General features: G+C 71.2%; 121 protein-coding genes, 4 tRNA genes and 1 pseudogene (2 of these 126 cut by a window edge). 26 read left to right on the top strand and 100 right to left on the bottom strand.

The window, feature by feature from the left end:
- Both ACF068_RS03555 and ACF068_RS03560 read left to right on the top strand, forming a co-directional pair.
- On the top strand, positions 1–750 hold the 3' portion of the coding sequence (locus tag ACF068_RS03555; RefSeq protein WP_392272483.1) for a nucleotide sugar dehydrogenase. It extends 492 nt beyond the left edge of the window; the window shows 750 of its 1,242 coding nt (coding positions 493–1,242); its start codon lies beyond the left edge, outside the window; it ends in the stop codon at positions 748–750.
- A gap of 151 nt (positions 751–901) precedes the next feature.
- Positions 902–1,384, top strand: a complete 483-nt coding sequence (locus tag ACF068_RS03560) for a hypothetical protein (RefSeq protein WP_392272484.1) — start codon at positions 902–904, stop codon at positions 1,382–1,384.
- A gap of 61 nt (positions 1,385–1,445) precedes the next feature.
- On the opposite strand, the gene ACF068_RS03565 is transcribed toward ACF068_RS03560, so the two are convergent.
- The 4 genes from ACF068_RS03565 to ACF068_RS03580 all read right to left on the bottom strand — a co-directional run bounded on the left by ACF068_RS03565 (position 1,446) and on the right by ACF068_RS03580 (position 5,773).
- Positions 1,446–2,570, bottom strand: coding sequence for a GuaB3 family IMP dehydrogenase-related protein (locus ACF068_RS03565; RefSeq protein ID WP_392272485.1), 1,125 nt, complete (start codon positions 2,568–2,570; stop codon positions 1,446–1,448).
- Between the two features lie 106 nt (positions 2,571–2,676).
- On the bottom strand, positions 2,677–4,179 hold the full coding sequence (gene guaB, locus ACF068_RS03570) for an IMP dehydrogenase (RefSeq protein WP_392272486.1): 1,503 nt from the start codon (positions 4,177–4,179) through the stop codon (positions 2,677–2,679).
- 161 nt (positions 4,180–4,340) lie between these two features.
- Positions 4,341–4,928: a sigma-70 family RNA polymerase sigma factor gene (locus ACF068_RS03575; RefSeq protein ID WP_392272487.1), complete on the bottom strand. Its 588-nt coding sequence runs from the start codon at positions 4,926–4,928 to the stop codon at positions 4,341–4,343.
- 233 nt (positions 4,929–5,161) lie between these two features.
- A complete protein-coding gene (locus tag ACF068_RS03580; RefSeq protein WP_003948568.1) occupies positions 5,162–5,773 on the bottom strand; it encodes a response regulator transcription factor in 612 nt (203 codons plus the stop codon).
- Between the two features lie 390 nt (positions 5,774–6,163).
- Here ACF068_RS03580 and ACF068_RS03585 point away from each other — a divergent pair, with 390 nt between their 5' ends.
- Positions 6,164–6,484 (top strand): WhiB family transcriptional regulator, encoded by a 321-nt coding sequence (locus tag ACF068_RS03585; protein WP_392272488.1) that lies wholly within the window; start codon positions 6,164–6,166, stop codon positions 6,482–6,484.
- A gap of 157 nt (positions 6,485–6,641) precedes the next feature.
- On the opposite strand, the gene ACF068_RS03590 is transcribed toward ACF068_RS03585, so the two are convergent.
- Positions 6,642–7,535, bottom strand: a complete 894-nt coding sequence (locus ACF068_RS03590) for a LysR family transcriptional regulator (protein WP_392272489.1) — start codon at positions 7,533–7,535, stop codon at positions 6,642–6,644.
- Between the two features lie 80 nt (positions 7,536–7,615).
- Between ACF068_RS03590 and ACF068_RS03595 the strand changes: the two genes are divergently transcribed.
- The 3 genes from ACF068_RS03595 (at position 7,616) to ACF068_RS03605 (ending at position 10,395) form a co-directional block, all read left to right on the top strand.
- On the top strand, positions 7,616–8,284 hold the full coding sequence (locus ACF068_RS03595; RefSeq protein WP_392272490.1) for an MOSC domain-containing protein: 669 nt from the start codon (positions 7,616–7,618) through the stop codon (positions 8,282–8,284).
- Between the two features lie 123 nt (positions 8,285–8,407).
- Positions 8,408–9,181 (top strand): SDR family NAD(P)-dependent oxidoreductase, encoded by a 774-nt coding sequence (locus ACF068_RS03600; RefSeq protein ID WP_392272491.1) that lies wholly within the window; start codon positions 8,408–8,410, stop codon positions 9,179–9,181.
- A gap of 173 nt (positions 9,182–9,354) precedes the next feature.
- A complete protein-coding gene (locus tag ACF068_RS03605; RefSeq protein WP_392272492.1) occupies positions 9,355–10,395 on the top strand; it encodes a hydroxyacid dehydrogenase in 1,041 nt (346 codons plus the stop codon).
- A gap of 97 nt (positions 10,396–10,492) precedes the next feature.
- Here the strand turns inward: ACF068_RS03605 and groL are convergent, their stop codons facing one another.
- The 4 genes from groL to ACF068_RS03625 all read right to left on the bottom strand — a co-directional run bounded on the left by groL (position 10,493) and on the right by ACF068_RS03625 (position 13,998).
- On the bottom strand, positions 10,493–12,121 hold the full coding sequence (gene groL, locus ACF068_RS03610; protein WP_392272493.1) for a chaperonin GroEL: 1,629 nt from the start codon (positions 12,119–12,121) through the stop codon (positions 10,493–10,495).
- A 119-nt stretch (positions 12,122–12,240) separates the two neighbouring features.
- Complete coding sequence (groES, locus tag ACF068_RS03615) at positions 12,241–12,549, bottom strand: co-chaperone GroES (RefSeq protein ID WP_010471835.1); 309 nt, start codon at positions 12,547–12,549, stop codon at positions 12,241–12,243.
- 157 nt (positions 12,550–12,706) lie between these two features.
- A complete protein-coding gene (locus ACF068_RS03620) occupies positions 12,707–13,021 on the bottom strand; it encodes a hypothetical protein (protein ID WP_392272494.1) in 315 nt (104 codons plus the stop codon).
- Positions 13,018–13,998 (bottom strand): polysaccharide deacetylase family protein, encoded by a 981-nt coding sequence (locus ACF068_RS03625; protein WP_392272495.1) that lies wholly within the window; start codon positions 13,996–13,998, stop codon positions 13,018–13,020. Before ACF068_RS03625 ends, ACF068_RS03620 begins: the two co-directional genes overlap by 4 nt.
- Before the next feature lie 82 nt (positions 13,999–14,080).
- On the opposite strand from ACF068_RS03625, the gene ACF068_RS03630 reads away from it, so the two are divergent.
- On the top strand, positions 14,081–15,265 hold the full coding sequence (locus ACF068_RS03630; RefSeq protein ID WP_392272690.1) for an SAM-dependent methyltransferase: 1,185 nt from the start codon (positions 14,081–14,083) through the stop codon (positions 15,263–15,265).
- A gap of 9 nt (positions 15,266–15,274) precedes the next feature.
- On the opposite strand, the gene ACF068_RS03635 is transcribed toward ACF068_RS03630, so the two are convergent.
- The 6 genes from ACF068_RS03635 to tsaB all read right to left on the bottom strand — a co-directional run bounded on the left by ACF068_RS03635 (position 15,275) and on the right by tsaB (position 19,569).
- Positions 15,275–15,949 carry a hypothetical protein gene (locus tag ACF068_RS03635; RefSeq protein WP_392272496.1) on the bottom strand — a complete coding sequence of 225 codons (675 nt, stop codon included), beginning with the start codon at positions 15,947–15,949 and terminating at the stop codon, positions 15,275–15,277.
- A 140-nt stretch (positions 15,950–16,089) separates the two neighbouring features.
- Complete coding sequence (locus ACF068_RS03640; RefSeq protein ID WP_392272497.1) at positions 16,090–16,938, bottom strand: polysaccharide deacetylase family protein; 849 nt, start codon at positions 16,936–16,938, stop codon at positions 16,090–16,092.
- Positions 16,939–17,008: 70 nt separating this feature from the next.
- Positions 17,009–17,266, bottom strand: coding sequence for a hypothetical protein (locus ACF068_RS03645; protein ID WP_392272498.1), 258 nt, complete (start codon positions 17,264–17,266; stop codon positions 17,009–17,011).
- On the bottom strand, positions 17,263–18,363 hold the full coding sequence (gene tsaD, locus ACF068_RS03650) for a tRNA (adenosine(37)-N6)-threonylcarbamoyltransferase complex transferase subunit TsaD (protein WP_392272499.1): 1,101 nt from the start codon (positions 18,361–18,363) through the stop codon (positions 17,263–17,265). The genes ACF068_RS03645 and tsaD overlap by 4 nt, the downstream gene beginning before the upstream one ends.
- Positions 18,356–18,877 carry a ribosomal protein S18-alanine N-acetyltransferase gene (rimI, locus tag ACF068_RS03655; protein ID WP_392272691.1) on the bottom strand — a complete coding sequence of 174 codons (522 nt, stop codon included), beginning with the start codon at positions 18,875–18,877 and terminating at the stop codon, positions 18,356–18,358. The genes tsaD and rimI overlap by 8 nt, the downstream gene beginning before the upstream one ends.
- A 35-nt stretch (positions 18,878–18,912) precedes the next feature.
- Entirely contained in the window at positions 18,913–19,569 is a 657-nt protein-coding gene (gene tsaB / locus ACF068_RS03660; RefSeq protein ID WP_392272500.1) for a tRNA (adenosine(37)-N6)-threonylcarbamoyltransferase complex dimerization subunit type 1 TsaB, read from the bottom strand.
- Positions 19,570–19,674: 105 nt separating this feature from the next.
- On the opposite strand from tsaB, the gene ACF068_RS03665 reads away from it, so the two are divergent.
- Positions 19,675–20,235 carry a hypothetical protein gene (locus ACF068_RS03665; protein ID WP_392272501.1) on the top strand — a complete coding sequence of 187 codons (561 nt, stop codon included), beginning with the start codon at positions 19,675–19,677 and terminating at the stop codon, positions 20,233–20,235.
- Between the two features lie 203 nt (positions 20,236–20,438).
- Here the strand turns inward: ACF068_RS03665 and ACF068_RS03670 are convergent, their stop codons facing one another.
- The 9 genes from ACF068_RS03670 to ACF068_RS03710 form a co-directional block, all read right to left on the bottom strand.
- Positions 20,439–20,618 (bottom strand): hypothetical protein, encoded by a 180-nt coding sequence (locus ACF068_RS03670; RefSeq protein WP_392272502.1) that lies wholly within the window; start codon positions 20,616–20,618, stop codon positions 20,439–20,441.
- A 153-nt stretch (positions 20,619–20,771) separates the two neighbouring features.
- Positions 20,772–21,287, bottom strand: a complete 516-nt coding sequence (gene tsaE / locus ACF068_RS03675) for a tRNA (adenosine(37)-N6)-threonylcarbamoyltransferase complex ATPase subunit type 1 TsaE (RefSeq protein WP_392272503.1) — start codon at positions 21,285–21,287, stop codon at positions 20,772–20,774.
- Positions 21,259–22,494, bottom strand: a complete 1,236-nt coding sequence (locus ACF068_RS03680; protein WP_392272504.1) for an alpha/beta fold hydrolase — start codon at positions 22,492–22,494, stop codon at positions 21,259–21,261. Before ACF068_RS03680 ends, tsaE begins: the two co-directional genes overlap by 29 nt.
- A 24-nt stretch (positions 22,495–22,518) precedes the next feature.
- The gene (gene alr, locus ACF068_RS03685) at positions 22,519–23,664 is read right to left on the bottom strand and encodes an alanine racemase (protein ID WP_392272505.1); all 1,146 of its coding nucleotides are present in this window, start codon (positions 23,662–23,664) and stop codon (positions 22,519–22,521) included.
- A gap of 114 nt (positions 23,665–23,778) precedes the next feature.
- Positions 23,779–25,197: an NAD(P)H-hydrate dehydratase gene (locus tag ACF068_RS03690; RefSeq protein WP_392272506.1), complete on the bottom strand. Its 1,419-nt coding sequence runs from the start codon at positions 25,195–25,197 to the stop codon at positions 23,779–23,781.
- A 4-nt stretch (positions 25,198–25,201) separates the two neighbouring features.
- The gene (locus ACF068_RS03695) at positions 25,202–25,570 is read right to left on the bottom strand and encodes a holo-ACP synthase (protein ID WP_392272507.1); all 369 of its coding nucleotides are present in this window, start codon (positions 25,568–25,570) and stop codon (positions 25,202–25,204) included.
- Complete coding sequence (gene glmS, locus ACF068_RS03700; protein ID WP_392272508.1) at positions 25,567–27,414, bottom strand: glutamine--fructose-6-phosphate transaminase (isomerizing); 1,848 nt, start codon at positions 27,412–27,414, stop codon at positions 25,567–25,569. The genes ACF068_RS03695 and glmS overlap by 4 nt, the downstream gene beginning before the upstream one ends.
- An 80-nt stretch (positions 27,415–27,494) precedes the next feature.
- Positions 27,495–28,307, bottom strand: coding sequence for an ABC transporter permease (locus ACF068_RS03705; protein ID WP_392272509.1), 813 nt, complete (start codon positions 28,305–28,307; stop codon positions 27,495–27,497).
- Positions 28,304–29,320 (bottom strand): ATP-binding cassette domain-containing protein, encoded by a 1,017-nt coding sequence (locus tag ACF068_RS03710; protein ID WP_392272510.1) that lies wholly within the window; start codon positions 29,318–29,320, stop codon positions 28,304–28,306. The genes ACF068_RS03705 and ACF068_RS03710 overlap by 4 nt, the downstream gene beginning before the upstream one ends.
- A gap of 157 nt (positions 29,321–29,477) precedes the next feature.
- On the opposite strand from ACF068_RS03710, the gene coaA reads away from it, so the two are divergent.
- Together coaA and ACF068_RS03720 are read left to right on the top strand one after the other, a co-directional pair.
- The gene (gene coaA, locus ACF068_RS03715) at positions 29,478–30,461 is read left to right on the top strand and encodes a type I pantothenate kinase (RefSeq protein WP_392272511.1); all 984 of its coding nucleotides are present in this window, start codon (positions 29,478–29,480) and stop codon (positions 30,459–30,461) included.
- Between the two features lie 30 nt (positions 30,462–30,491).
- Positions 30,492–31,433: a DUF389 domain-containing protein gene (locus ACF068_RS03720; protein WP_392272512.1), complete on the top strand. Its 942-nt coding sequence runs from the start codon at positions 30,492–30,494 to the stop codon at positions 31,431–31,433.
- Positions 31,434–31,509: 76 nt separating this feature from the next.
- Here ACF068_RS03720 and glmM read toward each other — a convergent pair whose 3' ends face one another.
- The 5 genes from glmM to ACF068_RS03745 form a co-directional block, all read right to left on the bottom strand.
- Positions 31,510–32,868 carry a phosphoglucosamine mutase gene (gene glmM / locus ACF068_RS03725; RefSeq protein ID WP_392272513.1) on the bottom strand — a complete coding sequence of 453 codons (1,359 nt, stop codon included), beginning with the start codon at positions 32,866–32,868 and terminating at the stop codon, positions 31,510–31,512.
- Between the two features lie 109 nt (positions 32,869–32,977).
- Entirely contained in the window at positions 32,978–33,496 is a 519-nt protein-coding gene (gene rpsI / locus ACF068_RS03730; RefSeq protein WP_359653965.1) for a 30S ribosomal protein S9, read from the bottom strand.
- A gap of 44 nt (positions 33,497–33,540) precedes the next feature.
- Entirely contained in the window at positions 33,541–33,984 is a 444-nt protein-coding gene (gene rplM / locus ACF068_RS03735; RefSeq protein WP_189550658.1) for a 50S ribosomal protein L13, read from the bottom strand.
- A gap of 248 nt (positions 33,985–34,232) precedes the next feature.
- Positions 34,233–35,780, bottom strand: a complete 1,548-nt coding sequence (locus tag ACF068_RS03740) for a protein kinase (RefSeq protein WP_392272514.1) — start codon at positions 35,778–35,780, stop codon at positions 34,233–34,235.
- Between the two features lie 50 nt (positions 35,781–35,830).
- Complete coding sequence (locus ACF068_RS03745; RefSeq protein ID WP_392272515.1) at positions 35,831–37,453, bottom strand: ATP-binding cassette domain-containing protein; 1,623 nt, start codon at positions 37,451–37,453, stop codon at positions 35,831–35,833.
- 55 nt (positions 37,454–37,508) lie between these two features.
- Between ACF068_RS03745 and ACF068_RS03750 the strand changes: the two genes are divergently transcribed.
- Entirely contained in the window at positions 37,509–38,432 is a 924-nt protein-coding gene (locus ACF068_RS03750) for a hypothetical protein (RefSeq protein ID WP_392272516.1), read from the top strand.
- Here ACF068_RS03750 and truA read toward each other — a convergent pair.
- From truA to ACF068_RS03935, 37 genes are all read right to left on the bottom strand, one after another.
- On the bottom strand, positions 38,397–39,260 hold the full coding sequence (gene truA, locus ACF068_RS03755; protein WP_392272517.1) for a tRNA pseudouridine(38-40) synthase TruA: 864 nt from the start codon (positions 39,258–39,260) through the stop codon (positions 38,397–38,399). The two genes, ACF068_RS03750 and truA, sit on opposite strands and share 36 nt — an antisense overlap.
- 90 nt (positions 39,261–39,350) lie before the next feature.
- A complete protein-coding gene (gene rplQ, locus ACF068_RS03760; protein ID WP_392272518.1) occupies positions 39,351–39,839 on the bottom strand; it encodes a 50S ribosomal protein L17 in 489 nt (162 codons plus the stop codon).
- A gap of 80 nt (positions 39,840–39,919) precedes the next feature.
- Positions 39,920–40,942, bottom strand: a complete 1,023-nt coding sequence (locus ACF068_RS03765) for a DNA-directed RNA polymerase subunit alpha (protein WP_003956430.1) — start codon at positions 40,940–40,942, stop codon at positions 39,920–39,922.
- Between the two features lie 139 nt (positions 40,943–41,081).
- Entirely contained in the window at positions 41,082–41,486 is a 405-nt protein-coding gene (gene rpsK / locus ACF068_RS03770; RefSeq protein WP_003956432.1) for a 30S ribosomal protein S11, read from the bottom strand.
- 64 nt (positions 41,487–41,550) lie between these two features.
- Positions 41,551–41,931 carry a 30S ribosomal protein S13 gene (rpsM, locus tag ACF068_RS03775; RefSeq protein ID WP_064069941.1) on the bottom strand — a complete coding sequence of 127 codons (381 nt, stop codon included), beginning with the start codon at positions 41,929–41,931 and terminating at the stop codon, positions 41,551–41,553.
- Positions 41,932–42,133: 202 nt separating this feature from the next.
- Positions 42,134–42,247, bottom strand: a complete 114-nt coding sequence (rpmJ, locus tag ACF068_RS03780; protein ID WP_003956441.1) for a 50S ribosomal protein L36 — start codon at positions 42,245–42,247, stop codon at positions 42,134–42,136.
- A gap of 58 nt (positions 42,248–42,305) precedes the next feature.
- On the bottom strand, positions 42,306–42,527 hold the full coding sequence (gene infA, locus ACF068_RS03785; protein WP_003956442.1) for a translation initiation factor IF-1: 222 nt from the start codon (positions 42,525–42,527) through the stop codon (positions 42,306–42,308).
- 188 nt (positions 42,528–42,715) lie between these two features.
- Entirely contained in the window at positions 42,716–43,567 is an 852-nt protein-coding gene (gene map, locus ACF068_RS03790; protein WP_392272519.1) for a type I methionyl aminopeptidase, read from the bottom strand.
- Positions 43,568–43,684: 117 nt separating this feature from the next.
- Positions 43,685–44,344, bottom strand: coding sequence for an adenylate kinase (locus ACF068_RS03795; RefSeq protein WP_392272520.1), 660 nt, complete (start codon positions 44,342–44,344; stop codon positions 43,685–43,687).
- Complete coding sequence (secY, locus tag ACF068_RS03800; protein ID WP_392272521.1) at positions 44,344–45,663, bottom strand: preprotein translocase subunit SecY; 1,320 nt, start codon at positions 45,661–45,663, stop codon at positions 44,344–44,346. The genes ACF068_RS03795 and secY overlap by 1 nt, the downstream gene beginning before the upstream one ends.
- A 275-nt stretch (positions 45,664–45,938) precedes the next feature.
- Positions 45,939–46,700: a class I SAM-dependent methyltransferase gene (locus ACF068_RS03805; RefSeq protein WP_392272522.1), complete on the bottom strand. Its 762-nt coding sequence runs from the start codon at positions 46,698–46,700 to the stop codon at positions 45,939–45,941.
- A 20-nt stretch (positions 46,701–46,720) separates the two neighbouring features.
- Positions 46,721–47,251, bottom strand: a complete 531-nt coding sequence (locus tag ACF068_RS03810) for a hypothetical protein (RefSeq protein ID WP_392272523.1) — start codon at positions 47,249–47,251, stop codon at positions 46,721–46,723.
- Positions 47,248–48,270: an alpha/beta fold hydrolase gene (locus ACF068_RS03815; protein ID WP_392272524.1), complete on the bottom strand. Its 1,023-nt coding sequence runs from the start codon at positions 48,268–48,270 to the stop codon at positions 47,248–47,250. The genes ACF068_RS03810 and ACF068_RS03815 overlap by 4 nt, the downstream gene beginning before the upstream one ends.
- Positions 48,267–49,160: a hypothetical protein gene (locus ACF068_RS03820; protein ID WP_392272525.1), complete on the bottom strand. Its 894-nt coding sequence runs from the start codon at positions 49,158–49,160 to the stop codon at positions 48,267–48,269. Before ACF068_RS03820 ends, ACF068_RS03815 begins: the two co-directional genes overlap by 4 nt.
- 115 nt (positions 49,161–49,275) lie before the next feature.
- Entirely contained in the window at positions 49,276–49,542 is a 267-nt protein-coding gene (locus ACF068_RS03825) for a hypothetical protein (protein ID WP_392272526.1), read from the bottom strand.
- 440 nt (positions 49,543–49,982) lie between these two features.
- On the bottom strand, positions 49,983–50,438 hold the full coding sequence (gene rplO, locus ACF068_RS03830; RefSeq protein WP_392272527.1) for a 50S ribosomal protein L15: 456 nt from the start codon (positions 50,436–50,438) through the stop codon (positions 49,983–49,985).
- A gap of 1 nt (position 50,439) precedes the next feature.
- The gene (gene rpmD, locus ACF068_RS03835) at positions 50,440–50,622 is read right to left on the bottom strand and encodes a 50S ribosomal protein L30 (protein WP_041130781.1); all 183 of its coding nucleotides are present in this window, start codon (positions 50,620–50,622) and stop codon (positions 50,440–50,442) included.
- Positions 50,622–51,227, bottom strand: coding sequence for a 30S ribosomal protein S5 (rpsE, locus tag ACF068_RS03840; RefSeq protein ID WP_006376045.1), 606 nt, complete (start codon positions 51,225–51,227; stop codon positions 50,622–50,624). The genes rpmD and rpsE overlap by 1 nt, the downstream gene beginning before the upstream one ends.
- Before the next feature lie 43 nt (positions 51,228–51,270).
- The gene (gene rplR / locus ACF068_RS03845; RefSeq protein WP_031076680.1) at positions 51,271–51,654 is read right to left on the bottom strand and encodes a 50S ribosomal protein L18; all 384 of its coding nucleotides are present in this window, start codon (positions 51,652–51,654) and stop codon (positions 51,271–51,273) included.
- 3 nt (positions 51,655–51,657) lie between these two features.
- Entirely contained in the window at positions 51,658–52,197 is a 540-nt protein-coding gene (rplF, locus tag ACF068_RS03850; protein ID WP_064069946.1) for a 50S ribosomal protein L6, read from the bottom strand.
- Positions 52,198–52,218: 21 nt separating this feature from the next.
- Positions 52,219–52,617 carry a 30S ribosomal protein S8 gene (rpsH, locus tag ACF068_RS03855; RefSeq protein ID WP_084897853.1) on the bottom strand — a complete coding sequence of 133 codons (399 nt, stop codon included), beginning with the start codon at positions 52,615–52,617 and terminating at the stop codon, positions 52,219–52,221.
- A 208-nt stretch (positions 52,618–52,825) separates the two neighbouring features.
- Positions 52,826–53,011 carry a type Z 30S ribosomal protein S14 gene (locus ACF068_RS03860; RefSeq protein WP_003956452.1) on the bottom strand — a complete coding sequence of 62 codons (186 nt, stop codon included), beginning with the start codon at positions 53,009–53,011 and terminating at the stop codon, positions 52,826–52,828.
- Positions 53,012–53,016: 5 nt separating this feature from the next.
- On the bottom strand, positions 53,017–53,574 hold the full coding sequence (rplE, locus tag ACF068_RS03865) for a 50S ribosomal protein L5 (RefSeq protein ID WP_064069947.1): 558 nt from the start codon (positions 53,572–53,574) through the stop codon (positions 53,017–53,019).
- Positions 53,574–53,897, bottom strand: a complete 324-nt coding sequence (gene rplX, locus ACF068_RS03870) for a 50S ribosomal protein L24 (protein ID WP_019888758.1) — start codon at positions 53,895–53,897, stop codon at positions 53,574–53,576. Before rplX ends, rplE begins: the two co-directional genes overlap by 1 nt.
- Before the next feature lie 2 nt (positions 53,898–53,899).
- Entirely contained in the window at positions 53,900–54,268 is a 369-nt protein-coding gene (gene rplN, locus ACF068_RS03875) for a 50S ribosomal protein L14 (RefSeq protein ID WP_003956455.1), read from the bottom strand.
- A gap of 150 nt (positions 54,269–54,418) precedes the next feature.
- Positions 54,419–54,703: a 30S ribosomal protein S17 gene (gene rpsQ, locus ACF068_RS03880; protein ID WP_039656223.1), complete on the bottom strand. Its 285-nt coding sequence runs from the start codon at positions 54,701–54,703 to the stop codon at positions 54,419–54,421.
- Complete coding sequence (gene rpmC, locus ACF068_RS03885; RefSeq protein ID WP_031076670.1) at positions 54,703–54,927, bottom strand: 50S ribosomal protein L29; 225 nt, start codon at positions 54,925–54,927, stop codon at positions 54,703–54,705. The genes rpsQ and rpmC overlap by 1 nt, the downstream gene beginning before the upstream one ends.
- Positions 54,927–55,346, bottom strand: coding sequence for a 50S ribosomal protein L16 (gene rplP, locus ACF068_RS03890; protein WP_005313579.1), 420 nt, complete (start codon positions 55,344–55,346; stop codon positions 54,927–54,929). The genes rpmC and rplP overlap by 1 nt, the downstream gene beginning before the upstream one ends.
- 5 nt (positions 55,347–55,351) lie before the next feature.
- A complete protein-coding gene (gene rpsC / locus ACF068_RS03895; RefSeq protein WP_392272528.1) occupies positions 55,352–56,179 on the bottom strand; it encodes a 30S ribosomal protein S3 in 828 nt (275 codons plus the stop codon).
- The gene (gene rplV / locus ACF068_RS03900) at positions 56,179–56,526 is read right to left on the bottom strand and encodes a 50S ribosomal protein L22 (RefSeq protein ID WP_030685471.1); all 348 of its coding nucleotides are present in this window, start codon (positions 56,524–56,526) and stop codon (positions 56,179–56,181) included. The genes rpsC and rplV overlap by 1 nt, the downstream gene beginning before the upstream one ends.
- Before the next feature lie 49 nt (positions 56,527–56,575).
- Positions 56,576–56,857 (bottom strand): 30S ribosomal protein S19, encoded by a 282-nt coding sequence (gene rpsS, locus ACF068_RS03905; protein ID WP_003974263.1) that lies wholly within the window; start codon positions 56,855–56,857, stop codon positions 56,576–56,578.
- A gap of 12 nt (positions 56,858–56,869) precedes the next feature.
- A complete protein-coding gene (rplB, locus tag ACF068_RS03910; RefSeq protein ID WP_344363073.1) occupies positions 56,870–57,706 on the bottom strand; it encodes a 50S ribosomal protein L2 in 837 nt (278 codons plus the stop codon).
- Positions 57,707–57,747: 41 nt separating this feature from the next.
- The gene (gene rplW, locus ACF068_RS03915) at positions 57,748–58,065 is read right to left on the bottom strand and encodes a 50S ribosomal protein L23 (protein ID WP_064069950.1); all 318 of its coding nucleotides are present in this window, start codon (positions 58,063–58,065) and stop codon (positions 57,748–57,750) included.
- Positions 58,065–58,715, bottom strand: a complete 651-nt coding sequence (rplD, locus tag ACF068_RS03920) for a 50S ribosomal protein L4 (protein WP_392272529.1) — start codon at positions 58,713–58,715, stop codon at positions 58,065–58,067. The genes rplW and rplD overlap by 1 nt, the downstream gene beginning before the upstream one ends.
- 7 nt (positions 58,716–58,722) lie before the next feature.
- Positions 58,723–59,367, bottom strand: coding sequence for a 50S ribosomal protein L3 (gene rplC / locus ACF068_RS03925; protein WP_064070111.1), 645 nt, complete (start codon positions 59,365–59,367; stop codon positions 58,723–58,725).
- 13 nt (positions 59,368–59,380) lie between these two features.
- Entirely contained in the window at positions 59,381–59,689 is a 309-nt protein-coding gene (rpsJ, locus tag ACF068_RS03930) for a 30S ribosomal protein S10 (protein ID WP_003948644.1), read from the bottom strand.
- Positions 59,690–60,128: 439 nt separating this feature from the next.
- Positions 60,129–61,097, bottom strand: coding sequence for a TetR/AcrR family transcriptional regulator C-terminal domain-containing protein (locus tag ACF068_RS03935; RefSeq protein ID WP_392272530.1), 969 nt, complete (start codon positions 61,095–61,097; stop codon positions 60,129–60,131).
- Between the two features lie 199 nt (positions 61,098–61,296).
- Between ACF068_RS03935 and ACF068_RS03940 the strand changes: the two genes are divergently transcribed.
- The 4 genes and pseudogenes from ACF068_RS03940 to ACF068_RS03955 all read left to right on the top strand — a co-directional run bounded on the left by ACF068_RS03940 (position 61,297) and on the right by ACF068_RS03955 (position 65,966).
- Positions 61,297–62,400 carry an FAD-dependent monooxygenase gene (locus tag ACF068_RS03940; protein ID WP_392272531.1) on the top strand — a complete coding sequence of 368 codons (1,104 nt, stop codon included), beginning with the start codon at positions 61,297–61,299 and terminating at the stop codon, positions 62,398–62,400.
- Positions 62,401–62,433: 33 nt separating this feature from the next.
- Positions 62,434–63,132 (top strand): annotated as a pseudogene (locus ACF068_RS03945) (bleomycin resistance protein); the annotation flags it as partial.
- Between the two features lie 169 nt (positions 63,133–63,301).
- Positions 63,302–63,772, top strand: a complete 471-nt coding sequence (locus ACF068_RS03950; RefSeq protein ID WP_392272532.1) for a hypothetical protein — start codon at positions 63,302–63,304, stop codon at positions 63,770–63,772.
- A gap of 142 nt (positions 63,773–63,914) precedes the next feature.
- The gene (locus tag ACF068_RS03955; protein ID WP_392272692.1) at positions 63,915–65,966 is read left to right on the top strand and encodes a PIG-L family deacetylase; all 2,052 of its coding nucleotides are present in this window, start codon (positions 63,915–63,917) and stop codon (positions 65,964–65,966) included.
- Between the two features lie 198 nt (positions 65,967–66,164).
- Here ACF068_RS03955 and tuf read toward each other — a convergent pair whose 3' ends face one another.
- The 13 genes from tuf to ACF068_RS04020 form a co-directional block, all read right to left on the bottom strand.
- Positions 66,165–67,358: an elongation factor Tu gene (gene tuf, locus ACF068_RS03960; RefSeq protein WP_064069958.1), complete on the bottom strand. Its 1,194-nt coding sequence runs from the start codon at positions 67,356–67,358 to the stop codon at positions 66,165–66,167.
- A 149-nt stretch (positions 67,359–67,507) separates the two neighbouring features.
- Positions 67,508–69,634 carry an elongation factor G gene (fusA, locus tag ACF068_RS03965; protein ID WP_392272533.1) on the bottom strand — a complete coding sequence of 709 codons (2,127 nt, stop codon included), beginning with the start codon at positions 69,632–69,634 and terminating at the stop codon, positions 67,508–67,510.
- A gap of 39 nt (positions 69,635–69,673) precedes the next feature.
- A complete protein-coding gene (gene rpsG / locus ACF068_RS03970; protein ID WP_031076642.1) occupies positions 69,674–70,144 on the bottom strand; it encodes a 30S ribosomal protein S7 in 471 nt (156 codons plus the stop codon).
- 2 nt (positions 70,145–70,146) lie between these two features.
- Positions 70,147–70,518, bottom strand: a complete 372-nt coding sequence (gene rpsL, locus ACF068_RS03975) for a 30S ribosomal protein S12 (protein ID WP_003948652.1) — start codon at positions 70,516–70,518, stop codon at positions 70,147–70,149.
- Between the two features lie 543 nt (positions 70,519–71,061).
- Positions 71,062–74,961, bottom strand: coding sequence for a DNA-directed RNA polymerase subunit beta' (locus tag ACF068_RS03980; protein WP_392272534.1), 3,900 nt, complete (start codon positions 74,959–74,961; stop codon positions 71,062–71,064).
- A 96-nt stretch (positions 74,962–75,057) separates the two neighbouring features.
- Positions 75,058–78,543: a DNA-directed RNA polymerase subunit beta gene (rpoB, locus tag ACF068_RS03985; RefSeq protein WP_392272535.1), complete on the bottom strand. Its 3,486-nt coding sequence runs from the start codon at positions 78,541–78,543 to the stop codon at positions 75,058–75,060.
- 538 nt (positions 78,544–79,081) lie between these two features.
- Positions 79,082–79,468, bottom strand: a complete 387-nt coding sequence (gene rplL, locus ACF068_RS03990; RefSeq protein WP_064069962.1) for a 50S ribosomal protein L7/L12 — start codon at positions 79,466–79,468, stop codon at positions 79,082–79,084.
- Between the two features lie 114 nt (positions 79,469–79,582).
- Complete coding sequence (gene rplJ / locus ACF068_RS03995) at positions 79,583–80,113, bottom strand: 50S ribosomal protein L10 (RefSeq protein ID WP_064069963.1); 531 nt, start codon at positions 80,111–80,113, stop codon at positions 79,583–79,585.
- A gap of 567 nt (positions 80,114–80,680) precedes the next feature.
- Positions 80,681–81,409 (bottom strand): 50S ribosomal protein L1, encoded by a 729-nt coding sequence (rplA, locus tag ACF068_RS04000; RefSeq protein WP_392272536.1) that lies wholly within the window; start codon positions 81,407–81,409, stop codon positions 80,681–80,683.
- A gap of 80 nt (positions 81,410–81,489) precedes the next feature.
- Positions 81,490–81,924 carry a 50S ribosomal protein L11 gene (gene rplK / locus ACF068_RS04005; protein WP_392272537.1) on the bottom strand — a complete coding sequence of 145 codons (435 nt, stop codon included), beginning with the start codon at positions 81,922–81,924 and terminating at the stop codon, positions 81,490–81,492.
- A gap of 159 nt (positions 81,925–82,083) precedes the next feature.
- Positions 82,084–82,989, bottom strand: coding sequence for a transcription termination/antitermination protein NusG (gene nusG / locus ACF068_RS04010; RefSeq protein WP_392272538.1), 906 nt, complete (start codon positions 82,987–82,989; stop codon positions 82,084–82,086).
- A gap of 76 nt (positions 82,990–83,065) precedes the next feature.
- Positions 83,066–83,353, bottom strand: coding sequence for a preprotein translocase subunit SecE (gene secE, locus ACF068_RS04015; protein ID WP_392272539.1), 288 nt, complete (start codon positions 83,351–83,353; stop codon positions 83,066–83,068).
- Positions 83,354–83,455: 102 nt separating this feature from the next.
- A tRNA-Trp gene (locus ACF068_RS04020) sits at positions 83,456–83,528 on the bottom strand.
- 194 nt (positions 83,529–83,722) lie between these two features.
- On the opposite strand from ACF068_RS04020, the gene ACF068_RS04025 reads away from it, so the two are divergent.
- Positions 83,723–84,949, top strand: coding sequence for a pyridoxal phosphate-dependent aminotransferase (locus tag ACF068_RS04025; protein WP_392272540.1), 1,227 nt, complete (start codon positions 83,723–83,725; stop codon positions 84,947–84,949).
- 122 nt (positions 84,950–85,071) lie between these two features.
- Positions 85,072–86,103 (top strand): adenosine deaminase, encoded by a 1,032-nt coding sequence (locus tag ACF068_RS04030; RefSeq protein ID WP_392272541.1) that lies wholly within the window; start codon positions 85,072–85,074, stop codon positions 86,101–86,103.
- Positions 86,104–86,127: 24 nt separating this feature from the next.
- Here ACF068_RS04030 and ACF068_RS04035 read toward each other — a convergent pair whose 3' ends face one another.
- The 6 genes from ACF068_RS04035 to ACF068_RS04060 form a co-directional block, all read right to left on the bottom strand.
- Positions 86,128–87,183: a UDP-N-acetylmuramate dehydrogenase gene (locus ACF068_RS04035; protein WP_392272542.1), complete on the bottom strand. Its 1,056-nt coding sequence runs from the start codon at positions 87,181–87,183 to the stop codon at positions 86,128–86,130.
- A 110-nt stretch (positions 87,184–87,293) separates the two neighbouring features.
- Positions 87,294–87,722: a MaoC family dehydratase gene (locus ACF068_RS04040; protein WP_392272543.1), complete on the bottom strand. Its 429-nt coding sequence runs from the start codon at positions 87,720–87,722 to the stop codon at positions 87,294–87,296.
- A gap of 4 nt (positions 87,723–87,726) precedes the next feature.
- On the bottom strand, positions 87,727–88,182 hold the full coding sequence (locus ACF068_RS04045; protein ID WP_392272544.1) for a MaoC family dehydratase N-terminal domain-containing protein: 456 nt from the start codon (positions 88,180–88,182) through the stop codon (positions 87,727–87,729).
- An 85-nt stretch (positions 88,183–88,267) separates the two neighbouring features.
- On the bottom strand, positions 88,268–88,432 hold the full coding sequence (gene rpmG, locus ACF068_RS04050; RefSeq protein WP_003948671.1) for a 50S ribosomal protein L33: 165 nt from the start codon (positions 88,430–88,432) through the stop codon (positions 88,268–88,270).
- Between the two features lie 88 nt (positions 88,433–88,520).
- Positions 88,521–88,593 (bottom strand) — tRNA-Met (locus ACF068_RS04055).
- Positions 88,594–88,637: 44 nt separating this feature from the next.
- Positions 88,638–88,710: transfer RNA gene (locus ACF068_RS04060), tRNA-Thr, on the bottom strand.
- A gap of 359 nt (positions 88,711–89,069) precedes the next feature.
- On the opposite strand from ACF068_RS04060, the gene ACF068_RS04065 reads away from it, so the two are divergent.
- Genes ACF068_RS04065 through ACF068_RS04075 form a run of 3 tightly spaced genes read left to right on the top strand, consistent with a single transcriptional unit; the run spans position 89,070 to position 91,490 of the window.
- On the top strand, positions 89,070–90,302 hold the full coding sequence (locus ACF068_RS04065; RefSeq protein ID WP_392272545.1) for a hydrolase: 1,233 nt from the start codon (positions 89,070–89,072) through the stop codon (positions 90,300–90,302).
- Positions 90,303–90,336: 34 nt separating this feature from the next.
- A complete protein-coding gene (locus ACF068_RS04070; protein ID WP_392272546.1) occupies positions 90,337–90,993 on the top strand; it encodes an SDR family oxidoreductase in 657 nt (218 codons plus the stop codon).
- The gene (locus ACF068_RS04075; protein WP_392272547.1) at positions 90,990–91,490 is read left to right on the top strand and encodes a GyrI-like domain-containing protein; all 501 of its coding nucleotides are present in this window, start codon (positions 90,990–90,992) and stop codon (positions 91,488–91,490) included. Before ACF068_RS04070 ends, ACF068_RS04075 begins: the two co-directional genes overlap by 4 nt.
- Before the next feature lie 81 nt (positions 91,491–91,571).
- Here ACF068_RS04075 and ACF068_RS04080 read toward each other — a convergent pair.
- Positions 91,572–91,653: transfer RNA gene (locus ACF068_RS04080), tRNA-Tyr, on the bottom strand.
- Positions 91,654–91,857: 204 nt separating this feature from the next.
- On the opposite strand from ACF068_RS04080, the gene ACF068_RS04085 reads away from it, so the two are divergent.
- The 3 genes from ACF068_RS04085 (at position 91,858) to ACF068_RS04095 (ending at position 93,731) form a co-directional block, all read left to right on the top strand.
- Positions 91,858–92,346: a YajQ family cyclic di-GMP-binding protein gene (locus ACF068_RS04085; protein WP_064069978.1), complete on the top strand. Its 489-nt coding sequence runs from the start codon at positions 91,858–91,860 to the stop codon at positions 92,344–92,346.
- Between the two features lie 180 nt (positions 92,347–92,526).
- A complete protein-coding gene (locus ACF068_RS04090) occupies positions 92,527–93,027 on the top strand; it encodes a methylated-DNA--[protein]-cysteine S-methyltransferase (RefSeq protein WP_392272548.1) in 501 nt (166 codons plus the stop codon).
- Positions 93,028–93,044: 17 nt separating this feature from the next.
- Complete coding sequence (locus ACF068_RS04095; RefSeq protein WP_392272693.1) at positions 93,045–93,731, top strand: alpha-ketoglutarate-dependent dioxygenase AlkB family protein; 687 nt, start codon at positions 93,045–93,047, stop codon at positions 93,729–93,731.
- 46 nt (positions 93,732–93,777) lie between these two features.
- Here ACF068_RS04095 and ACF068_RS04100 read toward each other — a convergent pair whose 3' ends face one another.
- Positions 93,778–94,047, bottom strand: coding sequence for a GlsB/YeaQ/YmgE family stress response membrane protein (locus ACF068_RS04100; protein ID WP_392272549.1), 270 nt, complete (start codon positions 94,045–94,047; stop codon positions 93,778–93,780).
- Between the two features lie 85 nt (positions 94,048–94,132).
- On the opposite strand from ACF068_RS04100, the gene ACF068_RS04105 reads away from it, so the two are divergent.
- Positions 94,133–95,347 (top strand): APC family permease, encoded by a 1,215-nt coding sequence (locus ACF068_RS04105; RefSeq protein WP_392272550.1) that lies wholly within the window; start codon positions 94,133–94,135, stop codon positions 95,345–95,347.
- Between the two features lie 183 nt (positions 95,348–95,530).
- Here ACF068_RS04105 and ACF068_RS04110 read toward each other — a convergent pair whose 3' ends face one another.
- The 13 genes from ACF068_RS04110 to ACF068_RS04170 form a co-directional block, all read right to left on the bottom strand.
- Positions 95,531–95,923, bottom strand: a complete 393-nt coding sequence (locus ACF068_RS04110; RefSeq protein ID WP_392272551.1) for a YccF domain-containing protein — start codon at positions 95,921–95,923, stop codon at positions 95,531–95,533.
- On the bottom strand, positions 95,920–96,783 hold the full coding sequence (gene htpX, locus ACF068_RS04115; protein WP_392272552.1) for a zinc metalloprotease HtpX: 864 nt from the start codon (positions 96,781–96,783) through the stop codon (positions 95,920–95,922). Before htpX ends, ACF068_RS04110 begins: the two co-directional genes overlap by 4 nt.
- A gap of 146 nt (positions 96,784–96,929) precedes the next feature.
- Entirely contained in the window at positions 96,930–97,385 is a 456-nt protein-coding gene (mscL, locus tag ACF068_RS04120) for a large conductance mechanosensitive channel protein MscL (RefSeq protein WP_392272553.1), read from the bottom strand.
- Between the two features lie 35 nt (positions 97,386–97,420).
- Positions 97,421–98,950, bottom strand: a complete 1,530-nt coding sequence (locus ACF068_RS04125; protein WP_392272554.1) for an NADH-quinone oxidoreductase subunit N — start codon at positions 98,948–98,950, stop codon at positions 97,421–97,423.
- Positions 98,947–100,524, bottom strand: coding sequence for an NADH-quinone oxidoreductase subunit M (locus ACF068_RS04130; RefSeq protein ID WP_392272555.1), 1,578 nt, complete (start codon positions 100,522–100,524; stop codon positions 98,947–98,949). The genes ACF068_RS04125 and ACF068_RS04130 overlap by 4 nt, the downstream gene beginning before the upstream one ends.
- Before the next feature lie 3 nt (positions 100,525–100,527).
- Positions 100,528–102,528 carry an NADH-quinone oxidoreductase subunit L gene (locus ACF068_RS04135; protein ID WP_392272556.1) on the bottom strand — a complete coding sequence of 667 codons (2,001 nt, stop codon included), beginning with the start codon at positions 102,526–102,528 and terminating at the stop codon, positions 100,528–100,530.
- Positions 102,525–102,899 carry an NADH-quinone oxidoreductase subunit NuoK gene (nuoK, locus tag ACF068_RS04140; protein WP_392272557.1) on the bottom strand — a complete coding sequence of 125 codons (375 nt, stop codon included), beginning with the start codon at positions 102,897–102,899 and terminating at the stop codon, positions 102,525–102,527. Before nuoK ends, ACF068_RS04135 begins: the two co-directional genes overlap by 4 nt.
- Positions 102,899–103,468: an NADH-quinone oxidoreductase subunit J gene (locus tag ACF068_RS04145; RefSeq protein ID WP_392272558.1), complete on the bottom strand. Its 570-nt coding sequence runs from the start codon at positions 103,466–103,468 to the stop codon at positions 102,899–102,901. The genes nuoK and ACF068_RS04145 overlap by 1 nt, the downstream gene beginning before the upstream one ends.
- Positions 103,465–104,133, bottom strand: a complete 669-nt coding sequence (locus ACF068_RS04150) for a NuoI/complex I 23 kDa subunit family protein (protein ID WP_392272559.1) — start codon at positions 104,131–104,133, stop codon at positions 103,465–103,467. Before ACF068_RS04150 ends, ACF068_RS04145 begins: the two co-directional genes overlap by 4 nt.
- Positions 104,133–105,101 (bottom strand): NADH-quinone oxidoreductase subunit H, encoded by a 969-nt coding sequence (locus ACF068_RS04155; RefSeq protein WP_392272560.1) that lies wholly within the window; start codon positions 105,099–105,101, stop codon positions 104,133–104,135. Before ACF068_RS04155 ends, ACF068_RS04150 begins: the two co-directional genes overlap by 1 nt.
- Positions 105,098–106,432, bottom strand: coding sequence for an NADH-quinone oxidoreductase subunit C (locus tag ACF068_RS04160; protein WP_392272561.1), 1,335 nt, complete (start codon positions 106,430–106,432; stop codon positions 105,098–105,100). The genes ACF068_RS04155 and ACF068_RS04160 overlap by 4 nt, the downstream gene beginning before the upstream one ends.
- Complete coding sequence (locus tag ACF068_RS04165) at positions 106,429–107,007, bottom strand: NADH-quinone oxidoreductase subunit B (RefSeq protein WP_392272562.1); 579 nt, start codon at positions 107,005–107,007, stop codon at positions 106,429–106,431. Before ACF068_RS04165 ends, ACF068_RS04160 begins: the two co-directional genes overlap by 4 nt.
- Positions 106,998–107,408, bottom strand: coding sequence for an NADH-quinone oxidoreductase subunit A (locus tag ACF068_RS04170; RefSeq protein WP_392272563.1), 411 nt, complete (start codon positions 107,406–107,408; stop codon positions 106,998–107,000). Before ACF068_RS04170 ends, ACF068_RS04165 begins: the two co-directional genes overlap by 10 nt.
- Positions 107,409–107,589: 181 nt before the next feature.
- Between ACF068_RS04170 and ACF068_RS04175 the strand changes: the two genes are divergently transcribed.
- Together ACF068_RS04175 and ACF068_RS04180 are read left to right on the top strand one after the other, a co-directional pair.
- Entirely contained in the window at positions 107,590–108,765 is a 1,176-nt protein-coding gene (locus ACF068_RS04175; protein ID WP_392272564.1) for a sensor histidine kinase, read from the top strand.
- A gap of 169 nt (positions 108,766–108,934) precedes the next feature.
- Positions 108,935–110,241: the 5' portion of a sensor histidine kinase gene (locus ACF068_RS04180; RefSeq protein WP_392272565.1), read on the top strand. 7 nt of this gene lie beyond the right edge of the window; the window shows 1,307 of its 1,314 coding nt (coding positions 1–1,307); it begins with the start codon at positions 108,935–108,937; its stop codon lies off the right edge, out of view.

The raw sequence follows: 110,241 nt of genomic DNA on the forward strand, positions 1-110,241 counted from the left end.
GTCGCCCACACCCCCAAGGTCATCGGCGGCCTCACGCCCGCCTGCACCGAATCGGCCGCCGCCTTCTACGGCCGCCTCACCGACAAGGTCGTCCGGGCCCGCGGCACCCGCGAGGCCGAGACCGTGAAGGTGCTGGAAACCAACTTCCGCCACGTCAACATCGCCCTGGTCAACGAGATGGCGGTGCTCTGCCACGAACTCGGCGTCGACCTGTGGGACGTCATCCGGTGCGCCGAGACCAAGCCCTTCGGGTTCCAGGCCTTCCGGCCCGGCCCCGGCGTCGGCGGTCACGGCGTCCCGGTGGACACCATCGGCGCCCACCGCCCGCTGCGCCTGGTGGAGCTGGCGGGCCAGGTCAACGAACGCATGCCGCAGTACGTCATCCGGCGCTGCGCCACGCTCCTCAACGAGCACGGCAAGTCCGCCCGCGGCGCCCGCGTCCTGCTGCTGGGCGTCACCTACAAACCGGACCTGGCCGACCAGGAGGGTTCACCCGCGGCCGAGATCGGCCGCCGCCTGATGGACATGGGCGCTGTGGTCAGCTACCACGACCCCTACGTCGCCGACTGGCGCGTCCGCGACGTCCCGGTCCCCCGCGCGGACTCCCTGTACGAGGCCGCCGCCGCGGCCGACCTGACGGTGCTTCTCCAGCACCACCGCACGTACGACCTGCAAGGACTCGCCGTGAAGGCCCAGTTGCTCCTGGACACCCGGGGCGTCACCCCGGCGGGCGCGGCCCACCGCCTGTGACACCCGTCCGGGCGTCGGCCGAACCAGGGGAACGGATACGGGCGCGCGGCTGTCACAGGGGCCTGTTAGTCTCCGGGCCTCTACTTAACACAGACCTTATGTGCCCAGGTGCGCATAGGTACTGTGCCGCTTTCAGGGGGGATTTCCCAGCATGAGCCAGCCCGTACCGCCGCCCGGCAACCCGTTCGCCGGCCAGACCCCGTACCCGACCGCGCCCGCCCCGGCCCCCGCGCGGAACAACGTCGCGCTCGGCCTGGTCGCCGCGCTCGTCGCCGCCGTGGTCGCCGCTGTCGCGTACGGCGCGATAGGCGGCGCCATCGAGCGCGAGATCGGGTACGCCGCGCTGGGCGTCGGCTTCCTGGTCGGCTTCGTCGCCGCCAAGGTCGGCGGCCGCAACCCGGCCCTGCCGGTGATCGCCGCGATCCTGTCGATCGGCGCCGTCTACCTCGGCCAGCTGGTCGCCGTCGCGGTCGTCATCAGCAACACCCTCGGCGGGTCCGCGCCCGAGATCCTCATGGAGGACTTCGGTTCGCTGGCCGACCTGTGGAAGGAGAACGCCGACGCCATGTCGTACGTCTTCCTCGCCATCGGCGCCGTCGCCGCCTTCGGTGGCGCCAAGAAGGCCAACGACTGAGCGGCCGCCACGCACGCGTGAGGGCCCGCACCGGGATCGGTGCGGGCCCTTTCCGTCGGTCTCAGCGCTTGTGCTGCGCGTCCGCGACCGTGACCTCGACGCGCTGGAACTCCTTGAGCTCGCTGTAGCCCGTCGTCGCCATCGCGCGGCGCAGGGCGCCGAAGAAGTTCGCCGACCCGTCCGGCGAGTGCGAGGGACCGGACAGGATCTCCTCGGTCGTCCCGACGATGCCGAGGTCGACCAGCTTGCCGCGCGGCACGTCCTCGTGGACGGCCTCCATGCCCCAGTGGTGGCCCTTGCCCGGCGCGTCGGTCGCCCGCGCGAGCGGGGAGCCGATCATCACCGAGTCCGCGCCGCACGCGATCGCCTTGGGCAGGTCGCCCGACCAGCCCACACCGCCGTCCGCGATGACGTGGACGTACCGGCCGCCGGACTCGTCCATGTAGTCCCGGCGCGCGGCCGCCACGTCCGCGACGGCGGTCGCCATCGGGACCTGGATACCCAGCACGTTACGGGTGGTGTGCGCGGCGCCGCCGCCGAAGCCCACCAGGACGCCGGCCGCGCCGGTGCGCATCAGGTGCAGGGCGGCGGTGTAGGTGGCACAGCCGCCGACGATGACGGGGACGTCGAGCTCGTAGATGAACTGCTTCAGGTTCAGCGGCTCGGCGGCGCCCGACACGTGCTCGGCGGAGACCGTCGTACCGCGGATGACGAAGATGTCCACCCCGGCGTCCACGACGGCCTTGGAGAACTGGGCGGTGCGCTGCGGGGAGAGCGCGGCGGCGGTGACCACGCCCGAGTCGCGCACCTCCTTGATGCGCCGCCCGATCAGCTCCTCCTGGATCGGCGCCGCGTAGATCTCCTGCAGACGGCGGGTGGCGTTCGCCTCGTCCAGCTCGGCGATCTCGTCGAGCAGCGGCTGCGGGTCCTCGTACCGGGTCCACAGGCCCTCGAGGTTCAGCACGCCCAGGCCGCCGAGCTGCCCGATGCGGATCGCGGTCTGCGGGGAGACCACCGAGTCCATCGGAGCGGCCAGGAAGGGCAGCTCGAACCGGTAGGCGTCGATCTGCCAGGCGATCGAGACCTCCTTCGGGTCCCGGGTGCGCCGGCTCGGTACGACGGCGATGTCGTCGAACGCGTACGCCCTGCGGCCGCGCTTGCCGCGCCCGATCTCGATCTCAGTCACGATGTGTGGCCTTTCCCTCTACGTCTGCGCCTACCAGTATCCCCGACACACGCGCGGGGGGCGGTTCCGGCCGCATGCCGGAACCGCCCCCTCACGCGCGCGTGGACTACTTCCTGCTGTAGTTCGGCGCCTCGACCGTCATCTGGATGTCGTGCGGGTGGCTCTCCTTGAGGCCCGCCGACGTGATCCGGACGAACCGGCCGCGCTCCTGGAGCTCCGGAACGGTGCGGCCGCCGACGTAGAACATCGACTGGCGCAGGCCGCCGACGAGCTGGTGGACGACCGCGGAGAGCGGGCCGCGGAAGGGCACCTGGCCCTCGATGCCCTCGGGCACCAGCTTCTCGTCGGAGGCGACGCCCTCCTGGAAGTACCGGTCCTTGGAGAAGGACCGCTGCTCGCCACGGGACTGCATGGCGCCGAGGGAACCCATGCCGCGGTACGACTTGAACTGCTTGCCGTTGATGAACATCAGCTCGCCCGGCGACTCCTCGCAGCCCGCGAGCAGCGAGCCGAGCATCACCGTGTCGGCGCCGGCGACCAGCGCCTTGGCGATGTCGCCGGAGTACTGGAGGCCGCCGTCGCCGATGACCGGGACGCCGGCCGCCTTGGCGGCGAGGGAGGCCTCGTAGATGGCGGTGACCTGCGGGACGCCGATACCGGCGACCACGCGGGTGGTGCAGATGGAGCCGGGGCCGACACCGACCTTGATGCCGTCGACACCGGCGTCGATCAGCGCCTGGGCGCCGTCGCGGGTGGCGACGTTGCCGCCGATGACGTCCACCGAGGAGTTCGACTTGATCTTGGCGACCATCTCGCCGACGAGGCGGGAGTGGCCGTGCGCGGTGTCGACGACGATGAAGTCGACGCCCGCCTCGATCAGCGCCTGGGCGCGCTCGAAGGCGTCGCCCGCGACACCGACGGCGGCGCCGACCAGCAGCCGGCCCTCCTTGTCCTTCGCCGCGTTCGGGTACTTCTCCGCCTTGACGAAGTCCTTGACGGTGATGAGGCCCTTGAGGAGGCCGGCGTCGTCGACGAGCGGCAGCTTCTCGATCTTGTGGCGGCGCAGCAGCTCCATGGCGTCGACGCCGGAGATGCCGACCTTGCCGGTGACCAGCGGCATCGGCGTCATGACGTCGCGCACCTGCTGGGTGCGGTCGGTCTCGAAGGCCATGTCGCGGTTGGTCACGATGCCGAGGAGCTTGCCCGCCTGGTCGGTGACGGGGACGCCGCTGATGCGGAACTTGCCGCAGATGGCGTCGGCCTCGGCGAGCGTGGCGTCCGGGTGGACGGTGATCGGGTCGGTCACCATGCCGGACTCGGAGCGCTTGACCAGGTCGACCTGGTTGGCCTGGTCGGCGATGGACAGGTTGCGGTGCAGCACGCCGACGCCGCCCTGGCGGGCCATGGCGATGGCCATCCGGGCCTCGGTGACCTTGTCCATGGCCGCGGACAGCAGCGGGATGTTCACCCGTACGTTCTTGGAGATGTACGAGGCAGTGTCGATCTGGTCGGGCGCCATGTCGGACGCGCCCGGCAGCAGCAGCACGTCGTCGTAGGTCAGCCCGAGTGTCGCGAATTTCTCGGGCACTCCGTCGACGTTGGCAGTCATGACACCTTCCCCAAATGGCCTTGATCGGTGCGGATGTCCATGCTAACGGCCCGCGGCCGTGTCTCATTCCACGAGCAAGATCACCCGGAAGGTTCGTACGTTCACACGTACGGCCGCACGCGCGCGTGGCGGCCCTCCGGGAGCGGTGCGGCCCGGACGGCTCACTGCTCGGCGAGTGCCCGCAGACGGCTGAGCGCGCGGTGCTGGGCGACCCGGACCGCGCCCGGCGACATCCCGAGCATCTGGCCGGTCTCCTCGGCGGTCAGGCCGACCGCGACCCGCAGCACCAGCAGCTCGCGCTGGTTCTCCGGGAGGTTGGCGAGCAGGCGCTTGGCCCACTCGGCGTCGTCGCTGAGCAGCGCGCGCTCCTCAGGCCCCAGGGAGTCGTCGGGCCGCTCCGGCATCTCGTCGGAGGGAACGGCGGTGGAGCCCGGGTGGCGCATGGCGGCCCGCTGGAGGTCGGCGACCTTGTGACCGGCGATGGCGAAGACGAAGGCCTCGAAGGGCCGTCCGGTGTCCTTGTAGCGCGGCAGCGCCATCAGCACCGCGACGCAGACCTCCTGGGCGAGGTCCTCGACGAAGTGGCGGGCGTCACCGGGCAGGCGGTTGAGCCGTGTACGGCAGTAGCGCAGGGCAAGGGGGTGGACATGGGCCAGGAGGTCGTGCGTGGCCTGCTCGTCGCCGTCGACCGCACGGTGTACGAGTGCACCGATGGCCCCGTGGGCCTGGGCCGCCTCGTCGTCGCGCATCGGTCCATGGTGCCTTGGCGGTCGCCCGTCCGTGGCACCGCGTCCACTGTTGTGCACCGAAGCGTTATGAGCAGGTGCGCCGGACGTCATCTCCTGCGCCCTCCCCTCCCGCTCGATCGACTCGTCCCCGAGGAACTCCACCCTTCAAGGATGCGGCATCGGCCCGGAAACGGATATCCGACCTCCGCCGCCCCGTCCGCCGGGCGGCGGACGGGGATCGATACGGTCACGCGCTAGCGCACCAGGCCCCAGCGGAAGCCGAGCGCGACGGCGTGCGCCCGGTCCGATGCGCCCAGCTTCTTGAAGAGCCTCCTGGCGTGCGTCTTCACCGTGTCCTCGGAAAGGAAGAGCTCACGGCCGATCTCGGCGTTGGAGCGGCCGTGGCTCATGCCCTCCAGCACCTGGATCTCGCGTGCGGTGAGGGTGGGCGCGGCGCCCATCTCGGCGGAGCGCAGCCGGCGCGGGGCGAGCCGCCAGGTCGGGTCGGCGAGGGCCTGGGTGACCGTGGCCCGCAGCTCGGCACGCGAGGCGTCCTTGTGCAGGTAGCCACGGGCACCGGCGGCGACGGCGAGCGCCACGCCGTCCAGGTCCTCGGCGACGGTGAGCATGATGATGCGGGCGCCGGGGTCCGCGGAGAGCAGCCGGCGGACGGTCTCCACACCGCCCAGACCGGGCATGCGTACGTCCATCAGAATCAGGTCCGAGCGGTCCGCGCCCCAGCGGCGGAGGACTTCCTCGCCGTTGGCCGCGGTCGTCACGCGCTCGACGCCGGGCACCGTCGCGACGGCGCGGCGGAGCGCTTCTCGGGCAAGCGGGGAGTCGTCGCAGACGAGGACGGATGTCATGGCCGTCCTCCGCAGCTGATGCGCGTCACCTTGAGCCTCCAGGCTGGTTACGTATCGTCACCTGTGCGGTTGACGCCCCCGGACATCCGCCCGAGCGCTTGTTCTTTCAACCGCCTCCGCACTCTCAACGACGGTCACTCGAAAGAGTTACGGGTCCGCCCTCCCCCTTCGGCACTCTACGTGAGGGAGCGCGTACGGAGGAGAGCGACGCAGGTCACCATGGGTTCACCCAGAGCTATGCCCCATTTAGCGGCTTTTCCTTCACTTTGTTGGTGTCTGTGGCTAGATTCGCAATGAGTCATATTTACATCTACTAAGACAGTAGTTGTACGGTCGTGGCTGTATCAGCCCACTCACCCGCTCAGTACCGGAACCAAGGGGACATGCGCTATGGCAGATTTCTCCCGCCTTCCCGGACCCAACGCCGACCTGTGGGACTGGCAGCTCCTCGCGGCCTGCCGGGGGGTCGACAGTTCGCTCTTCTTCCACCCCGAGGGGGAGCGCGGCGCGGCGCGGAGTGCGCGCGAGAACTCGGCGAAAGAGGTCTGCATGCGGTGCCCGGTCCGCGCGGAGTGCGCGGCCCACGCGCTGGCCGTGCGGGAGCCCTACGGCGTATGGGGCGGCCTCACCGAGGACGAGCGCGAGGAACTCATGGGACGAGCCCGCAACCGTCTCGTCACGACATCGCCGGGAAGCCCGGCACGCGCCTGAAGGAACGTTTCTGCATTTACCGGACACGGGCGGCGGGGCGCCCCCCGCACGGCACCGCGGGGCGGCCGCCCCGGGCCCCCCTCCGGTACGGGCCCGGGGCCCGGTGCCTCCGGTACGGGCCACCCGGCGCCTCCGGTACGGGCCCGGGCCCGGTGCCTCAGACGAGGGCGGCCGCGCGGGTGAGCCGGTCGAGGGTGGCCGCGACGGCGGGGACCTTGGCGAGGTCCGGGAGGGTGAGGGCGACGATCTCCCGCTCGACGGGCGGTTCCACCGCGACCGTCCGGGCACCCCGGGGGCGGACCGAGCGGAGGGCCAGCTCGGGCAGGACCGCGACCCCGAGGCCCGCGCCGACCAGGCCGATCACCGCCGGGTAGTCGTCCGTCGCGAAGTCGATGCGCGGGGTGAAACCGGCGCCCTCGCACACCTCGACGAGCTGGCGGCGGCATCGCGGGCAGCCCGCGATCCACGACTCCTCGGCCAGCTCCCCGATCGCCACGGCCTCCGCGTCGGCCAGCCGGTGCCCCTCCGGGACGAGGCCGACCAGGCGGTCGGCGAGGAGCGGGCGGACGACCAGGTCGTCCCACTCCGAGACGGCCGGGCGGTAGCGGAAGGCGAGCGCCACGTCGCAGTCGCCGTCGCGGAGCATCTCGACCGACCGGGGCGGCTCGGCCTCGACCAGGGACACCTGGGTGCCGGGATGGGCGGCGCGGAGCTCGGCGAGGGCGGTGGGGACCAGGGTCGAGCTGCCGCTGGAGAACGAGACCAGCCGGACACGCCCGGCGCGCAGCCCCGCGATGGCGGCGATCTCCTCCTCGGCCGCGGTCAGGCCCGCCAGGATGCCGGAGGCGTGGCGGACGAGCGCCTCGCCGGCCTGGGTGAGGCGCATCTCCCGGCCCGTACGGACCAGCAGGGGGGTGCCCGCCGAGGACTCGAGCGCCTTCATCTGCTGGCTGACGGCGGGCTGGGTGCACCCCAGTTCGCGCGCGGCCGCGGAGAAGGAGCCGGTGCCGGCGACGGCGCGGAGGACGCGCAGGTGTCGAGCTTCGATCACCCCTCGAATATAAGCCTTGCTTGGGTCGCACGCGAAATATCCGCTGGCCGCTTTGAGTAGGCCCGCATTAACGTGTCGCCATGAGAGTTCTGACCGTCAACGTGGGGCGGCCCAAGGCCGTGGACTACACCGATGCGCCGAGCGGCACCACGGGCATCGACAAGCGGCCGGCCGAGGGTCCGGTACGGGTGGCCGATCCGGGGCCCAAGGGCGCGGGCGCGAGCGGGGTGGCCGGGGACACGGTCTGCGACCTGCGGCACCACGGGGGGACCCACCAGGCGGTGTACGCGTTCGCGCGCGAGGACCTGGACCACTGGCAGGGCGAGTTGGGGCGGCCCCTCGCCAACGGCGCCTTCGGGGAGAACCTCACCACCGAGGGGTTCGACGTGAACGCCGCGCTCATAGGGGAGCGTTGGCGGGTCGGCGGGACGGCGGTCCTGGAGGTGGCGTCCGGCCGGGTGCCGTGCCGGACGTTCGCGAGCTGGCTGGGCGAGAAGGGCTGGGTGCGGCGGTTCACGCTGCGCGCCGCGCCGGGACCGTACCTGCGGGTCGTCGAGCCGGGCGAGATACGGGCGGGGGACCCGATCGAGGTGGTGCACCGGCCGGACCACGACGTGACGGTCGCTCTGGCCTTCCGGGCGTTCACCATCGAGCGGGCGCTGCTGCCGCGCACGCTCGCGGCGGGCGGCGCGCTGGACCCCGAGGTGCGCGAGGCCGCCCTGAAGTACGCCGCGCGGCACGCCTCGTAGCCGGCGGCGCCGGACGCCTACGCCCGGGCGGATCCTGACACTCCGTATATGGCGGGCGGCTTCGTCCACAGCCCCGTGGGACCGGGCGCCCCGGTGTGGCCGCGGGGCACTAACGTGCCGCGTATGACGACTGCACTGATTACGGGCGCGACGGCGGGGATCGGGGCCGCCTTCGCGCGGCGGCTGGCGGCGGACGGCCGCGACGTGGTGCTGGTGGCCCGGGACGTGAAGCGGCTGCGGGAGCAGGCGACCGAGCTGCACGACCGGCACGGGATCGAGGCCGAGGTCCTGGCCGCCGACCTGGCCGAGGAGGACGGCATCGCCGCGGTGGAGGCGAGGCTGTCCGACCGCAAGCGACCGGTGGACCTGCTCATCAACAACGCCGGCTTCGGCAACAAGGGCCGGTTCCTGGAGGTGTCCATGGCCGACGAGCTGAGGATGCTGAAGGTGCACTGCGAGGCGGTGCTGCGGCTGACGTCGGCCGCGACGGCGTCGATGCGGGACCGGGGCCGGGGCGGCGTGGTGAACGTCGCTTCGGTGGCCGCGTTCGTGCCGCGCGGTACGTACGGGGCGTCGAAGGCGTGGGTCGTGCAGTTCACCCAGGGCGCCGCGCGCGACCTGGCGGGCAGCGGGGTGCGGCTGATGGCACTGTGCCCGGGCTTCGTGCGCACGGAGTTCCACGAGCGGGCCGGGATGGGCACGGACAACATCCCGGGCTGGATGTGGCTCGACGCGGACAAGCTCGTCGCCTCGGCGCTGGCCGATCTGGCCCGGGGCAGGACCCTGTCGGTGCCCGACCCGCGCTACAAGGCCCTGATGGGCGTGGTGAAACTGGCGCCGCGCGGCCTGCTCGGCGGCGTGAGCTCCCGCGCGGGCCGCAAGTACGGGCCGCGGTAGGCCGCCGGCCCGTCGACGCCGCCGCCCCCGGGCGTCCGCCGCGCCCGGCGCCAGGGCGGCGCGGGGAGGGGGAACCGGCGGCGGGGTACTCCCGTGCCGGGGCCGGGTTTCGTTACCGTCTCGCTCCAGCGCCACCGGCCGGCCCCAGGCCGTACGAGAGGAGCACGCCCCCGATGCACCCCGTCCCCGGCGACCGGTCCCCCCGGCGCCCCGCGCTGCTGCTCGCCATGGGCCCCGGCATCGCCGGGCGCCTGCTCACCGACGCCCACCGCGCCCGCCTCACCGCGCTGGCGCGCACCGACCCGCGGCTGGTCGCCCACGACCTGGCCGCCCCCACGCCCCCGGTCGCGGCCGCGCTCGCCGAGGCGGAGGTGCTGTTCACCTGCTGGGGCGCCACGCCGCTCACCGCGGCCGTCCTGGACCGGGCCCCGCGCCTGCGTGCCGTCGTCCACGCCGCCGGGTCGGTCAAGCACCATGTCACCGGGGCCTGCTGGGAACGCGGCATCACGGTCGCCTCGACGGCCGCGGCCAACACCCTGCCCGTCGCCGAGTACACGCTGGCCGTCATCCTGCTGGCCGGCAAGCGCGTGCTGCGCGCCGCGCGGCGGTACGCGGAGCTGCGCGCCGAGCACGACTGGCTGAGCGAACTCGCCGACAGCGGCAACCACCGCCGGACGGTCGGCATCGTGGGGGCGTCCCGCATCGGCCGCCGGGTGATCGAGCTGCTGCGCCCCTTCGACCTCCAGGTGCTGCTGTACGACCCGTACGTCACGCCCGGCGAGGCCGCCGCGCTCGGTGTCCTCCCGGCCGGTCTGGACGAGCTGTGCGCCCGGGCGGACATCGTGTCCGTGCACGCCCCGCAACTGCCGGCCACCCGCCATATGATCGGCGCTCCGCAGCTCGCCCTGATGCGGGACGGCGCGACGCTGGTCAACACCTCGCGCGGCTCCCTGGTCGACGGGGCCGCCCTGCTCCCGCACCTCACCGCGGGCCGGCTCGACGCCGTCCTCGATGTCACCGACCCCGAGCCGCCGCCCCCGGACTCCCCCCTCTACTCCCTGCCGAACGTGCTGCTCACCCCGCACATCGCGGGCTCGCTCGGCAACGAGCTGCACCGCATGGCGGACCGGGCGCTGGACGAGCTGGAGCGGTACACGAAGGGGGTGCCGTTCGCCGACCCGGTGCGCCCGTCGGAGCTGGACCGCTCGGCATGACGGCGCGGGGAAGACGGGACCCTGTCCCGCGGCGAAAACACCGAGGCCCGGTGCCCCCGCGACGGGGGCACCGGGCCTCGGTGACGCTCGGCAGGCGTCAGTGGGAGTGGCCGTGACCGTGGCCGTGGCCCGCGTCCGCCGGCTCCTCTTCCTTCTTCTCGACGACCAGGGTCTCGGTCGTGAGCAGCAGGGAGGCGATGGAGGCGGCGTTCTCCAGGGCCGAGCGGGTGACCTTGACCGGGTCGATGACGCCGGCCTTGATCAGGTCGCCGTACTCGCCGGTGGCGGCGTTGAAGCCCTGGCCCTTGTCGAGCTCGGAGACCTTGGAGGTGATGACGTAGCCCTCGAGGCCCGCGTTCTCGGCGATCCAGCGCAGCGGCTCGACGGCGGCGCGGCGGACGACCGCCACACCGGTGGCCTCGTCGCCCTCCTTGCCGAGGTTGCCGTCCAGCACCTTGACGGCGTGGACCAGCGCGGAGCCACCACCGGAGACGATGCCCTCCTCGACCGCGGCGCGGGTCGCGGAGATGGCGTCCTCCAGACGGTGCTTCTTCTCCTTCAGCTCCACCTCGGTGGCGGCGCCGACCTTGATGACGCACACGCCGCCGGCCAGCTTCGCGAGGCGCTCCTGGAGCTTCTCGCGGTCCCAGTCGGAGTCCGTGGTCTCGATCTCGGCCTTGATCTGGTTGACCCGGCCGAGCACGTCGTCGCTGTTGCCGCCGCCGTCGACGATCGTGGTGTCGTCCTTGGTGACGGTGACGCGGCGGGCGGTGCCGAGCACCTCCAGACCGGCCTGGTCGAGCTTGAGGCCGACCTCCTCGGCGATGACGGTGGCGCCGGTGAGGGCGGCCATGTCGCCGAGCATCGCCTTGCGGCGGTCGCCGAAGCCGGGGGCCTTGACCGCGACGGCGTTGAACGTGCCGCGGATCTTGTTGACGACCAGGGTCGACAGGGCCTCGCCCTCGACGTCCTCGGCGATGATCAGGAGCGGCTTGGAGGAGCCGGCCTGGATGACCTTCTCCAGCAGCGGGAGCAGGTCCGTGATCGCGGAGATCTTGCCCTGGTGGATCAGGATGTACGGGTCGTCGAGGACGGCCTCCATACGCTCCTGGTCGCTGACCATGTACGGGGACAGGTAGCCCTTGTCGAAGGCCATGCCCTCGGTGAAGTCGAGCTCCAGGCCGAAGGTGTTGGACTCCTCGACGGTGATGACACCGTCCTTGCCGACCTTGTCCATGGCCTCGGCGATGAGCTCGCCGACCTGCTGGTCCTGCGCGGAGAGCGCGGCCACCGCGGCGATGTCGGCCTTGTCGTCGATCGGACGGGCCGAAGCGAGCAGCTCGTCGGAGACGGCCTTGACCGCGGCGTCGATGCCCTTCTTCAGGGCGGCCGGGGAGGCACCCGCGGCCACGTTGCGCAGACCCTCGCGGACCAGCGCCTGGGCCAGGACGGTGGCGGTGGTGGTGCCGTCACCCGCGATGTCGTTGGTCTTGGTCGCCACCTCCTTCACCAGCTGGGCGCCGAGGTTCTCGTACGGGTCCTCGACCTCGACCTCGCGGGCGATCGTCACACCGTCGTTGGTGATGGTCGGCGCGCCGAACTTCTTGTCGATGACGACGTTGCGGCCCTTGGGACCGATCGTCACCTTGACCGTGTCGGCAAGCTTGTTGACGCCGCGCTCAAGGGCGCGACGGGCGTCCTCGTCGAACTTCAGGATCTTCGCCATGGGAGCGATTCAGCCCTCTCGGAAACTCTGGTTGACGAACCGCGCCCCTCGCCGCCCGGCAATGTGTCATCAGCGGGGGCCAGGGGCGCGGTTCACAAAAGCATTTCTGCTCGGATGAATTACTTCTCGACGATCGCGAGCACGTCGCGAGCCGAGAGGACGAGGTACTCCTCGCCGCTGTACTTCACCTCGGTGCCGCCGTACTTGCTGTACAGCACGATGTCGCCGGTCTTGACGTCGAGCGGCAGGCGCTCGCCGTTCTCGAAGCGGCCCGGGCCCACGGCCAGGACGACGCCCTCCTGGGGCTTCTCCTTGGCGGTGTCCGGGATGACCAGGCCAGAGGCGGTGGTCTGCTCGGCGTCGAGCGGCTGGACCACGATGCGGTCCTCGAGCGGCTTGATGGCAACCTTGGAGCTGGTGGTCGTCACGATCCGACCTCCCCCTTCGGAGATCTCACGGGGTTAACTGTCTGAGGTGGCGACCAGGTGGATCCGTCGTCGCGGGTGCCGGACCTGCCCGTCGCTGTGTTGGCACTCTCCGGTGGGGAGTGCCAGAGCCGAGACTATGACCGCGATTAGCACTCGGTCAAGCGGAGTGCCAATTCACCGCCCGGTCGTGGCGCCGGACGGCCCTATGGCGGCCGTCCACCGACCCGTCGCCGGCGGTGGGGCCCCGGCCGGGAGCGCCGGGCGACGGGGCCGCCACCTGCCGGGCCGCCTTGCGCCCCAGCCGCTCGATCGGGTCGACGGCCGGCGCCACGGACGGGGGCGCGCAGCCGGCCGCGGCGGCGAGGACGAGTCCCACCAGGACCGGTCGCACCAGCGGCGCCCGCCGGACCGCCGGCACCGGCCGGACGGGCGGCGACGGGAGCCCCCGCACCGGCCGGGGCGGGCGGCTCATACGTAGTCCTCCAGCCGGGCCACCGCGTACCCCTTGGCCGTGACGACGTTCATCACCTGCCGGATCATGTCCGCCATGGTGCCGTTCCAATCCCCCCTCCCCCGGAAGTGGGTGAGGATGATGTCGCCGGGGTGCAGGTCCCGGTCCCACTCGCGCCACTCCATGTGGTCGGGGAAGGCCTCGGCCGCCCACAGCGGTACGGCCCGGATGCCGCAGGACCGGGCGGCGCGCAGGGTGTCGGCGTCGTAGTTGCCGTAGGGCGGCCGGAAGAGCGGGGGCCGCTTGCCGTACCGCTTCTCGATGGTGTCCTGCTGCCCGCAGATCTCGCGCTTCTGCTCCGCGTACGACAGGGCCGGCATGTAGCGGTGGTTCAGGGTGTGGTTGTGCAGGGCCACGCCCCGCTCCTGCATCCGCTTGAAGTAGCCGTAGTCCTCCTTGACCAGGTAGTCGCTGAGGAAGGCGCTGTAGGGGATGTCGAGTTCGTCCATCATCCGCAGCAGCTCGGGGTCCTTCTCCGCGCCGTCGTCGATCGTGAGGAACACGATCCGCTCCGTGGTGGGGACGGTGGTGAAGACGGGCGGCAGGGCCGGGTCGCCGACGCCGAAGCCCTTGCGGAAGGTGATGTGCGGCTTGTCGCCGGCCGCCGGGGGCGGGGGCGCGACCAGGGGGGCCGCCCTGAGGCCCCATTTCCTGGCGGCGAGGGTACGGGCCGCCTGGGCGCGCCGGACCCGCTCGACGTAGGCGGTGAGGGCGGAGGAGGCGTCGGGGGGCCGCTGCCCGGCGGCGGGGCCCGCCCGGCCGCCCCCGGCCACGTCCGGGCCCGTCCCGGGCACCATCCCCGGCCCCCCTCCGAAGCCGGTGCCCCCGGGCCCGGTCTCCGCCGTGCAGGCCGAGCCGAGCGCCGCGATCAGCAGCGCGGCGAGCAGCACACGTGCCCGCACACTTACCCTTTGACCTTTTTGTCGTACTAGCTGCATGGCGCCGCATCCTGTCAGCGCACCGCACGGACCACCGGCCGACACCGCCGCCTGGCGCGCACCATCCCCCGGCTGGCCCACAATGGGCCGGGTGACCGATCTCGCCGCCTTCTCCGCGCTCCTCACCGACGAGGGCCAGGCCCTGCTCAGCACCCTGCGCGACCACACGCCCGCCCAGGAACTGGCCGTCGCCTCCCGGCTGCGCCGCGAGCACCCGGCGGCCCTGGTCACCGCCGCGATCGGACAGGCGCGGCTGCGGCAGCGGGCGGTGGCCAAGTTCGGCGAGCGGGACGCCCACCGGATGTACTTCACGCCCGGCGGCGTCGAGCAGTCCACCCGCAAGGCGGTCGCCGAGCACCGCGCCGCCTCCTTCGCCCGCCTCGGCGTGCGCAGCGTCGCCGACCTGTGCGGCGGCATCGGCGGCGACGCGATCGCACTGGCCCGCGCCGGGATCCGGGTCCTCGCCGTCGACCGCGACCCGCTGACCGCCGAGGCCGCCCGCGCCAACGCCGCCGCGCTGGACCTGGCCGGGCTGATCGAGGTGCGCTGCGCGGACGTCACGGAGGTCGACACCTCCCCGTACGACGCGGTCTTCGTCGACCCGGCGCGGCGCGGCGGCAGGGGCGGGGGCCGGATCTTCGACCCGGAGGCGTACTCGCCGCCCCTCTCCTGGGCCGTCGAGGCGGCCCGGAAGGCCCCGCACGCGGCGCTGAAGATCGCCCCGGGCATCCCGCACGAGACGGTCCCCGCGGAGGCGGCGGCCGAGTGGGTCTCGGACGGCGGTGACGTCAAGGAGGCCGTGCTGTGGTTCGGCACCCGCCCCGGGACGGTCAGCGCGACCCTGCTGCCGGGCGGGCACACCCTCACCGGCCGGGGCCTGCCCGACCCGCCGGTCCGCCCCATGGGCCGCTACCTGTACGAGCCGGACGGCGCCGTCATCCGGGCGCACCTGGTCGCCGAGGTCGCCGAGGACCTCGGCGGCGGCCTGATCGACCCGACGATCGCCTACGTCACGGCGGACGAGCCGCGCCCCACCCCGTACGCCACCGCCTACGAGATCACCGACGAGCTGCCCTTCAACCTCAAGAAGCTGAAGGCCCTGCTCCGGGAGCGCGAGGTGGGCACCCTCACCGTGAAGAAGCGGGGCTCGGCGGTCGAACCGGAGGAACTGCGCCGCAAGCTCAAGCCGAAGGGGCCGCACGCGGCCACCGTGTTCCTCACCCGCGTGGCCGGGGCGCCGGCCATGCTGGTCGGCCGGCCCGTCTGACCCGCCGGGTCAGGCCGGCAGCCCTAGGTCGTGTCCGCCCGCCCTCCGGGCGGACGCCGATACTTTCCGGACACTCCCCAGGCGCAGCGCCAGGCGGCGGTGCCCGAACGCCTTCACCGCGCCGGTCAGCCCGTGGACCCACAGGACGAGGCCCGCGCCCATGGCGTACGCGACCTCGGCATAGGTCGTGGCGCCGGGTCGGGCCGCGGCCGGGACGGCGAACGAGAGCCACAGGCCGGCCGCGCCCTGCGCGAACGACAGCAGCAGCCACGCCACGCTCAGCCCCGGCGCCCTGAACCGGGCGTCACGCACCGGGGCGGGGTCCAGGGCCGCCCACTCCAGCAGCCGGGCCCGCAGCGCGCGGTCCCGGCGGACGCCCAGCACCACGACGACCACCAGCGGGGCCATGACGGCCAGCCCGAGACAGGCGACACCGGCGGCGAACGTCGCCGTCAGCGGGTCCGACGGTCCGTCGAGCGAGCGGATCGCGGCGCCGACGAGCGCCCACCCCGCCTCCAGGCCGGCCAGGGTGAGCAGGGAGAGCGTCAGCCGCCGGCCGCCCACCATCCGCCGGCCCAGCTCCCGGATCGCCATGGTCCGGTCGGCCAGCAGCGCCTGCCGCCCCGGCCAGGAACGGAGCGGGACGGGCGGCGGGGGCGGGGGGAGAAGCGCACGGTCGGGCATGGTCCGAGGGTAGGGCGTGGCCGTGCCGCGAGCCTCTGCCGGGCCCGGCCTCACGGCGAGGAGCGGATGCCCGTCGTACGCCCCGGGGCAACCGCCCGGGCCCGCGTCGAGCGGCCCCGGGCCGCCGTGGGACGCGGTCCTCAGACGTAGTCCTCGAGCCGGGCGACGGTGAAGCCCTGCTCCTGGATCCGGCGCAGCATGGCGGCCGTCATCGCGGTCATCGTGGTGCCCTTGAGGTCACGCGGCCCGCGGAAGTGGGCCAGGACGATGTCGCCGGGGCGCAGCTTGCGGTCGGCGCGCTGGTACTGCATGTCGGTGATCTGCATGGACTCCCGCCACAGCACGATCGCCTCGACGCCGCACTGCCCGGCGGCGGTCCGGGTGTCCTCGTTCCAGTTGCCGTAGGGCGGCCGGAACAGGCGCGGGGCGGTGCCGTAGGTCCGCTCCAGCTTCTCCTGCTGGCCGCAGATCTCCCGCTTCTGGGCCGCGGCGCCGAGGGTGCGGAGGTCGGGGTGCGTGAGGGTGTGGTTGGCGACGCCGGCCCCGAGGGCGGCCAGCGGCGTGAAGTAGCCGTAGTCCTGGCTGATGGCGGAGTCCGTGAGGAACATGGTGAAGGGCACCTTCAGGTCGCGCATCATCGCGACGAACTCCGGGTCCTTCTCGGCCCCGTCGTCGAAGGTGAGGAAGACGACCTTGTCCTTGGTGGGTATCTCGCTGATGACGGGCACCCCGCCGCCCTTCCGGGACGGCTGCACGGGCTTGACGGCGGGCGGCGCGGGCGGTGCGGCGAAGGGCTTGAGCCCCCACTTCGCGTACGCGGACGCCTCGGCGCGCGCGGCCACGCCCGCGGCCTTGTCCTGTTCCTTGGGGGGTGCGGCGGCGACGGTGGTCGGCGCGGGCCGGGGGGCCGGGCCGCCCGGCGACGTACAGCCCGCCATGAGCAGGGCGGCGACGGTCAGGACCGCCGCGCCCACGATGTTCTTCCCCACCCTGGAACCCCGTCTTCGTACGCCTGTTCAGTGCGTACTGCTTGACGGAGGATCCGGGGGGCGGGTTGCCTCAGGTCCCGTGCGACTCGAACCGCCAGCGGTGCACCGGGCGGGTGACCAGACCGGGGTCGGGCTCCGGGAGTTCGGGGAGGGCCGCGTCGTAGGGGGCGTCCCACCAGGTGAGGACGAGCACCCGGTCGCCGGGGGCGGTGAAGGTCTCGCGGCGGACCGGCTCGGCCGGCAGCCGCCGCGCCCGCGCCCACTCCAGGAGCTCGGCGCCCCGGCCCTCCGCCGCGCGGGCCTCCCACATCAGGGTGACCACGGTCATGAGTAGAGGTTGTCCTTGCTGACCTCGTGCACGTGGTCGTGGTCGTGGCCGTGGTTCCCCGGCACGTGCGGGTCGGTGACCGGGAGGGACGAGTCCGCCGACAGCTCCAGGTCGGAGGCCGGCCGGTTGCGGGCGACCATCTCGGCGCCGAGGGCCGCGACCATCGCGCCGTTGTCGGTGCACAGCCCGGGGCGCGGCACGCGCAGCCGGATCCCGGCCCGCTCGCACCGCTCCTCCGCCAGCGCCCGCAGCCGGGAGTTGGCGGCCACCCCGCCGCCGATCATCAGGTGGTCGACGCCCTGGTCCTTGCAGGCCCGTACGGCCTTGCGGGTCAGCACGTCGACGACCGCCTCCTGGAAGGACGCCGCCACGTCCCGCACCGGCACCTCCTCGCCCGCCGCCCGCTTGGCCTCGATCCAGCGGGCCACGGCCGTCTTCAGGCCCGAGAAGGAGAAGTCGTACGCGGGGTCCCTGGGCCCGCTCAGACCGCGCGGGAACGCGATCGCGGCCGGGTCGCCCTCCTTGGCCAGCCGGTCGATGACCGGCCCGCCGGGGAAGCCCAGGTCCAGCACGCGGGCGATCTTGTCGAAGGCCTCGCCCGCGGCGTCGTCGATCGTCGCGCCCATGGGACGGACGTCGGAGGTGATGTCCGGCGCCAGCAGCAGCGAGGAGTGGCCGCCGGACACCAGCAGGGCCATCGTCGGCTCCGGGAGCGGGCCGTGCTCAAGCTGGTCGACGCAGATGTGGGAGGCCAGGTGGTTCACCCCGTACAGCGGCTTGTCCAGGGCGAACGCGTACGCCTTCGCCGCCGAGACACCGACCAGGAGCGCGCCGGCGAGGCCGGGACCGGCGGTGACGGCGATGCCGTCCAGGTCGCGGGCCGAGACCCCGGCCTGCGCCAGCGCGCGCTCGATGGTGGGGACCATCGCCTCCAGGTGCGCGCGGGAGGCGATCTCGGGGACCACGCCGCCGAACCGGGCATGCGTGTCCACGCTCGACGCGACGGCGTCCGCGAGCAGGGTCGTGCCGCGGACGATGCCGACGCCGGTCTCGTCGCAGGAGGTCTCGATGCCGAGGACGAGGGGTTCGTCAGCCATGACTCTCAGTTCCTTGTACGTCGGATGCGTGGGATGCGTCGGGCACGCCCTGGGCGTCCGCCGCGTCCGGTGCGTCTTGTACGCGCAGCCGCATGACGAGCGCGTCGATGTTGCCCGGCTGGTAGTAGCCGCGGCGGAAGCCGATCGGTTCGAAGCCGAAGCGCTCGTAGAGCTTCTGGGCGCGGGTGTTGTCCACGCGCACTTCGAGCAGGACCTCGTCGCACTCGAAGGCGGTGGCGTGCTGGAGGAGGTCCGTCAGCAGCCGGGCGCCGAGCCCGGTGCCCCACTGGTCGCGGGCGACGGCGATCGTCTGGACGTCGCCGAGACCGCCGGCCGCCGCGAGCCCCGCGTACCCCACCAGCCGGCCGTCCGCCTCCGCCACGACGTAGCGGCGGGTGGCGTGCGGGCCCCGCGCATGGGCGAGCTCGGACCAGAACATGCCCTCCGACCAGGCGTCGTCGGGGAACAGCTCCCGCTCCAGCTCCAGCACCGGCGCGATGTCCCACCAGCGCATCTCGCGCAGGACCGCGCCGGCTCCGGTCACTCCGGTCACTTCGGGGTGACCACCTTGTAGTTCTTCGGCACCTGGGCGTCGGGGCGCCGCAGGTACAGCGGCCGGGGCTCCAGGAAGTCCTCGTCGGCCGCCAGCCGCTCGGCCGCCAGCGCCGCCAGCGCGGCCGCCGACTGGTGCTCGGGGTCGCGGGCGTCCGGGAACACCTCCCCGTACAGCCGCGCGCCCGCGCCCACCGCCGGGAGGCCGGCGACCCGCTCGGCGATGTCGGCGGGCCGGTCGACGGCGGGGTCGGTCACGCGCGTACGGCAGTCGTCGTAGCGCGCCCAGTAGACCTCCTTGCGGCGGGCGTCGGTCGCGACGACGAACGGCTCCCGGAGCCCGGAGGCGTAGGCGAGTCCGTCCAGCGTGCACAGCCCGTGCACCGGGACGCCGCCGAGCGCCGAGGCGAAGGTCGCGGCGGTCACGAGGCCGACGCGCAGCCCCGTGTAGGGGCCGGGGCCGACGCCGACGACGATGCCGGTCACGGCGTCGAGCTTCAGCCCGGCCTCCCCGAGCACCCGGTGGACGGCGGGCAGCAGCAGTTCCCCGTGGCGGCGCGCGTCCACCTGGGTCGAGGCGGCGACGACCGCGTCCCCGTCGTGGAGGGCGACGGTGACGGCGGGTGTGGCGGTATCCATGGCGAGCAAGAGCACGCGAACAGCCTACGGCTCCGTGGCGGCGGGCACGGAGCCCCGGGTCGCGGGCATGATCCTGCTACGGTCACACCGCATACGTACGTGGGAGAGGTGGGCAGCAACGTGGCAAGGAGCAGCTCGGGATTCGTGGCCGGGCTCACCGTGGCGGCTCTCGCCGCCGTCGGCTTCCTCGCCTATCAGGCGTCGGCCACCGTGCCCGCCGACCTGGCGGCCCCCGCACCCGCCGCCTCGGTGTCGGCCCCCGCGCCCGGCGGCGCCCCCGAGCGGCCGGCCGACCCGGTGCTCGCGCTGCCGAAGCAGTCGGGGTCGGGCGTGCGGGTGGTGTACGCGCTGGGGGCGCGGCGGGTCTGGCTGGTGGGCGAGAAGAACGCGGTGACGCGCACCTTCGCGGTGATGCCGAGCACGGTCAACCCGGCTCCGGGCACGTACGCGGTGACGTCCCGTTCGGGCAGCGTGGCCGGTTCCGACGGGGTGCGGATCGAGCACGTCGTGCGGTTCACGAACGTCGAGGGCGTGACGGTGGGCTTCAGCGCGGCGGTCGACGGCTCGATGGCCAGCCCCGATCCGACGCGCCGGACGGGCGGCATCCGGATGAAGCGGGCGGACGGCGACGCCATGTGGACGTTCGCGACGGTCAACTCGAAGGTCGTCGTCGTCCCCTGACGGGGCCTCGGTCGAGCGGTACCCCGCGGTCCCCGTACGCCGCGGCGCACGGCGCCCACGGCGCTCCCACCGGCGCGCACCTTTCTCCGAGCGCCCCTCCCCGGGCACTTCGCGCGGCGTGACTCGGGGCCGGCGCGCGGCTCCGCGGGGCCTTCGCGCGGCGCGGCTCGGCTCAGGCTCGGCTCAAGGACGCGCGGTGCGGCTCAGGCCGCCCGGCGGCGCTCCGGGGTCCGCTCGGCGGGCGCGGGGACGTCCCGGGCGGCGTCGGGCGCCGCGGGGTCCTCGTCGGTGTCCGCGGCCCGGGGCGGCGTGGAGACGGCGTTCGCCGCCGCGCACGACGCCAGCAGGTCGCGCATCGACACATCCTGCTTCGACGTCGGCATGATCGCCTCCCGGGGCTGCGTGGCGGCTGCGTGGCCAGGCGCGGTTAGGTAGACCTAACCAGGTCCTGGTACCCATGTGACCACGCCTCGGAGGTACGACGCAACATTATGCCGACGTCTTGTCGGAAAGTACGGCGCCCGGCCGCCGCCCCGTCATCCGAGCGCCAGCTCCACGCCCGCCCAGCGCTCCCCGTGCCCGGTCAGCGTCACGACCCGGCGCTCGTCGTCGGTGGAACCGACGACCCGGTGGATGACGACGTGCAGCCGGTCCTCCGTGAGGTCCTCGACCTTGCCCTCGCCCCACTCCACTACCACCACCGAGTCCGGCAGCGAGACGTCCAGGTCGAGGTCCTCCATCTCGTCGAGCCCGCCGCCCAGGCGGTAGGCGTCGACGTGCACGAGGGCGGGACCGCCCACCAGCGACGGGTGGACGCGGGCGATGACGAACGTCGGGGACGTCACCGCGCCGCGCACCCCGAGGCCCTCGCCGAGCCCGCGCGTCAGGGTCGTCTTGCCGGCGCCGAGCTCGCCGGTGAGCATCACGAGGTCGCCGGGGCGCAGCAGCTTGGCGAGCGTGCGGCCCAGCTCCTGCGTCTGCTCGGGGGCGTGGAGGGTGAGTCGGGCGATGGCCGTGGCCCCCTCAGGGGCCGGGCTGTGCGGTGCTTCCATACGAGCCAACGTTAGTCGGTGCCGGTACCGCCCCCACCCGTACCAGCAGGTCCGCGAGCCGGTCGGTGACCGTCTCCGGGTGCTCCAGCATCACCAGGTGCCCGCCGTCGGGCACGATCACCAGCTCGGCGTCCGGGAGCAGGCCGGCGATCGCCTCGGTGTGGGAGCTGGGCGTGACCAGGTCCTGGTCACCGGCGAGGGCCAGGACCGGCACCTCGGCGAAGACGCCCAGCGCCTCGGCCTTGTCGTGCTCGGTGAAGGCCGGGTAGAACTCGGCGACCACGTCGATGGGCGTGCCCTCGATCATCCGTTCCGCGAACCGGGCGACCGCCGGATCCACGTCCCTGGACGAGAACGAGTAGCGCTTGATGAGCCCCGCGAACAGGTCGGCGGTGGCCCGCCGGCCGCGCTCCACCAGCTCCGCCTGCGAGCCGAGCGCCCGCAGTATCCCCGGCAGCACCTTGCGCACCGCGTTCACGCCCGCGACCGGCAGCCCGTAGTTGACCTCGCCGAGGTTGCCGCACGAGGTGCCGACGAAGGCGACGCCGACGACCCGCTCGCGGATCAGCTCCGGGTACTGCTCGGCCAGCGCCATCACCGTCATCCCGCCCATCGAGTGCCCCACCAGCACCAGGGGCCCCTCGGGGGCGGCGGCGTCGACGACCGCCTTCAGATCGCGGCCGAGCTGGTCGATGGAGACCGGCACCCGGTCCGGGCCCTGCTGGGCGGCGCCCCGCCCGGAGCGGCCGTGGCTGCGCTGGTCCCAGTGGACGGTGCGCACCAGGCCCCGCAGGGCGGCGCGCTGGAAGTGCCAGGAGTCCTGGTTGAGGCAGTAGCCGTGGCTGAAGACCACGGTGACGGGCACGGGCGTCCGGCGCCCGAAGAGCCGGCGGCGGCGCGGGGCGCTGCCGTCCGCCTCCACCTCGTCGACCTCGTAGTACAGCTCGGTGCCGTCGTCGGCCCGGGCCCGCGCGGAGGTGCCGCGCAGCGCGCCGTACGGCCCGGCGGCGTCCAGCGCGAGACGCGCCTTGCGGCGCATGCCCCGGCCGACGGTGAGCCGTTCGAGGGCGACGCCGGCCGCGGCGCCGGCGGCGACCACCCCTATCGCGGCGCCGGCGAAACCGGCGCGGCGCCAATTGCCGGCCGCCGCGGCGGAGGCGGCCGACGCCGCTTCCACCGCGGCGTCCACCGGACCGGTCTCACTCACCACGGCTGCTCCTCCAGGCTCCGGCTACTCGTTCAGGTAGACGCGCGATACCCGCGAACCGATGCGCGTCACGATCTCGTACGCGATCGTGTCCGCGGCGCGCGCCCAGTCCTCGGCGGTCGGCTCACCGTGATCACCTGCCCCGAACAGCACCGCTTGTGCACCCGGTTCGACATCGTCCCCTTCGAGGTCGACGACGAACTGGTCCATGGCGACCCGTCCGGCCACGGTCCTCACCTTGCCGCCGACCAGCACCGGACCGCGGCCCGACGCGTGGCGCGGCACGCCGTCGGCGTACCCCAGGGGCACCAGGCCGAGGGAGGTGGCGCGCTCGGTGACGTAGTGGTGCCCGTAGCTGACGCCGTGGCCGGCGGGCACGTCCTTGACGAGCGCGACGCTGCCGACCAGCCGCATGACGGGCCGCAGCCCGAAGTCGGCGGGCGTGCCGACCTCCGGGCTCGGCGACACGCCGTACATCGCGATGCCGGGCCGTACGAGGTCGAAATGGGTCTCCGGAAGGGTGAGCGTGGCCGGTGAGTTGGCCATGTGCCGCACCTCGGGCTCCACGCCCGCCTTCTCGGCGTACCCGAGCATCTCCTGGAACGTCTCAAGCTGGGCGCCGATCGACGGGTGGCCGGGCTCGTCGGCGCACGCGAAGTGCGACCAGACGCCGGTGACCTCCACGAGGCCGGCGGCCCGCGCGGCGAGCGCCTCGCCGACGAGCCGCTGCCAGTCGGCGGGCTGGCAGCCGTTGCGCCCGAGGCCGGTGTCCGCCTTGAGCTGCACGCGCGCCGGCTGTGCGGTCCTGCGCGCCGCCTCGGTGACCTCCCGCAGGGCCCACAGGCCGCTCACGGTCATGTCCAGGCCGGCGCGGATGCCGTCGTCCCAGGGGTCGCCGGGCGTCCACAGCCAGCACAGGACGGGCGCGTCGATCCCGGCGGCCCGCAGCGCGAGCGCCTCGTGCGGCGTGGCGGTCCCGAGCCAGGTGGCCCCCGCCTCCAGCGCCGCCCGCGCGCAGGGCACGGCACCGTGCCCGTACGCGTCGGCCTTCACGACGCCCATGACCTGAACGTCCGGCCCCACGCGCCCGCGCAGGGCACGCACATTGGCGCGCAGCGCCCCGAGGTCGATCTCGGCGCGGGCGCGAAGGGTCTGTGCTGTCTCACTCATCGCGCCCAGTCTCTCAGGTGCGCGCCCCGCCTCCCCCGTGTCCCCGCCCACCCCTCCCGACACGCCCGGGCCGGGCGGCTCGGGGCGGCGGCTCCGGGTGGGCGGGCGGGACGGTCAGGGCTGGACGTCGCGCCAGGCGGCGGGGAGGGCCTCGGCCACGTCGCAGGCCGCGACCGGGGCGCCCCGGGAGGCGTGGCGTGCGGCCAGGCCGTGCAGGTAGGCGGCGGCCGAGGCGGCGTCCAGGGGGTCGAGGCCGGCCGCCAGCAGTGAGCCGGCCAGGCCGGAGAGGACGTCCCCGCTGCCGGCGGTGGCGAGCCAGGGCGTACCCGTCGGGTTGACGCGCACCGGCCCCCCGCCGGCCGGGGCGACCAGGGTGGTCGAGCCCTTGAGCAGCACGGTCGCCCCGTACCGCTCCGCCAGCTCCCGTACCGCCTCCAGCCGCCGGGACTCCACGTCCTGGCGGGCGGTGCCGAGCAGGGCCGCGGCCTCACCCGCGTGCGGGGTCAGGACGGTGGGGGCGGGACGCGCGCGGAGGGCGGCCGGGTCGAGGTCGCGCAGCCCGTCGGCGTCCACCAGGACCGGCACGTCGGAGCCCAGGACGTCGTCCACGCCCGGCGTGTCGCCCAGGCCCGGGCCGATCACCCACGCCTGGACGCGGCCCGCCTTGGCGGGCGGCCCGGCATGGACCAGGGTCTCGGGGTGGCGGGCCAGCACCGCGTCGCCGGCCGGTCCCACGTACCGCACCGCCCCGGCGCCGCCGCGCAGCGCGCCGGACACCGCCAGGACGGCGGCGCCGGGGTAGCGCGCCGACCCGGCGACCACCCCGACCACGCCCCGCCGGTACTTGTCGCTCTCCCCCGCCGGGACGGGCAGCAGCCGCGCCACGTCCTCGTGCTGGAGGGCCTCGGCGTCCGGCACGGGGGGCAGGGCGAGCCCGATGTCGACCAGCCGCAGCGCCCCCGCGTGCTCCCGCGCCGGGTCGATCAGCAGTCCCGGCTTGTACGCCCCGAACGTCACCGTGGCGTCCGCCCGTACCGCCTCCCCGGCCACCTCCCCGGTGTCGGCGTCCACCCCGCTCGGCAGGTCCACGGCGACCAGCACGGCGCCCGACTCGCGCGCCGCCCGGACCACGTCCACCGCCCCGGGCCGCAGCCCGCCGCGCCCGCCGATCCCGGTGATGCCGTCCACCACGAGGTCGGCGCGCGCCAGCGCCTCCGGGGCGTCCTCCACCACCCGGCCCCCGGCGGCCGTCAGGGCGGCCAGCCCGGCGCCGTGGGCGCGCGACCCCAGCAGGACGGCCGACACGCCCGCGCCCCGGCGCGCCAGCCGGGCGCCCGCGTACAGCGCGTCGCCCCCGTTGTCGCCGCTGCCGACGAGCAGCACCACCCGGGCCCCGGACACCCGGCCCAGCAGCCCGGCGCACGCGGCGGCCAGCCCCGCCGCGGCCCGCCGCATCAGCGCGCCCTCCGGCAGCCTCGCCATCGACTCGGCCTCGGCGGCCCGTACGGTCTCCACGCGGTAAGCGGTACGCATGGGGTCAACCCTCCGCGATCACCACCGCCGACGCCACCCCCGCGTCATGGCTGAGCGACACGTGCCAGTGCCGTACGCCCAGTTCCGCGGCCCTGGCCTCGACCGTGCCGCGCACCCGCAGCCGGGGCTGGCCGCTGTCCTCGACGTACACCTCGGCGTCCGTCCACTGGAGTCCGGCCGGCGCGCCGAGCGCCTTGGCGATGGCCTCCTTCGCCGCGAACCGCGCCGCGAGCGAGGCGATCCCGCGCCGCTCCCCGCTCGGCAGCAGCAGCTCGCTCTCGACGAACAGCCGCTCGGCCATGTGCGGCGTGCGCTCCATCGCCGCCGCGAACCGGTCGATCTCCGCCACGTCGATCCCCACCCCGATGATCATTCGACGGTGACCGACTTCGCCAGGTTGCGCGGCTGGTCGACCTCGTTGCCCCGGGCCGTCGCCAGTTCGCAGGCGAAGACCTGGAGCGGCACGGTCGACACCATGGGCTGGAGCAGGGTGGGGGTGGCGGGGATGCGGATCAGGTGGTCGGCGTAGGGCGTCACCGCCTCGTCGCCCTCCTCCGCGATCACGATGGTGCGGGCGCCGCGCGCCCGGATCTCCTGGATGTTGGACACGATCTTGTCGTGCAGCACGGACCGCCCGCGCGGCGAGGGGACCACGACGACGACCGGCAGGTCCTCCTCGATCAGCGCGATCGGACCGTGCTTCAGCTCACCGGCCGCGAAGCCCTCCGCGTGCATGTAGGCGAGCTCCTTGAGCTTCAGCGCGCCCTCCAGGGCCACCGGGTAGCCCACGTGCCGGCCGAGGAACAGCACGGTGTCCTTGCCGGCCAGGGACCGTGCCAGCTCCCGCACCGGCTCCATGGTCTCCAGCACCCGGTCGACGTCGTCCGCGATCCGGGCCAGGTCCTTGACCACCGCCCGGATCTCGTCGCCCCACTTCGTCCCCCGCAACTGGCCCAGGTACAGGGCGAGCAGGTAGACGGCGACGAGCTGCGTCAGGAACGCCTTGGTGGACGCGACCGCCACCTCGGGGCCCGCGTGCGTGTACAGCACCCCGTCCGACTCGCGGGGGATCGTGGACCCGTTGGTGTTGCAGATCGCCAGCACCCGCGCCCCCTGCGCCCGGGCGTGCCGCAGCGCCATCAGGGTGTCCATGGTCTCCCCGGACTGGGAGATCGCGATGACCAGCGTCCGCTCGTCCAGGATCGGGTCCCGGTAGCGGAACTCGCTGGCCAGTTCCACCTCGCAGGGGACGCGGGTCCAGTGCTCGATGGCGTACTTGGCGATGAGCCCGGCGTGGAAGGCCGTACCGCACGCCACCACGACCACCTTGTGCGCCTCGCGCAGCACCGCGTCGGGGATCCGCAGCTCGTCCAGCGTCAGCGACCCGCCGGCGTCGACACGGCCCAGTAGGGTGTCGGCCACCGCCTTCGGCTGCTCGGCGATCTCCTTGAGCATGAAGTAGTCGTAGCCGCCCTTCTCGGCCGCCGAGGCGTCCCAGTCCACGTGGTACGTGCGCACGTCGGCGGGCGCCCCGTCGAAGTCGGTGACCGTCACCCCGTCCCTGCGCAGCTCCACCACCTGGTCCTGGCCGAGCTCGATGGCCGACCGGGTGTGGGCGATGAACGCGGCCACGTCGGAGGCGAGGAACGCCTCGCCCTCACCGACCCCGACCACCAGCGGCGAGTTGCGCCGCGCGCCGACGACCACGTCCGGCTGGTCGGCGTGCACCGCGACCAGGGTGAAGGCCCCCTCCAGCCGCCGGCACACCAGGCGCATGGCCTCCGCGAGGTCGCCGCACGAGGAGAACTCCTCGGCCAGCAGATGCGAGACCACCTCCGTGTCCGTCTCGGACTCCAGCGTGTGGCCCCGGCCGGCCAGTTCGGCGCGCAGCGGCGCGAAGTTCTCGATGATGCCGTTGTGGACGACGGCGACCCGCCCCGCGTTGTCGAGGTGCGGGTGCGCGTTCGCGTCGGTGGGCGCGCCGTGCGTCGCCCACCGGGTGTGCCCGATGCCGGCGGCGCCGGTCGGCAGCGGCCGCGCGTGCAGCTCCTTCTCCAGATTGACGAGCTTGCCCGCCTTCTTGGACGCGGCCATCGACCCGTCGGCGAGCACCGCGACACCGGCCGAGTCGTAGCCCCGGTACTCGAGCCGCTTGAGGCCCGCGATCACCACATCAAGCGCCGACTGCCCGCCGACGTAACCCACGATTCCGCACATGACGATCAGCCTAGGGCCGCCCGCCCTCTCAGGCCGCGAGGACTGCCCGGTCCGTCCGGCTCCGGGCGCCGCCCGCCGGGTCAGGCCTTCGCCCGGTAGGCCCGTACGGCCAGCGGGTAGAACACCATGGCTATCCCCGCCGCCCAGACGAGCGACCACAGCACCGGCCGGCCGACCTCGCCGCCCAGCAGCAGGCCGCGGAAGGCGTCCGACAGGTGGGTCACCGGGTTCACGTTCACCCAGGCCTGGAGCCAGCCGGGCATCGTGTCGACCACGACGAAGGCACTGCTGGTGAACGTGATCGGGAAGATCAGGGTGAAGCCGAACGCCTGCACCTTCTCCGCGTCGCCGGCCAGCATCCCGATGAGCACCGCGCACCACGACACGGCCGCCGCGAACACCAGGACCAGCAGCACCCCGAGGAGGAACCCGCCGAAGCCGCCGGTGATCCGGAACCCCAGCGCCAGCCCGAGCGCGATCATCAGGACGATCGCCCACAGGTGCTTGACCAGGTCGGCGGCGATCCGGCCGAAGAGGGGCGCCGAGCGGGCGATCGGCAGGCTGCGGAGCCGGTCGAAGACACCCTTGGTGAGGTCGGTGTTGAGGGCCATCGCCGTGTAGATGGTCATGAACAGGGTGTTCTGGACGATGATCCCCGGCAGCGCGTACTTCAGGTACGCGTCGGGCGACCCGGCCATCTGCCCGCCCATGACGTAGGTGAACAGCAGCACGAACATGATCGGCGTGATGCTGTAGTCGACCAGCTCCAGCGGATTGTGCTTGACGGCCACCAGGCTGCGCCACGCCATGGTGGCGGTCTGCCGCAGGCCCGCGGCGGGCCGCACACGGCCGCTCCCGGTCAGGGGCGCGCCGTCGATCGTCGTGGCGGTCATGCCGAACTCACCACCTTCTCGATGTCGCTGTCGTCGGGCCGCGCGCCCCCGTCCCCGCGCCCGTCGCCGTCGCCGTCGCCGGGTTCGGCCCGGTGCCCGGTGAGCGCCAGGAAGACCTCGTCCAGCGACGAGCGCCGCAAGGTCAGCTCGCCCACCGCGATACCGGCCCCGTCCAGCCGCCGGACGACGGCGGGCATCAGCTCCGGGTCGTTCACCGGGGCGGTGACCACGTCACCCTCGATCTGCGTCTGCCGGCCGGCCGCCTCGGCGACCAGCGCGTGGGCCCCCGCCAGGTCGTCCGCCCGCACCGGCCGCACCTGGAGCACCTGGCCGCCCACCTGGGACTTCAGCTCGTCGGGGGTGCCTTCGGCGATCACGCGGCCCTTGTCGATCACCACGATGTCGTCGGCGAGCACGTCCGCCTCGTTCAGGTACTGCGTGGTCAGCAGGGCGGTGACGCCCTCGGCGACCAGGCCGCGCAGCATGTCCCACAGCTCGCCCCGGCTGCGCGGGTCCAGGCCGGTGGTCGGCTCGTCGAGGAACAGGATCCGCGGCCGTCCCACCAGGCTCGCCGCCAGGTCCAGCCGGCGCCGCATGCCGCCCGAGTACGTCTTCACCGCGCGGCCCGCCGCGTCACCGAGCTGGAACCGGTCCAGCAGCTCCGCCGCCCGGGCCCTGGCCTCCCGGCGGGGTATCCCCAGCAGGCGCCCGATCAGCAGCAGGTTCTCCGTGCCCGTCAGGTTGTCGTCGACCGCCGCGTACTGCCCGGTGAGGCCCACGAGCGAGCGCACCACCCCGGCCTCCCGCACCACGTCGTGCCCGGCGACCAGGGCCCGGCCCCCGTCCGGCGCCAGCAGGGTGGCGAAGATCCGGACGGCCGTGGTCTTCCCCGCCCCGTTGGGCCCCAGCAGCCCCAGCACCGTGCCGGTGCGGGCGGCGAGGTCCACACCGGCCAGCGCCCGGGTGTCCTTGAACCGTTTGGCCAGGCCTTCCGCCTGGATCGCGTACGTCATGGGACCGGTCCCCTCGGCTCGGGTCGTACCACGCGAACGCCGGAGCACCGACGCCCACCTTCCCCACAACTGTGACGCACGCCACTGACATTCCTGGCGGCCCGGGGTGACCGAGCACACCACCCACAACCCCCCGTCAAGCACGACAATGGCCTGTGTGATCACTTCGCCGCCACGAAGCACCGCCGCCCACCGCCGTGCGGAGGCCACTCCGTACGTCGACCTCACCCGTGCGGAGTGGAGCGCGCTGCGCGACAAGACACCGCTCCCCCTCACCGCCGACGAGGTCGAGCGGCTGCGCGGTCTCGGCGACGTCATCGACCTCGACGAGGTCCGCGACATCTACCTCCCGCTCTCCCGCCTGCTCAACCTGTACGTGGGCGCCACCGCCAACCTGCGGGGCGCGCTCAACACGTTCCTCGGCGAGAAGAGCGCCCAGCGGGGCACGCCCTTCGTCATAGGGGTCGCCGGCTCCGTGGCCGTCGGCAAGTCCACCGTCGCCCGGCTCCTCCAGGCGCTGCTGGCCCGCTGGCCCGAGCACCCGCGCGTCGAGCTGGTCACCACCGACGGGTTCCTGCTCCCCATGAAGGAGCTCAAAGAGCGCGGCCTGATGTCCCGGAAGGGCTTCCCCGAGTCGTACGACCGGCGCGCCCTGACCCGGTTCGTCGCCGACATCAAGGCGGGCAAGGACGAGGTCACCGCCCCCGTCTACTCCCACCTGATCTACGACATCGTCCCCGGCCAGCGCCTCACGGTCCGGCGCCCGGACATCCTGATCGTCGAAGGGCTCAACGTCCTCCAGCCCGCCCTGCCCGGCAAGGACGGCCGCACCCGCGTCGGGCTCGCGGACTACTTCGACTTCTCGGTGTACGTCGACGCCCGCCCCGAGGACATCGAGGCCTGGTACCTGAATCGTTTCCGCAAGCTGCGCGCGACCGCGTTCCAGAACCCCTCCTCGTACTTCCAGAAGTACACCCAGGTCAGCGAGGAGGAGGCGCTGGAGTACGCCCGCACCATGTGGCGGACCATCAACAAGGTGAACCTGCTGGAGAACGTGGCACCGACCCGCGGACGTGCCACCCTCGTCGTACGCAAGGGGCCGGACCACAAGGTCCAGCGGCTCTCGCTGCGCAAGCTCTGACCCCTCCGAAGCCCTGAAGGGACCGCGGCAGTGCTGCACCTGCGCCTGATCGTCCCGGCCGACCGCACCGAGGACGTGGTCGGCACCATCCAGAAGACGGTCGGCACGACCCACCTCGCCGTCATCCCCGGCGCGGCCCGCGACCCGGCCGGTGACCTCGTCCTGTGCGACGTGGCGCGCGAGGCGGGCGACGACCTGATCGCCGGCCTGCGCGCGCTGGGCATCGACCGGACCGGTTCCATCGCCGTCGACGACATCGGCCTGTCCCTGTCGGAGCGCGCGGAGCGGGCCGAGGAGGACGCCCCGGGCGAGGGCGCGGACGCGGTGCTGTGGGAGCACCTCCAGGACGCCACGCACGAGGAGTCGACCCTCAGCGTCACCTACGTGGCGTTCCTGACGCTCGCCACGATGATCGCGGCCTGCGGCGTGGTCCTGGACAACGCCATCCTGATCGTGGGCGCGATGGCGGTGGGGCCCGAGTTCGGCCCGCTGGCCGGCATCTGCACCGCGCTGGTGCAGCGCCGCCCGCGCCTGGCGGTGCGGTCGCTGGTGGCCCTCACCGTGGGCTTCCTGGCGGCCATCGCGCTGACGGTGCTGTTCAGCGTGGGCATGGACGCGACGGGCCTGTTCAGCGAGGCGCGCCTGGAGGCCGAGCGCCCCAACACCGGATTCATCTACGCGCCCGACTGGTTCTCGTTCGTCGTCGGCCTCCTCGCGGGCGCCGCGGGCACCCTGTCGCTGACGTCGGCGAAGTCGGGGGCGCTGGTCGGGGTGGCCATCTCGGTCACCACCGTCCCGGCGGCGGCCAACGCGGCGGTGGCCCTGGGGTACGGCGACCTCGGGCAGACCAGGGGCTCCCTGGAACAGCTCGCGCTGAACCTGCTGGCGATCGTGCTCGCCGGCACCCTGACCCTGCTGGCGCAGAAGTTCTTCTGGTCGCGGCAGCGCCGGCGCACCCGGAAGGCCGCCTGACGCCGGGCACCCGGCGTACGCGGAAGGGGCGCCCCGCCGTCACGGCGGGGCGCCCCTTCCATGGCGTACCGGCTGATCAGCCCAGCGCGGACTTCACCACGTCGGCGAGCTCACCGGCGACCGAGCGGGCCTGCTCGATGTCCGCGGCCTCGACCATGACGCGGACCAGCGGCTCGGTGCCCGAGGGGCGCAGCAGGACGCGCCCGGTGCTGCCCAGCCGGCGCTCGGCGTCGGCGACGGCGTTGCTCAGCTCCGGGGAGGTCTTCACGCGCGTCTTGTCGACGTCCTTGACGTTGATGAGGACCTGCGGCAGCCGCTCCATGACCCCGGCCAGGTCGGCCAGCGACCGCCCGGTCGCCGCGACGCGCGCGGCGAGCATCAGGCCGGTGAGGGTGCCGTCGCCGGTGGTGGCGTGGTCCAGCACGATGACGTGCCCGGACTGCTCGCCGCCGAGGGCGTAGCCGTGCTCCTTCATCGACTCCAGCACGTAGCGGTCGCCGACCGCCGTCTGGACGAGCTGGAGGCCCTCGCGCTCCATGGCGAGCTTGAAGCCCAGGTTGGACATGACGGTCGCGACGACGGCGTTCCCGCGCAGCGTCCCCGCCTCGCGCATGGCGAGGGCGAGCACGGCCAGGATCTGGTCGCCGTCGACCTCGGCGCCGGTGTGGTCCACGGCCAGGCAGCGGTCGGCGTCGCCGTCGTGGGCGATGCCCAGGTCGGCGCCGTGCTCGACGACGGCGGCCTTCAGCATCTCCAGGTGCGTGGAGCCGCAGCCGTCGTTGATGTTCAGCCCGTCGGGCGTGGCGCCGATCGTGATGACCTCGGCCCCGGCCTGCTGGAACGCGGCGGGCGAGACACCGGACGCGGCGCCGTGCGCCTCGTCCAGGACGATCTTGAGGCCGTCGAGCCGGTTGGGCAGGACGCCCAGCAGGTGGGCGACGTACTGGTCGAAGCCCTCGTGGTAGTCGGCGATCCGGCCGACGCCCGCGCCGGTCGGCCGGTCCCACGGCTCACCGGTGCGGTGCTGGTCGTACACGGCCTCGATGCGGTCCTCCAGCTCGTCGGCCAGCTTGTGGCCGCCGCGCGCGAAGAACTTGATGCCGTTGTCCGGCATGGCGTTGTGGCTGGCGGAGAGCATCACGCCCAGGTCGGCACCGAGCGCGCCCGTCAGGAACGCCACGGCAGGCGTCGGCAGCACACCGACCCGCATGACGTCCACACCGGCGCTCGCGAGGCCCGCCACGACGGCGGCCTCCAGGAACTCTCCCGACGCACGGGGGTCACGCCCGACCACGGCGGTCGGCCGATGTCCTTCAAAGGTCCCCGCCTCGGCCAGCACGTGCGCCGCCGCGACCGACAGACCGAGCGCCAGCTCCGCCGTCAGATCCGCGTTGGCGACACCGCGCACACCGTCCGTGCCGAAGAGTCGTCCCACAGCTGTCCTCCGAGTTACTCCGAAAAAGCAAGGTGAAGCGTATAGACGTACGCCCCGGCAGCACGGAGGTGCCGCCGGGGCGTACGTCGAGCAGACCGAGCAGGCGTGATTAGCGCTTGCTGTACTGCGGGGCCTTACGGGCCTTCTTGAGACCGGCCTTCTTGCGCTCGACGGCACGGTCGTCGCGGCTCAGGAAGCCGGCCTTCTTCAGCGGGGCGCGGTTGTTGTCCACGTCCGCCTCGTTCAGGGCGCGGGCCACGCCGAGGCGCAGGGCGCCGGCCTGGCCGGAGACGCCGCCACCCGAGATGCGGGCGATGACGTCGTAGCGGTTGTCCAGCTCGAGCACCTTGAAGGGCTCGTTGACTTCCTGCTGGTGGACCTTGTTCGGGAAGTAGTCCTCGAGCGTACGCCCGTTGATCTTCCACTTGCCGGTGCCCGGGACGATCCGGACGCGGGCGATGGCGTTCTTGCGGCGGCCCAGGCCGGCGGCCGGCTGCGGCTCGCCGAAGCGGGACGCGAGGGACTCCGAGGTGTACTCGCCCTCGACGGGGACCTCGGACTCGAAGGTGGTGACCTCGGCGTAGGTCTCCTCGCCCTCGATGGGGTTCTCAACAGTGGTCTCGGCCACGATGCTCCTCAGATTTCTTTCGTTCTTAGGGGGTGTGGCCGGAACTACTGCGCGACCTGGGTGATCTCGAACGGGACCGGCTGCTGGGCAGCGTGCGGGTGGTTCTCGCCCGCGTAGACCTTCAGCTTCGAGAGCATCTGACGGCCGAGGGAGTTCTTGGGGATCATGCCCTTGATGGCCTTCTCGACGGCCTTCTCCGGGTTCTTGTCCAGCAGCTCGTCGTAACGGATCGAGCGCAGACCGCCCGGGAAGCCGGAGTGGCGGTAGGCCAGCTTCTGGGTCTTCTTGTTGCCGGACAGGTGGACCTTGTCAGCGTTGATGATGATGACGAAGTCGCCCATGTCCATGTGGGGGGCGTACACGGGCTTGTGCTTGCCTCGGAGGAGGTTCGCAGCCGTGGTCGCCAGACGGCCCAGGACAACGTCCTGCGCGTCGATGATGTGCCACTGGCGAGTGACATCGCCGGGCTTGGGGCTGTACGTACGCACTTCGTAGCCTTCGCTTCTTCAGTGGATGGAGTCCAGACACACCTGAAGCGATCATGCAGCTGGGGCCCACACTGCCGGGAACACCGCCCGTATGCGAGCCACTGGTAACTGCTCCAGGGAACTTGCGTAAGGGCTCTTCGCGTAAGAACGACGAAGCCAATACGCATAACAAACCGCAACAGTACCCGCGCCGCCCCCGACGGGTCAAAACCGGTCCGTCCCGCACGGCGCGGACCGGCCGGAACCGGTCACGGCGCGCCCAGGGCACGGGCGAGCGCCTCGGCCTGGTTCCGGTTGAACCCTCCGGTGATCTCGGCGTTCTTCCCGCTGAGCGGCTCCTGCACGACCAGGTCGCTGACCAGCCTGTCCTCGCCCAGCACGATGGCCACCTTGTTCTCCGGCGCGGCCCGCCCCGCCACCTGCTCCGTCAGCTCGGCGAAGGCGAGCCGGTCGGCCTCCCGGAAGGTGACGGCGATCTTCCAGCCACCCGTCTCCGACTCCACGGTCCGCACGTCCTCGAAGCGCTCGACGCTCATCCCGCCCGTGCTCTTCGCCACCACGCACTTGTCGCGGTTGTCCGAGCTGAAGGAGCGCCCCTCGGGAGGCGGCGACTCGCCCACCGGGAGCTGTGCGCCCGTCCTGTCCGGGAAGCACACCCCCCGCCGCTCGCTCTCCACCTCCAGGATCCGCAGCGGCTGGTCCGGCGCGCCGATCGTCCGGGCGTCCGCCTCCCAGGGCCGTACGACCGCGAGCAGCGCCCCCGTCACGGCCACCACCGCGGCCGCGACCGCCCACGGCAGCCGGGCGCGCGCCGCCCACGGGCCGGACCGGGTGTCGCCGGCACCCGCACCCGCCAGGTGCGCCGTCCGCACCGGCGCTGCCACAGGTCCGGTCGGTGCGTCCGGGTCGACCCGGCGCCGGGCCTCCTCGGCCACCCGCAGCCGCTCCCGCCGGTGGCGCTCGATCTCGGCCGTCCATGCGGGGCTCAGCCACTCGCGGCGCGCGTCCGCCCCGCCCTCCAGCCGGGCCGAGCAGTACGCCAGGACGTCGGCCGGGGCGGGCCGGTCGGCCGGGTCCAGGGCCAGGCACGGCAGCACCAGGGGCTCCAGCTCGCCCGGCAGACCCGTCACGTCCAGGTCGCCGGTGGCGGCCCGCACGAGCTGCTCCAGCGCCGGGCCCGCGCCACCGTCGCGGTAGGGCGCCCGCCCGACGGCCAGGTGGAACAGGGTCGCGCCCAGCGAGAACACGTCCGAAGCCGTGGTCGTCGACTCACCGCGCGCCTGCTCGGGCGCCGCGTAGGCGACGGTGCCCAGGGCCACCTCGGTCCGGGTCACGTCATGGGCCTGCGAGATGCCGAAATCGATCACCCGGGGGCCGTCGAGCGGCAGCAGGACGTTGGACGGTTTGACGTCCCGGTGCACCAGGCCCGCCGTGTGCAGCGAGACCAGCGCCTCCGCCATGCCCGCCGCGACCCAGTACAGGGCGCGCGGGGCGAGCGGCCCGCACGTCTCCACGAGGTCCTTGAGCGAGGGCGCGGGAACGTACTCGGTGGCCATCCACGGCACCTCGGCGGCGGCGTCCGCGTCCACCACGCTCGCGGTGTAGACGCCCCTCACCCGCTGGGCGAGGCCCACCTCCCGGGCGAACCGCCGCCGGTCGTCCTCCCCGACGTTGAGCAGCGTCTTGACCGCCACCAGCCGCCCGCCCGGCGACCGGGCGAGATGGATCCGCCCCATCCCGCCGCTGGCGAGCTCGGTGAGCACGGTGAACGGACCGAATCTGTGCCCCGCCTGCATGGCCCCACCCCCGGCCGGGACGATACCCGCGACCGGCCCGCCGCACGCGGCTATCGGGGACGCTCGACCCGCCGCTCGTCCCACACCGGCTCCGGCGTCTCGCGCACCACACCGTCCGAGCCGAAGACCAGGTAGCGGTCGAAGGAGCGGGCGAACCAGCGGTCGTGCGTCACCGCCAGCACCGTCCCCTCGTACGCCTCCAGCCCGAGCTGGAGCGCCTCCGCCGACTCCAGGTCCAGGTTGTCCGTCGGCTCGTCCAGCAGCAGCGCCGTGGTGCCCGCCAGCTCCAGCAGCAGGATCTGGAACCGCGCCTGCTGGCCGCCCGACAGCCGCTCGAAGATCTGGTCGCCCTGCCGTTCCAGCTCATAGCGCCGCAGTACGGACATCGCCCCGCCCCGGTCCTTGGCGTGCTCGGTCCACAGGATGTCGACCAGCGTCCGGCCGGCGAGCTCCGGATGGGCGTGGGTCTGGGCGAAGTGGCCCGGCACCACCCGGGCGCCGAGCTTGAAGGAGCCCCGGTGCTCCACCGTCGGGTCCCCCGCCAGCAGCCGCAGGAAGTGCGACTTGCCCGAGCCGTTCGACCCGAGCACCGCGACCCGCTCCCCGTAGAAGACCTCCAGGTCGAAGGGCTTCATCAGCCCCACCAGTTCCAGCCCGGCGCAGGTCACCGCCCGCACCCCGGTGCGCCCGCCCCGCAGCCGCATCCGGATGTCCTGCTCGCGCGGGGGCTCCGGGGGCGGCCCGGCCTCCTCGAACTTCCGCAGCCGCGTCTGGGCCGCCGCGTACCGCGACGCCATCTCATGGCTGACCGACGCCGCCTGGCGGAGGGTGACGACCAGCCGCTTGAGCTGGGCGTGCTTCTCCTCCCACCGGCGCTTCAGCTCCTCGAACCGGGCGAACCGCTCCCGCCGCGCCTCGTGGAACGTCCCGAAGCCGCCGCCGTGCACCCAGACGTCCGACCCGGTCGGCCCCGGCTCGACGGCCACGATCTTCTCGGCGGCCTTCGCCAGCAGCTCCCGGTCGTGCGAGACGAACAGCACCGTCTTGCGGGTCTCGGCCAGCCGCTCCTCCAGCCAGCGCTTCCCCGGGACGTCCAGATAGTTGTCCGGCTCGTCCAGCAGCAGGACCTCCTCGGGCCCGCGCAGCAGCGCCTCCAGCACCAGCCGCTTCTGCTCGCCGCCCGACAGGGTCCGGACCTCCCGGAACTGCGCCTTCTCGTACGGCACCCCCAGCGCCGCCACGGTGCACATGTCCCAGACGGTCTCGGCCTCGTACCCGCGCGCCTCGGCCCAGTCGCTCAGCGCCTGCGCGTACGCCATCTGCGCGGCCTCGTCGTCGACCGTCAGGATCAGGTGCTCGGCCGCGTCCACCGCGGCCGCCGCCTGGCGGATCCGCTCCGGTGAGACCGACACCAGCAGGTCCCGTACGGTCCGCTCGTCCCGCACCGAGCCGACGAACTGCGGCATCACGCCCAGCCCGCCCGACACGGTCACCGTCCCGCCGTGCGGCTGGAGCTCCCCCGAGACCAGCCGCAGCAGCGTGGTCTTGCCGGCCCCGTTCGCGCCGACCAGCGCCACCACCGCGCCGTCGCCCACGCGGAACGACGCGTCACCGAGCAGCACCCGTCCGTCCGGCAGGTAGTACTCCAGATGCGCGGCCTCTACATGTCCCATGGCCGCATTGTCTCCGGGGGCCGCCCCCCGCCCCAACCGGTTTAGGATGCGCGGCATGAGCTTTGGGGGACCGCAGTGGCCGCAGCAGCCGCAAGACCCGTACCGGCAGGACCCGTTCCGGCAGGATCCGCACCAGGACCCGTACCGGCAGGACCAGCCGTTCACGGCCGCGACGCCGGACTGGAGCGCCCTCGCCGAGGCCTCGGCCGCCCGCACGCGCCGTAGGCGCCTGCTGCTCATCGGCGGTGCCGCGCTCGCCACCGGCCTCGTGGGCACCCTGATCGCGGTGGCGATCGTGTCCGGCAACACGGCGGACGACGACGGCGCCAACCTGGCGGACACCACCAGCGCCGCCCCGGAGCTCCCCACCGACACCGCCAAACCGCAGCCGTCGTTCTCCTCGGTCGCTCCCCCGCCGCCGCCGGACCCGATGGACTTCATCTCCAGCGCCGGGAAGGACAAGGCCCCGCTGAGCGCGGAGTCGCTCTTCCCCGGCACGAAGCTCACCGTGGGCGACCGCGTCTACCGGAAGGGCGCCACCGCCTCCACCACGAGCTGCGGGGCGGCCGCGGAGGACGGCCTCGGCGCGGTCCTGGAGCGCAACGGCTGCGAGCGCGTCATCCGGGCCACCTACGAGCGGGACGGCGTCGCGGTCACGGTCGGCGTGGCCCTCTTCGACACCAAGGCGGCCGCGCTGAAGGCCAAGGAGCAGGCGGTCGGCGGTGTCACCCCGCTCGCCGGGGCGGGTGTCGACGGCTTCTGCCGGGCGCAGACGGTGTGCCTGCGCCGCGCCAACGCGCTCGGCCGCTACGCCTACTTCACCCAGGCGGGCTTCACCAGCGGCAAGAAGGTCACCAAGGCCGACGGACCGGTCTTCAAGACCAGCGACGACCTCGGAACCTTCACCTTCAACCAGGTCTACGCGCGCGGCCGCGCCCAGGCCTCAGCAGCAGCCACCGCTCCCGCCACGAACCAGTGACCGCTTGTTGCGGGCCTCCAGGTTCCTGGCGGCCAGCAGCTCGTCGGCCGGGTAACCGACCTCCTCCAGGGTGAGCCCGTGCGGCCGTACGACGTGGACGGCCGAGTCGCGCACCCCCGCGGCCAGCACCTTGCCCGGCCAGTCCACCGGCCGGTGCCCGTCGCCGACGAACAGCAGGGCGCCCACCAGCGAGCGGACCATGTTGTGGCAGAAGGCGTCCGCCTTGACGGTGGCCTCCAGGACCCCGGAGGGCAGCCGCTCCCAGCGCAGCTCCTGGAGCGTGCGGATCGTGGTCGCCCCGTCGCGCTTCTTGCAGTAGGCGGCGAAGTCGTGCTCGCCCACCAGCCGCTCGGCGGCCGCGTTCATGGCGTCGACGTCCAGCGGCCAGTCGTGCCACAGGATGTGCCCGCGCAGCAGCGGGTCGACGCCCCCGGGGGTGTCGGTCACCCGGTACGCGTACCGCCGCCAGATCGCCGAGAACCGCGCGTTGAACCCGGCCGCCGCCTCCTCGACCCGCCACACCCGCACGTCGTGCCCCAGGCGCCCGGCCAGCCGCCGCAGCAGCTTGTCCCGGTGCTCGGCCCACACGCCCTCCGGCAGGTCGACGTGGGCCACCTGCCCGCGCGCGTGCACCCCGGCGTCCGTCCGCCCGGCGACGGTCAGCTCGTACGTCTCGGACGACCGCGTCACCGTGCGCAGCGCGTCCTCGATCTCGCCCTGCACGGTCCGCTGCCCGCCGGCCTGCTTGGCCCAGCCGTGGAAGTCCTTGCCGTCGTACGACAGGTCCAGCCGCACCCGTACGAACCCGGGCTTCACCTCATCGCTCACGCGATCCATCCTCTCAAGCCGAACGGGCCCGCCCCCCGCGAGGGGGACGGGCCCGTCCGTCAGCCTTGGGAAAAGCCGTCAGAACGCGGTTCAGGCGTCCTTGGACTCCTCGGCCGGAGCCTCGTCGGCCTTGGTGTCCTCGGCCTTGGCGGCCTCGTCGGACTCCTTGACGGCGCGCTTGGTGGCGGCCTCGGCCTCGGCGACGGTCGCCTTCTTGGCGATCTCGCCCTCGACCAGCTCGATCACGGCCATCGGGGCGTTGTCGCCACGACGGTTGCCGATCTTGGTGATGCGGGTGTAGCCACCCGGGCGCTCGGCGTAGCGGGGCGCGATCTCGGTGAAGAGGGTGTGGACGATGCCCTTGTCGGTGATCGTCTGCAGCACCAGGCGACGGTTGTGGATGTCGCCCTTCTTCGCCTTGGTGATCAGGCGCTCGGCGACCGGACGCAGGCGGCGGGCCTTGGCCTCGGTCGTGGTGATGCGGCCGTGCTCGAAGAGCGACTTCGCCAGGTTGGCGAGGAGCAGCTTCTCGTGCGCGGCGGAGCCGCCGAGGCGGGCGCCCTTGGTGGGACGCGGCATGGTGTTTCTCCTTGTGATCTGCCCCGGCCGTATCAGGTACCGGGGTCAGGGCCCCGCGGGCGGTCGCCCGCGGGCAGCGATCAGTACTGCTCGGTCTCGACGAAGCCCGCGTCCGCGTCGTCGTCGGCGCCGAAGGCGTCGGCGGCGGCGGTCGGGTCGAATCCGGGCGGGCTGTCCTTGAGGGCCAGGCCCATGCCGGCCAGCTTCGCCTTGACCTCGTCGATCGACTTCGCACCGAAGTTGCGGATGTCGAGCAGGTCGGCCTCGGAGCGCGCCACGAGCTCACCCACGGAGTGGATGCCCTCGCGCTTGAGGCAGTTGTACGAACGAACGGTGAGCTCGAGCTCCTCGATCGGCAGCGCCAGGTCGGCGGCCAGGGCGGCGTCCGTCGGGGACGGGCCCATGTCGATGCCCTCGGCGTCGATGTTGAGCTCGCGGGCCAGACCGAACAGCTCGACCAGGGTCTTGCCGGCCGACGCCATGGCGTCACGCGGACGCATGGCCTGCTTGGTCTCGACGTCCACGATCAGCTTGTCGAAGTCGGTGCGCTGCTCGACACGCGTGGCCTCGACCTTGTAGGTGACCTTGAGGACCGGCGAGTAGATCGAGTCGACCGGGATGCGGCCGATCTCCTGGCCCACCTGCTTGTTCTGGACGGCGGAGACGTAGCCGCGACCGCGCTCGACGGTCAGCTCCATCTCCAGCTTGCCCTTGCCGTTCAGCGTGGCGAGCACCAGGTCGGGGTTGTGCACCTCGACACCGGCCGGCGGGGCGATGTCGGCCGCGGTCACGAGGCCCGGGCCCTGCTTGCGCAGGTACATCACGACCGGCTCGTCGTGCTCGCTGGACACGACCAGCTGCTTGATGTTGAGGATGAGGTCGGTGACGTCCTCCTTGACGCCCGGCACGGTGGTGAACTCGTGCAGGACACCGTCGATGCGGATGGACGTGACGGCCGCACCCGGGATCGAGGAGAGGAGCGTACGGCGGAGCGAGTTGCCGAGCGTGTAGCCGAAGCCCGGCTCCAGCGGCTCGATGACGAACCGCGAGCGGTACTCGTCGACGACCTCTTCGGTCAGCGAGGGACGCTGAGCGATAAGCATGGTGTGTTTCCTTCAGTCGTGGACGCCCGCTATTTGACGTCCTCTGGTACTGCAAGGGTACGGGCGGCACGCCCCCGAAGAGCCGTACCGCCCGGATTCCCAAGCCAAGCGGCCGCGTGGCGGCCGCTGCGGCGCTGCGTCAGACGCGGCGGCGCTTCGGCGGACGGCAGCCGTTGTGCGGCGTGGGGGTGACGTCCTGGATCGAGCCGACCTCGAGGCCGGTGGCCTGGAGGGAGCGGATCGCGGTCTCACGGCCGGAGCCGGGACCCTTGACGAAGACGTCGACCTTGCGCATGCCGTGCTCCTGCGCGCGGCGGGCGGCCGACTCGGCGGCCATCTGCGCGGCGAAGGGGGTGGACTTGCGCGAGCCCTTGAAGCCGACGTGGCCGGCGGAGGCCCAGGAGATCACGTTGCCCGAGGGGTCGGTGATCGAAACGATGGTGTTGTTGAACGTGCTCTTGATGTGCGCGTGGCCGTGAGCGACGTTCTTCTTTTCCTTGCGGCGCACCTTCTTGGCAGCGCCCTGACGACCCTTGGGGGGCATGTCTTACTCCTACGGGAGGTGGTCGGTCCTACAGCGAAGACCGTGGACAGTCGTCCGCTGCGGACTACTTCTTGCCCGGCTTCTTCTTGCCGGCGATGGCGCGACGCGGGCCCTTGCGGGTACGAGCGTTCGTGCTGGTGCGCTGGCCGTGGACCGGCAGACCGCGACGGTGGCGCAGACCCTGGTAGCAGCCGATCTCGACCTTGCGGCGGATGTCGGCCTGGATCTCGCGACGGAGGTCACCCTCGGTCTTGAGGTTGGCGTCCACGTACTCGCGGATCTTGACCAGGTCCTCTTCGGACAGGTCACGAACGCGGGTGTTCGGGTTCACACCGGTGGAGGCGAGGGTCTCCTTCGCCAGGGTGCGGCCGATACCGAAGACGTAGGTGAGTGCGACCTCCACACGCTTGTCGCGCGGGATGTCAACACCGGAAACGCGTGCCATTCAATGGCTCCTGTGTGTTCGGGGGTCTTCCGCAGTGCCGCTCCGTGGCCGCCGACCCCTTTTGATCAAAAGGAGTGGTACGTCCAGGTCCCCGGCCCCCGCCGGAGGTGTCGTCAGCCCTTTCGGGGCGTGGACGGGCACTGCGTATGTACGAATTTGCTTGCGTCGCGCGAAGAACTGCGGAGGTGCAGGTCGGCGTGCGTCAGCCCTGGCGCTGCTTGTGGCGCAGGTTGTCGCAGATGACCATGACCCGGCCGTGACGGCGGATCACCTTGCACTTGTCGCAGATCTTCTTGACGCTCGGCTTGACCTTCATGGGATGTGAGGTTCTCCGGGTCAGTGCCACCGCCCCCGCGGAGGGGACGCGACAAGATCTACTTGTATCGGTAGACGATCCGCCCACGCGTCAGGTCGTACGGAGACAGCTCCACGACGACCCGGTCGTCCGGGAGGATACGGATGTAGTGCATCCGCATCTTGCCGGAGATGTGCGCGAGGACCTTGTGACCGTTCTGGAGCTCCACCTTGAACATGGCGTTCGGCAGGGACTCGATCACGGTGCCCTCAATTTCGATGGCACCTTGCTTCTTGGCCACGCTTCGCCCTTCGAATCGGCTACCTTGATCGACTCTCGTCGCCGTGTGAGGACACACGGGTACACGAGAGCCGACGCATCAGTCTACGTCAGCCCTGTGGAAAAAACGAATCCGGAGAGCTTGCCCATCGCCGGTGATCGTTACCCCCGCTCCCCACGGCGCTCGGTGGCGCCCGGCCGCTGCCGGAATCAGCCCAGCGGGTCCGGGGCGGCCGTGACGCCCAGCTCGGCGAGCTTGGCCTTGCCGCCGTCCGGGGCGGTGAGGACCAGCGGGCCCTCCTCCGTGAGGGCGACCGAGTGCTCCCAGTGGGAGGACCAGGTGCCGTCGGTGGTGATGACGGTCCAGTCGTCCTCGAGGACCTCCGTGCGCGGCGTACCGAGGGAGACCATCGGCTCGATCGCCAGGCAGAAGCCGGGCACCAGCTTGGGGCCCTTGCCGCGCTTGCGGGAGACGTAGTTCAGCAGGTGCGGGTCCATGTGCATCTCGGTGCCGATGCCGTGGCCGCCGTAGTCCTCGATGATCCCGAACTTGCCCAGGCTGTGCTCACCCGTCGACGGGCGGGGCTGGCGGCGGATGTAGGACTCGATCGCCTTGGAGATGTCCAGCAGCCGGTTGCCGTTCCTCATCGCGGCGATGCCGGCCCACATGGACTCCTCGGTCACCCGCGACAGCTCGATCAGCTCCGGGGCGTGGCCCGAGCCCACGAAGGCGGTGTACGCGGCGTCACCGTGCCAGCCGTCGACGATCGCCCCGCAGTCGATGGAGATGATGTCGCCGTCCTTGAGGACCACGTCGTCGCTCGGGATGCCGTGGACGACGACCTCGTTCACCGAGGTGCAGATGGTCGCGGGGAACCCGCCGTAGCCGAGGAAGTTCGACTTGGCCCCGTGGTCGGCGATGACCTTGCGCGCGACCTCGTCCAGGTCCTTGGTCGTCGCGCCCGGCACGGCCGCCTCGCGCGTCGCCGCGTGGATGGCGGCGACGACCAGCCCCGCCTCGCGCATCTTCGCGATCTGCTCGGGAGTCTTGATCTGCACCATGACGGCTGACGCCTTTCCAAACGGAGAACGGGTGACCACACAACGATACGGCCGCACGACAGCGGCCGCGGCGCCCCGAAGGGCACCGCGGCCGCCGTACGGTACGTGAGGGGAGGGCTACGCGGCCTTCTCCCCGCGCAGCGCGGTCATCGCACGCTCGGTGACGTCCTCGACCTTGCCGAGCGCCGAGATGGTGACCACCAGGCCCTGGGCCTTGTAGTAGTCGATGATCGGCTCGGTCTGCGTGTGGTAGACCTCCAGCCGCGTGCGGACGGTCTCCTCGGAGTCGTCGTCGCGCTGGTAGAGCTCACCGCCGCAGGCGTCGCAGACGCCCTCGGTCTTCGGCGGCGCGTACGTCACGTGGAAGACGTGGGCGCTGTCGTTGCGGCAAATGCGGCGGCCCGCGATCCGCTTGACGACCTCGTCCTCCTCGACCTCCAGGTCGAGGACGGCGTCCAGCTTCATGGCCTCGCCCTCGAGCATGGCGTCCAGCGCCTCGGCCTGGGCCACGTTCCGCGGGAATCCGTCCAGGAGGAAGCCGTTCACGGCGTCCGGCTGCTCCATGCGGTCCTTGGCCATACCGATGGTGACCTCGTCGGGTACGAGGTTGCCGGCGTCCATGTACGCCTTGGCCTTCTTGCCCAGCTCCGTGCCCTGACTGATGTTGGCGCGGAACAGGTCGCCCGTGGAGATGTGCGGAATCGACAGGTTCTTGGCAAGGAACGCGGCCTGCGTTCCCTTGCCCGCACCGGGCGGTCCGACGAGGACGATTCGCATCAGCGGAGGAACCCTTCGTAATTGCGCTGCTGGAGCTGGCTCTCGATCTGCTTCACGGTCTCCAGCCCCACACCCACGATGATGAGGATGCTCGTCCCGCCGAACGGGAAGTTGGCATTGGCGCCACCGAAGCCTGCCAACGCCATCGTCGGCACAAGAGCGATCAGACCCAGGTACAGCGAGCCCGGCCAGGTGATCCTGTTGAGCACGTAGCTCAGGTACTCGGCAGTAGGTCGACCAGCCCGGATACCCGGGATGAAGCCACCATACTTCTTCATGTTGTCCGCGACTTCCTCGGGGTTGAACGAGATCGCCACGTAGAAGAAGGCGAAGAACACGATCAACAGGAAGTACGCGGTGATGTAGTAGGGGTGGTCACCCTTGACGAAGTGCGCTTCGATCCAGGTCTTCCAGCCGGCGGTCGAGTCCGAGAACTGGGCGATCAAGGCCGGGATGTAGAGCAGCGACGAGGCGAAGATGACAGGAATCACACCCGCCTGGTTCACCTTGAGCGGGATGTAAGTGGACGTACCGCCGTAGGACCTGCGGCCGATCATGCGCTTCGCGTACTGCACCGGGATGCGGCGCTGGGCCTGCTCGACGAAGACGACGAGGGCCACCATCACGAAGCCGATCAGGATGACGGTGCCGAACTCGATCCAGCCCTGGGCGAGCTTGCCGCTGACCTTGATGGCCCACAGGGCGCCCGGGAAGCCGGCGGCGATCGAGATGAACATCAGGATCGACATGCCGTTGCCGATGCCGCGGTCGGTGACGAGCTCACCGAGCCACATGACCACCGCGGTGCCGGCGGTCATGGTGATGACCATGACGGCCGTGGTGAAGATCGACCGGTCGGGAACGACCTGGCTGGCCACCGTGCAGCCGCTGAAGAGGCCGCCACCGCGGGCGGCGGCGACGACGCCGGTGCCCTGGAGGATCGCGAGGGCCATGGTCAGGTAACGCGTGTACTGCGTGATCTTCGCGGTGCCCGACTGGCCCTCCTTCTTGAGGGCTTCGAGGCGCGGGATGACGACGGTCAGCAGCTGAAGGATGATGCTCGCCGTGATGTACGGCATGATGCCGAGCGCGAAGATGGTGATCTGCAGAAGCGCCCCGCCGCTGAACAGGTTCACCAGGCCGAGCAGGCCGTTGCCGCCCCTGCTGGCCTCGTCCACGCACTGCTGGACGGACTGGTAGTCGACACCGGGGACGGGGATGTGCGCCCCGAGCCGGTAGATCACGATGATGCCCAGCGTGAAGAGCAGCTTCTTGCGCAGGTCGGGCGTCTTGAACGCCCGGGCGAACGCGGTGAGCACGGTGCCTCCTGCGACCCCCGCGCTATGCGTCAGAGGGTGACGGTCTTGAGGATCGACGAATACGTATCAGTCAGAACCGCCCGGGGGTACCGGGCGGCTGGTCCGGAGGTCAGCGGGTTCGCCGCTACTGTCCATGACCTCCACTAGTAAAACGACAGTGCACGCCACCTTACCGGCGACCGCCCCTCCTGGAACAACCATCCAGCCTGGGTATGCCCGAAACCCCGCCGATCGTGGGCCCCGCGACCCGGCGCCCCCTGCCCGGTTCGGCCCGTTCAGCCGGTTTTGCGGTAGAGCGAGACATGGCGGGCGGCGCCCCGGGTGAAGGGCGAGCCCTCCCAGTCGCTCCACCGGGCCACCTTGGCGAACCCCTCCGTCGCGGCCATCAGGTCGAGTTCGGCGGGCCAGGTGTAGCGGCTCACCTCCGGGAAGGTACGGACCCTGCCGTCGGAGACGAAGGTGCGGAGCAGCACCAGGAGCTGCTCGACCGGGTCGTTGGTCATCGAGTCCACCAGCAGGGTGCCGTCCGCCAGGACGCTCGACTGGGTGTGCGCCCCTTCCAGCCGGTGGAAGAAGCTGGGCTCGTAGACCTCCACGAGCAGGTGCCCGCCGTCCCCGAGATGGGCGGCGGCGCGCCCGAGCGCGGCCCGCTGCGCGTCCTGGGACGGCAGCATGAACAGGGTGCTGTTGGTGATCAGGCACAGGTCGAAGCCGGTGCCGACATCGGCCGTCGCGATGTCGGCCACATGCCGCCCGACCAGGCCCTTCTCATCCCGGGCCCGTAGCTGGTCGAGCATGGCGGGCGAGTTGTCGACCGCGTCCACGCGGTAGCCCCGCTCGGCCAGGGCCAGGGCCAGCCGTCCGCTGCCCGCGCCGAAGTCCACCACCCGGGCGGGCGGTTCGGTCACCGAGGCGACCCTGGCCACGGCGCTCGGCAGGTCGTGGAACGGGTACAGCAGGTCGTGGAAACGGCCGATCCCGTTGCCGTACTCCGCCGCGTCCGTACCGTCCGCCGCCTCGGTCCGGGGCTCCGTCACGGCGCCCTCCCTCCCCTTCGTCACAGGCTGTGCACGTCCGAGGCGAAGAACATCTCGGGGGGCACGGTCTCGTCGTAACCGGGCGACAGCGCGATCAGGAACTGCGTGCGCTTGGCGTCCGCGTGGTGGTCGCACTGCTTGGACACGTAGTTCAGGAGGACCAGGTAGGGCAGGGTGAGCTGGAGCCGCTCGAGCGGCTCCTCGCGCCGGACGAAGATCTTCAGTTCCTCGACGGCGTCGAAGACGACCTTCTCCCGGCGGCGGTTGGGATTCCACACGATGTGGTGACCGCGCCGCTCCTCGACGATCACCTTCTCCCGCCATTCGGTGAGCGTGCCGTCCGCCAGTTCGTCCCGGTACAGCAGGTGGGTGTCGTGCATCCCGGGGTGCGGCCCGAAGAACCGCCAGCTCGGGATGAAGATCTGCAACGGGTCGACCCGCCGCTGGACGGGCCCCGCCTTCTGGAGCTGGTTGAGGGCGCTGATCGCCCACCACGAGCCGAGCGCCCCGTAGAGCAGCACCCGCCGCCCCGTCCTCAGCGCCTGCTTCACTGTTCTCCCCCTTCGCCGCCGGCCGTGGCCGCGGCTCGTTCCCTGACCCGTACGATCGCGTCCGCCACCCTGCGGGCGTGGACGCGGTCCATGACGAGGGACTCGTGTCCCGCGTCGGGCACGACCTCGTGCTCGCCGGCCGGGGACAGCCCGGCCAGCTCTTCCTGGAGACGCCCGTGCACGGCGTCCCCGCGTACCGTCCCGCCCGCCGTCACCACGGCCACCGGGCGCCCGGAGAGGGTGGTCAGCCCCCGTGCGCCGGCGTTCCAGGTGCGCAGGCACTCGCGGAGTTCGGCCGCCGCGCCGGCCCACGGGCCGGGACGGGACAGCCGGCGGCGGGTGGCCTCGGCGGCCCCGCCGGGCAGCCGGCCGACGTCGCTCACGGCGAGCGCCCCGTACATGTCGCCGAACGCCGCGCGGGCCGCGCCGACCCGGAGGTTCTGCCGGAAGGCGGGCAGCGCCTCCCGCTGGACCCGCGACCGCTCGAACTGGTCCGGGTGCGAGGCGTCCACGAAGACCAGCCCCGCCACGGCCTCCGGGTACCGGGCCGCGAAGCTCCGGATCAGCAGCCCGCCGACGGAGTGCCCCACGAGCACGTACGGCGGCGGCAGCTCCAGCGCGTCGAGCAGCGAGCGCAGCCGGTGGGCCTGCGCGTCCGGCCCGAGGCCGCCGGGCAGCCGGGGCGTCCAGCCGGTGCCGGCCCGGTCGTAGGCGAGGTACGGCACCGAGGGGCCGAGGTGCTCGACGACCCACAGCCACTCGGTCGCGGCGGACAGCAGCGCGTTCTCGAACACCACGACCGGCCCGTGCGGCTCCCCGGACTCCCCCGGCTCCGGCGGCCTGCGCCACAGCGCGTGCATCCGCCCGCCGCCCGGCAGGGCGACCAGCTCACCGGGCGCTTCCCGCCCCGGCTCCCGGCGCCGTGCCAGGGCGCGGCCCCCGACGACCGCCGCGGTGGTCACGGCGGCCGCGCCCGCGGCGAGCCCCGCGGCCACCGCGCCGGCCCGGGTGCCGCTCATGAGCCGCCGAGCCCGAGCCTGGCGCGCAGCTCCCGGCGGGTGTACTCGACCGCCGGGTAGGTGCCGGTGAAGGACCACAGGAAACGGTTGAGGCCCATGTACCGGCCGTTGGCCAGGTGGAACACCGCACCGGCCGCCACTCCGGCCCTCGCCACCGGCTTGGGCGCCACCAGCAGCAGCGGGAACAGCGTCTCGCCGGCGATGACCGCCCAGGCGAGGAGCCTGGCCAGCTCGGGGCGGTCCTTGACGTACTCGTAGAAGTTCCGGTCGCCGTACGTCCGGGTCCGCAGCACCCCGGGGATGGCCGCGCCGCTGCGCCAGGTCGGGGACGCCAGCTTGACCAGCCCGGAGGTGAGGTACGACAGCGCGCTCTGGGCCGTGAGGTAGTGGGCGCAGGCGGCGCGGGCCCGGCTGTCGGAGCCGGACAGCTTCTCCAGCCCGGCGACGACGAAGTTGATGAGCGCCAGCTGGTCGGATCCGTCCATCCCGAGCCCGCCGGTGCGGACCGTGGAGGCGGCGCTGGTGCCGGCCAGCAGCGCCAGCAGGGCGGCCCGTTCGGCGCGGCCCGGGTTGCCCAGCAGCAGCCGCGCGGCCGCCAGCAGCCGGACGACCGGGAGGGCCTGGTCGGCGGGCGGGGCGATCGCCTTGGAGACGACCCGGCCCGCGGGACGGTCGAGGAAGGGGAACCGGACCCGGGCGATGGTCCAGGGAAGCAGGTCGGAATTGTTTTTGCTGCCGGTCCTGCTGAGTTGTTCCAGGGCGGCCAGCAGGGCACCGACGGACGTAATGCGCTCGATCTGCCGGACAACGGTGTCCAGATCACTGCCCGAGGCCGCGCCCGGCATTCTCCGGGAGGCGATCTGCTGGACGAATCGCTTGCTCTTGCTCATCAAAGGGACTCCACGCACGGCTCCTGAACGACGGGCCGGTGGCCGCCGCCCGACGAGCGGGCGACGGCCACCGGTTGTTTCTCACCTGCCGCCTCGAAGGCGGGCCCCCGAGGGGTCAGGCGGAGAGACGCGCGTCGATCAGCCGGTCCGCCGAGAGGCCGCTCGCGACCGAGAAGCTCGGCACGTCGGCCTCACCGTCGGGCTGGTAGCCGCCGAGCCGGGTGATCGTCGGGGTGGCGGTGACGGCCGGGATGGCCGTCGCGACGAGCACCGTGGCCGGCGTCGCGAGCACCGGGCCGCCGACGGCGGCGGCAACCACGCCACGGGCGTCGGAGTCGACCGTGGAATTCGCCAGGGCAGTGACATCAGCACGCAGCGACATCTTTTTCCCTCCCGTTTATGCGCATGCTTTTCAGGCAGGCGAAAACAGGGGGTGAATTCCCCGGTCGATCCCCCGCGCGAATGTCATGCGCAATCAAATGAAATGGTCACGAGGATCGTAGGCGGACGCCGAGAAGGGCGGCAAGGGAAAAAGGGCGGAGCCGGTTCGCCACCTGGCTCGATCTTTTCGCCGTCCGTTCCCGGGGCACCGGTCGGCGGGCGGGGGGATCGCCTTCGTAGAGCCGCTCCGCCAGGACGCGAGGGAGGCGTTTGTGGCGGCGGTCACGCCAGGATGACGACCGAAATCGATCACTTACGATCGCGTCTGATCGCCAGCGTCGGCGGCCGTCCCGGACCCGCACGAACGACAACGGCCCGGGTCATCCCTCGATGAGGGACGACCCGGGCCGTTGCTCAGCCGGAGCGGCTGGCGGCCGAGGCTCAGACGAGCTCGGTCACCGTGCCACCGGCGTTGGTGATCTTCTCCTTGGCGGAGCCGGAGACGGCGTCCACCGACACCTGCAGCGCCACGGAGATCTCGCCCTGGCCCAGGACCTTGACGAGGCTGTTCTTGCGCACCGCGCCCTTGGCGACCAGGTCGGCCACCGTGACCTCGCCACCCTCGGGGTAGAGCGAGGCGAGCTTGTCCAGGTTCACGACCTGGTACTCGGTGCGGAACGGGTTCTTGAAGCCCTTGAGCTTCGGGAGACGCATGTGGAGGGGCATCTGCCCACCCTCGAAGCGCTCCGGAACCTGGTAACGGGCCTTGGTGCCCTTGGTACCACGACCGGCCGTCTTACCCTTCGACGCCTCACCACGACCGACACGGGTCTTCGCGGTCTTGGCACCGGGGGCGGGACGGAGGTTGTGGACCTTCAGCGGGTTCTGCTCCGCCATGTCAGTCGACCTCCTCGACCGTCACGAGGTGGCGGACGGTGTGCACCATTCCGCGGAACTCGGGGCGGTCCTCCTTGACGACCACGTCACCCAGGCGCTTGAGGCCCAGGGAACGCAGGGTGTCGCGGTGGTTCTGCTTGCTGCCGATGTACGACTTCGTCTGCGTGACCTTGAGGCGAGCCATTACGCACCCGCCCCTGCACGCGCACGGAGGAGAGCCGCGGGGGCGACGTCCTCGAGGGGCAGACCACGGCGAGCCGCGATCTCCTCGGGACGCTGCAGGCCCTTGAGGGCCGCCACGGTCGCGTGCACGATGTTGATCGCGTTGGACGAGCCGAGCGACTTCGACAGGATGTCGTGGACGCCGGCGCACTCGAGCACCGCACGCACCGGGCCACCGGCGATAACGCCGGTACCGGGGGAAGCAGGCTTGAGCAGGACGACGCCCGCGGCCTTCTCGCCCGTGATCGGGTGCGGGATGGTGCCCTGGATACGGGGGACCTTGAAGAAGTGCTTCTTGGCCTCCTCAACACCCTTGGCGATGGCGGCCGGCACCTCCTTGGCCTTGCCGTAACCGACACCCACGGTGCCGTCACCGTCGCCCACCACGACCAGCGCGGTGAAGCTGAAGCGACGACCACCCTTCACAACCTTGGCGACGCGGTTGATCGCGACGACGCGCTCAACATACGCGGTCTTCTCGGCGGCAGCAGCGCCGCCGTCACGGCCCTTCCGGTCCCGCCGCTCGCCGCCACCGGCACCGCTTCCGCGGCGCTGGGGTCCAGCCATTGGAATTACCTCTCTTCGTTTTCCGCTGAGCTACGGAACCGGCTCAGAACTTGAGCCCGGCTTCGCGGGCGGCGTCCGCCAGGGCGGCGATGCGCCCGGCGTACTGGTTGCCGCCACGGTCGAACACGACAGCCTCGATGCCGGCGGCCTTGGCACGCTCGGCCACGAGCTGGCCGACCTGCTTCGCCTTCGCCGACTTGTCGCCTTCGCCGCCGCGGATGGACGCGTCCAGGGTGGACGCCGACGCGAGGGTGTGACCCGCGATGTCGTCGATGACCTGAGCGGTGATCCCGCGGTTGGAGCGCGTGACGACCAGGCGCGGACGCTCGGTCGTACCCGCGATCTTCTTGCGGATGCGGATGTGGCGACGCTTCAGAGCAGCGCCCTTGTAGGCCTTGCCCTTGGCAATCTTCACGCCGTATGCCATGGCTTACTTACCAGCCTTTCCGACCTTGCGGCGGATGACCTCACCCGCGTACTTCACGCCCTTGGCCTTGTAGGGGTCGGGCTTGCGAAGCTTGCGGATGTTCGCGGCGACCTCGCCGACCTTCTGCTTGTCGATGCCCTCGACCGAGAACTTGGTCGGCGACTCGACCTTGAAGGAGATGCCCTCGGGGGCCTCCACCAGGATCGGGTGGCTGTAGCCGAGCTGGAACTCCAGGTTGGAGCCCTTCGCGGCCACGCGGTAACCGACACCGCTGATCTCGAGCGCCTTCGTGTACCCCTGGGTCACACCGGTGATCATGTTGGCCACCAGCGTGCGGGACAGGCCGTGAAGGGCCTTGTTCTGACGCTCGTCGTTCGGACGGGTGACGTTCAGAACGCCGTCCTCGCCCTTAACGATCTCGATCGGCGCGGCGACGGTGTGGCTCAGGGTGCCCTTGGAACCCTTCACCGTGACCGTGCGGCCCTCGATGGTGACGTCCACGCCGGCGGGAACCGTGATGGGGAGCTTGCCAATACGCGACATTAGCTTTTCCTCCGTTCCCGACTACCAGACGTAGGCGAGGACTTCCCCACCCACGCCCTTCTTCTGCGCCTGCTGGCCGGTCAGGAGGCCGTGGGACGTGGAGATGATCGCCACGCCCAGACCGCCGAGGACCTTCGGCAGGTTGGTGGACTTCGCGTAAACCCGCAGACCGGGCTTCGAGATCCGCTTGATGCCCGCGATGGAGCGCTCACGGTTCGGACCGAACTTGAGCTCGAGGACGAGGTTCTTGCCAACCTCGGCGTCCTCGACGCGCCAGCCCGTGATGAAGCCCTCCTGCTGGAGGATTTCCGCGATGTGAGACTTGATCTTGCTGTGCGGCATCGTCACGGAGTCGTGGTACGCCGAGTTCGCGTTCCGCAGACGCGTAAGCATGTCTGCGATCGGATCAGTCATGGTCATGAATTGGCCTTCGGCCTCTCTCGCCGGGGTTTCCTGTATGCGCCATCCCTCTCCCCGCTCATGGGCGGGACGGGTGCGGTGCGGGGACCTACGGCGTAGTAAGTCGTACGGGCGGCAGGCGCCCAACCCCACAAGCCTACGACATGCGGGGCGGGGCTCCTGCCGACCAGATGCTTACCGAGAGTCCTGGATCAACCCGAAAGGGCTGTTACCAGGAGCTCTTGGTCACGCCCGGCAGCTCGCCACGGTGAGCCATCTCACGGAGGCACACGCGGCACAGGCCGAACTTGCGGTAGACGGAGTGCGGACGACCGCAGCGCTGGCAGCGGGTGTACGCGCGCACGCCGAACTTGGGCTTGCGGGCAGCCTTCGCGATGAGAGCCTTCTTCGCCATCTCGCTTACGCCTCCTTGAACGGGAAGCCGAGGTGACGGAGGAGCGCACGGCCCTCTTCGTCGTTGGTCGCCGTGGTCACCACGGTGATGTCCATACCCCGGACACGGTCGATCTTGTCCTGGTCGATCTCGTGGAACATGACCTGCTCCGTGAGACCGAAGGTGTAGTTGCCCCGGCCGTCGAACTGCTTGGGGGACAGGCCGCGGAAGTCACGGATGCGCGGGAGCGCCAGCGACAGGGTGCGGTCCAGGAACTCCCACATGCGGTCGCCACGCAGGGTGACGTGAGCGCCGATGGGCTGGCCCTCACGCAGCTTGAACTGCGCGATGGACTTGCGGGCCTTGGTGACGGCCGGCTTCTGGCCGGTGATCGTGGTGAGGTCCTTGATGGCCCCGTCGATCAGCTTGGAGTCGCGGGCGGCGTCGCCCACACCCATGTTGACCACGATCTTCACGAGGCCGGGAACCTGCATGACGTTCTCGTACGAGAACTCCTCACGCAGCTTGCCCGCGATCTCCTCGCGGTACTTCGTCTTGAGACGCGGAGTGGTGGTGGTAGCCATCAGATGTCCTCACCCGTCCGCTTGGCAACGCGGATCTTGTTGCCCTCGTCGTCGAAGCGGTAACCGACGCGCGTGACGACCTTGTTGCCGTCCTTCTCCACCACGAGCTGAACGTTGCTCACGTGGATCGGGGCCTCGGTCGTGACGATGCCACCGGTCTGCGAACCGCGAGCGGTCTGACCGGCCTTGGTGTGCTTCTTGACCCGGTTGACACCCTCGACCAGGACACGGTCCTCGCGGGGGAAGGCCGCGATGACCTTGCCCTGCTTGCCCTTGTCCTTACCGGTGATGACCTGGACCAGGTCGCCCTTCTTGATCTTCATGCTTACAGCACCTCCGGCGCGAGCGAGATGATCTTCATGAACTTCTTCTCGCGCAGCTCACGGCCCACGGGGCCGAAGATACGGGTGCCGCGAGGGTCGCCGTCGTTCTTCAGAATGACGGCGGCGTTCTCGTCGAAGCGGATGTACGAGCCGTCCTGGCGGCGGCGCTCCTTGACGGTGCGAACGATGACCGCCTTGACGACGTCACCCTTCTTCACGTTGCCACCGGGGATCGCGTCCTTGACGGTGGCGACGATGACGTCACCGATGCCCGCGTAGCGGCGACCGGAACCACCGAGAACACGGATGCAAAGGATCTCCTTGGCACCAGTGTTGTCGGCGACACGCAGTCGCGACTCCTGCTGGATCACGTCTATCTCCTGATCGTCTGCCGGTTCCCGGCAGGGGCTGCCTTTTCACGGGGAGCCCCTGCCGAGCCTGGCGGAACTAAGTGCTGGGGCAGTGACGCCTCAGCGGGGGGCATGCGGGACCCCTCCCGTCAGGGAGGGGACCCCGCAAAATTACTTGGCCTTCTCGAGGATCTCGACGACGCGCCAGCGCTTCGTCGCGGACAGCGGCCGGGTCTCCATGAGGAGGACGCGGTCGCCGACGCCCGCGGCGTTCTGCTCGTCGTGCGCCTTGAGCTTGTTCGTACGGCGGATGACCTTGCCGTACAGCGCGTGCTTGACGCGGTCCTCGACGGCGACGACGACGGTCTTGTCCATCTTGTCGCTGACGACCAGACCCTCACGGGTCTTGCGGAATCCGCGCGCTTCCTTGTTCTCAGTCACGTTGCTCTCGCTCATCAGGCGCTCTCCACCGTTTCGATGCCCAGCTCGCGCTCACGCATCAGGGTGTAGATCCGGGCGATGTCCTTACGGACGGACTTGAGCCGACCGTGGTTCTCGAGCTGACCCGTCGCCGCCTGGAAGCGGAGGTTGAACAGCTCTTCCTTGGCCTCGCGGAGCTTGGCAACAAGCTCCTCGTTGCCCAGCTCGCGCAGCTCGGACGCCTTGGTACCGGCCGACATCACGCTTCACCTGCCTCGCGCTTGACGATCCGGCACTTCATCGGCAGCTTGTGGGCCGCGCGAGTCAGAGCCTCACGTGCGATCTTCTCGTTCGGGTAGGACAGCTCGAACATGACCCGGCCCGGGTGCACGTTCGCGACCCACCACTCCGGGGAACCCTTACCGGAACCCATGCGGGTCTCGGCAGGCTTCTTCGTCAGCGGGCGGTCCGGGTAGATGTTGATCCAGACCTTGCCGCCACGCTTGATGTGGCGGGTCATCGCGATACGAGCCGCCTCGATCTGGCGGTTGGTCACGTACGCCGGAGTCATGGCCTGGATGCCGTACTCGCCGAACGCAACCGTCGTACCACCCTTGGCCATACCGCGGCGCTTGGGGTGGTGCTGCTTGCGGTGCTTGACCCTACGGGGGATCAGCATGTCGGTCAGGCCTCCGTTCCGGTGCTCTCAGCCGGAGCGGCGGCGGCGGCCTCGGCCTTGGGGGCCTCGGCGCCGGCAGCCTGCTGCGGCTTGCGACCGCGACCGCCACGCTCGCCACCGCGGCCACCACGGGCCGGGCGGTCGGCGCCACCACGGGCCGGGCGGTTGCCGGCGCGGGCAGCAGCGTTCTCGGCGCGGACCTCGGCGATGTTCTTGACGTCGCCCTTGTAGATCCAGACCTTCACGCCGATGCGGCCGAAGGTCGTCTTGGCCTCGAAGAAGCCGTACTCGACGTTCGCGCGGAGCGTGTGCAGCGGCACACGGCCCTCGCGGTAGAACTCCGAGCGGGACATCTCGGCGCCGCCGAGACGGCCACCACACTGGATCTTGATGCCCTTGGCGCCCGCCTTCATGGCCGACTGCATGCTCTTACGCATGGCGCGGCGGAAGGAGACGCGGGAGGACAGCTGCTCGGCAACGGCCTGGGCCACGAGCTGAGCGTCGACCTCGGGGTTCTTGACCTCGAGGATGTTCAGCTGGACCTGCTTGCCCGTGAGCTTCTCGAGGTCGCCGCGGATGCGGTCGGCCTCGGCGCCACGGCGGCCGATGACGATGCCGGGACGAGCGGTGTGGATGTCCACCCGCACGCGGTCACGGGTGCGCTCGATCTCCACCTTCGAGATGCCGGCGCGCTCCATGCCGGACGTCATCATCCGACGGATGGCGACGTCTTCCTTGACGTAGTCCTTGTACAGCTTGTCGGCGTACCAACGCGACTTGAAGTCGGTGGTGATGCCGAGCCGGAACCCGTGCGGGTTTACCTTCTGGCCCATTACCGGGTTCCTTCCTTGCTGCTGACGACCACGGTGATGTGGCTGGTCCGCTTGCGGATCCGGTAGGCACGGCCCTGAGCACGCGGACGGAACCGCTTCAGGGTCGGGCCCTCGTCGACGTACGCCTCGCTGATGTACAGCGAAGAGGCGTCCGTGTGGTCGTAGTTGTGCGCGGCGTTGGCAATGGCGCTGTCCAGCACCTTGCCCACCGGCACGCTCGCGGCCTGCGGGGCGAAACGCAGGACCGCCTGAGCCTCCGTGGCGTCCATGCCACGGATGAGGTCCACCACGCGGCGGGCCTTCATGGGCGTGACGCGGATGTACCGCGCCTGGGCCCTGGCTTCCATGGTTGTCCCTTCAGTGTCTGACACGTTCGTCATGGTCTGTCACCCCGCGTTAGCGGCGCTTCGACTTCCGGTCGTCCTTGACGTGGCCGCGGAAGGTGCGAGTCGGCGAGAACTCGCCGAGCTTGTGGCCGACCATCGACTCGGTGACGAACACCGGGATGTGGGTCTTGCCGTTGTGCACCGCGATCGTGTGGCCGAGCATGGCCGGGACGATCATCGAGCGACGGGACCAGGTCTTGATGACGTTCTTGGTGCCGGCTTCGTTCTGAGTGTCCACCTTCTTGATCAGGTGGTCGTCGACGAAGGGCCCCTTCTTGAGACTACGCGGCATCTAAACCCGCTCCTAGCGCTTCTTGTTCGTCTTGCGGCGGCGGACGATGTACTTGTTGCTCGCCTTCTTGGGAGAACGAGTACGACCCTCCTTCTGACCCCAGGGGGAGACCGGGTGGCGACCACCGGAGGTCTTGCCCTCACCACCACCGTGCGGGTGGTCGACCGGGTTCATGGCGACACCACGGACGGTCGGGCGAACGCCCAGCCAGCGCTTGCGGCCGGCCTTGCCCCAGTTGATGTTCGACTGCTCGGCGTTGCCGACCTCGCCGATCGTGGCGCGGCAGCGGACGTCGACCAGGCGGATCTCACCGGAAGGCATGCGCAGGTGGGCCATCTGGCCCTCCTTCGCGAGCAGCTGCACGGAGGCACCCGCGGAGCGGGCGAACTTGGCGCCACCGCCGGGACGGAGCTCGATCGCGTGGATCGTGGTACCGACCGGGATGTTGCGGAGGGCCAGGTTGTTGCCGGGCTTGATGTCGGCGCCGGGGCCGTTCTCGATCCGGTCGCCCTGGTTCAGGCCACGCGGAGCGATGATGTAGCGCTTCTCGCCGTCCACGTAGTGGAGGAGCGCGATGCGCGCGGTGCGGTTCGGGTCGTACTCGATGTGAGCGACCTTGGCCGGCACGCCGTCCTTGTCGTGACGACGGAAGTCGATCACGCGGTAGGCGCGCTTGTGGCCACCGCCCTGGTGACGGACGGTCACACGACCGGTGTTGTTACGGCCGCCCTTGCTGTGCAGGGGGCGGACCAGCGACTTCTCCGGCGTGGACCGCGTGATCTCGACAAAGTCGGCGACGCTGGAGCCACGACGGCCCGGAGTCGTCGGCTTGTACTTGCGGATACCCATTTCTCAGTCCTCGTCCGATATTCGGACGATCCAGACCGCCCTTAGGCGGTCGGACCGCCGAAGATGTCGATACGGTTGCCCTCAGCAAGGGTCACGATGGCGCGCTTGGTGTTCGCGCGCTTACCGAAACCGGTGCGGGTGCGCTTGCGCTTGCCCTGGCGGTTGATCGTGTTCACCGACGTGACCTTGACCGAGAAGACCGCCTCGACGGCCTGCTTGATCTGGGTCTTGTTCGCGGTGGGCGCCACGATGAACGTGTACTTGTTCTCGTCGAGCAGCGCGTAGCTCTTCTCGGAGACAACCGGCTTGACGAGAACGTCACGCGGGTCGGAGAAGGTCTTGCTGGTGATCTCGGCCATCAGGCCTCGCTCCCCTCGTTGTCATCGGCCTTGGGGCCAGACACGAAGGACTCGAAGGCGGCCTTGGTGAAGACCACGTCGTCGGAGACGATCACGTCGTACGTGTTCAGCTGGCCCGGCTCCAGGATGTGAACCTGGGGCAGGTTGCGGGCGGAGAGCCACGCGGCCTCGTCGGCGCGGTCGACGACCAGGAGCAGGTTCTTGCGCTCCGAGATCTTGCCGAACAGCGTCTTGGCGGCCTTGGTGGAGACCTCGCCCTCGACCACGCCGGTGACGACGTGGATGCGGGAGTGACGCGCCCGGTCCGAGAGGGCACCGCGCAGGGCGGCGGCCTTCATCTTCTTCGGGGTGCGCTGCGAGTAGTCACGCGGCACGGGGCCGTGGACGACGCCACCGCCGGCGAACTGCGGGGCGCGGGTCGAACCCTGACGGGCGCGGCCGGTGCCCTTCTGGCGGTAAGGCTTCTTGCCACCACCGCGGACTTCGCCACGGGTCTTGGTCTTGTGCGTGCCCTGACGGGCAGCGGCCAGCTGTGCGACGACGACCTGGTGGATCAGCGGAACGCTGGTCTTCGCGTCGAAGATCTCCGCGGGGAGCTCGACGGTACCGGCCTTGTCGCCTGCCGGCGAAAGGATGTCAATGGTGCTCATCGTTACCTCAGGCCCCCTTGGCCGCGGTACGGACCAGGACGAGGCCGCCGTTCGGACCAGGAACCGCACCCTTGATCAGGAGCAGACCCTTCTCCGCGTCAACGGCGTGGACGGTCAGGTTCTGGGTGGTGACCCGCTCGTTGCCCATGCGGCCCGCCATGCGGAGGCCCTTGAACACACGGCCCGGGGTGGCGCAGCCACCGATGGAACCGGGCGAGCGGTGCTTGCGCTGGGTACCGTGTCCGGCGCCCAGGCCACGGAAGTTGTGGCGCTTCATGACACCGGCGAAGCCCTTGCCCTTGCTCTTGCCGGTGACGTCGACCTTGACGCCCGCCTCGAAGACCTCAGCGGTGATCTCCTGGCCGAGCGTGTACTCGGAGGCGTCAGCGGTGCGGATCTCCACCAGGTGGCGGCGCGGGGTGACGTCGGCCTTGGCGAAGTGACCCTTGAGGGGCTTGTTCACCTTGCGCGGGTCGATCTCGCCGAAGGCGATCTGGACCGACTCGTAGCCGTCGGTGTCGTTGCTGCGGACCTGGGTGACGACGCAGGGCCCGGCCTTGACGACGGTCACCGGGACGACCCGGTTGTTCTCGTCCCAGACCTGGGTCATGCCGAGCTTCTCGCCCAGGACGCCCTTAATGTTCTTAGCCATCTCGCGCGTCACCTCAGAGCTTGATCTCGATGTCGACGCCGGCCGGCAGGTCGAGACGCATCAGCGAGTCAACCGTCTTCGGCGTGGGGTCGAGGATGTCGATGAGGCGCTTGTGCGTGCGCATCTCGAAGTGCTCGCGCGAGTCCTTGTACTTGTGCGGCGACTTGATGACGCAGTACACGTTCTTCTCAGTGGGCAGCGGCACCGGGCCCGCGACCGACGCACCAGTGCGCGTCACCGTCTCGACGATCTTCTTCGCCGACGAGTCGATGACCTCGTGGTCGTAGGCCTTGAGCCGGATGCGGATCTTCTGTCCCGCCATGGCTACTCAGTAGTCCTGTCTCTCGTAACGCTCTGGAACCTGGTGGGCCGCTTCCCCCTTGGCGTCACCGCCTGGGAATCACAGCCCCTCCTCCGACCCACGCGGTCGGGCGTGTCGCATCCCCTCTACGTAGATCTCCCGAAGGATTTCCCAACCGAGGGGGTGCGGGCCCGAGGACCGCGCTGTGCTCAATCAAGAGCGTCGGGGGTGGAACACCCACCGGGTGCCTGGTCGGCGCCCCGCTGACACTTCCCGGAAGATTCCCGTACGTCCGCCCCTGATCAGGGGCGACGAGTACTGTGGGACTCGCTTCCGGTCCTCCCGGCGGGAGGCGCGCAGCATCGGCACTCAACCGAGCAACCCCGACAGTCTGCCATACCGGGCGGAGCCCACGCCAATCGAGCCGAAGAGATTACCCCACGGCACGACGAGATACGCGTCACCCCTTCCGTGAGCCCTTTCCCGAGCCCTCCCGCGAGCGCTCCCGCGAGCCCTCGACGATCAGCGCGATGCCGTCCAGCAGGGGCGTGAGGCCGAAGGTGAACAGGGCGTCGAGGTCGAGGTCGTAGCCGCCGTCGAAGCCGGTGATCGTGCGGGTGAGGGCCGGGAAGCGGCCGGAGGTGAGGACGGCGCGCATGGCGGCCTCCTGGCCGTCCATCCACTCGTCCTCGGTGAGGCCGGTGGAGGCCTGGGCCTGGACCTCGCGCTCCAGGTTGACGGCGAGTCCCTGGACGTAGTTGTAGACCAGCAGGTGGATGTCGAACCGGGTCCTGGCGTCGAGGCCGCTCGCCTCCAGTGCGGCGAGCACCCATTCGCCGTGCGCCATCAGGTTCGGCAGGACGAGCGGGCGGCTGAGCGGACCGATCTGGGCGACCCACGGGTGCCGGCGGCATACCTCCCACATGGCGCGCGCCCCCGTCTCCAGCCGGGCGCGCCAGCCCTCGGGCGGTACGGCGGGGTGGGTGACCTCCCCGTAGGCGGCGTCGGTCATCAGGGCGACGAGCTCGTCCTTGCTGCCGACGTGGCGGTACGGGGACATCGCGGCCACTCCGAGGCGGGCGGCGACCCCGCGCATCGACAGCGCGGCCAGGCCCTCGGCGTCGGCGATCTCCATGGCGGCCCGTACCACGCGGTCCCGTGTGAGGTCCGGGTCCGCGGCGCGCCGGGGCTGCGGGGGCGCGGCGGGGGTGCTGGGCCCGGCGACGACGGTGCCCACCCGGGGCCGGGCCTCGACCACGCCCTCCAGGCGCAGCGTGGTCAGCGCCTTGGTGGCCGTGGCGAGGGCGACGCCCCACCGCTGGGCGATCTGCCGGGTGGAGGGCACGCGGTCCCCGGGGCGGAGGTCCCCGTCGGCGACGCGCCGCCGGATGTCGGCGGCGATACGGAGGTAGGGGGGCTGGTCGCCCATGCGGCGCCACCTCTCTTCCCGGATTTTTCTTGTCGGCTTTTTCGCCGGCTGTCCGCCCTGTACTAGGGCAGAGCCTAGCAGCGCGGATGGCGGTTTCCGGGCCCTGTGAACTAGTACAGCAGCCCCTTTATGCCTGTTGGCAGGCCTGTGTGTACGCCGTACATTCAGTCGCGTACACCGTACCGAAGGGAGCTGCCCCATGCAGTCCGTCCTCATTTCCGGCGCCGGCATCGCCGGATCCGCGCTCGCCCACCTCCTCCACCGCCGGGGGTTCGCCGTCACCGTCGTCGAGCGGGCCCTGGAGCCGCGCGCCGGCGGGCAGGCGATCGACGTCCGGGGCGTGGCCCTGGAGGTGGTGGACCGCATCGGCGTACTGGAACGGGCCCGGGAGCTGCGGACCCGCACGCGCGGCATGTCGGTCCTGGACGCCGAGGGCACGGAGATCGACCGCTCGACCGAGTACGCGCTCAGCAGCGGCCGGCTCGACAACGACGACATCGAGGTGCTGCGCGACGACCTGGCGCGGCTGCTGCACGAGCGGGCGTGCGAGGACGGCGGTGTGGAGTACGTCTTCGGCGACGGCCTCACCGCGCTGACCGAGGACGCCCACGGGGTCGCGGCGGACTTCACGCACGGTCCGTCGCGCCGCTTCGACCTGGTGGTCGGCGCGGACGGGCTGCACTCGACGGTCCGGCGGCTGGCGTTCGGCCCCGAGGAGGACTTCACCCGGCACCTGGGCAGCTACCTGTCCGTGTTCGGCGCGGACAACTTCCTCGGCCTGGACCACTGGCAGGTGTGGATGCGCGACGGCGACGCCGGCTTCGGGATCATGCCCGTACGGAACAACCGCGAGCTGCGGATCGCGTTCGGGTTCGAGTCCCCGCCGCTCCCCCGCGACACCGACCTCGCCTCGCTGGTCACCGACCGGCTCGCCGCCGTCCGCTGGGAGGGCGACCGGCTGGCGAAGGCCGCGCGGGAGGCGCCCGATTTCTACTGCGACGCGATGGCCCAGATCCACATGGACCGCTGGTCCCGGGGCCGTACGGTCCTGCTCGGCGACGCCGGTTACTGTCCCTCCCCCCTCTCCGGACAGGGCACCAGCCTGGCCCTGGTGGGGGCCCACGTCCTGGCGGACGAGCTGGCGCGGAGCGCCGGCGACCACCGGGCGGCCTTCGCCGCGTACGAGTCGCGCATGCGGCCGTTCGTCACCGTGAACCAGGCGCTCGCGACGGAGAACCCGGGCGGGCCCGCGTCGGAGGAGTCCCTCGAACGCGCGAAGAACTCGATCACGCTGGACGCGTGACCGGAGTAGTCAAGTTTGATTAGAGTGGAAAGGGTGAGCGAGAAGACGATTCCGATCCTGCCCTGCCGGACCCTCCGGCCCGTCCTCGACTTCTACACGGCCCTCGGCTTCGAGGTGACCTTCCAGCAGACGAGCCCCAATCCCTACGCGGTCGTCGAACGGGGCGACATCCAGCTCCATTTCTTCGGGATGAAGCGCTACGAGCCGACCGCGTCGTACAGCACGTGTTACATCGTCACCGACGACGTCGACGGGCTCCACGACGCCTTCCGCGCCGGCCTCAAGGCCGCGTACGGCAAGGTCCCGACCCGCGGTCTGCCGCGCATCGGAGCGGTGTCCGACACGTCCCACGGGATGCGGCAGTTCCTCCTGACCGACCCGGGCGGCAACTGCGTCCGCGTCGGCCGCCCGACGCACCCCGACCGGCATCACCGGCCCGCTCCTCGGGAGACCTTCGCCCGGGCCCTGCACCTCGCCGCGCTGTTCGCCGACTCCCGGGACGACCCGGCGGGAGCCGCGAAGATCCTCGACCGGGTCCTGCGCCTGGAGGACGAGCGGCCCACCCCGGCCCAGTTGCTGCGCCTCCTCGCCCTCCGCGCGGATGTCGCCGTCCGCCTCGGCGACCACGGGACGGCGGCGTCCTCCCTCGCCCGCGCCGAGGCGGTCGACCTGACCGAGGAGGAACGGCAGTCGGTGCACGACGACCTGCGGCGCCTCGCGGATCTGACGGAACGGGCGGGCGGGAGCCGGACCGGGCGGGCCGGCCGGGCCGGGACGCCCGCCGGTCCCCCCGCCGACGGGGACCGTTCCGCCGACGGGGACCGTTCCGCCGGCGGGGACCGTTCCGCCGGCGCATGACGACACTATGATCGGACCGTTTGCATTCGATCATGGGGGAAACATGCGCCGAACGGTCACCACCACCGCACTCGTCCTGACCGCCGCCCTGCTGACGGGATGTGGCGGCAGCGGGAGCGAGGACGGTCCGAAGCCCGCCGGGAAGCCGTCCGCGAAGCCGTCCGCGGCGGCCGGGGCACCCGGGGCGGCCGGCGGCGACGGGCCCGTCAGCCACCAGGTCACCCTCGAAGTGCGGGGCACGGGCTCCACGCTCGTGTACTACAACCTGGAGACCAACAAGGGTGAGCAGGTGACGCTGCCCTGGAAGAAGACGGCCACCATCACCCTCACCACCGAGGCCGAGAAGAAGGCCGGCACCGTGGTGTCCGTCGTACCCGGGTCCGTGACGGACGGGAATGGCATGCTCAAGGCGGCGCCCTGCGTGATCACCGTCGACGGCAAGAAGGTCGCGGACAACGCGGGCGCCGACGACAAGAACCCCGGTTCGAGCATGTGCGAGTACACGCTGAAGTGATCGGCCGCTGAACGCCGCGCGGCGGCAGGGCAACCCGATACCCCGATTTTCCGTCTAACCGACCGCAGAACGCGGGTGGTTGGGCCGACGGGGGAAGCGGGACGTGGACGACATACGGGGGGCGGGGCCGGGCCCCGCGGGTGTGCGGCGCCGGGGTCTCCTCGCGTCCGCGGGGGCCGCGGCGGTGGCCGCCGTCACCGGGTGCTCGGTGCCCGCGCCCCGGCGCGGCGGGCCCACGGCCGATCCGGCACCGGGAATCCCGATCACCAGCTCGCGGCGCGCGCAGCTCATGCAGATCGCGGCGCACCCGGACGACGACCTGTACTTCATGAACCCCGACGGCCGGCGGATGCTGGACGCCGGCGTCCCGCTCGTCTCCGTGTACGTCACCGCCGGCGAGCACGACGGGAAGAACCACATACCCGGCCGGCCGGGCGTCCCGGCCGACAAGGCTGCCTACTCCTCCGCCCGCCACCAGGGCCTGCGCCAGGCGTACGCGACCATGCTGGGGCTCGGCACGTTCACCACCTGGCAGAAGGGCGTGATCACCCTCCGGGGGGACCGGCGCGCCGAGATCAACACCCTCACCCACGGCAACCGCCGCGTGGAGCTGGTGTTCCTCAACCTCTCCATGCACGCCCCGCGCCGCTGGTCCGCCCTGCCGAGTCTGTGGAAGGACCGCGCGCTGGGCCTGCGGACCGTGGTGGCCGACGACTCGCCGGTACGCAAGGCGGACACGTACGACTACGACGCGCTCGTCGAGGTGCTGGTCGGGCTCATGGAGCGCTACCGGCCGACCGTGATCCACACGCTGGACCCGGACCCGGACATCCAGCACAGCGACGAGAAGACCCGGAAGAAGGACTCCGAGCAGCCCGGCTACTCGGATCACGCCGACCACACCGCCGTCGCGTCATTCTCCTGGGCCGCCATGGTCCGCTGGGCGGCCGACGCGACCAGGGACGGGGGCTCCCTGCCCGCGTTCGTGGCGACGTCCTTCCGCGGGTACTACAACCGGCACTGGCCCAAGAATCTCCCCGCTCCGGTATTGAAGGAGAAGGCCGCCCAGCTCGTGCCCTACGGCGGCGACCCCTCCTGGGCGTGCGGCAACAGCGGCGGCTGCGGCGACTACAACGTCGGGGGCGACCGGCCGCTCACCAACAAGAAGGGCTGGGTACGGGCCACCCATTACCGCTACCCGGACGCCGGCCCCGTGGTGTCCACCGAGCCGGACGGGCGGCTGGCCGTGTACGGGGTGCTGGGTCTGCGCGCGGTGCGCTGGCGCGAGACGCACCCCGGCAGCGGGGAGTGGGGCGAGCCGGGCGACCTGGGCGGCGGACCGCTGGCGCCGGGCCTCGGCGGGGTGACCCTGGCGGACGGCCGCCAGTTGCTGTTCGGGCTCCGGTTCGCCGCCCTCGGCGGGCACGGCGGGCCGAACGCGCGCGAGGTGGTGCTGCTGGAGCAGCGCCGTCCGGGCGGGCCGTTCCTCGCGTGGACCGGGCTCGGCAACCCGGAGCGCGGCGACGACCGCGGGCGGCGGCTCGGCGTGCCGGTGGCGGTGGCCGGCCCCGACGGGCGGGTGCACCTCTTCGTGCGCAACGCGGACAAGGGCGTCAGCGGCCGCGTCCGGGAGCCCGGCGGCACGTGGGGCCCGTGGCGGGACCTGGGCGGTGCGGAGGTCCAGGACGGGCTGTCGGCCGCGGTGGACGGCTCGGGGCGGGTGCACCTGTTCGCGGCGGGCCGCGAGCACGTCCACCACTGGACGCAGGACACGCCGGGCGGGCCGGTCTCGTTCCGCCCCGGCGGCGCGCTCCCCGTCCCGGGCGGTCCGGTGGCGGTGGCCCCGGCCGGGGACGGCGGTCTGGTGCTGTACTACCGCGGGCCCGCCCGCGCGGACGTGACGGCGGTACGCCCGGACGGCACCCCCGCGCCGAAGGCCGCCCTCGACGGCTACGGCCCCGTGACGGTGACGGCCACGCCCCGGGGGCCGGCCTTCCTCGGCAGGGACCTCCGCGGCCGCGTCCGGATCCGCACACCCGGCCCGGCCGGCCGGCTCGCCACCCGCACGGGAGGCGTCGTCCCGCTGGGGCGGGCCGCCCTCGTCCCGCACCCCCGGCACGGCCTCCTGGCCGTGGGCCTGGGCGCGGACGCCCACCCCTGGACCTGGACGCCGGAACCGCGTACCCAGGGCTGAGCACCGCGAGCCGGACGGGCCGGAGAACCACGAGCGGGAAAGAGGCGAAGGGCCCCGCGGAGCCCGCACGAGCCCGAACGGTCCGCACGAGCCCGAACAGTCCAACCCGAATAGCCCGCACGAACGCGAAGGGCCCCGCACCTCACGGTGCGGGGCCCTTCTTGCAGCTCGGTGGAGAGCTACCAGGTCGGATCAGAATTACTTCGTGATCTTGGTGACCTGGCCGGCGCCGACGGTCCGGCCACCCTCACGGATGGCGAACTTCAGGCCCTCCTCCATGGCGACCGGCTGGATCAGCTGGACGGACATGGTGGTGTTGTCGCCCGGCATGACCATCTCGGTGCCCTCGGGGAGGGTCACGACGCCGGTCACGTCCGTGGTACGGAAGTAGAACTGCGGGCGGTAGTTGTTGAAGAACGGCGTGTGGCGGCCACCCTCGTCCTTGGACAGGATGTAGGCCTGCGCCTCGAACTCGGTGTGCGGGGTGACCGAGCCCGGCTTGATGATGCACTGGCCGCGCTCGACGTCCTCGCGCTTGATGCCACGGAGGAGCAGACCGACGTTCTCACCGGCCTGGCCCTCGTCGAGCAGCTTGCGGAACATCTCGATGCCGGTGACCGTGGTGGTGGTCTTCTCGGTCTTGATGCCGATGATGTCGACGGTCTCGTTGACCTTGAGGACACCACGCTCGATGCGGCCGGTGACGACCGTACCGCGACCGGTGATGGTGAAGACGTCCTCGATCGGCATCAGGAACGGCTTGTCGACGTCGCGCTCGGGCTGCGGGATCGACTCGTCGACGGCGGCCATCAGGTTCAGGACCGACTGGCCCCACTCCTTGTCGCCCTCGAGCGCCTTGAGCGCCGAGACCTTGACGACCGGAACGTCGTCGCCCGGGAACTCGTACTCGGTGAGCAGCTCACGAACCTCGAGCTCGACGAGCTCCAGGATCTCCTCGTCGTCCACCATGTCGGCCTTGTTCAGGGCGACGACGATGTACGGAACGCCGACCTGGCGGGCCAGGAGCACGTGCTCCTTGGTCTGCGGCATCGGGCCGTCGGTGGCGGCGACCACGAGGATGGCGCCGTCCATCTGGGCAGCACCGGTGATCATGTTCTTGATGTAGTCCGCGTGACCGGGGCAGTCGACGTGGGCGTAGTGACGCGACTCGGTCTGGTACTCGACGTGCGCGATGGAGATGGTGATACCGCGCTGGCGCTCCTCAGGAGCCTTGTCGATCTGGTCGAACGCCGAGGCCTCGTTCAGGTCCGGGAACGCGTCGTGCAGCACCTTGGTAATGGCGGCCGTGAGGGTCGTCTTACCGTGGTCAATGTGACCGATGGTGCCGATGTTGACGTGCGGCTTAGTCCGCTCGAACTTCGCCTTCGCCACTGGGGTCCTCCTGAGAGTGGTTCTGGTACGCCTTACTCATCGGCGCCAGGTGATCTTTGCTGGGTGGCCACCCGCCGGGGTCCTGCCTCGGGTTTCGGGGCCGAAGCCCCGGCGGATGGTGTCAAGCCTAAAGCGTGAAACCGGGAGAGTTACTCGCCCTTGGCCTTCGCGATGATCTCCTCGGCGACGTTCCGCGGAACCTCGGCGTAGGAGTCGAACTGCATCGAGTAGCTTGCGCGACCCGAGGTCTTGCTGCGGAGGTCGCCGACGTAGCCGAACATCTCCGAGAGCGGAACCAGGCCCTTGACGACCCGGGCACCCGCCCTCTCCTCCATGGCCTGGATCTGGCCACGGCGGGAGTTGATGTCACCGATGACATCGCCCATGTAGTCCTCGGGCGTGGTGACCTCGACGGCCATCATCGGCTCCAGGAGCACGGGGGACGCCTTCCGCGCGGCCTCCTTGAAGGCCTGCGAACCGGCGATCTTGAACGCGAGCTCGGAGGAGTCGACCTCGTGGTAGGCACCGTCGAGAAGCGTGACGCGAACGCCCGTCATCTCGTAGCCCGCGAGGATGCCGAACTGCATGGCCTCCTGGCAGCCGGCGTCCACGGAAGGAATGTATTCCTTCGGGATGCGGCCACCGGTGACCTTGTTGACGAACTCGTACGAGGCGTCGCCGCCCTCGATCGGCTCGACCGCGATCTGCACCTTGGCGAACTGACCGGTACCACCGGTCTGCTTCTTGTGGGTGTAGTCCACGCGCTCGACGGCCTTGCGGATCGTCTCACGGTACGCGACCTGAGGCTTACCGACGTTGGCCTCGACCTTGAACTCGCGCTTCATGCGGTCGACGAGCACCTCGAGGTGAAGCTCGCCCATACCGCCGATGACGGTCTGGCCGGTCTCCTCGTTGGTGTGCACCTGGAAGGAGGGGTCCTCCTCCGCGAGACGCTGGATGGCGACACCCAGCTTCTCCTGGTCACCCTTGGACTTGGGCTCGATGGCGACCTCGATGACCGGCGCCGGGAAGTCCATGGACTCCAGGATCACCGGGTTCTTCTCGTCGCACAGCGTCTCACCGGTCGTGGTCTGCTTGAGACCCATGACGGCGATGATGTCGCCGGCGCCCACCGACTCGATCTCCTCACGCTTGTTCGCGTGCATGCGGTAGATCTTGCCGATGCGCTCCTTCTTGCCCTTGACCGAGTTCAGCACCGAGGTGCCGGACTCCAGGCGACCGGAGTAGATCCGGACGAAGGTGAGCTTGCCGAGGTGCGGGTCGCTCATGATCTTGAACGCCAGCGCCGACAGCGGCTCGTCGTCCGACGGCCTGCGCTTGACGACCGTCTCCGCGTCCTTGACGTCGTGGCCCTCGATGGCCTCGATGTCGACGGGCGACGGCAGGTAGCGCACGACCGCGTCGAGCAGGGGCTGGACGCCCTTGTTCTTGAACGCGGTGCCGCAGAACACCGGGGTCACCGTGGTGCCGGTGCCCTTGCCGGAGGCGATGGTGATACGACGGATCGCGGCGTACAGCTGCTCCTCGGACGGCTCCTGGCCCTCCAGGTACAGCTCCATGATCTCTTCGTCGTTCTCGGCCACGGCCTCGAGCAGCTTGCCGCGGTACTCCTCGGCAGCCTCGGTGTGGGTGTCCGGGATATCGACGATGTCGTACATCTCGCCCTTGGCGGCCTCGGCGGACCAGACCAGAGCCTTCATCCGAACGAGGTCGATGACGCCCTTGAAGTCGGCCTCGGCGCCGATCGGGAGCTGCATGACGATCGGCTGCGCGCCCAGGCGGTCGCTGATCATGTCGACACAGCGGTGGAACTCGGCGCCGGTCCGGTCGAGCTTGTTGACGAAGCAGATGCGCGGCACGCCGTAGCGGTCCGCCTGACGCCAAACGGTCTCGGACTGCGGCTCCACACCGGCCACACCGTCGAACACCGTCACGGCGCCGTCGAGGACGCGGAGCGAACGCTCCACCTCGACGGTGAAGTCGACGTGACCCGGGGTGTCGATGATGTTGATGGTGTGGTCGACGTCCTCGAGCGACCAGTGGCAGGTCGTCGCGGCGGACGTGATCGTGATGCCGCGCTCCTGCTCCTGCTCCATCCAGTCCATCGTGGCGGCGCCGTCGTGGACCTCACCGATCTTGTACGACACGCCGGTGTAGAACAGGATCCGCTCGGTGGTGGTCGTCTTGCCCGCGTCGATGTGGGCCATGATCCCGATGTTGCGGACCTTGGCCAGGTCAAGCGAAGTGGTAGCCATAAGGCTTCAGTCTTCTCTCGGTCTCGATGTGGGTTGCGACTACCAGCGGTAGTGCGCGAAGGCCTTGTTGGACTCGGCCATCTTGTGCGTGTCCTCACGCTTCTTGACCGAAGCACCGAGGCCGTTGGAGGCGTCGAGGAGCTCGTTCATGAGGCGCTCGGTCATGGTCTTCTCGCGACGGGCGCGGGAGTAACCCACGAGCCAGCGCAGCGCGAGCGTGGAGGCGCGACCGGGCTTGACCTCGATCGGCACCTGGTAGGTGGCGCCACCGACACGGCGGGACTTGACCTCGAGAGACGGCTTCACGTTCTCGAGGGCGCGCTTCAGCGTGATGACCGGGTCGTTGCCGGTCTTCTCGCGGAGGCCTTCCATGGCGCCGTACACGATCCGCTCGGCGGTGGAGCGCTTGCCGTTCAGCAGGATCTTGTTGATGAGCGAGGTCACCAGAGGAGAGCCGTAGACCGGGTCGATGATGACCGGGCGCTTCGGGGCGGGGCCCTTACGAGGCATTCTTACTTCTCCTTCTTGGCGCCGTAGCGGCTGCGGGCCTGCTTGCGGTTCTTGACACCCTGGGTGTCGAGCGAGCCGCGGATGATCTTGTAACGAACACCCGGCAGGTCCTTCACACGGCCACCACGCACGAGCACGATGGAGTGCTCCTGCAGGTTGTGTCCCTCACCCGGGATGTAAGCGGTGACCTCGATCCCGCTGGTCAGACGCACACGCGCGACCTTACGCAGGGCCGAGTTCGGCTTCTTCGGGGTGGTCGTGAACACACGCGTGCAGACGCCGCGGCGCTGAGGGGAACCCTCGAGTGCGGGCGTCTTGTTCTTCTCGACCTTGTCCTGCCGGCCCTTCCGGACCAGCTGCTGGATCGTAGGCACTACTTCTCCGGTTTCTGTGTGCCGTGTAGTAAAGCTAACCTGGAACGTCGCCGACCCACGCGGTCGGGTGTGTCGAATGCTGCGAACTTCCGCCGCACGACGGAATGGGCGCAGATTGCGGTGGCCGATGCTCGACTCGCCGTGCGGTTGAGGACACGCACAGGAGCCCAGGCACACCCCAGGCACAAGGTCTGAGCGTACCTACCTCACGGACTTCGGTCAAAACAAATGCGGACGGCAGCGACACGCCGGATTCGATCATCCCGGATACGACCGATCGTGGCCCGATCTGCTCATTCGGGTCCCCGCGGCCGGAACGTCCGCGCCCCGGGCCGTTCCCGTCGGCCCCACCACCGCCCTGAGGGCCTCCCCCGCGCCGTGTGACGCCCGCCCACGCCCTCCGCCGCCTCCACCGCCCGGGAGGGCGCCCCGCCGCCCGGAGGCGGACGAGGGACCGTACGGAAGACCGCCGGCCCGTACGCCGGAGGGCGGCCACCCCGTGCGCAACGGGGTGACCGCCCTCCGGTCGGTCAAGCGACTCGCTTACTGGTTGTACGGACCGTAGTCGTAGTCCTCCAGCGGAACGGCCTGGCCGGAGCCGGTGCCGAACGGCGAGTAGTCGATGTCGTCGTAGCCGACGGCCGAGTACATGGCGGCCTTGGCCTCCTCGGTCGGCTCGACCCGGATGTTGCGGTAGCGGGACAGGCCCGTACCGGCCGGGATGAGCTTACCGATGATGACGTTCTCCTTGAGGCCGATCAGGGAGTCGGACTTGGCGTTGATCGCCGCGTCCGTCAGGACCCTGGTCGTCTCCTGGAAGGAGGCCGCGGACAGCCACGACTCCGTCGCCAGCGACGCCTTGGTGATACCCATCAGCTGCGGACGGCCGGAGGCGGGGTGACCGCCCTCGGTGACCACACGACGGTTCTCGGACTCGAACTTCGACCGCTCGACCAGCTCGCCCGGCAGGAGCTCCGCGTCGCCGGACTCGATGATCGTCACGCGGCGCAGCATCTGCCGGATGATGATCTCGATGTGCTTGTCGTGGATCGACACGCCCTGCGAGTTGTAGACCTTCTGGACTTCGCCGACCAGGTGGACCTGGACGGCACGCTGGCCGAGGATGCGCAGCACGTCGTGCGGGTTGGTGGCACCCGCGGTGAGCTTCTGGCCCACCTCGACGTGGTCGCCCTCGTGCACCAGGACCTTGGCGCGCTTCGAGATCGGGTAGGCCGTCTCGTCGCTGCCGTCGTCCGGGGTGACGACGATCTTCTTGGTCTTCTCGGTCTCCTCGATCCGCACGCGGCCGGAGGCCTCGGAGATCGGGGCGACACCCTTCGGCGTACGGGCCTCGAAGAGCTCGACGACACGGGGCAGACCCTGGGTGATGTCGTCACCGGCCACACCACCGGTGTGGAAGGTACGCATCGTGAGCTGGGTACCGGGCTCACCGATGGACTGGGCGGCGATGATGCCGACCGCCTCACCGATGTCGACCAGCTTGCCGGTGGCGAGCGAACGGCCGTAGCAGAAGGCACAGGTGCCGACCGCGGACTCACAGGTCAGGACCGAGCGGGTCTTGACCTCCTCGACACCCGCGTTGACCAGGGCGTCGATGAGCACGTCACCCAGGTCGACGTTGGCCGGCGCGATGACCTTGCCGTCGACGACGACGTCCTCGGCGAGCATCCGCGCGTACACGGACGTCTCGACGTCGTCCGCCTTGCGGAGCACGCCCGACTCGTCCTTGGCCGCGATCCGCAGCTTCAGACCGCGCTCGGTGCCGCAGTCCTCCTCGCGGATGATCACGTCCTGCGAGACGTCCACCAGACGACGGGTCAGGTAACCCGAGTCGGCGGTACGCAGGGCGGTGTCGGCGAGACCCTTACGCGCACCGTGCGTGGAGATGAAGTACTCCAGCACGGACAGGCCCTCACGGAACGAGGCCTTGATGGGACGCGGGATGGTCTCGTTCTTGGCGTTCGACACCAGACCACGCATACCGGCGATCTGCCGCATCTGCATCATGTTTCCTCGGGCACCCGAGTCAACCATCATGAAGATGGGGTTCGTCTTGGGGAAGTTCGCGTTCATCGCCTCGGCGACCTCGTTGGTCGCCTTGGTCCAGATCGCGATGAGCTCCTGCGTGCGCTCTTCCTTGGTGATCAGACCGCGCTCGTACTGCTTCTGGACCTTCTCGTCCTGGGCCTCGTAGCCGCGGACGATCTCCTTCTTCGCCTCGGGAACGACGACGTCGGAGATGGCCACGGTGACACCGGAACGGGTCGCCCAGTAGAAGCCGGCCGCCTTCAGGTTGTCGAGCGTCGCCGCCACGATGACCTTGGGGTAGCGCTCGGCGAGGTCGTTGACGATCTCGGAGAGCTGCTTCTTGCCGACCGAGTAGTCGACGAACGGGTAGTCCTCGGGCAGCAGCTCGTTGAAGAGCGCGCGGCCCAGGGTCGTCCGCAGGCGGAACGAGTCACCCTGCTGCCACTCCGGCTCGCCCTCTTCGGCGACCGGCGGGGTCCAGCCACGCGGCGGGACGGTGCCGATCGGGAAGCGGATGTCGACCTTCGCCTGGAGCGAGAGCTCGCCCATGTCGAACGCCATGATCGCTTCGGCGCTGGAGTTGAAGGCGCGGCCCTCGCCCTTGACCTCGCGCTCCTCCTCATCCGTGGTGAGGAAGAAGAGGCCCAGCACCATGTCCTGGGTCGGCATGGTGACGGGACGGCCGTCGGCCGGCTTGAGGATGTTGTTCGAGGACAGCATCAGGATGCGGGCCTCGGCCTGCGCCTCCGCGGAGAGCGGCAGGTGCACGGCCATCTGGTCACCGTCGAAGTCCGCGTTGAACGCGGTGCAGACGAGCGGGTGGATCTGGATGGCCTTGCCCTCGACGAGCTGCGGCTCGAAGGCCTGGATGCCGAGGCGGTGCAGCGTGGGCGCACGGTTCAGCAGCACCGGGTGCTCGGCGATGACCTCTTCGAGGACGTCGTAGACCACGGTGCGGCCGCGCTCGACCATGCGCTTGGCCGACTTGATGTTCTGCGCGTGGTTCAGGTCGACCAGGCGCTTCATCACGAACGGCTTGAAGAGCTCCAGCGCCATGGCCTTGGGCAGACCGCACTGGTGCAGCTTCAGCTGCGGGCCGACGACGATGACGGAACGCGCCGAGTAGTCGACTCGCTTACCGAGCAGGTTCTGACGGAAACGGCCCTGCTTGCCCTTCAGCATGTCGCTGAGGGACTTCAGCGGGCGGTTGCCGGGACCGGTGACCGGGCGACCGCGGCGGCCGTTGTCGAACAGCGCGTCGACGGCCTCCTGGAGCATCCGCTTCTCGTTGTTCACGATGATCTCGGGGGCACCGAGGTCGAGCAGACGCTTCAGACGGTTGTTGCGGTTGATCACACGGCGGTACAGGTCGTTCAGGTCGGAGGTCGCGAAGCGGCCACCGTCGAGCTGCACCATCGGACGCAGGTCCGGCGGGATGACCGGGACGCAGTCCAGGACCATGCCCTTGGGGCTGTTGCTGGTCTGGAGGAACGCCGAGACGACCTTCAGCCGCTTCAGGGCGCGGGTCTTCTTCTGGCCCTTGCCCGTACGGATGATCTCGCGGAGCTTCTCGGCCTCCTCGTCGAGGTCGAAGGACTCCAGGCGCTTCTGCAGCGCCGCGGCACCCATCGACCCGTCGAAGTACGTGCCGAAGCGGTCGCGGAGCTCGCGGTAGAGCAGCTCGTCGCCCTCGAGGTCCTGGACCTTGAGGTTCTTGAAGCGGTTCCACACCTCGTCGAGACGGTCGATCTCGCGCTGGGCGCGGTCACGGAGCTGCTTCATCTCGCGCTCGGCGCCCTCGCGCACCTTGCGGCGCACGTCGGCCTTGGCGCCCTCGGCCTCCAGCTCGGCCAGGTCGGTCTCGAGCTTCTTGGCGCGGGCCTCGAGGTCGGCGTCGCGGCGGTTCTCGATCTGCTGGCGCTCGACGGAGACGTGGGCCTCCAGCGAGGGCAGGTCGCGGGTGCGGCGCTCCTCGTCGACGTACGTGATCATGTACGCCGCGAAGTAGATGACCTTCTCCAGGTCCTTCGGGGCGAGGTCCAGCAGGTAGCCCAGCCGGGACGGGACGCCCTTGAAGTACCAGATGTGGGTGACGGGAGCGGCCAGCTCGATGTGGCCCATCCGCTCACGGCGCACCTTGGCGCGGGTGACCTCGACGCCACACCGCTCACAGATGATGCCCTTGAAGCGGACGCGCTTGTACTTGCCGCAGTAGCACTCCCAGTCCCGGGTCGGGCCGAAGATCTTCTCGCAGAAGAGTCCGTCCTTCTCGGGCTTGAGGGTGCGGTAGTTGATGGTCTCCGGCTTCTTGACCTCGCCGTGGGACCACTGACGGATGTCGTCCGCGGTGGCCAGGCCGATCCGCAGCTCGTCGAAGAAGTTGACGTCGAGCACTATGCGTCAATCCCTCTCAGGGTTTGAGTCTCAATCATGGTCTGTACGGGTCCGGGGCAGGGCCGGGGCCTCACGAGGAGGCCCCGGCCAGACCCGTCAGACCTCTTCGACGCTGCTCGGCTCGCGCCGGGACAGGTCGATACCGAGCTCTTCCGCAGCGCGGAAGACGTCCTCGTCGGTGTCGCGCATCTCGATGGACATGCCGTCCGAGGACAGCACCTCCACGTTGAGGCACAGGGACTGCATCTCCTTGATGAGCACCTTGAAGGACTCGGGGATGCCGGGCTCGGGGATGTTCTCGCCCTTGACGATGGCCTCGTAGACCTTCACGCGGCCGGTGACGTCGTCGGACTTGATGGTCAGCAGCTCCTGGAGGGCGTATGCGGCGCCGTAAGCCTCCAGCGCCCACACCTCCATCTCACCGAAGCGCTGGCCACCGAACTGAGCCTTACCACCCAGCGGCTGCTGGGTGATCATCGAGTACGGACCGGTCGAACGCGCGTGCAGCTTGTCGTCGACCAGGTGGTGGAGCTTGAGGATGTACATGTACCCGACCGAGATCGGGTCCGGGAACGGCTCACCGGAGCGGCCGTCGAACAGGCGCGCCTTACCGGTCGGGAGGACCATGCGGTCCCCGTCGCGGTTCGGGATCGTGTGCTGGAGCAGGCCGGCCAGCTCGTCCTCACGCGCACCGTCGAAGACGGGGGTGGCGACGTTGGTACCGGGCTCCACCTTGTCGGCGCCGATCACCTGGAGACGCTGCGCCCACTCTTCCGCGAGGCCGGAGACGTCCCAGCCGCGGCTGGCGAGCCAGCCGAGGTGGATCTCCAGGACCTGTCCCGGGTTCATTCGGGACGGGACACCCAGCGGGTTGAGGATGATGTCGACCGGGGTGCCGTCCTCCAGGAACGGCATGTCCTCGATCGGCAGGATCTTGGAGATGACACCCTTGTTGCCGTGACGGCCGGCGAGCTTGTCACCGTCGGTGATCTTGCGCTTCTGCGCGACGTACACGCGCACGAGCTGGTTCACACCGGGGGGAAGCTCGTCGCCCTCCTCGCGGTCGAAGACGCGGACGCCGATGACCTTGCCGGTCTCGCCGTGCGGCACCTTCAGCGAGGTGTCACGGACCTCACGGGCCTTCTCACCGAAGATCGCGCGGAGCAGGCGCTCCTCCGGCGTCAGCTCGGTCTCACCCTTGGGCGTGACCTTGCCGACGAGGATGTCGCCGGCGACGACCTCGGCACCGATACGGATGATGCCGCGCTCGTCGAGGTCGGCGAGGACCTCCTCGGAGACGTTCGGGATGTCCCGGGTGATCTCCTCCGGGCCGAGCTTGGTGTCACGGGCGTCGACCTCGTGCTCCTCGATGTGGATCGAGGAGAGGACGTCGTCCTGCACGAGGCGCTGCGACAGGATGATCGCGTCCTCGTAGTTGTGACCCTCCCACGGCATGAACGCGACCAGCAGGTTCTTGCCGAGCGCCATCTCACCGTTCTCGGTGGCGGGGCCGTCGGCGAGGACCTGGCCCTCGATCACCCGGTCGCCCTCGGAGACGACGACCTTCTGGTTGACCGAGGTGCCCTGGTTGGAGCGGGAGAACTTGGCGACGCGGTACGTGGTGTACGTGCCGTCGTCGTTGGCGACGGTGATGTAGTCGGCCGAGACCTCCTGGATCACACCGTCCTTCTCGGCCTTGATGACGTCGCCGGCGTCGGTGGCACAGCGGTACTCCATGCCGGTGCCGACCAGCGGCGCCTCCGCCTTGATGAGCGGAACGGCCTGGCGCATCATGTTCGCGCCCATGAGGGCACGGTTGGCGTCGTCGTGCTCGAGGAACGGGATCATGGCGGTCGCGACCGACACCATCTGGCGCGGCGAGACGTCCATGTAGTCCACGTCGTCGGGCGCGACGTAGTCGACCTCGCCGCCACGGCGGCGGACCAGCACGCGGGCCTCGGCGAACCGGAGCTCGTCGGTCAGCGGCGCGTTGGCCTGGGCGATGACGAAGCGGTCCTCCTCGTCGGCGGTCAGGTAGTCCACCTCGTCGGTGACCTGACCCTCGACGACCTTGCGGTACGGCGTCTCGACGAAGCCGAACGCGTTGACGCGGCCGTACGAGGCGAGCGAACCGATCAGACCGATGTTCGGGCCTTCGGGGGTCTCGATCGGGCACATGCGTCCGTAGTGGGACGGGTGCACGTCTCGGACCTCGAAGCCGGCCCGCTCACGGGACAGACCACCCGGGCCGAGCGCGGACAGACGACGCTTGTGCGTCAGCCCGGACAGCGGGTTGTTCTGGTCCATGAACTGCGACAGCTGGCTGGTGCCGAAGAACTCCTTGATGGAGGCGACGACCGGCCGGATGTTGATCAGGGTCTGCGGCGTGATCGCCTCGACGTCCTGGGTCGTCATGCGCTCGCGGACGACGCGCTCCATCCGGGCCAGGCCCGTGCGGACCTGGTTCTGGATGAGCTCGCCGACGTTGCGCAGACGACGGTTGCCGAAGTGGTCGATGTCGTCGGTCTCGACGACGATCTGCGTGCCGTTCTCGCCGACCGTCTCGGTCTCGCCCGCGTGGAGCTTCACCAGGTACTTGATGGTGGCGATGATGTCGTCGGTGGTCAGGACACCGGCGTCCAGCGGCTCGTCGGCGCCGAGCTTCTTGTTCACCTTGTAGCGGCCGACCTTGGCGAGGTCGTAGCGCTTGGGGTTGAAGTAGAGGTTCTCGAGCAGCGTCTGAGCGGCCTCGCGCGTCGGCGGCTCACCCGGGCGCAGCTTGCGGTAGATGTCGAGCAGCGCGTCGTCCTGGCCCTGGGTGTGGTCCTTCTCCAGGGTGGCGCGCATGGACTCGTACTCGCCGAACTCCTGGAGGATCTGCTCGGTGGTCCAGCCGAGCGCCTTGAGGAGGACGGTGACGGACTGCTTGCGCTTGCGGTCGATGCGGACACCGACCATGTCGCGCTTGTCGATCTCCATCTCCAGCCAGGCACCCCGGGACGGGATGATCTTGGCGGAGAAGATGTCCTTGTCGGACGTCTTGTCGATGGAGGAGTCGAAGTAGACACCCGGCGAGCGGACGAGCTGCGACACCACGACACGCTCGGTGCCGTTGATGACGAAGGTGCCCTTGTTGGTCATGAGCGGGAAGTCGCCCATGAAGACCGTCTGGGACTTGATCTCGCCGGTCTCGTTGTTGGTGAACTCGGCCGTGACGAAGAGCGGCGCGGCGTACGTGAAGTCGCGCTCCTTGCACTCGTCGATCGAGTTCTTGGGGGGCTCGAAGCGGTGGTCGCGGAAAGTCAGCGACATCGACCCGGAGAAGTCCTCGATCGGCGAGATCTCCTCGAAGATCTCCTCCAGACCGGACTTGGTGGGAACGTCCTGTCCGGATTCCAGAGCCGCCTCGACACGAGCCTTCCACGCGGCGTTGCCGAGCAGCCAGTCAAAGCTCTCGGTCTGCAGCGCGAGGAGGTTCGGAACCTCGAGGGGCTCCTTGATCTTTGCAAAGGAGATGCGCAGCGGGGCGGTGCTTGCGCCGTTGTTCGTATTCGCGGTCGAGGCGTTGCGCGAGGCGGCCAAGAGGGGGTCCTTCCGAGGGCTCGGACTCACTACGCGCGTACCGGTCCCACGCCGGACACGGAGACAGACTTCCTGATGTCAGCCAAAAGGCCAGGTCAGGAGGCTCGGTCAACTGTGCTCTTGCGAGGGTATGCCCCTGGTGACGGGCAGGGGGCAGCTAACAGGCAGCGCAAAGGGTCAGTGTAGCCACTTGGCCCACTGATGTCCAGGGCGAGTAATTCGCGACCCTCGTTGTTCTCAACTCCGCGGCACCTCGCGCCGTTGGCGCACATCGATACTGCCCGTTCGGCCGTCGATCCATGCCTCGGATCCGGATCGTTGACGGCGCGTCCTGAGAATTGCGCGCGACGTGGCGTTCGTCAAGGCCCCCGGCCGAGTGGGGCCCCGAGGGGCGCACGGCGAAGATCACCATACTCCGCGCTGGGCTCAGCGCAAGGCAGGCGTTCCGGCAACGCCGAAGGGCGACCACCCGGATGGGTGATCGCCCTTCTGAGCGCCCTGTGAGGGGCGCTGAGCGAGTCAGGAGACTCGCGAGGTGTTACTTGACCTCGACGGAGGCGCCGGCGGCCTTGAGGGACTCGGCGGCCTTCTCGGCGGCGTCCTTGGCGACCTTCTCGAGGACGGGCTTCGGGGTGCCGTCGACGAGGTCCTTGGCCTCCTTCAGGCCCAGGGAGGTCAGCTCACGCACGACCTTGATGACCTGGATCTTCTTGTCACCGGCGCCGGTGAGGATGACGTCGAACTCGTCCTTCTCCTCGACGGCCTCGGCGGCACCGGCACCGGCGCCACCGGCGGCGGCAACGGCCACGGGGGCGGCGGCGGTGACGTCGAACTTCTCCTCGAACGCCGAAACGAACGCGGCGAGCTCGATGAGGGTCATCTCCTCGAACTGCGCGAGCAGGTCTTCCTGAGACAGCTTCGCCATGATGGCGGTCCTTCCACTAATTCGGCTGGTGCCGGGTGTACATGTGAGGCGGGCGTACGTTGGGCCCGCTGCGACCGTCGCCCCTAGGGGGCCACGATCAATGCGCGAGCCGAATTACTCGGCACCGCCCTGCTCGGCCTGCTTGGCACGGAGCGCGTCCACGGTGCGGACGAGCTTCGAGGGAAGCGCCTGGAAGAGCGCGGCAGCCTGGGACTGCTTGCCCTTCATGGCGCCCGCCAGCTTGGCGAGCAGAACCTCGCGGGACTCGAGGTCCGCAAGCTTCTTGATCTCATCGGCGGACAGCGCCTTGCCGTCAAGGACACCGCCCTTGATGATCAGGTTGGGGTTCTCCTTGGCGAAGTCACGAAGACCCTTCGCCGACGTCACCGGGTCACCGGTGATGAAGGCAACCGCCGTCGGACCAGCGAACTGGTCGTCGAGCGAGGTGATCCCGGCCTCGTTGGCCGCAATCTTGGTCAGCGTGTTCTTCACCACGGCGTACTGGGCGTTCTCACCGAGCGAACGGCGCAGCTGCTTGAGCTGTGCCACGGTGAGACCGCGGTACTCGGTCAGCACGGCGGCGTTCGAGCTGCGGAACTTGTCCGTCAGCTCGGCAACCGCAGCAGACTTGTCGGGCCTCGCCATGAGCCTCGGCCTCCTTCCGGGTGATTCGGACCGCATGGGCTGAAGGAAGGAGACTGGGCAAAACGAAACGCCCCGGCGCAGGCGCACGGGGCGTGACTCGACCGACCGGGCTCCTTGCGGAGCGATGTCGGGAGTTCATCCACAGTCACCTGCGCGGGTCGTCCGCAGCTAGCGGATCCTTCGGCCGCCGCGACTCTGACGAGCGCAGCAACGACCAGCGGTCTTTGGCTTCTGTGGAAGAGTACGGGACCTCCCGGACGTCAAGCAAATCGGCTCCGCCCGACCGCCCCCGCGCCCCGCCCCCGGGAGCCGGCCAGGGCTCCGCAAGGCCCCGGCCGGGCCCTCGGGACCCCTCAGGGCCCGGCCGGGGCCGGGGAGGGGCCGACAAAGGCACCCGGAGGCCGTCCGGGTCCGAGCAGGCGCCCGGAGGCACGTCCCGGGCCCGCGAGACAGCGGCGGGGGCCTCGGAGGGGCCGAGCCGGGGTGCGGGAACGCGGCCGGCCCCCGCCGCTCCGGAGAGCTGCGGGGGCCGGCTTCAGCACGCGAGACCCGCGACTGCCGTCAGGTTCAGACGGCGGCCGGGTCCTCCTCGACGAGGAGGTTGCGGGTGCGGTTGGCGTCCAGCGGGATGCCGGGGCCCATCGTCGTGGTGAGGGTCGCCTTCTTGATGTAGCGGCCCTTCGCGGCGGACGGCTTCAGACGGAGGATCTCCTCCAGCGCCGCCGCGTAGTTCTCGACCAGCTTCGTCTCGTCGAAGGAAACCTTGCCGATGATGAAGTGCAGGTTCGAGTGCTTGTCGACGCGGAACTCGATCTTGCCGCCCTTGATCTCGTTGACGGCCTTCGCGACATCCATGGTGACGGTGCCGGTCTTCGGGTTCGGCATCAGACCACGCGGGCCGAGGACGCGGCCGAGGCGGCCGACCTTGCCCATGAGGTCCGGGGTGGCGACGACCGCGTCGAACTCGTTCAGGCGGTTGCCCTTGGAGATCTCGTCGATCAGTTCGTCGGAGCCGACGATGTCGGCGCCCGCGGCTTCCGCGGCCGCAGCACGGTCACCGGTCGCGAAGACCAGGACCCGGGCGGTCTTACCGGTGCCGTGCGGAAGGTTCACGGTGCCACGGACCATCTGGTCGGCCTTGCGCGGGTCAACGCCCAGGCGGAAGGCGACCTCGACGGTGCCGTCGAACTTGGTGGCGGCGGTGTCCTTGGCGAGACGGACGGCCTCGAGGGGAGCGTAGTTACGCTCCCGGTCGACCTTGGCGTCCGCGCCGCGGAGTGCCTTGCTGCGCTTCACTGCTTCTCCTGGTGTGGTTCAGGTGTGGAGTCGTGGTCCGGGCCAGCGCGTGGCCCTCCCACAGGTCGTACGGGGGCTGCTCAGCCCTCGACCGTGATGCCCATGGAGCGGGCGGTGCCGGCGATGATCTTCGCGGCGGCGTCCAGGTCGTTGGCGTTGAGGTCGGGCAGCTTGACCGAGGCGATCTCGCGGACCTGGGCGCTCGTGAGCTTGGCGACCTTGGTCTTGTGCGGCTCGCCGGAGCCCTTGTCCACACCCGCGGCCTTGAGGATCAGCTTGGCGGCCGGCGGAGTCTTGGTGATGAAGGTGAAGGAACGGTCCTCGTAGACCGTGATCTCCACCGGCACGACCATGCCACGCTGCGACTCGGTCGCGGCGTTGTAGGCCTTGCAGAACTCCATGATGTTGACGCCGTGCTGACCCAGGGCGGGGCCGACCGGCGGAGCCGGGTTGGCCGCGCCGGCCTGGATCTGGAGCTTGATAAGCCCCGTGACCTTCTTCTTCTTGGGAGGCATTGCTCTCTCCGGGTCCTAGTGAGAGTTTTCAGCCGCCATCCGACGTCATCCGGATGGAGGCATACCGCACAACGATAACGGGTATCCATGCGCGGCCAAAAACCGAGCAGGTCAGAACGGGCGTCAAGCCCGGTCTGACCTGTTCGGAAACCTATGGGATCAGTTCTTCTGGATCTGGTCGAAGCTCAGCTCGACCGGGGTCTCGCGGCCGAAGATCTCGACGAGGCCCTTGACCTTCTTCGAGTCGGCGTTGATCTCGTTGATCGTGGCCTGGAGGGTGGCGAACGGGCCGTCCGTGACGGTGACCGAGTCGCCGACCTCGAAGTCCAGCACCTGGACCTCGACCTTGCGGGCCGGAGCCGGCTTGCCCTCGGCCTCGGCGGCCTCGCGGGCGGCCTTCTCCTCGGCCTCGGGGGCGAGCATCTTGACGATCTCGTCCAGCGTCAGCGGGTACGGGTCGTAGGCGTTGCCCACGAAGCCGGTGACACCGGGGGTGTTGCGGACGACGCCCCAGGACTCGTTCGTCAGGTCCATGCGGACGAGCACGTAACCGGGCAGCTTGTTCTGCCGGACGTTCTTGCGCTCGCCGTTCTTGATCTGGACGATCTCTTCCTCGGGGACCTCGGCCTGGTAGATGAAGTCCTCGACGTTCAGCGAGACGGCACGCTGCTCCAGGTTGGCCTTCACGCGCTTCTCGTAGCCCGCGTAGGTGTGGATGACGTACCACTCGCCGGGCAGACCGCGCAGCTCGTCGCGGAGCGCGGCGACCGGGTCGACCGGAGCCGCCGGCTCCTCCTCGGCCCCGCCGTCCTCGTCCTCGTCCTCGACCTCGGCCTCGACCTCGTCCGTGGCGGCGTCGGCCTCGGCGGGCTCGCCCTCCTCGACGGTCAGGTCGGCCTCGAGGGGCTCCTCGTCCGCGCCCTCGGCCTCGGCCTCGAGGCGGAGCGCGGCCTCTTCGGCGGCCTCGCCGACAGCGGCGTCCGCAGCTTCCGCCTGGTCCTCGTCGGCCGCCTCGACGACGTCGAGCTCGTCCTGGGCGGACTCGTTCAGGTTCGGGTCAGACACGGTGGCTGCTTCTTCCTGGATACAGATGGGGTGGAACATGCGAAAAGGGGCGCCGGGGTGGGCGCCCTCCGCGGGATCAGCCGAAGACGTACTTGACTGCTTCCTGGAAGCCGAAGTCAATCACGGTCACCAGACCGATCATGATCACGACGAAGACGATGACGACGGTCGTGTACGTCGTCAACTGGCCGCGAGTCGGCCACACGACCTTGCGCAGCTCGGCGACGATCTGCCGGTAGAAGAGCGCGAGACGGCCCAGCGGGCCCTTCTTTCCGCGCTTGCCGCCCTTGCGGCCCTTCTTCTTCGACTCCTGTGCTTCGTCCTCGGCATCAGGCATGTCGATGGAGCCTACGGCATCCGTCACGTCTCTCACCTGATTCCGGGTCGGCCGTGCCGCGCCCGGGTGGAGCCGCACGGCGGTGCAATGAAGTACATACCTGCGCACACAACCTGGCGGTGTGTGTAGCAGGGCCGGAGGGACTTGAACCCCCAACCGCCGGTTTTGGAGACCGGTGCTCTACCAATTGAGCTACGACCCTCTGTCGTTCTCCCCCAACCTACCGCATCCCAGGAGGTGGTCGGTGAGGGCCAACGAGCAGAGAGTGTACGTGGTCAGCGGCGCCGCGTCGAACAGAAAGCTCCTGACACGGCCCGCGCACCCCGCTTCCGTCCCGCCGTCCGCACGCCGGAACGCGCGTGCCGCGCCCTTTACGGGTCTGGGACCATGGGCCGCATGAGCGCTGCAACCCCTCCCACCGAGCGCCGGGTCTCCGCCCGAGTCGGCGCGATCTCCGAGTCCGCGACCCTCGCCGTGGACGCCAAGGCCAAGGCCCTCAAGGCCGCCGGGCGTCCGGTGATCGGCTTCGGCGCGGGTGAGCCCGACTTCCCGACCCCCGACTACATCGTCGAGGCCGCGGTCGAGGCCTGCCGCAACCCGAAGTACCACCGCTACACGCCGGCCGGGGGCCTGCCCGAGCTGAAGGCCGCCATCGCGGCCAAGACGCTGCGGGACTCCGGTTACGAGGTCGACGCCTCCCAGGTGCTGGTGACCAACGGCGGCAAGCAGGCGATCTACGAGGCGTTCGCCGCCATCCTGGACCCGGGCGACGAGGTCATCGTCCCGGCCCCGTACTGGACGACGTACCCCGAGTCGATCCGGCTCGCGGGCGGCGTCCCGGTGGAGGTGGTCGCCGACGAGACCACCGGCTACCGGGTGTCCGTGGAGCAGCTCGAGGCGGCCCGCACCGAGCGGACGAAGGTGGTCCTGTTCGTCTCGCCGTCCAACCCGACCGGCGCGGTCTACACCGAGGCCGACGCCGAGGCCATCGGCCGCTGGGCCGTGGAGCACGGCCTGTGGGTGATGACCGACGAGATCTACGAGCACCTGGTGTACGGCGACGCCACGTTCACCTCGCTGCCGGCGATCCTGCCGGAGCTGCGGGACAAGTGCGTCGTGGTCAACGGCGTCGCCAAGACGTACGCCATGACCGGCTGGCGCGTGGGGTGGATCATCGGCCCGAAGGACGTGGTGAAGGCCGCGACGAACCTCCAGTCGCACGCCACCTCCAACGTGTCGAACGTCGCACAGGCCGCCGCGCTGGCCGCCGTCTCGGGCAGCCTGGACGCGGTGGCTCGGATGCGGGCCGCGTTCGACCGCCGCCGCCAGACCATGGTGCGGATGCTCAACGAGATCGAGGGCGTCTACTGCCCGACCCCGGAGGGCGCCTTCTACGCGTACCCGTCCGTGAAGGGGCTGCTGGGCAAGGAGATCCGCGGCAAGCGTCCGCGGACGTCCGTGGAGCTGGCCGCGCTGATCCTGGACGAGGCCGAGGTGGCGGTCGTCCCGGGCGAGGCGTTCGGCACGCCGGGCTACCTGCGGCTGTCGTACGCGCTGGGCGACCAGGATCTGGTCGAGGGCGTGTCGCGGATGCAGAAGCTGCTGGCGGAAGCGCGCGACTGAGGCGTACGGGCACGAAGGCGAAGCGGGTTCCGGACTCACCGGGGCCCGCTTTTCCGTTCCCCGGGGCACCCGATCGGTGAAAGGGTCTCCCGCGCGGGCGGCGGTTTTGGCAAGATCCCTCAATGGAGCACGTACGAGACCTGCGGCTGTTGCCCAAAGCCCATCTGCACCTGCACTTCACCGGGTCGATGCGGCCCGGGACCCTGCTGGAGCTCGCCGACAAGTACGGCGTCCATCTGCCCGAGGCGCTGACCGGCGGCGAGCCGCCGCAGCTACGGGCCACCGACGAGCGGGGCTGGTTCCGCTTCCAGCGGCTGTACGACATCGCCCGGTCCTGCCTCCGGGAGCCCGAGGACATCCGGCGGCTGGTGCGCGAGACGGCCGAGGAGGACGTCAGGGACGGGTCGGGGTGGCTGGAGATCCAGGTGGACCCGACCTCGTACGCCCCTCGTCTGGGGGGTCTGATCCCGGCGCTGGAGATCATCCTGGACGCGGTGGAGAGCGCCTCCCGGGAGACGGGGCTCGGGATGCGGGTCCTGGTGGCCGCGAACCGGATGAAGCACCCGCTGGACGCCCGTACGCTCGCCCGGCTCGCGGTGCGTTACGCGGACCGGGGCGTGGTGGGGTTCGGGCTGTCCAACGACGAGCGGCGCGGGATGGCGCGGGACTTCGACCGGGCGTTCGCGATCGCGCGGGAGGGCGGGCTGCTGGCCGTCCCGCACGGGGGCGAGCTGACGGGTCCGGCGTCCGTGCGGGACTGCCTGGACGACCTGCGGGCGGCGCGCGTCGGGCACGGGGTGCGGGCGGCGGAGGACCCGCGGCTGCTGCGCCGGCTGGCCGAGAAGGGCGTGACGTGCGAGGTGTGCCCGGCGTCGAACGTGGCGCTGGGGGTCTACGAGAAGCACGGGGACGTGCCGCTGCGCACGCTCTTCGAGGCGGGGGTGCCGATGGCCCTGGGCGCGGACGACCCGCTGCTCTTCGGGTCGCGGCTGGCGGCGCAGTACGAGATCGCGCGCGTGCACCACGCGTTCACCGACGGGGAACTGGCGGAGCTGGCCCGCCAGTCCATCCGCGGCTCGGCCGCCCCCGAGGGCGTCAGGGCGAAGCTGCTGGCGGGCGTCGACGACTGGCTGGCGGACGTCCCGGGCGCCTGAGCCGCCCGGGGGGCGTCCGCCGGGTCAGAGGGAGACGCCGACCATGACCGGTTCGTTGACGAGGGTGATGCCGAAGGCGTCGCGCACGCCGGCGACGACTTCGCGGGCGAGGGCCAGGAGGTCCTCGGTGGTGGCGTCGCCGCGGTTGGTCAGGGCCAGGGTGTGCTTGGTGGAGATGCGGGCGGGGCCGGTGCCGTAGCCCTTGGTGAAGCCCGCCCGGTCGATCAGCCAGGCCGCCGAGGTCTTGACCCTGCCGTCGGCGGCCGGGAAGGCGGGCGGGGTGACGTCCGGGCCGAGGCGGTCGTGGACGCGGCCGAGGAACTCCTCGTACTGCCGCTGCTCCAGGATCGGGTTGGTGAAGAAGGAGCCGGCCGACCAGGTGTCGTGGTCCTCGGGGTCCAGGACCATGCCCTTGCCGGCGCGGAGGCCGAGCACCGTCTCGCGGGCGGTGGCGGCCGGGACGCGGTCGCCGGGCTCCACGCCGAGGACGCGGGCCGTCTCGGCGTACCGGACGGGGGCGCTCAGGCCCTGGGCGTCCTCCAGCTCGAAGCGGACGCGGAGCACGACGAACCGGTCGGGTTCGGCCTTGAAGCGGCTGTGGCGGTACGAGAAGTCGCACGCGGCGTTCGGGAGGGTCACCGTCTCGCCGGCGCGGCGGTCGTAGGCCACGACCTCCGTGATGGTGGACGAGACCTCCTGGCCGTACGCCCCCACGTTCTGGATCGGGGTGGCGCCGGCCGAGCCGGGGATCCCGGCCAGGCACTCGATGCCGGCCAGTCCGGCCTCCACCGTGCGGGCCACGGCGTCCGTCCAGACCTCGCCGGCCGCCAGCTCCAGTCGCGTGCCGTCCAGGACGAAGCCCCGGGTGGCGATGCGCAGGGCGGTGCCGTCGAAGCCCTTGTCGCCGATCACCAGGTTGGACCCGCCGCCGATGAGCAGCAGCGGGGTCCCGGTCCGGTCCGCCTCGCGCACGACGGCGACGACCTCGTCGTCGGTCGTGGCCGTGACGAGCCGCACGGCGGGGCCGCCGAGCCGGAAGGTGGTCAACGGGGCGAGGGGGGCGTCATGAAGTTCCTGCACGCGCCCAAGCCTACGGTGCGGTGCCGCCGCCCCCGGCGGCAGCGGGTGCGGGGGGCGCGGTGCGCCGGGGGCCGCGGCGGCGGGGCCGCCGCGGCACCCCGGGTGTCCGGTCAGGCGAGCCGTACGACCGCGCGGGACATGCCCAGCACCTTCTGGCCGGCGCTCATGGCGGTCAGGTCGACGCGCACCCGGTTGTCGTCCAGCTTGGCGGCGACCTTGCCGCTGACCTCGATCAGCGCGCCCGTGTCGTCGTTGGGCACGACGACCGGCTTGGTGAACCGGACCCCGTACTCGACGACGGCCGCCGGGTCGCCGGTCCAGTCGGTCACCACGCGGATCGCCTCGGCCATGGTGAACATGCCATGCGCGATGACGTCCGGCAGCCCGACCTCCTTGGCGAACTTCTCGTTCCAGTGGATCGGGTTGAAGTCCCCGGAGGCGCCCGCGTAGCGCACCAGCGTGGCGCGCGTCACGGGGAAGCTCTGCGCCGGCAGCTCGGTGCCGACCTCGACCTCGTCGTACGCGATCTTCGCGGTCATGGTCTCAGGCCTCCTCTGCGACGGCGCGGGCGACGAGCTTGGTCCAGGCGGTCACCACGTGCTCGCCGGCCTCGTCGTGGACCTCGCCGCGGACGTCCAGGATGTCGTTGCCGGCGAGGGACTTGATCGCCTCGATGGTCGAGGTGACCGTCAGCCGGTCCCCCGCCCGTACCGGCCGGGTGTAGGCGAACTTTTGGTCGCCGTGCACCACCCGGCTGTAGTCCAGCCCGAGCTGCGGGTCGGCGATCACCTCGCCCGCGGCCTTGAACGTGATGGCGAACACGAAGGTCGGCGGCGCGATCACGTCCGGGTGGCCGAGCGCCTTGGCGGCCTCGGTGTCGGTGTACGCCGGATTCGCGTCCCCGACCGCCTCGGCGAATTCGCGGATCTTCTCCCGGCCGACCTCGTACGGCGCGGTGGGCGGATAGGTCCGCCCCACGAAGGACTGATCGAGCGCCATGAACTCGCTACCTCCCTGGATGGGTCTTCGAACAAACGACACGAGGCCGCCCCCTGACGGGGACGGCCTCGTGTACGAGCCTGATTCAGCGCGTTTCGCGGTGCGCGGTGTGCGCGTTGCAGCGCGGGCAGTGCTTCTTCATCTCAAGACGGTCCGGGTTGTTACGCCGGTTCTTCTTGGTGATGTAGTTCCGCTCCTTGCACTCCACGCAGGCCAGCGTGATCTTCGGGCGGACGTCGGTGGCAGCCACGTGAGTGCTCCTTGGACGGACGTTGGACGGATGAACGCATAAAAGAGTAGCCGATCGAAGGACCGACCCCACAATCGGCTACTGTGTGTAGCGGTGACCGGACTTGAACCGGTGACACAGCGATTATGAGCCGCTTGCTCTACCGACTGAGCTACACCGCTTTGATACGGAGTCCCTCACCCGAAGGTGAGGGCTACCGCACCAGAGCCCCAATACGGAATCGAACCGTAGACCTTCTCCTTACCATGGAGACGCTCTGCCGACTGAGCTATTGGGGCGAGCGATGAAGACATTACACGGTCGGCCGCCGTTCGCCCAAATCCGATTCCCGGCGGCTGCCCGGCCCCGCCCCGGACCCACCCCGGACCCACCCCGGACCCCCTTCCCGGGGGGCCGGGAGGCCTTCCGGGAAGGGGGTCCGGACGTCTCGCCGTCCACACCGGCACCCACGTCACACGCGCCACGCGTGCCCCGCGCCGGTACGACTATTCGGCTCCTCCTCGATGCCCGGTCGGACCGCCCCTAGGCTCGCCTCACGCTGTGTGATCGCACCAGTACATCCGCACACCCCCAGGCCCGGCAGCCCCGCCACGGACCGCGCCCGAGCCACCGAGCCCCCGAGCCCGTCAGGAGCCCGATGTCCTCCGACAGCCAGCAGCCGCAGCCGCCCGAGGGCGCCACCGCCGACACCACCGCCCTGCTGCTGTGCGGCGCCCGTCTCACCGACGGCCGGACCGTCGACGTACGGCTCGCCGGCGGGCGCATCGAAGCCGTGGGCACCGCGGGCAGCCTGCCCGCCCACGGAGCCCGCGTCGACCTGGCCGGCTACCTGCTGCTGCCCGCCCCCGCCGAGCCGCACGGACACGCCGACACCGCGCTCAGCGCCGACGGCCCCGGCCCCGTGTCGTACGCCACCGAGGACGTCCAGCGGCGCGCCACCGAGGCCGCGCTGCTCCAGGTCGGGCACGGCGCCACCGCGCTGCGCGCCCATGTGCGCATCGGCGACGTCCAGGGGCTCGGCCCGCTGGAGGCGGTCCTCCAGGCACGGCGGTCGCTGCGCGGACTGGCGGACCTGACGGCGGTGGCCGTGCCGCGGCTGCTGACCGGGGTCGCGGGGGCGGACGGGCTGGCGATGCTGCGCGACGCGGTGAAGATGGGCGCCGGCGTGGTGGGCGGCCGGCCGGACCTGGACCCGGACCCGGCCGGGTACGCGGAGGCCGTGCTGGAGGTGGCGGCCGAGCACGGCTGCGCGGTCGACCTGCACACCGACGGGGACGACCCGGCGCGCCTCGCGCGGCTGGCGGCCATGGCGGGCGGGCTGCGGCCGGGGGTCACCATCGGCCCGTGCGGGGCGCTGGGGCGCCTCCCGGGGGACGCCGCGGGGCGGGCGGCCGACCAGCTCGCGGCGGCCGGGGTGGCGGTGGTGTGCCTGCCGCAGGGCGGCTGCGGCGGTACGGAGGTCAGGGGCGTGGCGCCGGTGCGGCTGCTGCGGGCGGCCGGGGTGCGGGTGGCGGCCGGGAGCGGGGCGCTGCGGGACGTGGCCAACCCGGTGGGGCGGGGCGATCCGCTGGAGGCGGCGTACCTGCTGGCCTCCCAGGGCGGGTTGGGCCCGACGGAGGCGTACCGGGCGGTGAGCGGGGCCGCGCGGGAGGCGATGGGGCTGCCCGCGGTGCGGGTGGAGGCGGGGTTCCCGGCGGAGCTGCTGGCGGTGCGCGGGGAGCGGCTGTCGGGCGTGCTGTCGCTGGCGTACAGCCGGATCGTGGTGCACCGCGGCCGGGTGGTGGCGCGGACCAGCGCGGTGCGGGAGTACTGCGACTCGGCGGCGGCACTCGAACTGCCGCGCCAGGGACGGCCGGACGCCCGTCCGTGAGCGCTTTGCGGCCCGGCGTCGTACGGTCGGGAGCATGCGCATTGTCATCGCTGGAGGACACGGTCAGATCGCCCTGCGGCTGGAGCGGCTGCTCTCGGCGGGCGGGCACGAGGTCGCGGGCATCATCCGCAACCCGGAACAGGCGGACGCCCTGCGCGATGCGGGGGCGGAACCGGTCGTGATGGACCTGGAGTCCGTGACCGTGGAGGCGGTCGCGGGGGCCCTGTCGGGCGCCGACGCGGTGGTCTTCGCGGCGGGCGCCGGCCCGGGCAGCGGCGTCGAGCGCAAGGCCACCGTGGACCGGGGCGCGGCGGTCCTGTGCGCGGACGCGGCGGAGCGGGCGGGAGCGCGGCGCTACGTGGTGGTGTCGTCGATGGGCGCCGACGCGGACCGCGCCGGGGACGAGGTCTTCGACGCGTACCTGCGGGCGAAGGGCGCGGCGGACGACCACGTACGGGCCAAGCGGGGTCTGGACTGGACGATCCTCAGGCCCGGCATGCTGACGAACGACGCGGGCACCGGGCTGGTCCGGCTGGAGGCGTCGACCGGGCGCGGGCCGGTGCCGCGCGACGACGTGGCGGCGGTGCTGGCCGAGCTGGTGGAGACGCCGGCGACGGCGGGGCTGACGCTGGAGCTGGTCAGCGGGTCGGTGCCGGTCTCGGTCGCGGTGAAGGCCGTCGCGGGCGAATGATGTTCCCCGAGCCGGTCGTGGTGGAACGGCCCGAGCGGCCGTACGTCTTCATGCGCCGGTCCGTGACGGCGGAGGGGTTCGCGGAGATCGCCGACCGGCTGCCGGAGCTGGTGGGGTGGCTGGCGGCCCGGGGCATCGAGCGCGCGGGCGCGCCCTTCTTCCGCTTCACGACGGTGGACCCGGCGGGCGAGACCGTCGTCGAGGCCGGCGTTCCGGTCGTGCCGCCGGTGCCCGATCCGGAGGGCGACATCGGTGTGGCGCTGCTCCCGGCCGGCCGCTACGCCACGCTCACCCGCACCGGCCATCCCGACGGGCTGCCCGCCGCGGCGGCCGCGCTGCGCCAGTGGGCCGGCGAGCGGGGGCTGGAGTGGGACATGCGGGTGGTGGACGGCGTCGAGCGCTGGGGCTGCCGGACCGAGTCCTACCGCACGGACCCGCGCGTGGAGCCGGACCCGTCGAAGTGGGAGATCGAGCTGGCCTTCCGGCTGGCCGACTGAACCGCCGGACGTCGGAGGCGTTCCGCGCGTACGAGAACGGCCCCTGATCGCGTTTCCGCAGATCAGGGGCCGTTCATCGCGTGGCGGCGCCAGGATTCGAACCTGGGTAGGCTAAGCCGACGGATTTACAGTCCGCTCCCATTGGCCACTCGGGCACACCGCCATGGGATGTCGCGAGGGGCGTGACCGCTTTTCGGCGGTGCTCCTCGGCAACGACGTAAACGATACCTGATGCCCGGGGGTGCTCCGCCACCGGATTGATCAGCACTCGTGGCGGGTGGCATGGCTAGGCTTTGCGGTGGCGGTCCGGCGAGCCCGGACGTACCTCTACGCACCCCTACGCACGCGACCCAAGGAGCCACAGGACATGGCCGACTCCAGTTTCGACATCGTCTCGAAGGTCGAGCGGCAGGAGGTCGACAACGCCCTCAACCAGGCGGCGAAGGAGATCTCGCAGCGCTACGACTTCAAGAACGTCGGGGCCTCCATCGCCTGGTCCGGCGAGAAGATCCTGATGCAGGCGAACTCCGAGGAGCGGGTGAAGGCCATCCTCGACGTGTTCGAGTCCAAGCTGATCAAGCGCGGTATCTCGCTGAAGTCGCTGGACGCCGGTGAGCCGCAGCTCTCCGGCAAGGAGTACAAGATCTTCGCCTCGATCGAGGAGGGCATCTCCCAGGAGAACGCCAAGAAGGTGGCGAAGATCATCCGCGACGAGGGCCCCAAGGGCGTCAAGGCGCAGGTGCAGGGCGACGAGCTGCGGGTCAGCTCCAAGAGCCGGGACGACCTCCAGGCCGTGATCGCGCTGCTGAAGGGGCAGGACTTCGACTTCGCCCTCCAGTTCGTGAACTACCGGTAGGACCGGGGCGCCGGCGGCCCGGACAGCGGGCGGATCGGGGGCGGACGCGGCTGCGGCCGGTCCGCCCCCGCCCCTGTGCGGGGCCGGCGGGCCGGCGCACCGTCGTGTCCGAATCCCGCCAGCCCCGGGGGCGGGGCGGACCCAGACTGGTGGCGGGGACGCGAGGGAAGGGAACGGATCATGACGCTGTACGCGTACGTCGACGGCCCGCTGGGCGAGATGCTGCTGACCGGCGAGGAGTCCGCGGACGGCGGCCGGACCGCGCTCGCCTCGCTCTCCCTGCCCGGTCAGAAGGGCGGGGCCGTCGTGCGCGAGGGCTGGCGGCACGCGCCCGGGGCGTTCGAGGACGTGGCGGAGCAGCTACGGGCCTATTTCGCGGGCGGGCTGACCCGCTTCGACCTGGTGTACGCCGACGCCGGCACCCCGTTCCAGCGGCGGGTGTGGCGGGCGCTGGAGGAGGTCCCGTACGGCACGACCGTGACGTACGGCGAGATCGCGGCGCGCGTCGGGTCGCCGGGCGTGGGCGTGCGGGCGGTGGGGACCGCGATCGGGCGCAACCCGCTGCTGGTGGTGCGGCCCTGCCACCGGGTGATCGGCGCGGACGGGGCGCTGCGCGGGTACGCGGGCGGTCTGGAGCGCAAGGAGCGGCTGCTGGGGCTGGAAGGCGCGCTCGTACCGTGACGGACGGACTGTTCGCCCTGGGAGACGTCGAGAGCCCGGCGGGGCCGGCGGGGCACCCCCGGGAGCGCGAGCGGGCGGAGATCGCCCCCGGCGCGGTGCACGTGCCGGGCTGGCTGCCGGTGGAGCGCCGGCGGGAACTGGTCGGGGCGTGCCGGGAGTGGGCGCGGGGGCCGGTGCCGATGCGCCGCACGGTGCTGCCGGGCGGGGGCGTGATGTCGGTGCGGACGGTGTGCCTGGGGTGGCACTGGCAGCCGTACCGGTACACGCGGACGGCCGGTGACGTGAACGGCGCCCGGGTGGCCCCGTTCCCCGGCCTGCTGGCGGAGCTGGGGCGGGCGGCGCTGGTGGCGGCGTACGGGGACGGGGCGGCGGACGGCTACGCCCCGGACGCGGCGCTGGTCAACTTCTACGACGGGGCGGCCCGGATGGGCATGCACCAGGACAAGGAGGAACGGTCCGGCGCGCCGGTGGTGTCGCTGAGCATCGGGGACACCTGCGTCTTCCGGTTCGGGAACACCGGGTCGCGGAACCGCCCGTACCGGGACGTGGAGTTGGTGTCGGGCGACCTGTTCGTCTTCGGCGGGCCGTCGCGGTTCGCGTTCCACGGGGTGCCGCGGGTCCTGCCCGGTACGGCCGACCCGGCGAGCGGGCTGCGGTCGGGCCGGCTGAACATCACGCTGCGGGAGACGGGGCTCGCGGACTGACCGCCGTCCCCGGGCGCGGGCGGGAGTGACCGGACGTCAACGGCGGTCAGCGCGAGCGGGAATGGCCGAACAGGATGCGGTAGGCGATCAGCAGGACCAGTGAGCCGCCGATGGCGGCCAGCCAGGTGGGGCCGTCGTAGAACTCGTTGCTGATGGGCCGGTCCAGGTAGCGGGCCGAGAGCCAGCCGCCGACGAACGCGCCCGCGATGCCGATGAGCGTCGTGCCGATCAGCCCGCCGGGGTCACGGCCGGGGAGCAGCACCTTGGCGATGACGCCGGCGAGCAGCCCCAGGATGATCCAGCTCAGGATGTCCATGCCGTGAACCTGCCTTTCGTGCGGTGTTGTCCCCGAGGACGCCCGGGGGCGGCCCGTGGTTGCGACGGTCAGTAGGGTGCGGCACATGGCACAGGAGCTGCGGCGGTCACTGGGCGTCCTCGACGCGGTCGTCATCGGGCTGGGGGCGATGGTGGGGGCCGGGATCTTCGTGGCCCTCGGCCCGGCGGCCGGCGCCGCCGGGAGCGGCCTGCTCCCGGGACTGGCGCTGGCCGGGGCGGTGGCCTACTGCAACGCGACGGCCTCGGCCCGGCTGGCCGCCCGCTACCCGGCCTCCGGCGGGACGTACGTGTACGGGCGCGAACGGCTGGGTCCCTTCTGGGGCTATCTCGCCGGCTGGGGGTTCGTGGTCGGCAAGACGGCGTCGTGCGCGGCGATGGCGCTGACGGTCGGGGCGTACGTGTGGCCGGGGCAGGCGCACGCGGTGGCGGTCGCGGCGGTGGTGGCGCTGACCGCCGTGAACTACGCGGGCGTCCGGAAGTCGGCGCTCGTCACCCGGGTGGTCGTGGCGGCGGTGCTGGCGGTCCTGGTGGCGGTGGTCGTCTCCTGCCTCGCGTCGGACGCGGTGGACCCCGCGCGGCTGGAACCGGCCGGGGACGCGTCCGCGGGCGGGGTGCTCCAGGCGGCGGGGCTGCTGTTCTTCGCGTTCGCCGGGTACGCCCGGATCGCCACGCTCGGCGAGGAGGTGCGGGATCCGGCGCGGACCATCCCGCGGGCGGTCCCGCTGGCGCTGGGCATCGCGCTGGTGGTGTACGCGGCGGTCGCGGTGGCCGTCCTGTCGGTGCTGGGCGCCCGCGAGCTGGCCGGGTCGGCGGCCCCGCTCGCGGACGCGGCGCGGGCGGCGGGGGCGGCCTGGCTGGTCCCGGTGGTCCGGGTGGGCGCGGCGGTGGCCGCCCTGGGTGCGCTGCTGGCGCTGATCCTGGGGGTGTCCCGTACGACGCTGGCGATGGCGCGCGACGGTCATCTGCCGCGCACGCTGGCGGCCGTGCACCCGCGCTTCCAGGTGCCGCACCACGCGGAGCTCGCGGTGGGGCTGGTCGTGGCGGTGGTGGCGGCGACGGCGGACGTGCGGGGCGCGATCGGCTTCTCGTCGTTCGGGGTGCTGGTGTACTACGCGATCGCCAACGCCTCGTCGTGGACGCTCGGTTCGGGGCGTGTCCTGGCGGCGGCCGGCCTGGCGGGCTGCCTGGCGCTCGCCTTCGCGCTGCCCATCACCTCGGTTCTGGCGGGGCTGGCGGTCCTGGCGGCGGGCGCGGTGCTGTACGCCGTCCGGCGCGACTGATCCGGGGCGCGGCAGGCGGAACGTGGCCTGTCCGCCGCCGGCGTGCGCGCGTTCGCCGGGGGTGCCGGCGCGGAGGACGGCGGCGCGCTGCTCGCCGACCGTCCGGACCGTGTCCCCGCCTCCGCGCTGGCGCCGCTGGTGCGCCATGACGGCAAGCCCGGATTCGTCGTCACCGACCCGGCGTCACCGGGTGGCGAAGGGCCGGTCGCTGGGGACGATCTCCTTGCCCAGCGGCAGCAGGGAGACGGGGATCAGCTTGAAGTTCGCGATGCCCAGCGGGATCCCGATGACGGTGAGGCACAGGGCGAGGCCCGTGGCGACGTGGCCGAGCGCCAGCCACCAGCCGGCGAGGACCAGCCACAGGACGTTGCCGACGCAGGACGGGGCTCCCGCGTCCCGGCGGTCGACGACGGTCTGGCCGAACGGCCACAGCGCGTAGAGGCCGATGCGGAAGGCCGCCAGGCCGAAGGGGATGCCGATGACGGTGACGCAGAGCAGCAGGCCCGCGAGCATGTAGCCGAGGAACATCCAGAAGCCGCCCAGGATGAGCCATATGACGTTCAGGATTGCTTTCACGGGCGGTGACCTGCCATCTGTTCGAGTCGGGCGATGCGTTCCGCCATCGGCGGGTGTGTCGAGAACATCCTGGCGAATCCCTGGCCGGGACGGAACGGGTTCGCGATCATCATGTGGCTCGCGGTCTCGATCCTCGGCTCCGGGGGCAGCGGCAGTTGCTTGGTGCCGGCCTCCAGCTTGCGCAGCGCGCCGGCCAGGGCGAGCGGGTCGCCGGTGAGCTGGGCGCCGGAGGCGTCCGCCTCGTACTCCCGGGAGCGGCTGATGGCGAGCTGGATCACCGATGCCGCGAGCGGCCCCAGAATCATGATCAGCAGCATGCCGAGCAGTCCGGGGCCGTCGTCGTCGTCGGAGCGGCCGACCGGTACGAGCCAGGCGAAGTTGACCAGGAACATGATCACGGAGGCGAGCGCTCCGGCCACCGAGGAGATCAGGATGTCCCGGTTGTAGACGTGGCTCAGCTCATGGCCGATGACTCCGCGCAGCTCGCGTTCGTCCAGGATCTGGAGGATGCCCTCGGTGCAGCACACGGCGGCGTTGCGGGGGTTGCGGCCGGTGGCGAAGGCGTTGGGGGCCTGGGTCGGCGAGATGTAGAGGCGGGGCATCGGCTGGCGGGCCTGGGTGGAGAGCTCCCGGACCATCCGGTACAGCTCGGGTGCCTGGAACTCGCTCACCGGGCGGGCGCGCATGGCGCGCAGCGCGAGCTTGTCGCTGTTCCAGTACGCGTACGCGTTGGTGCCGACGGCCACGAGGAGCGCGACGACCAGCCCCGTACGGCCGAAGAGGCTGCCGATCAGGATGATGAGTGCGGACAGCCCCCCGAGGAGTACGGCGGTCTTCAGCCCGTTGTGCCGGCGGTGCACGGTACGCCCTCCAAGTGGTGCGGCAGGGGGACCCTTTGCCTGGTGCTGGTCCACTGTTCAGTGGAACCTCCCGTACTGGTCAACGCCAGGCGGGCATGGCGGGTTCCCTGGCGCGCCGGGGGCGGGGGGCGGGCCGTTCGGGTGACTCAGCGCTGGGCGGGCAGCCCGGCCTTCTCCAACGCCTCGCGGACGGGCTCGACCTCGCTGGTGCAGTGGGCGCAGCGGCTGGCGACGGCCGGGATGGCGGAGAAGCAGCGCGGGCAGTCGCGGACCGCCGCCTTGATGTCGACGGGCTCGTCGCGCTTGAAGCGGGTCTGGATCTTCATCATCGGGACGACGACGCAGAAGTAGAGCACCGCCGCGGTGATCAGGAACGCCAGGGCGGCGCTGATGAACAGGCCGTAGGGGAACTTGGCGTCCCGGATCGTGAAGTAGGAGTGGCTGAAGTCGCCGACGGTGCCGGTCGCCATGCCGATGAGCGGGGTGATGAAGGCGTTGCTGAAGGCGGTGACGACCGCCGTGAAGGCCGCGCCGACGGCCAGGCCGATCGCCATGGAAATGATGTTTCCACGAAGGATGAAGTCCTTGAAACCGTTCAGCACGGCCGTGCTCCTCGATGGTGCGTGGGTCGACGGGGTCAGAAGAGGGTGGTCGCGGCGAAGCGCAGGACGAGCTGGGGGTAGCCGGACAGCACCACGCCAGCAACGGCCGTCACGACGATCGCCAGGGTGAGCGGCGCCGGAACGGCCTGCCGCGCGGCGGCCGGCTCGGCGGGGGCGCCCTCGGGCGCGCGGAACAGGACCGCCGTCCACTGGAGGTAGTAGTAGAGGGCGATGACGACGTTGACGCCCATCACGACCGCCAGCCAGCCCAGGCCCGCGTCGACCGCCGCCGAGAAGACGGTGACCTTCGCGAAGAGGCCGATGATGCCCGGGGGCAGGCCCGCCAGGCAGAGCAGGAAGAACGCCAGGACGAGCGCGGCGGCGGGCCGGGTGGCGTACAGGCCCCGGTAGTCGGAGATCCGGTTCAGCGGGTGCGTACGGGCGACCAGGGCCGCGACGGCGAAGGCGCCGAGGTTCACGACCGCGTACATCAGGGCGTACGCGACGGTGGCGCCGATCTGGTCGTCACCGGAGTACGCGGCGGCCGCGATCGGCACCAGCAGGTACCCGGCCTGGGCCACCGACGACCAGGCCAGCAGCCGTACCGCGCTCCACGCGCGCGTGGGGACCTGCCGGAGGGCGGCGACGTTCCCGGCGGTCATGGTGAGGGCGGCCAGCACGGCGAGGGCGGGCCCCCAGACGTCCGCGTACGTCGGGAAGGCGACGACGGTCACCAGGATGAGGCCGGTGAAGCCGACCGCCTTGCCCACGACGGAGAGGTAGGCGGCGATGGGCAGCGGCGCCCCCACGTAGGTGTCGGGGACCCAGAAGTGGAAGGGCACGGCGGCCGTCTTGAAGGCGAAGCCGACCAGGGTGAGCGCGACGCCCGCCTTGGCGAGGGTTTCCAGCCCCGCCGGCACGTCGTCCAGCAGGTGGGCGATCTCGGTGAGGTGCAGGGTGCCGGTCGCGGCGTACACGAAGCTGACGCCCAGGAGCATCACGGCGGTGGCCGTGACGGACGACAGGAAGAACTTCAGCGCCGCCTCGCCGGACATGCGGTCACCGCGCTTGAGGCCGACGAGCGCGAACGCGGGCAGCGACGCCACCTCCAGGGCGACGACCAGGGTGGCCAGGTCCCGGGAGGCGGGCAGCAGCGCGGCCCCGGCCGCCGAGGACAGCAGCAGGAACCAGAACTCGCCCGCCGGCAGCTTCTCCCTGGTGTCGTGCAGCGACAGCAGGGCCGTCAGGAGCGCCCCGCCCAGCACGAGGAACTGGATGACCAGGGCGAAGTGGTCGGCGGTGTAGCTGCACGCGCCGGCGTCGGTGGTCAGGCAGAAGGTGCTGCGGTCGCCCGCCCGCAGCGGTACCAGGGCCAGGAGTGCGGCGACGAGGCCGGTGACGGCTCCCCAGCCGAGGAGCTGCTTGCGGTCCCCCGGGACGAAGAGGTCGGCGACGAGGACGGCCAGGGCGACCGCGGCGGCGATGGTGGGCGGCGCGACGGCGGCCCAGTCGACGGACTGGACGAGGTCGCCCGCGCCCGGAGCGCTCGGGGCGGCGAGGGTCACGACTTGCCTCCTGCGAGGAGCTTCTGCACGGCCGGGTCGGTCAGACCGAGGAGGACCGCGGGCCAGAGGCCGGCGACGACGGTGAGCACGGCCAGCGGCGACCACGCGGCGAGCTCGTACCGCCGGATGTCGGGGAGCGCCGGCCGGTCGGCGCTGGGCGCGGCGCCCATGCAGACGCGCCGGACGACGACGAGGAGGTACGCGGCGGTGAGCAGCGTGCCGAACGCGCCGACGGCCATGAAGGTGAGGAACGCGGGACGGCTGAGGCCCTCGGCCGGCCGGAACGCGCCGAACAGCGCGAGCATCTCGCCCCAGAACCCGGCCAGGCCGGGCAGGCCGAGGGAGGCGACGGCGGCGAAGGCCAGGAGGCCGCCGAGGCGGGGCGCGCGGCCGTAGAGCGCCGCGCCGGTGGCTCCGGCCAGGGTGTCGAGGTCGGCGGTGCCGAACCGGTCCTTGATCGCGCCGACCAGGAAGAACAGCAGGCCGGTGATGAGCCCGTGGGCGACGTTGGCGAAGAGCGCGCCGTTGACGCCGGTGGGCGTCATGGTGGCGATGCCCAGCAGCACGAAGCCCATGTGGCCCACCGAGGAGTAGGCGATCAGGCGTTTGAGGTCGCCCTTGGCGCCGGTGCGCGCGAGGGACAGGCAGGCGAGGGATCCGTAGACGATGCCCGCGGCGGCGAACGCGGCGAGGTAGGGCGCGAGGACGTGCATGCCGTCGGGGGTGATCGGCAGGGCGATCCGGACGAAGCCGTACGTGCCCATCTTCAGCAGGACGCCGGCGAGGAGGACGGAGCCGACGGTGGGGGCCGCGGTGTGGGCGTCCGGCAGCCAGCTGTGCAGCGGCCACATCGGGGTCTTGACGGCGAGGCCGAGGCCGATCGCGAGGACGGCGATGACCTGCACGGACGTGGTGATGTCGCGGCCGTTGTCAGTGGCGAGTGCCACCATGTCGAAGGTGCCGGCCTTGAGCCCGATGAGGAGCAGGCCGAGCAGCATGACGACGGAACCGAGCAGGGTGTAGAGGATGAAGCGCCAGGCGGCCGCCCGGCGTCCCTCGCCGCCCCAGCGGGCGATGAGGAAGTACATCGGGATGAGCACCATCTCGAAGGCCAGGAAGAACAGCAGCAGGTCGAGGACGGCGAAGGTGGCCAGCGTGCCGGACTCCAGGACGAGCAGCAGGGCGACGAAGGCCCGGGGGGACGGGCCCGCGGGCATCGAGAAGTAGCCGTACAGCGCGCAGAGGAAGGTCAGCAGCGCGGTCAGGACCAGGAGGGGGAGGGAGATGCCGTCGGTGCCGAGGTGGATCCGTACGTCCAGGGCCGGGATCCAGCTGATGTCCGTCGTGGCCTGCATCCTCGACGGCTGGTCGTGGTCGAAGCCCAGCGCGAGGACGATCGCGGCGGCGAGGACGACGCCGGTGACGGTCACGCCGTGGCGGAGCACGGCCTGGTCGGGGGACTTCCCCTTCAGCCCGGGCGGGGCGGGCAGGAGGGCCGCCACCGCGCCGACGAGCGGGCCGACGACGATGAACGCGAGGAGGAACTGCATCACGGATGCGCTGATATCGATCACGGCTCACGATCCGGCGTTGACGTTGGCAAGGGCGACGGCGGCGATCGCCAGGACGACGGAACCGGCGATCAGGGCGCCGAGGTAGGTCTGCACGTTGCCCGTCTGGGCGCGGCGGACGGCCCGTCCCAGCAGGTTGGTGCCGCCGCCCGCCCCGCGTACGTAGGTCTCGACGACCTCGCGGTCGAGGAAGGCGACCAGGGAGGCGGCCGCCCTGACCGGGCGTACGAAGAGGGCGGAGTAGACGGCGTCCAGCCGGAACCCGGCCGCGGCGGAGGCGTGCAGCGGGCCGAGCAGCAGGCGTCCGGGGTCGGCGGGGTCGGGCGCCGAGGCGATGTCCCCGTAGGCGGGGGTGTGCGTGGCGATCGCCTCGGCCTCGGAGACGGCGGGGTCGGCCTCGGGGTGGGCGGCGACGGCGCCGATCGGCCGGCGGGCGGCGAGGGCGGTGGTGTGCCGCCAGGTGGCGTAGGTGACGAGTCCGCCGACGAGGGCGATGCCGGTGCCCAGCACGGCCGTGGTGACGGTCGGGGTCAGGGCGTGGCCGTCGAACCAGTCGTCGAGGACGCCCACGGTCAGGCCGAAGGCGAGGGAGGGCACGGCGAGCACCCACAGGACGGCGTTCATGACGGCCGGCTGCCGCCCGTGGTCGGGGGCCTCGGTGCCCCGCCCGCGGAAGGCCAGCAGCCACAGGCGGGTGGCGTACGCGGCGGTGAGGAGGGCGGTGATCAGACCGGAGACGAGGACGATCCAGCCGGCCCCGGCCGGGGCGACGGTCCGGTCGCCGAGGGCGGTGTGCTCGGCGGCCACGAGGACGGCCTCCTTGGAGAAGAAGCCGGCGAAGGGCGGGATCGCGGCCAGCGCGAGCAGGGCGACGGTCATCGTCCAGTACGCGTCGGGGACGCGGGCGGCGAGCCCCCGCATGCGGGACATCGCGGCCAGCGAGTTCGTTCCGGCGGCGTGGATGACCACACCGGCGGCGAGGAACAGCAGCGCCTTGAAGGCACCGTGCGACAGGAGGTGGAAGACGGCCGCGCCGCGGTCGCCGACGGCCAGGGCGCCCGCCATGTAGCCGAGCTGGCCGATGGTCGAGTAGGCGAGGACCCGCTTGATGTCGTCCTGGGCGAGGGCGGCGAGCCCGGACCCGACCATGGTGACCGCCGCCATCACGGCGAGCACGGTCATGGCGGCCGCGGAGGCGGCGAAGACGGGCAGGAGCCGCGCCACGAAGTACACGCCGGCGGCGACCATCGTCGCCGCGTGGATGAGCGCGGAGACCGGCGTCGGACCGGCCATGGCGTCCGGGAGCCAGGTGTGCAGCGGGAACTGCGCGGACTTGCCGGCCACGCCGGCGAGCAGGAGCAGGGCCACCAGGGTGGGGTGGTCGAGGCCGCCCGAGGCGACGGTCCCGAGGATCCCGGTGATCCGGAACGTGCCGGCGTCGGTGGCCAGCGCGAACAGGCCGATCAGGAAGGGGACGTCACCGAGTTTGGTGACGAGGAAGGCCTTGAGGGAGGCGGCCCGGGCCTCGGACGTCTCCCAGTAGTGGCCGACGAGGAAGTACGAGCAGATGCCCATGATCTCCCAGCCGACCAGCAGCACCATCAGGTCGCCGGAGTAGACGACGAGCAGCATGGCGGAGGTGAACAGGGAGACGAGCGCCGCGTAGGAGGGGTAGCGCGGGTCGTCGCGGAGGTAGCCCGTCGAGTAGAGCTGCACGCAGGAGGCGACCAGGCCGACGAGGACGGCGGTCAGGGCCGCGAAGCCGTCCACGTGCAGGGCGAGGTCGATCGGCACCGAACCGGTCGGGGTGAGCCGGGTCGCCGCGTCGATCGCCTCGCCGCCGCCCTGGCGTACGGCGACGAGGACGGCGAGCACGAGGGCGGCGAGCGTCGGCAGGACGGCCAGCGGGCGCACGAAGCCGGGAGCGGTGCGGCCGAGGAGGAGTCCGGCGGCGGCGCCGAGGAAGGGGAGGAGGGGGACGAGGACGGCGAGGGTCGTGGTGGTCACGCGGCGGCCTCAGCCTTCTCGTCGGGGCCCGTGGTGTCGTCCGCTCCGGCGTCGTCCGCGCCGGCGGTCTCGGCGTTGTCGCGGAGCCGGTCGATGTCCGAGGTGCCGCGGTTGCGGTGGACCATGAGGACGATCGCCAGGCCGATGCCGATCTCGGCGGCGGCGATGGCGATGGTGAACAGGGTCAGCGCCTGTCCGGCGTGCAGGGCGTCGCGCAGCCAGACGTCGAAGGCGACCAGGTTGAGGTTGACGGCGTTGAGCATCAGCTCGACGGACATCAGGACCAGGATCGCGTTGCGCCGGGCGAGCACCCCGTAGAGGCCGGTGCAGAACAGCAGGACGGCGAGGACCGCCGGGTAGGCGAGGTGCATCAGTTCCCGCCCTTCCGGGTCCGGACCGGCTCGGGGTCCTTGCGGGACAGGACGATGGCACCGACGAGGGCGGCCAGCAGGAGGACGGAGAGCGCCTCGAAGGGCAGCACCCAGTGCCGGAAGAGGATGGACCCGGAGACCGCGGTGGAGCCCTGGGCGGGCCCGTCGAGGTCGATCCAGGTGGTCCGGAAGGCGTCGACGACGACCCAGAGGAGGGCCGCCGCGGCGGCGACGGCCACGGCCAGGGCGGCCGGGCGGTTGCCGGAGTCGGCGTCCGGGGAGCGGCCGATGGGTGCCCGGGTGAGCATCAGCCCGAAGAGGAGGAGGACGACGACGGAACCGACGTAGATCAGGACCTGGACCCAGGCGATGAACTCGGCCGTGAGGAGCAGGTACTCGACGGCGAGGCCGCCGAGGGTCACGACCAGCCAGAGGGCGGCGTGCACCAGCTGCCTGGTGGTGACCGTGACGACGGCCGCGCCGAGGGTGACGACGCCGACGAGCAGGAAGGCGATCTCGACGCCGGTCGGGGAGAGGAAGCCGGGGGCGTTCGCGGCGGCGAGCGTCACGCGGTGCCTCCTTCGGCGGGGGGTGTGTCGGGGGTTCCGGTGGCCGCCCGGCCCGAGCCGGCCTCGGGGGCTTCGGCGGCTGGGGCGGCTTCGGCTGCGGGAGTTTCGGCGGCTTGGGCGGCTTCGGCTGCGGCGGCGGCTTGGGCGGCGGCCAGCTTCTCCGCGGCCTTGCGGGCGGCGGCGATCTCCTTGGGCTCCTCCGCGCCGGGGTCCAGGGCGGGCGGTTCCGGGACCGTCCACATCCACTCGCGCAGCTTGTCCCGTTCGTGGGTGAGCTCGTGGATGTCGGTTTCCGCGTACTCGAACTCCGGCGACCAGAACAGCGCGTCGAAGGGACAGACCTCGATGCAGATCCCGCAGTACATGCAGAGCGCGAAGTCGATGGCGAACCGGTCGAGGACGTTGCGGCTGCGCTCGCGGCCGCCGGGGGCGGCGGCGGGGACCGTCTCCTTGTGGGAGTCGATGTAGATGCACCAGTCCGGGCACTCACGGGCGCAGAGCATGCAGACCGTGCAGTTCTCCTCGAACAGTCCGATGACCCCGCGGGTGCGGGGCGGCAGCTCGGGCTGGGCGTCGGGGTACTGCGCGGTGTGGCTCTTCCGCGTCATCGTGCGGAGGGTGACGGCCAGGCCCTTGGCTAGGCCGGACCCGGGGATCGGAGCCATTACTGGATCACCACCTTGATGACGCCGGTGAGGGCGATCTGGGCGAGGGCGAGCGGGATCAGCGTGGTCCAGGCGAGCTTCTGGAGCTGGTCCTCGCGCAGCCGCGGGTAGCTCACGCGCAGCCAGATCACGATGAAGGCGAGCACGGCCGTCTTGAGCAGGGTCCACACCCAGCCGAGGCCCTCGGCGCCGAAGGGCCCGTGCCAGCCGCCGAGGAACAGGACGGTGGTCAGACCGCACAGCACGACGATGCCGGCGTACTCGGCCAGCAGGAACAGCGCGAAGCGCAGACCGGTGTACTCGGTGTACGCGCCGAAGATGATCTCGGAGTCGGCGACCGGCATGTCGAACGGCGGGCGCTGGAGTTCGGCGAGACCGGCGACGAAGAAGACGAGCGCGCCGACGATCTGCCAGGGCAGCCACCACCACTCGAAGGCGTCGAGGATGCCGGGCAGCGACACCGTGCCGGCCGCCATGGCGACGGAGGCGGCGGCGAGGAGCATGGGCAGCTCGTACGCGAGGAGCTGGGCGGCGGTGCGCAGTCCGCCGAGGAGGGAGAACTTGTTGGCGGACGCCCAGCCCGCCATCAGGGAGCCGAGCACGCCGACACCCATGACGGCGAGCACGAAGAAGACACCCGCGTCGACGACCTCACCGACGGCCCCGGCCCCGGGGCCGATCGGGATGGCGACCAGGACGAGGAGGTACGGGAGGAGCGCGACGGCGGGGGCGAGCTGGAAGACGCGGCGGTCGGCGTCGGCCGGGACCACGTCCTCCTTCTGCGCGAACTTCACCCCGTCCGCGACGAGCTGGGCCCAGCCGTGGAAGCCGCCGGCGTACATGGGGCCGAGACGGCCCTGCATGTGGGCCATGACCTTGTGCTCCGTCTGGCCGATGACCAGGGGCAGGACCAGGAACACGGCGAAGACGACGAGCAGCCGGACGGCGACGTCGAGTACGTCGTTCACGCGTCTCCTCCGGTCGTGCGTCGTGGTGCGGTGTCGTCGGGGCCCGGAGCGGCGGACGTGTCCTGCCGCTCGGGCCGGCCGGGCTCACCGGACTGTGCGGGCTGTTCGGGGTCTTCGGGCGGTTCGGGGGCTTCTCGTTGCTCGGACTGCGCGGGCTGCGCGGGGTCTTCTCGTTGCCCGGGCCGGCCGGGCTCTTCGGGCCGCTCGGGTCGCTCGGGCCGCTCGGGCCGCTCGGGTCGCTCGGTCTGCCGGGGCCGCTGTGGTGCGTCCGGGGCGGGGGCGTCCGGCTCGGGTGCCGGGGCCTCCGGGGCGGGCGCGGGCTCCGGGGCGGGGGCGTCCGGCTCGGGTGCCGGGGCCTCCGGGGCGGGCGCGGGCTCCGGGGCCGGCGGGGTGTCGTCGAAGGCGGGGCGCGGGTTGTTCCAGGGGGCGTCCGCGCTGCGGGTACGGGGCGGGGGCGCCGGGGCGGTTCCCGGTGCCGGCTCCGTCCGCCCCCCGGGGGTCGCCGGGGCGGCGGACTGGCTCGCCGAGCCGTCCGAGGCGCTGCGCGTACGGCGCGGGCGCGTCGTGGCGGGCGCCTCCGGGGCGGTCGCCCCGGGAGCCGTCGCCCCGGGAGCCGTCGCTTCAGGGGCCGTCGCTTCGGGGGCCGTCTGGCCGACGGAGCCCTCGCCCGCGGTGCGGGTACGGCGGACCGGGCGGTCACCGGCCGGGCGGGCGGCACGGGCGGGGCGCGCCGGGGCGGGCGGGAGCTGGCCCTTGAGGGGGCCCCAGTCGTTCGGGTCGGGAACGCCCGGCGGCAGCATCTGGCGCCGCTTGGGTCCGCCGTGCGCCGCGCCCGCCGCGGGCTCGCCCGGCTCCTTGGCGCCCGGCCACGCCTTGGCCACGCGCGCGGCCAGCACGAAGTCCTTGCGCAGCGGGTGGCCCTCGAAGCCCTCCGGCAGCAGCAGCGGCACCAGGTGCGGGTGGCCGGTGAAGGTGACGCCGAACATCTCGTGCGTCTCGCGCTCGTGCCAGGCGGCGCCCGCGTAGACGTCCACGGCGCTGGGAAGGGCGGGGGCGTCGTGCGGCACGGTCGTGCGCAGCAGGAGCCGCCGCACCCGGCCGCCCTCCAGGGCGACGACATGGGCGCAGACGCGGAAGCCGGTGGCCGGCTCGTCGACCGCGCTCAGCCAGTCGAAGTAGGTGCAGCCCAGCTCGTCCCGGGCGGTCTCCAGGGCGGCGGTCCAGGCACCGGCGGGGACGTCGACCGTGAGCAGCTCGTACGCGCGCTCGGCCGTGGCCTCGTCGCCGAAGACCTCGGTCACCGCTTCCGGGAGCCGGTCGTACGCGTTCACGCCGTACCTCCCGGCGGGGGCACCAGGCCGCTGCGGAGCTGGCCGACCGACGACGGGCGTCCGTGGCCGTAGCGCTCGGCCAGCGACTCCCGGGCGATCTTCTCCTGGAGCTTGAGGATGCCCTGGAGCAGCGCTTCGGGCCGGGGCGGGCAGCCGGGCACGTACACGTCGACCGGGATGATCTGGTCGACGCCCTTGGTGACGGAGTACGAGTCCCAGTACGGCCCGCCGCAGTTGGAGCAGGCCCCGAAGGAGATCACGTACTTGGGCTCGGGCATCTGCTCGTACAGCCGGCGCACGGCGGGTGCCATCTTGTCCGTGACGGTGCCGGACACGACCATCAGGTCGGCCTGGCGCGGTCCGGGGGCGAAGGGGATCACGCCGAGCCGGATGAAGTCGTGGCGTGCCATCGACGCGGCGATGAATTCGATCGCGCAGCAGGCGAGCCCGAAGTTGAAGACCCACAGGCTGTACCGGCGGCCCCAGTTCAGGACCACCTTCATCGGCTCGGGCGCGAGCCGGGCGAGGGCTCCGAGCCTCTTCGGCTCGGGAAGATCGACAGGGGTCACGTCCATGTCAGGACGCCCTTCTTGTACGCGTAGAGCAGTCCCACGGCCAGGAAGCCGAGGAAGATGAACATCTCGACCAGCGTGGTGGCGCCGTAACCGGGTGCGGCGAAGACGGTCGCCCAGGGGAAGAGGAAGATCGAGTCCACCGCGAAGACGACGTACAGAAAAGCGTAGACGTAGTAGCGGACCTGGGTGTGGGCCCAGCCCTCCCCCACCGGGTCGACGCCGCATTCGTACGTCAGCAGCTTCTCCGGCGTCGGCACCACGGGCCGCAGCAGCCGGCCGGCCGCGAAGGCGACCGCCACGAACAGCACGCCGATCACGGCGAGCAGGCCGACGACCGAATAGCTCTGGAAATAGTCGGCGGCGAGTACGGTCGGTACGGTCCGCACGGTCGGTTCCGGCACGTCCGTGTCCCTCGCTCCCTGCCCTCGCGGCGATGCTTATGCGATCTGTACGCACGGGAGTCTAGGCCCTGGCAAAGCGCCGGTAATCAGCCGTGCCGCACTTCAGGTGGGGCTACCCCTACGTCACGTCCCCCCACGAACCCCATGGCGTGCGCCGGTGCGGCCCGGCAGGCTGGGCCGCATGACCGCACGCATCGCATTCGACCGGCACGTCTGGAAGGAGGTCGCCCACCTCCTGGCCAACTTCCCGATGGCCCTGACCGGGTTCGTCTACGTGGTGACCATGGTGGCCGTCGGGGCCGGGCTGTCGGTGACCGTGGTCGGCCTGCCGCTGCTGGCCGCCGGTCTGGCGGGAGCGCGGCTGCTGGGCCGGGCGGAGCGGGTGCGGGCGAGGCTGCTCCTCGGCCTGCGGATCGACGAGCCGAGCACGCTGCCGTACTGGCCGCGCGGTGATCTGGGCCGCTGGCTGTGGACGGCGCTCAAGGATCCGGTGGCGTGGCGGACGGTGCTGTACCACTTCGTCCGGCTGCCCTGGGGCGTGCTGACGTTCGCCGTGACCCTGGTGGGGCTGATCGTGCTGTGGCCGGTGCTGCCGTACGTCGTCCGGGGGCTGGCCAACGCCGACCGGGCGATGGTGCGCGGGCTGCTGGCGCCGTCCGACGAGCTGGAGCGGCGCGTGGCGGAGCTGGAGTCGGACCGGGGGGTGGTCGTCGACACGGCCGCCGCCGACCTGCGCCGTATCGAGCGGGACCTGCACGACGGCGCCCAGGCCCGGCTGGTGGCCCTCGCCATGGGGCTCGGCCTGGCGAAGGAGAAGCTGCTGGAGGACCCCGAGGCCGCGGCCGCCATGGTCGACGAGGCGCACGGCGAGGTGAAGCTCGCCCTCCAGGAGCTGCGCGACCTGGCCCGGGGCATCCACCCCGCCGTCCTCACCGACCGCGGACTGGACGCCGCCCTGTCCGCGATCGCGTCCCGCTGCACCGTGCCGGTCACGGTGACCGTCGACCTGGCGGAGCGGCCGGCCGAGGCGATCGAGGGGATCGCCTACTTCACCGTCTCGGAGCTCCTCCAGAACGTCTCGAAGCACTCCCGGGCGCGCTCGGCCGCGGTCGACATATGGCGGGCGGACGACCGGATGCTGATCCAGGTCAGCGACGACGGGCACGGGGGCGCCCGGCTCGACGGGGGCACGGGCCTGGCGGGCCTGGCGGAGCGGCTCGGGGCGGTGGACGGCCTGTTCCTCCTGGAGTCCCCGGCCGGCGGGCCGACGGCGGTCACCGCCGAGCTGCCCTGGCGCCGCCGTGAGGTGCCCCCCGCCTCCACCGCCGCCGCCACCACCACCACCACCACCCGCTAGCGGACACGACCTAGGGGGGATAACCCCCGGTCGAAGACGGATACGGGCCTCATGGTGCCGACCGGCCCGAACCAGCAGGCTTGACGTACGGAACGCGGCGCACCCCGCCGCACCCCCTCTGACGCGCATCGCGCCCGTGGGCGACGACGAGAAACGGACGGACTTTCCGATGGCCCTGGCTTATGGACCGGAGACCGGGCAGCACCGCCTTCCCGCGGCGTTGCGGGCACCCTTCGAGGCCCGGACGTGGCGCGAGTTCGGGTATCTGCTGACCGGACTGCCGCTGAGCATCTTCTTCTTCGCCTCGTCCATAGCCATGGTGTCGCTCGGCGCCGGCCTGGTCGTCACCTTCCTCGGCATTCCGCTGCTCGCCGCCGCCCTGGTCATGTGCCGTGGTTTCGGCGCGGTGGAGCGGGCGCGGGCGCGGCGCCTGCTGGGGTTGAAGATCGCCGCTCCGTCGCCCGTGCGGGGCCGGTCCGGGGGCGGGCTGATGGGCTGGGTGGGCGGCGTCCTCAAGAGCGGCGAGTCCTGGCGCCACTTCCTCTACTCGGTGGTGCACATGCCGTGGGCGATCTTCGCCTTCACGGTCGCGGTGGTCTTCTGGACATACGGCTGGGGCTTCCTGACGTACCCGCTGTGGCGGTGGGTCTTCCCGGTGTACGCGGGGGTGGGCGGTCTTCAGCTGTACGGCGACGGGACGCACGACTTCTACCTGGACTCCCCGCTGGAGATAGCGGCGACCAGCCTGGTGGGGCTGCTGTTCGTGCTGGTCGCACCGTGGGTGATCCGGGCGCTGGCGACGGTGGACCGGCTGATGGTGACCGGGCTGCTGAGTCCGTCGCGGCTGGCGACCCGCGTGGTGGAGCTGGAGTCGGACCGGGGGGTGGTCGTCGACACGGCCGCCGCCGACCTGCGCCGTATCGAGCGGGACCTGCACGATGGCGCCCAGGCCCGGCTGGTGGCCCTCGCCATGGATCTGGGTCTGGCGAAGGAGAAGCTGCTGGAGGACCCGCGGACGGCGGCCGCCATGGTCGACGAGGCGCACGGCGAGGTGAAGCTCGCCCTCCAGGAGCTGCGCGACCTGGCCCGGGGCATCCACCCCGCCGTCCTCACCGACCGCGGACTGGACGCCGCCCTGTCCGCGGTGGCCTCCCGCTGCACCGTGCCGGTGCGGGTGGAGGTGGATCTGCCGACGCGGCCGGCGGCGGCGATCGAGGGGATCGCCTACTTCACCGTCTCGGAGCTCCTCCAGAACGTCTCGAAGCACTCACGAGCCACGCGTGCCACGGTCGACGTATGGCGAGTGAACGACAGGCTGATGCTCCAGGTGACGGACGACGGCTGTGGCGGCGCGGACGTGACCGGGGGCAGGGGCCTCGCGGGGCTGACGGAGCGGCTGGACGCGGTGGACGGCATCCTCGCCGTGCAGTCGCCGGCCGGGGGGCCGACGACGGTCACCGCCGAGCTGCCCTGGAG

It is taken from the genome of Streptomyces sp. NPDC016309 (genome assembly GCF_043077235.1).
Classification (GTDB): domain Bacteria; phylum Actinomycetota; class Actinomycetes; order Streptomycetales; family Streptomycetaceae; genus Streptomyces.

Excerpts from the sequence above, each read along its gene's own strand:
- rplV (WP_030685471.1), bottom strand. The coding sequence starts at position 56,526 with ATGGAAGCCAGGGCCCAGGCGCGGTACATCCGCGTCACGCCCATGAAG.
- ACF068_RS03600 (WP_392272491.1), top strand. The coding sequence starts at position 8,408 with ATGACGACTGCACTGATTACGGGCGCGACGGCGGGGATCGGGGCCGCC.
- ACF068_RS03860 (WP_003956452.1), bottom strand. The coding sequence starts at position 53,011 with ATGGCGAAGAAGGCTCTCATCGCGAAGGCTGCCCGCAAGCCCAAGTTC.
- ACF068_RS03745 (WP_392272515.1), bottom strand. The coding sequence starts at position 37,453 with ATGGGACATGTAGAGGCCGCGCATCTGGAGTACTACCTGCCGGACGGA.
- ACF068_RS03630 (WP_392272690.1), top strand. The coding sequence starts at position 14,081 with ATGGGCCGGGTGACCGATCTCGCCGCCTTCTCCGCGCTCCTCACCGAC.
- groL (WP_392272493.1), bottom strand. The coding sequence starts at position 12,121 with ATGGCGAAGATCCTGAAGTTCGACGAGGACGCCCGTCGCGCCCTTGAG.
- ACF068_RS03950 (WP_392272532.1), top strand. The coding sequence starts at position 63,302 with ATGCGCCGAACGGTCACCACCACCGCACTCGTCCTGACCGCCGCCCTG.
- ACF068_RS04075 (WP_392272547.1), top strand. The coding sequence starts at position 90,990 with ATGATGTTCCCCGAGCCGGTCGTGGTGGAACGGCCCGAGCGGCCGTAC.
- ACF068_RS03695 (WP_392272507.1), bottom strand. The coding sequence starts at position 25,570 with ATGATCATCGGGGTGGGGATCGACGTGGCGGAGATCGACCGGTTCGCG.
- rpsK (WP_003956432.1), bottom strand. The coding sequence starts at position 41,486 with ATGCCCCCCAAGGGTCGTCAGGGCGCTGCCAAGAAGGTGCGCCGCAAG.
- rplD (WP_392272529.1), bottom strand. The coding sequence starts at position 58,715 with ATGAGCACCATTGACATCCTTTCGCCGGCAGGCGACAAGGCCGGTACC.
- ACF068_RS03710 (WP_392272510.1), bottom strand. The coding sequence starts at position 29,320 with ATGACGTACGCGATCCAGGCGGAAGGCCTGGCCAAACGGTTCAAGGAC.
- rplX (WP_019888758.1), bottom strand. The coding sequence starts at position 53,897 with ATGAAGATCAAGAAGGGCGACCTGGTCCAGGTCATCACCGGTAAGGAC.
- rplW (WP_064069950.1), bottom strand. The coding sequence starts at position 58,065 with ATGGCCGAGATCACCAGCAAGACCTTCTCCGACCCGCGTGACGTTCTC.
- ACF068_RS03585 (WP_392272488.1), top strand. The coding sequence starts at position 6,164 with ATGGCAGATTTCTCCCGCCTTCCCGGACCCAACGCCGACCTGTGGGAC.
- rpsC (WP_392272528.1), bottom strand. The coding sequence starts at position 56,179 with ATGGGCCAGAAGGTAAACCCGCACGGGTTCCGGCTCGGCATCACCACC.
- rplC (WP_064070111.1), bottom strand. The coding sequence starts at position 59,367 with ATGGCTAAGAACATTAAGGGCGTCCTGGGCGAGAAGCTCGGCATGACC.
- rplP (WP_005313579.1), bottom strand. The coding sequence starts at position 55,346 with ATGCTGATCCCCCGTAGGGTCAAGCACCGCAAGCAGCACCACCCCAAG.
- ACF068_RS03815 (WP_392272524.1), bottom strand. The coding sequence starts at position 48,270 with ATGAGCGGCACCCGGGCCGGCGCGGTGGCCGCGGGGCTCGCCGCGGGC.
- ACF068_RS03820 (WP_392272525.1), bottom strand. The coding sequence starts at position 49,160 with ATGAGCAAGAGCAAGCGATTCGTCCAGCAGATCGCCTCCCGGAGAATG.
- rpsQ (WP_039656223.1), bottom strand. The coding sequence starts at position 54,703 with ATGAGCGAGAGCAACGTGACTGAGAACAAGGAAGCGCGCGGATTCCGC.
- ACF068_RS03750 (WP_392272516.1), top strand. The coding sequence starts at position 37,509 with ATGAGCTTTGGGGGACCGCAGTGGCCGCAGCAGCCGCAAGACCCGTAC.
- ACF068_RS03625 (WP_392272495.1), bottom strand. The coding sequence starts at position 13,998 with ATGCAGCTAGTACGACAAAAAGGTCAAAGGGTAAGTGTGCGGGCACGT.
- tsaD (WP_392272499.1), bottom strand. The coding sequence starts at position 18,363 with ATGGCTGACGAACCCCTCGTCCTCGGCATCGAGACCTCCTGCGACGAG.
- ACF068_RS03940 (WP_392272531.1), top strand. The coding sequence starts at position 61,297 with ATGCAGTCCGTCCTCATTTCCGGCGCCGGCATCGCCGGATCCGCGCTC.
- ACF068_RS04090 (WP_392272548.1), top strand. The coding sequence starts at position 92,527 with ATGACGCTGTACGCGTACGTCGACGGCCCGCTGGGCGAGATGCTGCTG.
- ACF068_RS04100 (WP_392272549.1), bottom strand. The coding sequence starts at position 94,047 with ATGGACATCCTGAGCTGGATCATCCTGGGGCTGCTCGCCGGCGTCATC.
- ACF068_RS03580 (WP_003948568.1), bottom strand. The coding sequence starts at position 5,773 with ATGACATCCGTCCTCGTCTGCGACGACTCCCCGCTTGCCCGAGAAGCG.
- rpmJ (WP_003956441.1), bottom strand. The coding sequence starts at position 42,247 with ATGAAGGTCAAGCCGAGCGTCAAGAAGATCTGCGACAAGTGCAAGGTG.
- ACF068_RS03595 (WP_392272490.1), top strand. The coding sequence starts at position 7,616 with ATGAGAGTTCTGACCGTCAACGTGGGGCGGCCCAAGGCCGTGGACTAC.
- rplQ (WP_392272518.1), bottom strand. The coding sequence starts at position 39,839 with ATGCCGCGTCCCACCAAGGGCGCCCGCCTCGGCGGCTCCGCCGCGCAC.
- rpsJ (WP_003948644.1), bottom strand. The coding sequence starts at position 59,689 with ATGGCGGGACAGAAGATCCGCATCCGGCTCAAGGCCTACGACCACGAG.
- rplB (WP_344363073.1), bottom strand. The coding sequence starts at position 57,706 with ATGGGTATCCGCAAGTACAAGCCGACGACTCCGGGCCGTCGTGGCTCC.
- map (WP_392272519.1), bottom strand. The coding sequence starts at position 43,567 with ATGGTGCAGATCAAGACTCCCGAGCAGATCGCGAAGATGCGCGAGGCG.
- rpmD (WP_041130781.1), bottom strand. The coding sequence starts at position 50,622 with ATGGCTCGCCTCAAGGTCACGCAGACGAAGTCGTACATCGGCAGCAAG.
- rplF (WP_064069946.1), bottom strand. The coding sequence starts at position 52,197 with ATGTCGCGTATTGGCAAGCTCCCCATCACGGTTCCCGCCGGCGTGGAC.
- ACF068_RS03575 (WP_392272487.1), bottom strand. The coding sequence starts at position 4,928 with ATGCGCGACGACGAGGCGGCCCAGGCCCACGGGGCCATCGGTGCACTC.
- ACF068_RS04150 (WP_392272559.1), bottom strand. The coding sequence starts at position 104,133 with ATGGCTCCGATCCCCGGGTCCGGCCTAGCCAAGGGCCTGGCCGTCACC.
- ACF068_RS03935 (WP_392272530.1), bottom strand. The coding sequence starts at position 61,097 with ATGGGCGACCAGCCCCCCTACCTCCGTATCGCCGCCGACATCCGGCGG.
- ACF068_RS03795 (WP_392272520.1), bottom strand. The coding sequence starts at position 44,344 with ATGCGAATCGTCCTCGTCGGACCGCCCGGTGCGGGCAAGGGAACGCAG.
- ACF068_RS03670 (WP_392272502.1), bottom strand. The coding sequence starts at position 20,618 with ATGCCGACGTCGAAGCAGGATGTGTCGATGCGCGACCTGCTGGCGTCG.
- rpsS (WP_003974263.1), bottom strand. The coding sequence starts at position 56,857 with ATGCCGCGTAGTCTCAAGAAGGGGCCCTTCGTCGACGACCACCTGATC.
- ACF068_RS04040 (WP_392272543.1), bottom strand. The coding sequence starts at position 87,722 with ATGACCGCGAAGATCGCGTACGACGAGGTCGAGGTCGGCACCGAGCTG.
- rpmC (WP_031076670.1), bottom strand. The coding sequence starts at position 54,927 with ATGTCGGCCGGTACCAAGGCGTCCGAGCTGCGCGAGCTGGGCAACGAG.
- rplR (WP_031076680.1), bottom strand. The coding sequence starts at position 51,654 with ATGGCATACGGCGTGAAGATTGCCAAGGGCAAGGCCTACAAGGGCGCT.
- ACF068_RS03690 (WP_392272506.1), bottom strand. The coding sequence starts at position 25,197 with ATGCGTACCGCTTACCGCGTGGAGACCGTACGGGCCGCCGAGGCCGAG.
- ACF068_RS04165 (WP_392272562.1), bottom strand. The coding sequence starts at position 107,007 with ATGGACGTGACCCCTGTCGATCTTCCCGAGCCGAAGAGGCTCGGAGCC.
- ACF068_RS03645 (WP_392272498.1), bottom strand. The coding sequence starts at position 17,266 with ATGACCGTGGTCACCCTGATGTGGGAGGCCCGCGCGGCGGAGGGCCGG.
- rpsG (WP_031076642.1), bottom strand. The coding sequence starts at position 70,144 with ATGCCTCGTAAGGGCCCCGCCCCGAAGCGCCCGGTCATCATCGACCCG.
- fusA (WP_392272533.1), bottom strand. The coding sequence starts at position 69,634 with ATGGCTACCACTTCGCTTGACCTGGCCAAGGTCCGCAACATCGGGATC.
- ACF068_RS04175 (WP_392272564.1), top strand. The coding sequence starts at position 107,590 with ATGACCGCACGCATCGCATTCGACCGGCACGTCTGGAAGGAGGTCGCC.
- glmS (WP_392272508.1), bottom strand. The coding sequence starts at position 27,414 with ATGTGCGGAATCGTGGGTTACGTCGGCGGGCAGTCGGCGCTTGATGTG.
- ACF068_RS03765 (WP_003956430.1), bottom strand. The coding sequence starts at position 40,942 with ATGCTTATCGCTCAGCGTCCCTCGCTGACCGAAGAGGTCGTCGACGAG.
- ACF068_RS03825 (WP_392272526.1), bottom strand. The coding sequence starts at position 49,542 with ATGTCGCTGCGTGCTGATGTCACTGCCCTGGCGAATTCCACGGTCGAC.
- ACF068_RS04045 (WP_392272544.1), bottom strand. The coding sequence starts at position 88,182 with ATGGCGCTCGATCAGTCCTTCGTGGGGCGGACCTATCCGCCCACCGCG.
- nuoK (WP_392272557.1), bottom strand. The coding sequence starts at position 102,899 with ATGCACCTCGCCTACCCGGCGGTCCTCGCCGTCCTGCTGTTCTGCACC.
- rplJ (WP_064069963.1), bottom strand. The coding sequence starts at position 80,113 with ATGGCGAGGCCCGACAAGTCTGCTGCGGTTGCCGAGCTGACGGACAAG.
- rpsM (WP_064069941.1), bottom strand. The coding sequence starts at position 41,931 with ATGGCACGCGTTTCCGGTGTTGACATCCCGCGCGACAAGCGTGTGGAG.
- rplL (WP_064069962.1), bottom strand. The coding sequence starts at position 79,468 with ATGGCGAAGCTGTCTCAGGAAGACCTGCTCGCGCAGTTCGAGGAGATG.
- ACF068_RS03620 (WP_392272494.1), bottom strand. The coding sequence starts at position 13,021 with ATGAGCCGCCCGCCCCGGCCGGTGCGGGGGCTCCCGTCGCCGCCCGTC.
- rplK (WP_392272537.1), bottom strand. The coding sequence starts at position 81,924 with ATGCCTCCCAAGAAGAAGAAGGTCACGGGGCTTATCAAGCTCCAGATC.
- ACF068_RS03560 (WP_392272484.1), top strand. The coding sequence starts at position 902 with ATGAGCCAGCCCGTACCGCCGCCCGGCAACCCGTTCGCCGGCCAGACC.
- tsaE (WP_392272503.1), bottom strand. The coding sequence starts at position 21,287 with ATGGAAGCACCGCACAGCCCGGCCCCTGAGGGGGCCACGGCCATCGCC.
- rplO (WP_392272527.1), bottom strand. The coding sequence starts at position 50,438 with ATGGCGGAGCAGAACCCGCTGAAGGTCCACAACCTCCGTCCCGCCCCC.
- ACF068_RS03635 (WP_392272496.1), bottom strand. The coding sequence starts at position 15,949 with ATGCCCGACCGTGCGCTTCTCCCCCCGCCCCCGCCGCCCGTCCCGCTC.
- ACF068_RS04105 (WP_392272550.1), top strand. The coding sequence starts at position 94,133 with ATGGCACAGGAGCTGCGGCGGTCACTGGGCGTCCTCGACGCGGTCGTC.
- ACF068_RS03740 (WP_392272514.1), bottom strand. The coding sequence starts at position 35,780 with ATGCAGGCGGGGCACAGATTCGGTCCGTTCACCGTGCTCACCGAGCTC.
- guaB (WP_392272486.1), bottom strand. The coding sequence starts at position 4,179 with ATGACTGCCAACGTCGACGGAGTGCCCGAGAAATTCGCGACACTCGGG.
- ACF068_RS03605 (WP_392272492.1), top strand. The coding sequence starts at position 9,355 with ATGCACCCCGTCCCCGGCGACCGGTCCCCCCGGCGCCCCGCGCTGCTG.
- ACF068_RS03705 (WP_392272509.1), bottom strand. The coding sequence starts at position 28,307 with ATGACCGCCACGACGATCGACGGCGCGCCCCTGACCGGGAGCGGCCGT.
- ACF068_RS04025 (WP_392272540.1), top strand. The coding sequence starts at position 83,723 with ATGAGCGCTGCAACCCCTCCCACCGAGCGCCGGGTCTCCGCCCGAGTC.
- rpsH (WP_084897853.1), bottom strand. The coding sequence starts at position 52,617 with ATGACCATGACTGATCCGATCGCAGACATGCTTACGCGTCTGCGGAAC.
- rimI (WP_392272691.1), bottom strand. The coding sequence starts at position 18,877 with ATGCGCTGGTGGGACATCGCGCCGGTGCTGGAGCTGGAGCGGGAGCTG.
- ACF068_RS04085 (WP_064069978.1), top strand. The coding sequence starts at position 91,858 with ATGGCCGACTCCAGTTTCGACATCGTCTCGAAGGTCGAGCGGCAGGAG.
- alr (WP_392272505.1), bottom strand. The coding sequence starts at position 23,664 with ATGAGTGAGACAGCACAGACCCTTCGCGCCCGCGCCGAGATCGACCTC.
- rpsE (WP_006376045.1), bottom strand. The coding sequence starts at position 51,227 with ATGGCTGGACCCCAGCGCCGCGGAAGCGGTGCCGGTGGCGGCGAGCGG.
- rplE (WP_064069947.1), bottom strand. The coding sequence starts at position 53,574 with ATGGCTACCACCACCACTCCGCGTCTCAAGACGAAGTACCGCGAGGAG.
- ACF068_RS04030 (WP_392272541.1), top strand. The coding sequence starts at position 85,072 with ATGGAGCACGTACGAGACCTGCGGCTGTTGCCCAAAGCCCATCTGCAC.
- ACF068_RS04065 (WP_392272545.1), top strand. The coding sequence starts at position 89,070 with ATGTCCTCCGACAGCCAGCAGCCGCAGCCGCCCGAGGGCGCCACCGCC.
- ACF068_RS04070 (WP_392272546.1), top strand. The coding sequence starts at position 90,337 with ATGCGCATTGTCATCGCTGGAGGACACGGTCAGATCGCCCTGCGGCTG.